This window comes from Bacillus mycoides (assembly GCF_001757995.1).
GTDB classification, from domain to species: Bacteria; Bacillota; Bacilli; order Bacillales; family Bacillaceae_G; genus Bacillus_A; species Bacillus_A mycoides_B.
The window spans coordinates 57672-173014 of sequence record NZ_LXLV01000010.1; the positions used below are offsets into that span (position 1 = coordinate 57672).

The window sequence follows — 115343 nt, forward strand, 5'->3', positions numbered from 1 at the left end:
TGGTGGACAAGCTGGTACAAATGCTGCTAAAATTGCAGTTGGACTAGGTGCGGATGTAACAATCATCGACTTAAGTGCAGAACGTCTTCGTCAATTAGATGACATTTTCGGAAACCAAGTAAAAACTTTAATGTCTAATCCTTACAATATTGCAGAAGCTGTAAAAGAATCTGATCTTGTAATCGGTGCAGTATTAATCCCAGGTGCAAAGGCGCCAAAACTTGTAACAGAAGAAATGATTAAATCAATGGAACAAGGTTCTGTTGTTGTAGATATCGCGATTGACCAAGGTGGTATTTTCGAAACAACTGACCGTATTACAACTCATGATAACCCAACTTATGAAAAACACGGCGTTGTTCATTATGCAGTTGCAAACATGCCAGGTGCGGTTCCACGTACATCAACTCTTGCATTAACAAACGTAACAGTACCATATGCAGTACAAATTGCTAACAAAGGCTACAAAGAAGCTTGCCTAGGCAACGCTGCATTATTAAAAGGTATTAACACATTAGATGGCTATGTAACATTCGAAGCAGTTGCAGAAGCTCACGGTGTAGAGTACAAAGGTGCTAAAGAATTATTAGAAGCAGAAACAGTATCTTGCTAATAGAAGCATTATACAAAACAAAATCGAACAATATATAAAACAACATGATAAGAGCTAAGAGATAATACCTCTTAGCTCTTCTTGGTAAAAGGGGGCATTCATCGTGGCCAACCTATTTAAAAAGAAATCCGTTACGCAATTGTTAGGGGAAAGTAAAAGTAAAACTTTAACGAAAACGCTAGGGGCATTTGACCTAACAATGCTAGGGATTGGTGCGATAATTGGTACAGGAGTTCTAGTATTAACGGGATTAGTAGCAGCAAGAGATGCTGGTCCAGCAGTTATTTTTTCATTTATGATTGCAGCAATTGTTTGTGGATTTGCAGCTTTATGTTATGCAGAGGTTGCATCTGCACTTCCTGTTTCAGGTAGTGTGTACACATATTCATATGCAACGATTGGTGAGTTTGTTGCCCATTTAATGGGATGGACATTGCTATCCGTATATGTCGTAACGACTGCCGCAGTAGCTGGCGGATGGACGGGTTATTTCAATAATTTAGTGAGTGGATTGGGACTTGAAATTCCTAAAGCATTGTTAACGATTCCATCGCAAGGTGGTATGGTGAACTTACCCGCAGTTATCGTTACGTTGGTGATAACTTGGTTATTATCACGAGGTACAAAAGAAAGTAAGCGTGTGAATAACATAATGGTATTAATTAAAATTGGTATTGTTGTTTTATTCATTGCAGTTGGTGTATTCTACGTGAAACCAGAAAACTGGATACCATTTGCACCGTACGGCTTAAGTGGAGTCTTTGCCGGAGGAGCAGCAGTATTCTTCGCTTTCTTAGGATTTGATGCATTAGCAACTTCTGCTGAAGAAGTAAAAAATCCACAACGTGATTTGCCGATTGGTATTATTGCTTCATTAGTCATTTGTACAATCATTTATGTTGTAGTTTGTCTCGTTATGACAGGTATGGTTTCTTACAAGGAATTAGATGTACCTGAAGCGATGGCCTATGTACTAGAAGTTGTAGGACAAGATAAAGTGGCTGGTGTAATTGCTATTGGAGCTGTAATTGGTATTATGGCTGTAATTTTCGCATACATCTACGCTACGACACGTGTATTCTTCGCGATGAGCCGTGACGGTTTATTGCCAAAATCTTTCGCGAAAATTAACAAGAAGACAGAAGCACCAACATTTTCAATTTGGTTAACAGGAATTGGTAGTGCTGTAATTGCTGGATTTATCGATTTAAAAGAATTGTCGAATTTAGCGAATATTGGAGCGTTATTAACATTCGCGATGGTTGGTGTAACTGTCATCATTCTTCGTAAAACGCATCCGAAATTACAACGTGGATTTATGGTACCACTGGTACCAATCTTACCGATTATTTCAGTTGCATGTTGTCTATTCTTAATGGTAAATTTACCGTTAAAAACATGGATATACTTCGGTGTTTGGTTGGCAATTGGAGTAGTTGTATACTTTGTATATTCGAAAAAGCATAGTCATCTAAAAGAAGATGGAAGTTCGCAAGATAGTTTAGAAAAAGCTAATTAAAGGGATATAACATAGTAAGCCTTGTGCGTCTAGGGAGCGCGCAAGGCTTTTTCTTATGTAAATATAAAGGGAATGGATATGGTTTTGTAGAATTTTGTATGTCGTAATATGCAAAAGGGGTGTAAGAATGAGGATAAAAGAAGATATAAAAGTTGTCGTTGGAGCAGAGGGATACAATAATAACCCTGGTTACATACGAATGAAGACGAATTAAATTTATTAAAAAGAGCAACGTGGCTTAATAAATTTCAGCTTAATTCTTTATCAGTAATTTTAGCGGAACATGTATGGGAGCATTTATCGTACGAAGAAGGAATCGAAGCGGCAAAAATTTGTTATGAGTTTTTAACGGAGGATGGATATATTCGTTGTGCAGTGCCAGATGCATTTTTTCCAGATGAAGAATATCAGGAAGGTGTACAAGTAGGCGGACCAGGTCCATTAGATCATCCAGCAGCAAGCCATAAAATCGTTCATAACTATAAAACGATCACGTCCATGTTTGAATCAGCAGGTTTTCAAGTGAAGGTTTTAGAATATTGTGATGAGAATGGTGAGTTTCATTATAATGATTGGGATGAAAAGAAAGGATTCATTTATCGATCGAAACGTTTTGATCATAGAAATCAAGGTGGTAAATTAGAATTTGCTTCGTTAATTGTGGATGCAGTGAAAGTTAATAAAGTGAAACTTTAATCAGTGGGGGGTTCTTCATCCCCCACTGATTATCAGCTCTCACCAATCGGGCTTTTACGGGCAGTAAGACTCCCACCTAACTTCTTTGCTCCGGCTGCATTTTGAGGTGGGATTCTTACTGCCCGTTAATAGGGGATAAACAAGAGAAGGATGCATGATAGTTTTCGTGCATCCTTCTTTGTATGAAGAGTATGATGGATGCGGAGAATATTGATATGTGTATGTGGAAATGTGAACGAAATTGTCAAAAAAATCTTTCGGTTTTCATTGACACATATGAATAGGCGCTCATATAATAAAGGTATAAGATATATGAATAGTTGTTCATATGTTCAAATGAAGAGGTGAGCTGTGATGGCTGAAAATAAAGTAGAAACGCAACAGGAAGCATGTTCTCAAACGGTAATTCACGAGGAAATCGTGGATCAAGTAAAACAAACAATTCCGACTGATGAAAGTTTAAGTAAAGTAGCAGAATTATTTAAAGTATTAGGTGACCGTACACGTACGAGAATATTACATGCATTATTTGAAGCTGAAATGTGTGTTTGTGATTTAGCTTATTTATTAGGAATGACGCAATCTTCAATCTCACATCAGCTTCGTGTATTAAAGCAAGCAAAGCTTGTAAAGAACCGTAAAGAAGGAAAGGTAGTTTATTATTCATTAGCTGATCAACACGTAATTCATATCTTCGAGCAAGCGTTTGAACACGTAAACGAGGAAGAATAAAAAAGCGAGGAGGGAGAACGATGGCAGAAGCGTTGGTGAAAAAGAAACTTATGCTAGAAGGCTTAGATTGTGCGAATTGTGCAATGAAAATTGAAAAGGGTGTTGGGAATATAGAGGGAGTAACGTCTTGTTCCGTAAACTTTGCAACTAAGACGATGCTTTTAGAAACACCACAAAATAAAGAAAATCAAGTTGTTACGGAAGCGAAGCAGCTCGTTACAAAATTAGAGCCGCATATTAAGATACAAGAAGAGAAAAAAACAAAAGCGGCGAAAGAAGTATTTATATTAGAAGGTTTAGACTGTGCGAACTGTGCAATGAAGATTGAAAATAAGGTAAAGGAAATGCCAACAGTTTCAGAAGCGACTGTTGATTTCGTATCAAAGAAATTAAGAGTAGAAGTTGCGAATAAAAGAGAACTTGAATCGACTGTGCAAAATATAAAAAATGTCGTTCAAAAGTTAGAGCCAGATGTAAAAGTTGTTCGTGAAGAGGAAAAAGGACACGACCATGGCCATGATCATGGTGATGGAAATGTGAAAAAAATGATAGGAAGATTAGTAGTCGGCGGAATTTTGACAGGAATTGCTGCATTAGCCGGATTACCGCAAATGATAACAATTCCATTATTCGTCCTTGCGTATTTATTAATAGGTGGAGATATCGTTTGGAGAGCGGTAAGAAACATAACTCGCGGCCAAGTGTTCGATGAAAACTTTTTAATGGCAATTGCAACTTTAGGGGCTTTCGCGATTCAACAATATCCAGAAGCGGTAGCAGTTATGCTATTTTACCAAGTAGGGGAACTGTTCCAAAGTATTGCAGTAAATCGTTCTCGAAAATCAATTACGTCATTAATGGATATTCGTCCTGACTATGCGAATGTGAAAGTTGGAAACGAAACGAAACAAGTATCACCAGAGGATGTTCAAATTGGTGAGTATATTATCGTAAAACCAGGTGAAAAAGTACCGTTAGACGGGAAAGTAGTTGAGGGAACATCAATGATGGATACTTCAGCGTTAACAGGTGAGTCTGTACCGCGAGAAGTAGAAGTTGGTAATGACGTATTAAGTGGTTTTGTAAACCAAAATGGTGTATTAATTGTTGAAGTTACAAAAGAGTTCGGTGAATCGACTGTATCGAAAATTTTAGACTTAGTACAAAATGCAAGTAGCAAAAAAGCGCCAACAGAAAACTTTATTACGAAGTTTGCACGTTATTATACTCCTGTTGTAGTTATAACAGCAGCAATAATGGCATTTATTCCACCACTTATTTTAGATGGCGCTACATTCTCCGATTGGATTTATAGAGCTTTAGTGTTCTTAGTAATCTCTTGTCCATGTGCGCTCGTTGTATCGATTCCTCTTGGATTCTTTGGTGGTATTGGTGGGGCATCTAAAAGTGGGATTTTAGTAAAAGGAAGTAACTATTTAGAAGCCTTGAATGATGTGAAATATATCGTTTTTGATAAAACAGGAACATTAACAAAAGGTGTCTTTAAAGTTACGAAGATGGAGCCTAGTGAAGGTATTACAGCTGAAGAGCTATTAGAATATGCAGCATTTGCAGAAGTATATTCAAATCATCCGATTGCACAATCTATTCGAAATGCATATGGAAAATCAATCGATGAAAACGCTATTGAAGACTATAGTGAAATTTCTGGTCATGGTACGGTTGTAAAAGTACAAGGAAAAGAAATTTTCGCAGGTAATGCTAAATTAATGAGAAAAGAAAACATTACATTTAAGCAACCGAATACAGTAGGTACACTAGTCCATGTTGCTGTAGATGGTAAATATGCAGGTTATATTGTTATCTCTGATGAGGTAAAAGAGGATTCAAAACAAGCAATTCAAAAGTTAAAAGAACTAGGTATTAAGAAGACAGTCATGTTAACTGGTGATGCAAAATCAGTCGGTGAAGCTGTTGGTAAAGAATTAGGTTTAGATGAAGTTCATGCCGAATTATTACCACACCAAAAAGTAGAAGAAATTGAAAAAATTGATGCAGCAAAACGCGGTAAAGAAAAGATTGCATTCGTCGGTGATGGTATTAATGATACACCAGTATTAGCAAGGGCGGACGTTGGTATTGCAATGGGGGGCTTAGGGTCAGATGCGGCAATTGAAGCTGCTGACATCGTTATTATGACTGATGAGCCTTCAAAAATTGCGACAGCTGTAAAAATTGCAAAACGTACACGTAGTATTGTCTGGCAAAATATTATATTTGCATTAGGGGTAAAAGGGTTAGTGTTATTACTCGGCGCCTTTGGTATTGCAACAATGTGGGAAGCAGTCTTCTCAGATGTTGGTGTGACACTACTTGCAGTTTTAAATGCAATGCGTGTACTGAGAGTGAAAGATTTATAAAAATAAGCGAGGGCGCGATTACGCCCTCGCTTATTTTTATTATTATGTTAATATATTTTAAACTAATATACGTACAACATTAAAAAAACAGAGAAGGGGAAACTTCTCTGTTTATTTTTGTATATTTTTCGCAACCTTTTCTCGAACAGTTTGAATATAATTCATTTTATGATCCCAACATTCTTGGCTTAAATCTACAGGGTACTCTTCAGGATTTAAAGTTCGCATATATTCTTCCCAAAATAGTGAGAGGCTGTGTTCGTTATACTTTTGAATATCTAATATATTAGGTAATTCATACGTTCTTTTACCGTTAACGAAAATATCTTGATGCAGTTCGCGTGCTTCGAAGTTTGTTACGAATTTACTTATATATGTATGAACAGGATGGAACATTTTTAAACGTTCTTCTTTTCCGGGTTCTTCTGACTCTAAAGCAATATAATCGCCTTCTGCATGATCGTTAACACGGTTAATAATACGATAAATTCGTTTAAGTCCTGGGGTTGTAATTTTTTCAGGATTAGATGAAATTTTAATCGTATCATTTAATTTCCCGTCAGTATCTTCAATAGCGACTAGTTTATAGACAGCACCTAATGCTGGCTGCTCAAAGGCTGTAATCAGCTTTGTGCCAACACCCCATATATCAATTTTTGCCCCTTGAGATTTCAAGTGCATAATCGTATATTCGTCTAAATCGCTAGAAGCGATAATTTTTGTGTTTGTAAATCCAGCTTCATCAAGTTGTTTTCTCGCTTCCTTTGATAAATATGCCATATCACCACTATCCAGGCGAATGCCATAAAAATCGATACGATCCCCGAACTCTTTTGCAACACGAATCGCATTTGGAACACCAGATTTTAAAGTGTCGTATGTATCGACGAGAAATACACATTTTTTATGTGTTTCAGCATATTTTTTAAACGCAACATATTCATCACGATATGCTTGAACGAAAGAGTGGGCATGTGTGCCAGCTACAGGGATGCCAAAACGTTTCCCTGCCCGAACGTTACTTGTAGATGAAAACCCACCAATAAAGGCAGCGCGAGTGCCCCAAAGAGCAGCATCAAACTCATGAGCACGCCTTGTACCAAACTCTAAAAGTTCATCATTATTTGCAGCATGCTTCATACGTGCAGCTTTTGTAGCAATTAATGTTTGGTAATTTACAATATTTAAGAGGGCGGTTTCAATTATTTGTGCCTCACCGAGTGGTGCATCAACCCGTAATAAAGGTTCGTTATTAAAAACAACTTCACCTTCTTGCATACTACGAACCGTTCCAGTGAATTTCATATTTTGTAAATAATGAAGGAATTCTTCTTCAAATTGTAATTCTGCTAAATAAGCGATATCGCTTTCTGTAAAACTGAAATTTTCTATGTACTCTACAATTTTCTCAAGGCCAGCAAAAACAGCGTAGCCATTCTCGAATGGAAGCTTTCGAAAATATAAATCAAAAACAGAACGGCGAGTATGAATACCATCTTTCCAATATGTATAAGCCATGTTGATTTGATATAAATCTGTATGTAAGGCATAACTATCGTCTTTATAATGATTCATTGCGAAAACACCTCCGTAATTTGGTTATAGTATACCAATTTTCCACCCTTCGTAGCAAAGAAGTAATAGAGGATTGAAGTCAAGAGAGAAAAAAATGAAATAATGCATATTTTTTAGAAAATTTACATTTATCAATTTATATTTCTCTGGATTTTATGTATTATTAGAGTAATGGGGGTAATGAGAATGGAGGAGGACAATGCAACAAACATTAGAAAAAATAGGCAAACAAGTCTTTTATAAACGGCTACAGCAAAAAATGACACAAGAAGAATTATGTCAGGGCATTTGTTCTGTCTCATACTTAAGTAAGATCGAAAATGGAAAGATTGAAGCATCAGAAGAAATTCTACAATTGCTCTGCACAAGACTAGAAATTGCTGTGACGGATTTGAGAGATGTAGAAGAAGATGTGAAAGTAAAGTTGGATGAGTGGTTAAATGCACTAATTCATTTGGACAAGCAACAGGTAGAACGCATATACGAAGAGTTGCAAGGTGAAATGAAGCATGTTTTAGATTTTGAAATTATAAATTATTATAAACTGCTTTATACGCGGTATTTAATTATGAAAAGGGATTTTCCTGCTGTTGAAGAAGAGTTAGAGAGCTTAAAGAAGATGTACAAAAAGTATTCACCATTTCAGAAATTATTATATACGTATAGCAAAGGGTTATATTATTTTTTACAACATAAATATAAGAAGGCATTAGAGTACTTAGCTCGAACAGAAATAATGGCGAAGGAACAAGGGTATCATGAAAATGGGATATATTTCAATTTAGCTCTTGTTTATAATGAATTAGAAGTTGAACATATGACTTTACATTTTGCTAATGTGGCAATGGAAGGGTTTAAGAACGAATATAAGTTCCGTTATGTGATAAATTGCCAATTACTCATTGCACTGAGTTATATACAAAAAAAACAATATAATGAAGCGCTATCTATTTATAATAATATTTTGAGAGAAGCGAATTCTTTTGCTGATAAAGAAAGCATAACAGCCATTGCTTTAAATAACTTAGGATTCTTGTACTATAACTTAAAAGATTATGCAAAAGCTAAAGATTATTATTTGCAATGCTTACAGTATAAGAAGGAAGAGGATTTAAATTATATTGATGCAGTATATGAGATTGCTTTACAATGTATTGAATTAAAAGAGTTTGAAGAAGCGAAAGATTGGATTAGTAAAGGGATAGGTGTTGCGAAGAGGGATGAAAAGTATAAAAGTATGCTGTATATACTTTTAATGCTTAAGAATAAATACTTTGAAACTAAAGATGTTTATAAAAAGTTTTTAGAAGTTGAAGCAATCCCATTTTTTAGAGGCGAAGAGAATAAAAAGGAATTAAAAAGGGTGTATTTAGAACTAGCAGAGTATCATGAAGAATTGTTAGAGTTTCGAGAAAGTAATAGCTATTATAAATTAGCAATTAATTTATTAGAAGAAAAGGGAGGAAAATAATATGAAAAAAATAATTATTGGTGCTTTGGCTTTGGTAGCTGTATTAGTGGTATTGGAGCCACAATATGCTTGGACATCGGATATCTATGGCCAAGGAGAGAAGGTAGTTGAAGTAGTAAACTCTTAGTAAAAACCCCTTTCCAATCGGAAAGGGGTTTTTCAATATTTGTTCCTCAAAATTCTACAAAACTTGAGAAAAAAGTTATTTGAATTTTTAGTATATTAATAGTGGAAACATAATGCTAATATGAAATTACTCTTTTTCAAAAATTTTTTATTAGGGGGAAGGTTATATGAAAAGGAAGAGTTTAGCGTTAGTGTTAGCGACAGGAATGGCAGTTACTACATTTGGAGGGACAGGCTCTGCATTTGCGGATTCTAAAAATGTGCTCTCTACAAAGAAGTACAATGAGACCGTACAGTCACCTGAGTTTATTTCTGGTGATCTAACTGGAGCGACTGGTAAGAAAGCGGAATCTGTTGTGTTTGATTACTTAAACGCGGCAAAAGGTGAATATAAGTTAGGAGAAAAGAGTGCCCAAGATTCTTTCAAAGTGAAACAAGTGAAAAAAGATGCTGTAACTGATTCAACAGTAGTACGTATGCAACAAGTTTATGAAGGAGTACCTGTATGGGGGTCTACTCAAGTAGCTCACGTAAGTAAAGATGGTTCTTTAAAAGTACTGTCTGGAACAGTTGCGCCTGATTTAGACAAGAAGAAAAAGTTGAAAAACAAAAATAAGATTGAAGGCGCAAAAGCAATTGAAATCGCGCAACAAGATTTAGGGGTAACACCTAAATATGAGGTGGATCCAAAAGCGGACTTATATGTATATCAAAACGGTGAAGAAACAACATATGCATATGTTGTGAATTTAAACTTCTTAGAGCCAAATCCAGGAAACTATTACTATTTCATTGAAGCGGAAAGCGGTAAAGTGTTAAATAAATATAATAAACTTGATCATGTAACGAATGATGATAAGTCACCAGTTAAGCAAGATGCTCCTAAACAGGAAGCGAAAGCGGTTGTAAAGCCTGTAACAGGAACGAATAAAGTGGGAACTGGTAAAGGTGTATTAGGAGATACGAAATCGCTTAATACAACGTTATCTGGATCATCTTACTACTTGCAAGATAATACGCGCGGAGCAACAATTTTCACATATGATGCGAAAAACCGCTCAACATTACCAGGAACATTATGGGCAGATGCAGATAATGTTTTCAATGCAGCGTATGATGCAGCGGCAGTAGATGCTCATTACTATGCAGGTAAAACATATGATTACTATAAAGCTACATTTAACAGAAACTCTATTAATGATGCAGGAGCACCATTAAAATCAACAGTTCATTACGGAAGTAAGTATAATAATGCATTCTGGAACGGCTCACAAATGGTATACGGAGATGGTGATGGTGTAACATTCACTTCATTATCTGGTGGCATTGATGTAATTGGCCACGAATTAACGCATGCTGTTACAGAAAACAGTTCAGATTTAATTTATCAAAATGAATCAGGAGCGCTAAATGAAGCAATTTCTGATATCTTTGGTACTTTAGTAGAATTCTATGATAACCGTAACCCAGATTGGGAGATTGGTGAAGATATTTATACACCTGGTAAGGCGGGAGATGCACTTCGTTCTATGAGTGATCCAGCGAAATATGGTGACCCAGACCATTATTCTAAGCGTTACACTGGTTCAAGTGATAACGGTGGCGTTCATACAAATAGTGGCATTATTAACAAACAAGCTTATTTATTAGCAAATGGTGGTACGCATTCTGGTGTAACTGTAACTGGTATCGGTAAAGATAAATTAGGTGCGATTTACTACCGTGCAAATACACAGTATTTCACGCAATCTACTACATTTAGTCAAGCTCGTGCTGGTGCAGTACAAGCTGCAGCGGATTTATATGGTGCTAGCTCTGCAGAAGTAGCAGCAGTTAAGCAATCATTTAGTGCTGTTGGTGTAAACTAAGGCTTTAAGGACTAGTTATTAATAAAATACCTCAAAAATAAAGAAGGAGCTTATGCTCCTTCTTTATTTTTTTCTCCATTTTTTCCACAAATAAAATAATCCAACGCAACCCGCGATTGTTACAATCCACTTCGCTTCATTTGTTCCATTTATGACATGATATGCAGAATATACTTCAATCAATAAGGCCGGTATTTTCCCTATTGTGCTGGCAATACTGAAGGAGAGTAGTGACATTTTGCCTAGAGCTGCAAATAAAGTAACGATACTTGATGGGATGAAAGGTATCAATCGAAACGATAGAACGAGTAGAAAGGCCTCTCTGCCTTCTACATAAAGAAGACGCTCTACCTTTGGGTACTTATTTACTTTATCGTGAGTGAACTTTTGAAGGCCTATGCGATAAATATAAAACGAGATAATAGCCCCTAATGCCTCGCCTGCGATCGAAATGATTGTGCCATTCGTTACACCAAAGAGCTGTATATTAATGGCGGTCAAAAAAATACTAGGGATAAAACCTAAAAGACTAATGATGATATTGATTAAGATACTAAGTGGAATTGCGATGGAATAATAGTCTGTTAAGAAGTTTTGAATTGTTTCAGCCATTCTTTATAATCCTTTATCTTTTTTTGCATTACACCATATTTTCATTGTATAGGCAAGTGTAAATTTACATAATGTAGAAAACAGTTGATAGGAAGGGGTCTATATACCTTATAAAGGTATTGGGTATATGAAAACATGGGTATATTTAGTTTGTTTAAAAAATACTCAATAAATCCTATATTTAAAGGGTTTATGGAGTGTTATGATTGGTATCTTTATCCGGGAAATAATCATAAAAACATGGGGGTATATTTTTAAATGGGCGAAAAACAGTGGTTTAATGAAAGTGGATTGGAAAATATAGAAAAATGAATGAGGTATTTTAAAACTGTATCCATTTTTTCTTTGTGAAATTGACTTTTAGTGGAGTTACGATAATAATCATGGAAGAGGTGATACGATGAAACGACTAAGTAGTCTTTTCTTGAGTAGTTTATTGGCACTAATGCTGATTTTAAGTGGATGTGCAGGAAAAGAACAAAAACCAGAAAAACCAAAAGAGGATCATTCTACATCAGTAGAAAAAATTAGTGATAATATTTTAGATGAAATGGAAGGGCCACCTAAAAATGGTCATACGATTGAAAGGCATGTAGGCAAATCAGAAGAGGATTTGAAGAATCGTTTGAAGACAGATAAAGTTTCAGCGGCAAGTACATACTATGATAAGGAAACAGCGACAAAGGCTGTGAAAGATAGTTTAAAACAACATGATAAAGAAATTCAGGATTGGTTGAAAAACTCTAAAGAGGCTCGCCTTGTATTGAATACAACTCATTCATTCCCAGTTGGAAAAACGGTAATAAAGAAAAATATGAATGTAAAAGACAAACTAGTAAAGACTGTTACTGTTTTAGCGAGAGATAAATCAGGAGATCTAGGATTTAAGATTATTACTTCTTATCCATCAGATAAATAAAGGGGGGAGTATATATGTATCTAACATTACAATACTTTCTTAAATCGTACTGTACGTTAAGTATTCATGAGGATGAAATAGTAAGCGTGATGGAAGAGTTTATAGAGCAAGAAGACGAAGAAATTGTTTTGAAATTACGCAATGAATTAGTAAATATGAAGAAAAAGAACGCTTGGGAAGAGGCGTGCGTATTAGCTGCGAAGCAAGGGAATCGTATATGGTCTTTAGAAGAAACGCAGGACCATCTTGGGAATTTTTTACTATTATTGCAAAAGAAAAAGGCGTGAGTAGATCACGCCTTTTTGTATACGCTTTTTGAAATTTGTCCGTTTGATATTATCTCATTGTTTTGGGGCACTTTTATATACGCTTTTTGAAATTTGTCCATTTGATATTACTTCACCGTTTTGTGTTACTTTTTTATACGTAACCGCTGTTATTTTATCACCAGTATTACTAATTACTTGAGAAGAAACTTCAACATTTTTACCAGTATTTGTACCGAAAATACGTGTAGTAATACTGCCGCCATTTGAAAATGCTTGAATGTAAATATGCTTACCTGTATTGTTTTTAAATTGTAAATCCGGACCATAATCTGCCACTGCTGCATCTTGCCCAAGTGGTAAATAATTTACGGGCATAGAATGATTGCTTCGAGAAACAATTCCTAAATCTGCCCTTAAAGCTGCGCTATATAAAGTACTACTGACTTGGCAAACACCTCCGCCTGCACTTTGTATAACTTTACCTTGTGAATATACTGCTGCGGATTTATAACCATGTGCAGCATCAGTTACGCCAACACGGCCATTAAAACTAAACGTTTCATCAGGTGCTACAATAACTCCACTTAAAGTATTAGCTGACTTATTTACGTTATAGGACTGATTTCCATTACGGCCAGCCATTGGGGTAGAGTATTCAGCAATCACTTCTTTAATCCCCATTTGTTGTATATCTTCTGTAGAACGTTCAGGTTTTATTGGTGTAACTGGTAATGCAACATCGGATGTGCCAGAAGTAATAGCTGCGCTTGTTAAATCGGTTAATTTTCCTTTATCAATTTTTTCTCCATTTTGACTTTGGCTAATATTTACTGTAGAGCCTTCAACACTTAATTCGGCGTTGACAGGATTTTTTAATGTTTCATTATATTTATCCTTTATAAAGGTTTCATAAGTTGTTGTATTTAATTGTGGTGTTAATTTATAGTCACGTTTTACTTCACCGTTTTCAGCTTGCTTACGCATGTTGTAACGATTCATTACGTTCCCTTCTTGTTCTTTAAAGATATTTTCGACAATATCCTTCTCTTTATAATCTACTCCTAAATCTTTCCATATGTAAGTTTGTTTATCATTTTGGAATACGTAGTTAAGAGATTTTTGATTTAATTCATTCACCTTTTGATTAACAATGGCTTGAATATCTGCTTTATTTTTTCCATCAAGAGAAATACCTTCAAATGTAGTGTTTGGTAGTGCAGTTGTATTTAGTTGATTATTTAATTTGGATACATATTGATATCCACCAACACCACCAACACAAAGTAATATGCCACCGGCAATAGCGGAACCGATCAGTATTTTGCTTAGCTTCATTTATTTCCCCCCAGAAAAATTTGTATAAATATATGTATTACATTTTTTGTATAAAAATGATGAAAATAACATTATGTACGTACTAGTATACTATTATTTTAACTATGTGTGTAATGTTTTCATAAAAAATGTTACACCGTTGTAATAATTGTCTCTTTTTGTCACAATATGCATGAGAAATATGTTGAAAATTATAATAAAAAGGCTGCTTAGAAAAATCTAGCAGCCTTTTTATTATAATTTTTTATGCTCATTTTTATTCGTAACACCGAGATGTTCTTGAAGTGTTGTCGATATATCATTAACACTTTTTTCGTTTGGAACGTAATAATAAATACCACCTATATATTTATCAGTACCTTCCACTTGCAATTTATCCATTTTTAAATTTGAATCCATTGAATTTTTTGCAATAGCCATCATATCATCAAAAGTTAAATTTGTTTTTAAATCTTTATCGACAGCATCTAATAGGCTTCCGATTTTATTAATGGAATTGAGAGATAGGGCTTTTTCAGCAATAGCCTCTAAAACAAGTTGTTGTCGTTGACCACGCATATAATCACTATCAATATGACGCGTTCTAGCTAGTGCAAGTGCTTCTTCTCCATTTAAATGTTGACGCCCTTTTTTTAGGTGAATTGCATCTGCTTCGTCGCTACTATTTTGTTCTGTGAACTCAACTGGAACGTCGACAGTTATACCACCTAGAGAATCAACGATCTTGATAAAGGATTTGAAATTAAATTTTACATAGTAATCAACTGGGACATCTAAAAATTTTTCTACTGTATCAATTGTGCTGTCTACACCACCAAATACGTGTGCATGTGTAATTTTATCATATTTATCACGTGATTTAATGTAGACGCGTGAATCACGTGGAATGCTAACTAGTTTAACAGATTTATCATTTTTATTAATTGTTGCAAGTAGTAATGCATCTGTACGAGTCGCTTTTCCGTAACCCTTTTCCCTGATATCACTTTCATCAACACCCATAATCAGGACAGAAATATTATCAGTCATAGGTTTAACAGCTTTTTCACGTTTGCTGGATTTATCTCCTCGACCGAGTTCAGAATAGGCGTTGCTTAAGACGGATTTTGCTTTACTGTATATATGGAAGGAGTAGCCTCCTGCTCCCATTGCTACAATAAGTAAGGGAATAAGAAGGAACCAAAGTAGGCGCTTTTTCTTTGAACGTCCTTTTTTGGCTCGAGTTTCGTTGTTAATGTCGGATTTCATCATTTTTTCTCCTTTAAAACAATCAAAGTGTATACATCTAGAAGTGTATTAAAACACATAAAAAATATTTTACGCTAAATAAAAGGTATTGTACATGTATAAAAAATAGATGTCTTGATTATTTATAAGACATCTATTCGTTATTGTATACAAAAAACAGGGATAAGAAAATGATAAAATTTTACCTAATTAAAGCATAATACTTACAATAATAGCAGATAAAATACTAACAAGAGTAGCGCCGTATAGTAATTTTAGGCCGAAGCGGGCAACAACATTTCCTTGTTCTTCGTTTAACCCTTTTACCGCACCGGAAATAATTCCAATGGAAGAAAAGTTGGCAAAAGAAACGAGGAAGACAGAAATAATACCAACTGTACGGATAGAGAGAGTGCTGGAAATTTTACTAAGATCCATCATTGCTACAAATTCATTTGTTACAAGCTTTGTTGCCATAATGCTACCCGCTGTGACAATTTCAGAACTTGGTACGCCGATAAGAAATGCAATAGGGGCGAATACATAGCCTATTAGTTGTTGGAAAGTAATGCCGAATATAATGAGGAATAGGTCATTAATGCAACTCATTAATGCGACGAATCCAATGAGCATAGCGCCAACGACAATAGCTACGCGAAAACCATCAAGAATGTATTCTCCAAGCATTTCAAAGAAACTTTGTTTTTCCCCTTTTATTACCAAAATATCTTCATCATCGTTAACGTCGTAAGGGTTAATAATGAGTACGATAATAAAACCACTAAATAAATTGAGAACGAGTGCGGTTACTACATATTTTGGTTCAATCATTGTCATATAGGCACCGACAATGGACATAGATACTGTTGACATAGCAGAGGCGCAAAGTGTATATAGTCGATGTTTTGGAATTTGGGCTAATTGTTTTTTAACCGTAATAAAAACTTCTGATTGGCCGACAATAGCGGAAGCGATGGCGTTGTAAGATTCTAATTTCCCAAGACCGTTTATTTTACTAAGAAAGAAACCAATCCAACGAATAAAGAATGGTAGTATTTTGAAATGTTGTAATATACCAATTAAGACGGAGATAAAGACAATCGGTAATAATACGTTAAGGAAAAATGGCATTTCCCCTTTATTTGCAAGGCCACCAAATACAAAGTTTATACCACTGGCAGCATACTCAAGTAGCCTCGTAAACAGGTTGGAAATTATCATAATAAGTATGAGACCAATTTCTGTATTTAATAATAAATAGGTTAAAATTAACTGTATAATAAGCATGATGAAAATTGGTTTAAATTTAATGTGCTTTTTATTGTTGCTAGCAATGTAGGCGAGGAAAAAAACAACGATAAGTCCAACGAAAAAAGTGATAAATTTCATAATAAGCCCCCTAAAAGAGATATTCTGATATATATGTTTTTCATTTAAAGTGAGAATATGCATGTTTGGTAAAGAGAGGAATAGAGGAATCATGAATATATGTAGAGTACATCACGTTGCAATTATTTGTTCAAATTATGAAGTGTCAAAGGATTTTTATACACGAATATTAGGTTTCAAAGTGAAGAATGAAGTATACAGAAAGGAAAGAAATTCTTATAAGTTAGATTTATGTGTAGGAGGAGAGTATCAAATTGAATTATTTTCATTTCCAAGTCCGCCTGACCGCGCAAGCTTTCCAGAGGCTGCTGGACTTAGACATTTAGCTTTTGCGGTTACTGATATAGAAGAAGCTGTTAAACATTTAAATCGATACGATGTTGAGACGGAATTGATACGTGTTGATGAGATAACGGGAAAAAAATTCGTCTTTTTCCAAGATCCTGACGGTTTGCCATTAGAATTGTATGAGGGCTGAAAATTGGTGAATTTTATATAGGGTTGCTTTCAAGTAAATGAAGAAACTAAAGTGAAACTTCTTTATTTAAAGGAGGTGTAACTTTAGCTAAGAAAAGCTAAAGGACATATGTGGATATTTTAAAATTATTGATGGTAGCTGTTCTTATTGGGCTAACAGGTTTCTTTGTAGCTGTAGAGTTTGCAATTATAAAGGTGCGTAGCAGTCGTATCGATCAACTCGTTAGTGAAAAAAGACGAGGCTCATTGGCAGCTAAAAAAGTAACTTCAAATTTAGATGAGTATTTATCGGCATGTCAGTTAGGAATTACGATTACTGCTTTAGGGCTCGGGTGGTTAGGAGAGCCGACGATTAAACATTTACTCGAACCACTGTTTTTAAAATTGGATTTATCTCCTGCAATTGCAAGTACAGTTTCATTTATTATTGCATTTGCAGTTATTACGTTTTTACATGTTGTAATTGGTGAACTCGCTCCAAAGACTTTTGCAATCCAAAAAGCAGAGCAAGTTAGCTTATTATTATCAAAGCCCCTTATTTATTTTTACCGAGTTATGTATCCATTTATTTGGGCTTTAAATGGCTCTGCACGATTTGTGACAGGCTTATTTGGCTTACATCCGGCTTCTGAACATGAAGTTGCGCATTCTGAGGAGGAACTAAGATTAATCTTGTCTGAGAGTTATGAGAGTGGCGAGATTAATCAAACTGAATTTAAATATGTAAATAACATCTTTGAATTTGATAACAGGGTAGCAAAGGAAATCATGGTACCTCGTACTGAAGTTGTTGGTTTATATGAAGATGAGCCGTTTGAGACACATATTAAAATAATCGCACAAGAAAAATATACGAGATATCCAGTATTTGGTGAAGATAAAGATGAAATTATTGGGATGGTTAATGTAAAGGACTTGTTTATTCGTTATATGGATGGTAATCGAGATGAAGAGTGTTCGATTACACCATATACACGTCCAGTTATTGAAGTGTTAGAAAATATCGCAATCCATGATTTACTATTGCAAATGCAAAGAAGGCGCATTCCATTAGCTGTATTATATGATGAATATGGTGGCACAGCAGGGATTGTTACATTGGAAGATATTTTAGAAGAAATTGTTGGAGAAATCCGAGATGAATACGATGAAGATGAGCATCCACCTATAGAACATATAAGTGAAGTGTGTAAAATTGTAGAGGGGAAAGTGCTTATTAGCGAAGTAAATGATTTATTTGGCATACATTTGGTCGCTGATGATGTGGATACAATTGGTGGTTGGATTATGGTACAAAAGCAAATCGTTGCTGAGGGAGATATTATTGAGAAACACGGCTTTTCTTTTAAAGTTCTTGAAAAGGATATGCATCAAATTAAGCGAGTTGAAATAAAGAAAGTAGAAGAATGAATTTTCTATTATATTAACTTTAATAAAAAGGATATATAGAAAAATAAATGTTTGCGCTTTCAAAAGAGGTGCTATATAGTGAAGGTGGATACTGAAGAATTCTTTTAATGATACTCGTATTTTATAGGGCGAATTCTTTAGATAAGGATTTAGAATGAAAAGTATAGGTGATGAAAAATGATAGCAACGAAGGATATACGTATAGAAAAAGATTTTTTAGGTGAAAAGGAAGTACCGAGTGTAGCTTATTATGGTGTACAAACATTACGTGCCGTAGAAAACTTTCCTATTACAGGATACCGCATTCATCCGTCACTCATTACGGCAATGGCAATTGTAAAAAAAGCGGCAGCGCTTGCGAATATAGATACAGGTTACTTAGCTAAAGATATCGGACAAGAAATTGCAGAAGCGGCACAAGAGATTGTGGATGGAAAGTTCCATGATCAATTTATTGTAGACCCAATTCAGGGCGGGGCAGGTACTTCAATTAATATGAATACTAATGAAGTAATTGCTAATAGAGCGTTAGAACGTATGGGATACGAAAAAGGTGAATATGCGAAAATTAGCCCAAACACTCATGTGAACATGGCTCAATCAACAAATGATGCATTCCCAACTGGGATTCATATTGCAACTCTTATGATGCTGGAAGAACTTCTTGTTACAATGGAAGAACTTCACTCTGCTTTTCATGATAAAGCAAAAGAGTTTGATCACGTTATTAAAATGGGGCGTACACATTTGCAAGATGCAGTTCCAATTCGCCTTGGACAAGAATTTGAAGCATATAGCAGAGTGCTAGAGCGTGATATAAAAAGAATTAAACAGTCTCGTCAACATTTATACGAAGTTAATATGGGTGCGACAGCTGTCGGTACGGGATTAAATGCAAACCCTACTTATATAGAACAAGTTGTGAAGCATTTACGAACTTTTAGTGGTTTCCCTCTTGTTGGTGCAGAGCATTTAGTTGATGCGACGCAAAATACAGATGCATATACAGAAGTATCTGCAGCACTAAAAGTATGTATGATGAATATGTCTAAAATTGCAAATGACCTTCGTATTATGGCTTCTGGTCCACGTGTTGGGTTGGCGGAAATTCAATTACCAGCTCGTCAACCAGGTTCATCTATTATGCCGGGTAAAGTAAATCCAGTTATGGCAGAAGTAATTAACCAAGTTGCTTTCCAAGTAATTGGAAATGACCATACAATTTGCTTAGCGTCAGAAGCTGGCCAATTAGAGTTAAATGTAATGGAACCGGTATTAGTATTTAATTTAATTCAATCCATCAGTATTATGAACAATGGATTCCGTGTATTCCGTGAATATTGTATTAAAGGAATTACAGCGAATGAAGAGTTGCTTAAGCAATATGTTGAAAAAAGTGTTGGAGTTATTACAGCGGTGAACCCTCATATTGGTTATGAAGCAGCTTCTCGCATTGCACGTGAAGCAATTGCGACAGGAAAATCTGTTAGGGAGCTATGTTTAGAACATGGTGTACTTACAGCAGAAGAGCTTGATATTATTTTGGATCCATACGAAATGACGCATCCTGAAATTGCTGGTGCTTCTTTATTAAAGGATAAAGTGAAACTTTAATCAGTGGGGGGGGAATCCCCCACTGATTATTAGTTGAACCAATCGGGCTTTTACGGGCAGTTGATCTCCCACCTAACTCCCTCGTATTCGCCGAATTTTGGGGTGGGAGTTTTACTGCCCGTTAATGCGGGATAAAAAAATGTAATGTAAAAAGCACCGATCCATTTGGATCGGTGCTTTTTTTAGAAGATATTAAATACAGAGTTAAGTTGAAGTAAGCTAATAATAGCTAAGAAGATTAAACTATATTTCATCACTATTTTAAATAGAGCAGATTCTTTACCAACTAGTCCAACTGCTGCACAAGCAACTGCTACAGATTGTGGTGAAACCATTTTTGCGATTGTACCCCCAACTACGTTTAATGAAACGAGAGTAGATGGAACGATGTTTAACTGATCGGCAGTTACTGCTTGAAGTGGTGCGAATAATGAACCACTTGATACGACTGAACCTGTAATGAATACGCCAATCCATCCTAAAATTGGAGAAAGAACTGGGAATGCATTTCCTGTAGAAGAGAATGCAAGTCCAAGTGTAGATGACATACCAGAGTAGTTCTCTACGTAAGCTAAAGCGATAACGCTACAAATTGTATATACTGGAACTTTTAGTTCTTTTATTGTTTCGATCATTAATTCTTTAATCATTTTGCCGTTTACACGATAGACGATAAGTGAAACGATAATTGCTAATACAATCGCAGTAGTTGTAGAAGAGAATACATCTAGTTTGAAAATCGCTGCGAAAGGTGTATCAGCCTTTGTAATTGGTGCAGTTTTCATAACCGCATTATGAAGACCAGGGAATTGAATGTTAAATACTAAGTTTGCCAATGGACCATCCGGAGCAAATAAAGCTTTAATCGGTTTTAAATTAAAGATTGTTACAAATGCAGTTAAGAATACGAATGGAGACCAAGCATATAAAATTTGATTGAATGTATGAGATTCTTTTTCTTCTTGTTTTTCTTCTTTAGCAGAAGATTTTGGCTGCCAAACACGTAAGAATAATGCAAGAGCGACCATACTTACGACTGCTGCGAAAATATTAGTAAGTTCAGCGCCTAAGAAGTAAGTCACAAGGAACTGAGTAATTGCGAAAGAAACACCACTTACAAGAATACCTTGCCAAGTTTCTTTAATGCCTTTAAATCCATCTACCATTGAAACAAGTAAGAACGGTAAAACAATGCTAATGAATGGCAAAATGTAAACAGCTTGACGACCGACAGTTAATGCATCTAGCCCAGTTAATTGTGCAGGTACTGTAACTGGAATACCCATAGCACCCATAGCACCACCAGCGATATTAGCTACTAAGCAAATACCTGCTGCTTTTAATGGATTAAAGCCCATACCTACAAGTAATGCAGCTGTAATAGCAACTGGAACACCGAAACCAGCTGCGCCTTCTAAGAAAGCACCGAAAGAATAAGCGATTAATAATACTTGTAAACGCTGATCATTTGTAATACTTGAAATGCTATCACGAATGACATTGAATTGTTCTGTTTTAACAGTTAATTTGTAAAGGAAGATAGCTGCGATAACGATAGTACAAATTGGATAAAATCCAGATAAAACACCGAATCCGGCAGATGCTACTGCTACAGTTGCAGGCATTTTATAAACAAATATTGCAAGGATAATAGCAACAATTACACTGTAAAGACCAGCCATGTAACCTTTCATTTTCAATCCCACTAAACAAATAATGAAGCAAAAAATTGGGAGTGCTGCGATTAGTGCAGATAACCAAATATTGTTTAATGGGTCATAAATTTGTGTCCAAGTACTCATAATAATGACAACTCCTATCTATTATATGTGAATAATTTCACATTATTTGTGAAATTATTCACAATCAACTTACATGCTTAGTATATTCTCCTTCAACACTATTGTCAACGTGAAAAAGTATAATTATTCCATAATAGTATTAAAAGTAACATTTAGTTCATAAAGTAGACAAAAAGCGTAATCAAATTGATTTGATTACGCTTCTATAAATTATTTACATATTCTTTCATTTTTTCATATGTCATTGGTCCTACATGCTTATATTGAATGACACCGTTTGTATCGATGACAAAAGATGTTGGAATGCTGATGATTTGATATGCGGCACTTGCCTGTCCTTTCTGATCTAATAGGACGGGGAAGGTGTATTTGTTTTCTTCAAGAAATTGTTTTACGTTGTTCGGGTCTTTTTCAGTAGCTGTCGCATTTACAGCGACAATTTCAATCCCCTTATCCTTCGTATCATGATAAAACTTTTCCATATCAGGCATTTCTATTTTGCATGGACCACACCAACTTGCCCAAAAGTTCAATATTACTTTTTCCCCTCTATAGTCTGTAAGGTGAACTTCTTGACCATTGGTTGTTTCTAGAAGGAAATTAGGGGCGATATTACCAACTTCAGTTCCAATTGGAATGTTTGATTCTGAAGTTATATCTTCTTTTTTATCTAATAGGAAGTTATGGATAATAGTCCAGCCAATTGCAATACTAATGAAAACAACAATAAACCATTTTTTAATATTACATCATCCTCCTTACTTAAATTTCCTTTTTATCGTAACAAAGAGGTTAAATGTGGTCAAATTACTTTACGGTAGGTTATCAATTATAGACGGTATTTTACAATATCATTACTGTACATTTCAATGAGGTGAAAATATAACAAAAAGCCTGATAAATCAACATTTGTAAGCAAAGTATTGCTGTCCTTTTTTTTTGCTTTTTCTTTATATCATATAGTATAATATTCAAAATCAGCAGGGATTTTTTCCTGAACTGTGTGCTGATAAAAGGAGGAAAAATTTTTCAGCATTATAGGTTGATAAAGTTATGTCGTAACAGGAAATATAAGAACAGATATATAAATAAATAATAAAGAAAATAAAAAACGAAAATGAGGGGAACTTTATGAACCAAAATCAATTTGACTGTCGTATTTCAGAAGAAGACGTACAGATGTTAAGAGCATTAGCGCATCCACTTCGTCTACGTCTAGTAATGGAACTAATGCAGCGTGGAACATGTAATGTAACACAATTACAAGAGGTATTAGAAATTCCGCAATCAACTGTTTCGCAGCATTTAACGAAATTAAAACAAAATAAAGTAGTACGCTTTGAGAGACGCGGGTTAGAAGTGTACTATCAAATTCATAACGATAAAGTAAGTGAAGTAGTAAAAACATTATTTTCTTAATTTTTGAATATTATGGAAAGAAGACGTGTGAAATATACGTCTTTTTTTATTTGGAAAGGATCTAATAATAGGAAGATTTGAGAGCGTATATATATTAGCACGTTAGAAAGAAACAAACTATTGGTTGAAGTGCTAAATTGACGGAATATATTCTGAAGGGATATGAAAAGATAGAAAGGAGTGTTGTAAGCCAAAGGAGGAATAATATAATGGATGTAAAACGTGTAAAACAGATATTATCTTCTTCAAGTAGAATTGATGTTATATATGAGGGAGTCCCCGTATGGATTGAGAGCTGTGATGAGCAGAAGGGGAGTGCTCAAGTGTATGACGTATCCAACCCAGGAGAGAGCGTTCACGTGGATATGACGGCTTTAGAAGAGATGTAATAGAAAAGACGCTTCTAATTGTAGAAGCGTCTTTTTTGTGTTATTCCATCATACTTGCAACTTTTTTAGAGCAGAGAAGAAGTACAAATCCTAGGACGATAACGATAATACCGATACTTGCAAATACTTCAAGATAGCCTAATGATTGTGTAAAGGAAGCAAGCTTACCAGCTAACCAGTTAGCCATACCTGAACCAGCTAACCATACACCCATTAGTAATGATGCTAATTTAACAGGTGCAATTGCACTTACCATTGATAGACCGATTGGTGATAAGAATAGTTCGCCAATTGTATGGAACATATAAGTGATAACGATGAATAATAAGTTTGCTTTAACAGTTATATCAGCTTCATTACTTCCAGTTTTTAGAACCGCTAATGTTAAAACAAGGTAACCTATACCTAGTAAAATCATACCAAATGCCATTTTTGTTGGTACTTTTAAATCGCCACGCTTTGATTTAGAAAGTTTTAACCATAGCATAGATACGAATGGTGCAAGTAGTACGATGAATGCTGGGTTAACTGATTGGAACCAAGATGTTGGAACTTCCCATCCGAAAATTGTACGATCTACGAATTTATCTGTATAAAGTGTTAAAGAACTACCAGCTTGTTCAAATCCTGCCCAGAAGAATACAACGAAACAAGTTAAAATTACAATTGCCCAAGTGCGATTTTTTTCTTGTTTTGTTAAAGGTTTCTTTTCAGTTGTAGGTTGATTTTTTGTTTTTTTACCAACAACTGTTGTTCCTGCTGTACCAAGGTAGCGAGGAGCTAATAAGTTGAAAACAATTTGGCCAATAATCATACCGATACAAGCTGCTAAGAATCCGTATTTATATCCCATAACCATAACGCCATCAACGCTTGTTTTAAAGAAATCTTCTGCTAAAAATCCACAAATAAGTGGAGCGAAGAAAGCACCTACGTTAATACCCATATAGAAGATAGTAAATGCACTGTCACGACGTGAATCATTTTCGTCATACAATTCACCTAACAGTGTAGAAATATTTGGTTTAAAGAATCCATTACCAATAACTAATAGTACTAATCCAAGGAATAGTCCTGTTTTTGTATTCATGGAGAATAGTACAAAGTTACCAATCGCCATAATAATTCCGCCGAGAGTAATGGCATGACGTCTTGTAATATAATGATCAGTTAGCCATCCGCCTATAATTGGCATGAAATATACTGCCGCTGTAAAAGTACCATATAATTGCACTGCAACTGCCTTATCAAATCCTAACCCGCCACTAACAGCAGCAGTTGTTAAATAAAGAACTAAAAGGCCACGCATTCCATAATAACTAAATCTTTCCCACATTTCTGTTAAGAACAACAAATATAATCCTGGTGGATGTTTTTTTGGTGATTGTTGTTCTCCAGCTTTTTCTAATTTTAAAGCTGCATCCATTTTTGTTTCCCCCTAATCCTTTATAACGGATATTTATGTAATTATTTTAATTCACAAAATATTTAGAAGTCAATAGAATTATATGGAAATAGCAAGAAAATTTCTAAAAAAATCTATTTTTCTTCAACCGTTATTGTATTTTTCCCTGAAAACAAGATAATAAGCGTTTTCAAATGTAGTAATTGAATTCTAAAAGAAAGTAAAATAGTGATAAATCAGAAAATTTAGATTAGAATATTTATTCTGATATAGAGAAAATAAACTATATTTACTTTTATAATATAACATATCGGGAATAAAAATACAAAATGAAATAATGTGATACTTCAGTGAAATGAAAAAACCAGCTCCATAAAAGAGGGAGCTGGTTAGAATGAAATTATTTAACAAAGCGTTTTTCAATGTCGTCTAGTAGTAAGTTAGCAGCCATTACACCGCCAGCTGTATTCCAAATAACGTCGTCAACTTTGTATGCTTTTCCGTTCTTTACTGCATTTAAGTTTTTAAATAGAGGATCATTTATATATTCTTTTTCTAGTTCAGAACCTTTCTTCTCATTGCCTTTATCGAATGTGAAGTAGAATAATACATCACCATCCATTGCAGAAATACGCTCTTTAGATACGTTACGCTCTGCGAAATCATCTTTATTTTGATCACCAGGACGTTTAAATCCAAGTTCTTTTAAAATAACGCCAGAGAATGTATCGCCATGATAAATACGAACATCACCAGGCATAAAGCGTACCATAGAAATTTCTTGATTTACTGTATCACCAAGTTTGCCTTTTAAATCTTCCATACGTTTTCCGTAATCAGCTAAAACCTTTTGACCTTCTTTTTCCTTATTTAAAGCTTTTGCATAAAATTTGAAGTTATCTTTCCATTCACCACGTAATGTTTCCGAGAAAACAGTAGGTGCAATAGCTTTTAATTGCTCATACACTTTTTCGTGGCGCATTTTGTTACCGATAATTAAGTCTGGTTTTAAAGAAGCGATAGTTTCAACGTTAACTTGTCCTTCATCGCCAACAACTTTTACATCTTTCATTTTATCCTTAATATGCGGATACCATGGGTCACCTGTCCAAGACTTTACAGCCCCAACTGGTTTTACACCTAATTCGAGTAAAGCTTCAGTTCCTTCATTAGTTAAAATAACTACACGTTTTGGATTGGCAGGAACTTCTGTTTTACCCATTGCGTGCTCAACCGTAATCATTTCTTTTTTATTATCTTCTTTTGTTGATTCTTCTTTGTTATTTGATTTTCCACAAGCACTTAAAAGAAGTGAAAAAGCTAGTAGAAATACAAATACTGTAAACGATTTCTTTTGCATGAAATTCATTATGTACCCCCTACATGTTGAGAATATTTTTCAATAGCAAGCATGATATTAAGCCTTTATCTTTGGATTGTCAATATATATTACTGAAAATAGTTCTCATTATCGTTGACAATGAGAATTAAGTTGAAATACACTTACAACGTATCATTATACATTGAAGGGGAAACGCTGCATGTTATTAAAAACAAATCAAGCAAAATGGATTGGATTACTTGTTGGAATCATTGCAGTCGTTATTTGTATTTGGGGAAGCATTATTTTCGGATATACAAATACGAGTTGGAAATTAGCTTTAGATGCTTTTTTCCATTTTAATGGTTCAAATGAGCATATTATTATTCAAAATGTGCGTCTACCAAGGGCGTTAATTGCAGCAAGTGTTGGTGCTAGTTTAGCCATTGCGGGTTGTTTAATGCAAACTTTAACAAAGAACCCGCTTGCTTCTCCAGATTTTATTGGATTAAATTCAGGCGCTGCGTTCTTCATAGTTGTAGCAATTGTTATCTTTTCCGTGACATCATTATCAGCTTTCACGTGGATCGCCTTTTTAGGAGCAGCAGTTGCAGCAGTACTTGTATTTGCCTCTAGTTCTTTAGGAAAAGAAGGGACAACACCTCTTAAGTTAACATTAGCAGGTGTAGCAATTAGTGCTTTATTTTCATCATTAACACAAGGGTTACTTGTTTTAAATGAAAAGGCGATGGAAGAGGTATTATTTTGGCTTGCGGGATCTGTGCAAGGAAGAAAGTTAGAAATTTTACAATCTGTATTCCCGTATTTATTAGTAGGATGGATTGCATCTCTTATGATGGCAGGGAAAGTAAATACATTGATGATGGGAGAAGACGTCGCAAAAGGACTTGGACAACGAACAATTTTAATGAAATCATTCGTGTTACTTATTATTGTACTGTTGTCTGGTGGTTCAGTTGCGGTTGCTGGTCCAATTGGATTTATTGGTATTGTGACTCCGCATTTTGCCAGATTTCTTGTTGGAGTAGATCACAGGTGGAGAGTACCGTATAGCGGTTTGTTAGGTGCAATACTACTAATCTTAGCTGATATAGCAGCAAGATATGTCATTATGCCACAAGAAGTACCAGTAGGGGTTATGACAGCATTTATTGGTGCACCGTTCTTTATTTATATTGCACGTAAGAGAGGGCTTAGCAAATGAAGAAGTATATTCCATTTCGTATTGGAAAAGGCGGGCTCTCGTTTTTAATGTACAAACGAGCTTGTCTCGTCTTATTGAGTTTACTAGTTGTATTAATAGGGTTATTTTTTGCGAGCGCAGGTATGGGAGATATGAAAATTGCTCCTTATGACGTATGGCAAGCGATTACCGGAAATGGTGATGCGATGTCAAATATGGTTGTAAATAAGTTTCGTATGCCGCGTATTTTAATTGCTATTCTCGTAGGAATTGCGCTTGCGGTAGCAGGTTGTATTTTACAAGGGCTCGTTCGAAATCCACTTGCTTCTCCGGATATTATCGGAATTACGGGCGGGGCAAGTGTTGCAGTTGTACTCTTTTTAGCTATATTTAGTGATAAAAACAATGCGCTAACAGTAAGCATTCATTATATGCCGCTAGCAGCTTTTGCTGGGGCAACAATTGTAGCGTTTTTTGTATATTTATTTGCATGGAAAAATGATGGATTATCACCGATTAGTCTCGTTTTAATTGGTGTTGGATTTTGGGCATTAACGAAAGCAGCAACAACTTTATTTATGTTATTAGCACCGATTTATCAAGCAAGTCAAGCGAATGTATGGATCACAGGTACTGTTTATGGTTCTTCATGGCAAAATGTTATGGTACTTGCGCCTTGGGTTCTCATTTTAACGACAATATCATTTATCGCTGCGAGACATTTAAATGCACAAGAGCTAGGGGATGATATAGCAGTGGGACTTGGTGTTCCTTTAACGAAGTCGCGTGTATTTATGTTGTTACTTAGTACAGCTTTAATTGGTGGAGCAGTTGCCTTTGCAGGAGGAATTGGATTTGTTGGTTTAATGGCACCTCATATTTCACGAAGGTTAGTTGGCTCTTTCTACGGTGCATTGCTCCCAGTTGCGGCGATTATCGGTGCAATTCTAGTACTTGCTGCAGATTTAATTGGGCGTACAGTTTTCGCGCCACTTGAAATTCCAGCAGGGGTATTTACATCAGCAATTGGTGCACCTTATTTTATTTATTTACTTTATAAAAGTCGGAATTCATAAAGGGAGATGAATATGCAAAAAGCATTGGAGACGAAACGCTTGACGCTGTCGTATGGTGAAACGATTATTATTGATGAGCTGAATTTAGAAATTCCAAAAGGAGAAATTACAATCTTCATCGGTTCTAACGGTTGTGGTAAATCAACTTTATTACGTTCACTAGCTAGATTATTAAAGCCAACAACCGGTGACATTTTGTTAGATAATCAAGCAATTCAAAGCATGCAAACGAAGCAAATCGCTCGTCAAATGGCGATTTTACCGCAAGGGCCACAAGCACCGGAAGGACTTACAGTATTACAACTTGTTAAGCAAGGACGTTATCCATATCAAACATGGCTGAAGCAATGGTCAGAAAAAGATGAGGAAATGGTACAAAAAGCGCTTGCGGCAACGGGTATGACAGAATTTGCTGAGCGTGATGTTCATGCTCTTTCAGGTGGACAACGTCAACGTGCTTGGATTGCAATGACTCTTGCACAAGATACCGATATTATTTTACTGGATGAGCCAACTACATATTTAGATATGACTCACCAAATTGAAGTGTTAGATTTATTATTCGAATTAAATGAAACAGAGAAAAGAACGATTGTTATGGTATTGCATGATTTGAACTTGGCATGCCGTTATGCAGACAATATTGTAGCTATTCAGGATAAACAAATATATGCGCAAGGTAAACCAGAAGAAGTTGTTGATCAAAAGTTAGTTCGTGATGTATTCCGTATGGAGTGTCAAATAAGCGCTGATCCGTTATTTGGAACACCGCTCTGTATCCCGCATGGAAGAGGAAGAAGTGTACGTAAAGAAGCTGTTCAGGCGATGAGATAAAAAAACGATGAGTAATTCATCGTTTTTTTTATTTTTTGCAAGAAAATAGTAGGAAAAGGGGAATACGTAAGCGACGTTCATATTCTTCTTTACTCTGAAAATAGGTTTGATTTGGTGTAGCTTCTTTTAGGTTTGTAATGGTAAATCCGGCTTGTTGTAATAATGTAAAATATTCCTCAGTTGTCCGATGATATTTAATAACCTCTTGATCAATCCACGGCTCAACTCGTTTCCCCGTTTTGAAATAATCATCGACGAGCCAGCTAGTTCTTTTACAACTTGTTTGTAAGCTTTCAAACGAAGAGGTAATAACGGGATGTTGAACGCTAAAGGTAAAGGTCCCGTTTGGTTTTAAAGTTTGAAACACATTTTGAAAAATAATATCAAGGTGTTCAATATAATGTAAGGCGAGTCTAGATGTTACTAAATCAAAAGTAGAAGGAGGATAGGTATAGTCTTTGAGGTTTAGCAAATGGACAGTACCATTTTTATTTTCTAGGTGCTTATTAGCTTTTTCATACATACGCTCGGAGCCTTCAATGCCGGTGTAAGAGTGGCAGCCATTTTCTAATAATTCCTCGCCAAATTTTGCATCACCACAACCTAAATCGAGAATTTGTTTTCTTTGTACATTACCAATGAGCTGAAAGAATGCTGGTTTTTCAAGTGATTCGTTTGGACTATTTTCTCGATATCTTCGCTTCATATAGTGTTCTAAAAACGATTCGTTATTATATACATCAGATTCAGTAAATGCCATGTTTGAAGCCCCCTTGAATATTTTTTTCATTCTATCAAATATGAAAAGTAAATAATAGATTTCTTGTAATGAATCGTATATAATCTAAAATTGTAAGCGGTTTCTTTAAACTATTTTTCTATAATAAATTCTGAAAACGTGTTAAGCTAGTAGAGGGATTATTAGAACTATTAAGATAATAATTCGCTTACATGAACGATGGGAGGCTTCACGATGTCTAGTAAAACACTTGCAAACTTTTTAGAAGAAAATTTAGAGGATTTAAAATCAAAGGGGCTTTATAACGTAATTGATCCGCTTGAAAGTCCAAATGGACCGATTATTACAATTGGCGGAAAAGAATATATTAACTTATCTTCAAACAACTATCTTGGATTAGCGACTGATAATCGCTTACAAGAAGCAGCAATTGGTGCAATTCATAAGTACGGCGTTGGAGCAGGAGCTGTTCGTACAATTAATGGTACTTTAGATTTGCATATCAAATTAGAAGAAACAATTGCAAAGTTTAAACATACAGAAGCAGCAATTGCTTATCAATCAGGATTTAACTGTAATATGGCAGCGATTTCAGCCGTTATGGATAAAAATGATGCGATTCTTTCAGATGAATTAAACCATGCATCTATTATTGATGGTAGTCGTCTATCAAGAGCGAAAATCATCGTTTATAAGCATTCTGATATGGAAGATTTACGCAAAAAAGCAATCGAGGCAAAAGAATCAGGTCTTTACAATAAATTAATGGTTATTACAGACGGTGTTTTCTCAATGGATGGAGATATTGCAAAATTACCAGAGATTGTTGAAATTGCAGAAGAGCTGGATTTAATGACATATGTAGATGATGCACACGGTTCAGGTGTACTTGGCAAAGGTGCAGGTACTGTAAAACATTTCGGCCTTTCTGATAAAGTTGATTTCCAAATTGGTACATTATCAAAAGCAATTGGGGTAATTGGTGGATATGTAGCTGGGAAACAAAACTTAATCGATTGGTTAAAAGTGCGTTCACGTCCATTCTTATTCTCAACAGCTTTAACACCAGCTGATGCAGCTGCTTGTATGAGATCAATTGAAATTTTAATGGAAAGCACAGAGTTACACGATCTTTTATGGGAAAATGGTCGCTATTTAAAACAAGGGTTAAAAGAACTTGGCTTTAACATTGGAGAAAGTGAAACACCAATTACACCTTGTATTATTGGTGATGAAGTATTAACACAAGAATTTAGTAAACGTCTAAATGAAGAAGGCGTATATGCAAAATCTATCGTATTCCCAACCGTAGCAAAAGGAATGGGACGCGTTCGTAATATGCCTACAGCAGCTCATACGAAAGAAATGTTAGATGAAGCAATTCGTAAGTATGAAAAAGTAGGGAAAGAAATGGGTATCATTTAATTAACGACATCTTTTGAATAGCTTGCAAATGAGGAGTGGGAAAAATGAAAAAAATTCTAGTAACCGGTTCTTTGGGGCAAATTGGTTCTGAACTAGTAATGAAACTTCGTGATGTATACGGTGCATCAAATGTTATTGCAACAGATATTCGTGAAACAGATAGTGAAGTAGTAAAGTCTGGTCCATTTGAAACGTTAGATGTAACGGATGGACAAAAATTACATGATATTGCAAAGCGTAATGAAGTAGATACAATTATTCATTTAGCGGCTTTACTTTCAGCAACTGCAGAAAAAAATCCGTTATTTGCTTGGAATTTAAACATGGGCGGACTTGTAAATGCATTAGAAGCAGCACGTGAATTAAACTGTAAGTTTTTCACGCCAAGTTCTATCGGTGCATTTGGTCCATCAACGCCAAAAGATAATACACCACAAGATACAATTCAGCGTCCTACTACGATGTATGGGGTAAACAAAGTAGCAGGAGAATTACTATGTGATTATTATCATCAAAAGTTTGGCGTTGATACGCGCGGCGTACGTTTCCCAGGCTTAATTTCTTACGTAGCTCCTCCAGGAGGCGGAACAACTGACTATGCAGTTGAAATTTATTATGAGGCGATTAAAAAAGGTGCATACACCTCATACATTGCAGAAGGAACATACATGGACATGATGTATATGCCAGATGCTTTACAAGCAATCATCTCATTAATGGAAGCTGATCCAAATAAACTAGTTCATAGAAATGCGTTTAACATTACAGCAATGAGCTTTGAACCAGAGCAAATCGCAGCATCAATTCGTAAACACATTCCGAACTTTACAATGGATTACGCAGTAGATCCTGCTCGTCAAACAATTGCTGATAGCTGGCCAAATTCTATTGACGCAACTGCGGCAATGAAAGAGTGGGGCTTTAAAGCAGAATATGATTTAGACAAAATGACAACTGACATGCTGGCTAAGTTAAAAAAAAAGCTCGCATCTGAGTTAGTAATGAATTAATAGGAAGAGTCGATTTTTAGGAATCGACTCTTTTATTTGTATTTTTAGGAATATGCAAATAATTCTAAATGTGATAGAATGAGTTAATTTGTGCATAAAGGGGAGAGGGAAATGGAGAAATGGGAGTTAGCAAGGGGAATTTATAATACGTCGCGTTTAAAGGGAACATTTAAGCTTCGATCAGGACAAGTATCAGATCAATACTTTGATAAGTACTTATTCGAATCTAATCCAGTACTGTTATTAGAAATTGCCAAACAATTGAAAGAGCTCATTCCTCCTGAAACAGAAGTATTAGCAGGATTGGAGATGGGAGGAGTTCCAGTAGCAACAGCATTATCTTTACAAACAGGGATTCCAGTTGTATTTGTAAGAAAAGAAGCGAAGAAATATGGAACATGTAAGTTAGCAGAGGGTGTTGATATTGTTGGGAAAAATGTTTGTGTCGTAGAAGATGTCATTACGACAGGCGGTCAAATATTATTAAGCACGAAAGATTTAAGAGAATTAGGAGCGAATGTGAACCATGTTCTAGGTGTCATTGAGCGTACAAAAGAAGGCAGAGAAAACTTATTAGAAGATGGATTACAATTACATTCTTTATTTACAATGGATGAGTTAATTGAAGGAGAAAAGCAACATGCAAAGAGTTGATGTTGTATATGCACTAATATACGATAGCGAAAAAGATAAAGTATTAATGGTACATAATGTAGAACAAAACGTTTGGTCATTGCCAGGCGGGGCTGTTGAAAAAGGAGAAACGTTAGAGCAAGCACTAGTAAGAGAAGTGAAAGAAGAGACAGGTTTAACTGCTACACTCAGTGGACTTGTCGCAATAAATGAGAAGTTTTTTGAAGAGAAAGGACATCATGCATTATTTTTTACATTCCGAGCAAATGTAGTAACAGGTGAACTTGGTGCAGAAGATGAAGGAGAAATTTCCGCAATCGAGTGGGTGGATCGAACAATCGCGAATGAGCGATTCCCATACTACGATGGAGGGTTCGAATTATTATTAGAAGTTTCCATTCCATACAAGTTTCAACGAGAAACAAAGTAAGTTAACGAAGAAAAAAAGGAGCCTCGTGGCTCCTTTTTTTCTATTCAATCGTCTTCAATAATAGTTTCTTCAACAATGGTTTAATCTTCAGGCGTAAATCTTCAGCATGATTTGCAACTAAGAAGTGGTGGTTATAAATGTTTTTCATTAGTTGATAAGTCGCTTCTTTCGCTTCGCCTTCTTCGATAAAGATGCCGATTACTTCCATACCACTTTTACGAGCAAGTTTGACTGCTTCGTGCGTATCTAAAATTCCGTCTTGTTGATAGTCTAGTGCAGAAGGTTCACCATCTGTAAAGACAAGTAAGAATTTATGTTTTTCTGGTCTTTTCGCAAGCTTTTCGGAAACGATACGAATAATATACCCGTCGCGGTTATCTTCTTCTTCGCGAAGTTGCATAATTTCTGGACCGACGTTTGGTAACGTTGAGTTTTTATATGTCACAACTTCATGGATAACGTTCGGTTTATCTTCAGGTTTAGCACTAGAAGCATCTTCCCAAAATCCACTAATAGCGTGCGGGATTTTTAAAGATTTTAAAGCTTCATGGAATAGGACCACACTCTTCTTCGTTTCTTCCATTTTGTTATACATAGAACCAGAGCAGTCCACTAATAGTTGGAATGCAACGTCTAATTCTTGAGATTCTTGTCCTTTTTTATAAAACATACGCGGCTGCTTTTCAGTATAGATACGAAGGAATTTCTTACGAAGTCTTCCGTAATATTTATCACTGTTTGCATTCGTTTTGTTTTCAATTGTTTTTTCGATAATTTTCTTTAATTCTTTTACATCTTTATTAACGACTGATTTGATAGCTTGGTAATCTTTTTTCTCATCAGGATTTGATTTGCGAGCTTCTTTAAATGTATGAGAAGCTCCCACATTATACTTGCCGTATGCACCGTCGTTTTGACTAGAAGCATGAGACGCTCTTGCTTCCTCTGTATCAGCACCATCAAAGTTAGATTGTGTACTTTTTTGGGAAGTACCTTGTACAGAACCAAGTGCTTGGTCACCATCTTCTGATTCACGAGCAGTATCACCCATCATATTTGTTTTTGTTCCGCTTTCTAATTCGAAGCGTAAAAAGTTCTCGTTTTCATTGTTTTTATTTTCACGATGCCATGTCGAGAAGCTTTCATCCATTTTGTTTTTGTTGTCATCGTCATCTATGATTTGCGTATCATCATTTGCTAATTTTTCAGCGCGACTGTCTTTCTCATCCGCAATAACAGATAAGTAAAGCGGGGCATGTCCGAAATAATTATTAAGCATATCACTTTCAAGAAGTCCTTCTAAGCGATAGCGAATTTTCTCAACGATATACATAATATCTTCCGTATTACGAGCTTGGAATGTTTCATGCAAAATTGATTCAATTTGCTCGAAATATTCATTATTAAACATTTCATATTTATCACTCGTTAATGAAAGATAGCATAGACAAAATAGACGATCACCGTGATAGTTACGAACACGATTTATTTCATTTTGTGAGCCAAAGTAATTGCGATACATTTCTTTTCGGCGTTTAAAAATATGCTTTGTGCCAGGTCGTAAACTTTTGACGATTTCCTCAACACGTAAATCTTCTAATAGAACAAATAATTGTGTTAAAAACTTTTTTAGAGGTGATTCTTGTAATTCAATCGCATAAGAACGAATTAAAGTCATGTCCGAGTAATGTTTATTACCAAGTGCCTTTAAGAACACTTCGCTTTTTAAGCCGATTACTGTATCCTCTTCTTTTCGATCATCCCAAAAGTGACTAATGACAACCTTTTTTTCAATTTCGTCGTAGTATGCTTTATAACCATACTCAAGATAGGCATCGTCTTCTTTTAGAAGAGCATACATTAAGTTTTCCATTTGTAGAAACAGCGACGCATCAATTTTTTTGTCACTAAAAATTTGTCTCATGAATTATCCCTCAAAGAAATAACTTTCTGCTAATTCACGGACAGTCATTTGTTCTGTTTCATCGTTTAATTTTGCGATAATACTACGTTCAATTGCACGCATAACAGGAATATATACACCTAAATCACATGCATCGATAATGCCACGAATACTAGCCGCTTCTTCACTTACGCGTCCATCACGAGCTAAAGGCATAAGATCGCTTGCGAATGCAACGAACTTTTCAATTGTTGCAACATCATTTAATTTTGATTCAGATAGTAATAGCTCTTTTAATGTATCACCTTGAATGTAAGGAACTTCAATAATAACGAAACGGTTTTTTAACGCTTCGTTTAGTTCACTTGTCCCAACATAACCTTCGTTAATCGCAGCAATTACGCGATATTCGTCATCACCGTATACAACTTCTTGTGTAAATGGGTTAGTAATCATTTTACGGTAATCTAACGCACCATGAAGAAGTGGTAACGTTTCAGGTTTTGCCATATTGATTTCATCAATATATAGGAAATGACCGTTCTTCATTGCCTTCATAAGAGGACCGTTAACGAATGTAACTTCAGATGCACCATCTTTTGTTTGTAATGTGTTGTATCCTAAAATACCTTCTACATCTAAGTCGACAGAACAGTTAATGCTATGCATTGGTTTTTGGAATAAAGAAGAAAGAGTTTCCGCTAGTACTGTTTTACCACTACCAGTTGGTCCTTTTAATAGAATGTTTTTACCAAGTAAAAGTGCTGTAATGGCATCTTCAATAATGCTATTATCAGATGCTTTATATATTTTCTTTCCAATTAAATGTGCATTTTCGCCAGCTTCTTGTTTATTCTTTTCGTGAATGGCTGAGAGCTGTTGCTTTAAATCAGCATGTATATGAAATTGTTCTAACATGTATTTCCCACCTAACATTATTTTCATAAAGTAATACATCTTATGATAACTTGTTTTAATATGGTATGCAAAGAAAAGGAGAGAGGGGAAATGTAAAAGAAAAAGCAATCAATATTATATTGATTGCTTATAGCAAAGGAGAAATGAGTCGCATGAAAGACTCTAATATTCGTTTTTTGATACTTCTTTTTTGGAACGAGTTCCATTTAATTTCAGTGGAATGCTTAAAGTCTTCTTCGAAATCATGTTTAATATCATGAACGGTGTCTGATTCATAAAGTACACTAATAATTTCATAATTTAATTCAAAGCTACGTACATCCATATTTGCTGTTCCAATTGTTGCAATCTTATCATCAACGAGTACAATTTTCGCATGCATAAAACCATCTTTATAACTGTAAATGGAAGCACCAGCTTTTAAAAGTGGAGTGAAATAGGATTGAGATGCTTGATCACTAATAATACTATCACTTTTACCTGGATATAAAATGCGTACATCTATGCCGGATATTGCACTTAAGCGTAATAATGTTAAAGTTTCTTGATCTGGAATAAAGTATGGCGTAGCGATCCAAATAGATTTTTTGGCAGAGCCCATAACAGCTAGTAATGTATTACGAATACTTTTATCATCTGAGCTTGGTCCACTTGCTACAATTTGAACAGCGCCTTCTGCATTCGAAATTTCTTTACCAGGGAAGTATTGTACATTCATAAATTGATCCCAAGAATAGTTACTTAAACCACTAGAGGCATAGAGCCAATCTTCTAGAAAGATTGCTTGTAATTTATATAATGCTTTTCCTTCTATTTTTAAATGACTATCACGCCAAACGGGGAATTTCTTTGAACGGCCGAGATATTCGTCACCGACGTTGAGTCCTCCAGTAAACCCAATTTCTCCATCTACAATAACAATTTTACGATGGTTACGATAATTGACTGTTTCAAGTAACCAAGCTGAAAAAATAGGATCAAATTCCACAATTTCAATTCCAGCTTCTTTCATAGGCTGTAAAAATCGTCTTCTTAACGTGTTACTTCCGAGTCCATCATAAAGGAAGCGTACAATAACCCCCGATTTTGCCTTTTTTATTAAAGCATCCCGAACTTTTGTACCAATCTCATCGGCTTTATAAATATAGTATTGAATATGTATATGGTGTTTTGCATGCTCAATAGCTTGCAGAATTTCTGAAAATGTTTGATCTCCGTTTGTTAAAAGTTTTGTAGTCGTTCTATCTGCGGCAGGACCGCCTCCAAATTTTTGTACTACTTCTGTTAAATGTATAGAACGCTCATGTAATGGGACTGTAAGAGACAGTTCTAGTCGTCTTCCTTCTAATATTTCACGGAATAATTTTCTTTGTTCTTCTGAACGATGAAGATGTTTTTTTCTTCTCCAACGGCTACGCCCGAAAATAGAGTATAAAAGCACACCTACAACAGGAAGAAGTGCTAATACTAAAAACCACGCTAAGGTGCTTTGGGGAGATCTATTTTCGATAAAAATAACAAATGAAATTCCTACGATTGTGATGGACCATAGAGCACCAACAAACGTATATAACGAAATGACCGATGTATTTAATAGGAAAAGAACGATAGATACGATTGTAAATATTAATAATAATTGAACGATAGGTTTCTTCATTTCTATAAAATTCCTCTAATCTTTCTTAAATATAGACTTCTTATATAAAAGGTGTAATCTGACATTCTTATTATAAAGTGTTTTGTTTTTTTTACAAAATATAGACATTTTCCCCATACTTTCCGCATTTGTCCTACATACAGTATATTATTACATTTTTATATAGAAAAGGGGATGAATAAAATGTACGGTCGTCCAATTGGAGGATTTGGTCATGGCGGATACGGTTATCCTTATTATTCAGATTATCCATACTATGCGGATTATCAACAGAATCCTTATTATTCCACATATTAAAGAGAGGCAGAACTATATGCTAAAAGGAGAGGAAGAAAAATGAACTATACTGGAAATTACGGAGGATATGATCGGAATCATCACGGAGGGCACAATCATCATGGTGGACATAATCATCACGGTGGACACAATCATTATGATCATCACCACCATCACGGCGGCGGCTGGAGTGGCGGCTCGTGGGGAGGAGGATTCTTTCCTGGAAGTTTTGCTGGTGGAGTATTAGGAGGACTTACAGCTGGAGCATTAACAGGCGCAGCTAGTGGTGGGGGATATTACCCAGCGTCGTATCCAGTAACTTACCCAATGCCATATCCAGCACCATATCCAGGTTATCAGCAAATACCGTATCCAAATTATTAAACTAAAAAAGAGGATATCCTCTTTTTTAGTTTAATAATTTATAAAATATTTCCAAAATCAAGGTGAAAATATGTTAATATTTTATTATTATAATTCAATGTGTTAAATGCAAATTTTGGTTTTATCCGGCTATTTGCGGGCAGTAAAACTCCCACCTCAAAATTCATCTGGAACAAAGAAGTTAGGTGGAATCCCTGCTGCCCGTAAACGCCCGATTGGTGAAGGTTAATAATCAGTGTGGATGAACAAAACCCCCACTGATTAAAGTTTCACTTTATATTATTATTCGTGAATCGTTGCTTTGTGTATCCTAATCTCTATTTCATTATGTATCGGCAGTTAGATTTATATCTTAACATTTCATGAAATAAAAGAGGTTAGGTGTGAGGTCGTATTAGTAGGGAGCAGAGGCTAATAGTGATGAAATTGTCACTTTACAAATTCAAAGAATGTAAGAGAATACTGTATAATAAGCTTAGATAAGTAGAGAGATGAGAAGCTTCTACTATAATTAAAACAGCACCATATTGCTTTTTTTTATAAATAATATTATGTTATTTTAATCGGCCTATTTAGAAAAAATTTGTGATTTATGTAAAGGCATATTGTTAGAAAATGAAATATCTCTATTTCTATGAAGAGAAACGAGTTGTGTTTTAGTCAGATAGGAAGCAAGGAGAGGTGCGCATGCTAGAACAAAGAGGTCATGCATTATATGACTCTTCATTGCAAGATTTAAAATTAGCATTAGATGAGTCTTCAATTGTTGCTATTACAGACCGAAATGGTCTTATTACATATGTGAATGATAAATTTTGTGAAATCTCAAAATATAAAAGAGAAGAGTTAATAGGAAAAGATCACCGTATTTTAAATTCCGGATATCATCCGAAAGCATTTTTTCAAATCCTATGGAAGCGTATTTTGAGTGGAAAAGTCTGGACGGGGGAAATTCGAAATCAAGCAAAAGATGGTACGTATTATTGGGTTAAAACAACAATTGTTCCATTTTTAAATGAAAAGGGAGAACCTTATCAATTTATTGCAATTCGAAATGATATAAGTAGTAGGAAAGAAGCAGAACAAAGATTACGATTAAGCGAAAGTCGTTATAGGGAACTTGCTTATCATGATGCGTTAACAAGTTTACCGAACCGTTTACAGTTAATTACGACTGTAAATAAGATGATTGCAGAGAAAATAGAGTTTGGCATGATTTACTTTGATTTAGATCGTTTTAAATTAGTGAATGATACGTTAGGTCATATGATAGGAGATTTACTTTTAAGTGAAGTCGCTTCACGATTGCATTACGTACTAGGAGATAAAGATGTTCTAGCTAGGCTTGGTGGAGATGAATTTGTGTTATTAACAAAAAAACATACATAAGATGGGATGAGGCAGTTAGCGACATCTGTGTTGTCATGCTTTCAAGCACCATTTATGCTTGAAGGTCATGAAGTATACATTTCAGCCAGTCTAGGACTTTGTTCCTATCCGCAAGATGGAAAAGACGTTGAAACGTTATTGAAAAATTCAGATTTAGCCATGTATAGTGCGAAAGAGCAAGGAAGAAATGCGGCATGCTTCTTTACAGATGAATTACGCGCGAAAATAAACCGTAGAATGAAAATAGAGTTTGCTTTGCAAAAAGCAATTCGTGACGAAGAATTAAAAGTGGCATTACAGCCCATTATTGATTTGAAAACAAAGAAATGTACTGGTATTGAGGCTTTAGTACGCTGTAAGACAGAAGAAGGTCCTATTTCACCAAATGAATTTATCCCTGTAGCCGAAGAGTGTGGACTTATTATAAAACTAGGAGACTGGGTACTAGAAAAGTCATGTCGACTGTTTAAAACTTTACCAGATTATCAAGAGGGACTGAAGTTATCTGTTAATTTATCAATACAACAATTGATGCAAAAGCGATTTATTTTATCTGTTCGTAGTATATTGAAGCGAACAGGGTTTCCACCAAATCGTTTAATATTAGAAATAACAGAAAGTATAGCTGTACGTCATTTTGATTATATTATTGCTACATTACAAGAATTAAGAAGTATGGGAATTTTAATCGCTTTAGACGATTTCGGAACAGGATATTCTTCATTATATTATTTAAAACAACTACCACTTGATATTGTGAAAATTGATCGTAATTTTATTCGTGAGTTTCATTATGATCACGCACAGCCAGAGCGAACGATTGTAAAATCGGTTATCGAAATTGCCCATAGTTTAAATTTAATAGTGGTTGCTGAAGGGGTAGAAACGGTAGAACAAGAAAGTTTATTACAATCAATGGGTTGCGACTTTGTACAAGGTTTTTATTATGCGAAACCGTTAGATGTAGGTGAATTAAAAGAAAAGTTATTAACTGACTTTTAATAAAAAAAGAGAAGCGGAAAGCTTCTCTTTTTTTATTATTTTTTTTGTGAATCTTTCATTAAAATTGGATAAAGAATAAGGCCTAATACAAACAACCCAATTCCTAAGAAGAACGTTTTTAAATCAGCAGTTCCTGTTTTAATAACCCAAATGGAATATAAAAATGCTAGTGCAGTAATGATTCCATCTTTTATTCGAGATCCCGGCATTATATCATACGTTTCCCCCGTAATAACTAATTTTAACTGATACAAGGTAGAAACAAGGTACGGGATTAAATATGCTAATGTCGCTACAACAATAGCGAAATTGTATGCTTCTGAAACAGTACCAGAAATTGTTGAAAATAAGAAAATTTGTGTCATCACATTTGTAATAAATAATGATTTAGAAGGACTTCCTTTTTTATTTGTTTTTCCGAAAAACTTAGGGAAAAGCCCATTCTTTGCTGCTTGGTAAGGTACTTCTGAGCTAACAACGATCCATCCTACAGTAGAGCCGAATAAAGATACGAGTGCAAGTAGTGCCATTATATAAGCACCTTTAGTACCAATTGCTAAATTTAATGCATCTACTAATGGCTTTTGAGACTCTTTTAAAGCGTCTTGTGGAAGAGCGCCCATTGTTAGTAGAGTAATTGCCATGTAAATAAGAAGAGCGATAATTAATCCGAAAATCGTAGCTTTCTTAACGTCGCGCTGAGATTTTGCGCGGTTAGAGAGCATAACTGCGGACTCAATACCGATAAACGCCCAAAGTGTTGCAATAGCAGCTGAATTTATTTGTCCACCCAACGCAATAGGTTGTCCAGCTTCATTCATAAATGTTTGACCGTCCCCGAAATTAGAGGCATTGAAAATGAATAATGTGATTACAATAAACATTGTAAATCCGATGATTTTTGCGATCGTTGCAAGAAGGTTCATATTTCCTGCTCTATCAATATTTTGAGAAAGAATATATTGAATTCCCCATAGCATCATACTACATACTATGAAGGTTAAAGCTTTTCCAAGTTCTAATGAAAATCCGTTTGTTGAAAAGAGAATTTGCTTACTTTGTAAAACTGGGAAGAATGTTGATAAATATCCGGCAAAGGAAATAATTACAGATGCTGTAGCAGCCCAGTTAGCAGCCCAGTACCCCCAAGCCATACTATATCCTGCAACTTTACCTGCCTTTTGGGAAGTAAATATTGCTTGGGCGTAACTTTGTGGTCCTGCTTTTAATTCTGGTTTACGAATTGCTAAATTTCCAAATACGAGTGCAATCATAAATACACCAAGTCCTGTAATACTCCATGCAAGTGTAGATCCCATTGGACCTGATACGTGTGCTAAATTTGCTGGGAGCATAAATACGCCACCGCCAACCATATTCCCGATAACAAAAGCTGTTAAAATCCATAATCCCCATTTTTTCGTTTCCATTTTTGTTAACTCCTTTGTAGTAAGTTTTGCTTAAACATCATTTTTTACTAGCATTTTTGGCAATAAAAAAAGAGCCATGTAGATAAAAAATACCTACATGGCTCTCTGCCAAAGCGTAGGTACAATGGGAATAACCCTTGTACCTACGCGTAATTTTTCCGCTAGGTTTCAAGGGTTAAGTATGATGATGATGTTTTTGTGCAAATGTAACTACAGTTGTATAAGTAAGCATAGTTCTTTGCTCCCTTTCTCCTCTGATTTTGAAGTTAGTATACTACATGTTTTTTTGAATGAAAAGAAAAATATTAAAAAATTTATAAAAATCCGTTTTAGGGACTAAATATTTACCTGTAGTTTTCTTGTACTGGAAAATAAGTGAGAGATTGGCAGAAGAGTATAGCGTGGTATAATACATATAGAACTAGAAGGTGACAAGGGGCTATTGTAGATGATGAGTAAGTATGAACAAATTTATACAGAAATCAGCAAGTCTATTGATAATAAACAATTAAAAGAAGGATGCAAAATCCCATCAGAAACGGAATTAATGAAGCAGTATGAGGCAAGCCGAGGTACTGTAAGAAAAGCTGTAGATTTATTGCAAGAGCGTGGATATGTTCAAAAAATACACGGAAAAGGTGTTTTTGTATTAAAGCGTAAAAACATTGAATTTAACTTTGGTGGTATTGTAAGTTTTCAAGAAGAAAATGAACGTTTAGGACGTTACTGTATTACAGAAGTCGTGGAAATGGAGAAAGCAAAAGCGACAAAAGAGGTTGCAAAACTATTAAACGTGAAAGAGAAAACAGAAATAGATCATATTAAACGTGTACGAAATATTGATGGAGAAAAAGTAATTTTAGATATAAACCATTTTGTATCGGAATATATTCCAGGGTTAACGAGAGGAATTGCAACTGCATCGATTTATAAATACATTGAGAAAGAATTAGGGCTACATATTAGCTATTCACAGAGGGTAATTGAAGTACAACCATGTACAGATGATGACCGAAAGTATTTGGATTTAAATGGCACAGACTATGTTGTCGTTGTGAAAAACTTTACTCATTTATACGATGGGAGTCAGTTCGAATATACGGAATCACGTCACCGCTTAGATATTTTTCACTTTTCGGATGTGGCGCGAAGAAAGTAAAGAGGTGAAACGAAATAACGTTTCATCTTTTTTTTTATAAAAAAATCACTAACTCGTATATACGAGTGTTGACTAACTTATATATACGAGTTAATATGTAAGTGTAAACGGTATCAAAAACAGAAAAGAGGGACGGGAATATGGGGAAAGACTATCGTAAGACAGCAGAAGAAGTGTTGCAGTATATTGGTGGGAAAGACAATATTGAACAAGCTGCGCACTGTGTAACGAGGCTCCGTATCGCTTTAAAAGATGAAAGTAAAATAGATAATGATAAATTACAGTCTGTTTCATTAGTAAAGGGAGCGTTTCATAACGCTGGGGTATTTCAAATTGTCATTGGTCCAGGGGATGTCGATCGAGTATACGCTGAATTGATAACGCTTGCAGGCATGGAAGAATCGACGGTAGCTGACGTAAAAGGTTCAGGGGATAAAAAATTAAATCCAGTTCAAAAGTTTGTAAAAGTATTTTCAGATGTATTTATGCCGATTTTGCCAGCAATTATTACGGCAGGTTTACTAATGGGGATTAATAACCTATTAGGGGCAAAGGACTTATTTTTTGATGGGAAAAATTTATTAGAAGTATATCCGAACTTAGGTGGGCTTTGGGATTTAATTAATATGATGGCCAATACTGCATTCGTATTTTTACCAGCGCTTGTCGGTTGGTCAGCAACGAAGCGTTTTGGTGGTAGTCCAATACTTGGGATTGTTATGGGATTAATGCTTGTGCATCCGGCCTTATTAAACGCGTGGGATTATGGAAAAGCAGCGACTGGTTTAGAAGGACAAAAGATTGAGTACTTCGATATTTTAGGGCTATTTCAAATTGAAAAGGTAGGGTATCAAGGCCAAATTTTACCCATTTTAGTAGCAGCATTCGTATTAAGTAAAGTGGAAATCTTTTTAAAGAAACATGTGCCAAACGCAATTCAATTATTAGTTGTACCAATTACAACAATCGTTGTAACAGGTGTGTTAGCTTTAGGAATTATTGGTCCGGTTACACGTCATATTGGAGATTTGTTAACAGCTGGATTAGTAGGCGTATATGAAACAGTACCAGTAGTTGGAGCAGTGTTATTTGGAGCATTATATGCACCGCTTGTAATTACAGGTATGCATCATATGTTTATTGCAATTGATTTACAATTAATTGCACAACACGGCGGTACATTCATTTGGCCAATGATCGCTCTTTCTAACATTGCACAAGGTAGCGCGGCACTAGCGATGTTCTGGATTTCTAAAAATCAAAATGATAAAAGTATGGCATCGACATCAGCAATCTCAGCGTACTTCGGTATTACAGAGCCAGCGATGTTCGGTGTGAATTTACGAAATAAATTCCCGTTCTATGCAGCGATTATTGGTTCTGCTATAGCGGCGATATTCATTACATTAAATGGTGTATTAGCACCAGCTATCGGAATTGGCGGATTGCCAGCATTTATTTCTATCATTCCGAAATCGATTCCAATGTTTATTGTAGGGATGATAATCGCAGTAGTAATTCCATTTACATTAACATGGTTATTTGCGAAACGAACAAAACAGAAGTAGGAGGAAGTTAAGCATGAAGGATTGGCATAAAAGTGTAGTCTATCAAATTTATCCGAAGAGCTTTAATAGTTACTACAATAAAGAAACCGGTGATATAAAGGGAGTTACAGAGAAATTAGATTATTTAAAGGAACTCGGAGTGGATTATATTTGGTTAACACCGATATACCGATCACCACAAAATGATAATGGATACGATGTAAGTGATTATTACAGCATTGATCCATCTTATGGGACGATGGAAGAGTTTGAAGAACTTTTAAAGGAAGCGAAAGTACGTGACATTGAAATCATGCTTGATATCGTTGTAAATCATAGTTCAACGGAGCATAAGTGGTTTAAAGAAGCAAAAGAAAATAAGAATAGTCCGTATCGCAATTATTATATTTGGCGTGATGAAAAGAATAATTGGCAATCTAAATTTGGAGGATCTGCTTGGAAATATGATGAGAAAACAGGCCAATATTTTTTACATCTATTTGATGAGACACAAGCTGATTTAAACTGGGAAAACGAAAAGCTTCGTGAAGAAGTGTACGATATGATGCGCTTTTGGCTGGAGAAAGGTGTAAAAGGATTCCGCCTTGATGTTATTAATTTAATTTCAAAAGATCAAAGATTTTTAAGTGATGAAGGCACCACGGCTACAAATGATGGGCGTAAATATTATACGGATGGTCCACGCGTCCATGAATATTTACAAGAGATGAACCGAAATGTTTTTGAAGGGAAAGATGTAATTACAGTTGGAGAAATGTCATCTACGACAATTGATAATTGTATTAATTATTCAAACCCAGAGCGTAATGAACTAAGTATGACGTTTAGTTTCCATCATCTAAAAGTAGATTATCCGAATGGTGATAAGTGGACGAAAGCTGATTTTGATTTTATTAAATTAAAAGAAATTATGTCGGATTGGCAAATTGAAATGCAAAAGGGCGGAGGGTGGAATGCATTATTCTGGTGTAATCATGACCAACCTCGTATTGTTTCACGGTTTGGTGATGATGAGAAGTACCGAAATGAATCTGCTAAAATGTTAGCGACAGCTATGCATATGTTGCAAGGAACGCCTTATATTTATCAAGGTGAAGAAATTGGTATGACGAATCCTAACTTCCATTCTATCGAGCAATATCGTGATGTAGAATCGTTAAATATATATGATATAAAACAAGAAGAAGGCTTATCAAAAGAAGAGATTATAGAGATTTTAAAACAAAAATCGCGTGATAATTCACGTACTCCGATGCAGTGGAATGAAGAGGTGAATAGTGGTTTTACAACAAGTACACCTTGGATTTCAGTGGCTGAAAACTTTAAAGAAATAAACGTAGAGAAGGCATTAGAAGATAAAGAGTCTGTCTTTTATCATTATAAAAAGTTAATTGAACTTAGAAAAAAATACGATGTAATTACAGAAGGGAAATATGATGTTTTAGATGAAAATCATCTCAAGATTTGGGCATATACACGTACTGTAAATAATGAAGTATTACTTGTTATCAATAACTTCTACGGAGAGGAAATAGCGTATTCGGCACCAGGAAATCTTCAATTGGAGGGAATGAAACAAGAAGTATTATTATCAAATTACAAAGATTCAAGTAAGGATATTACTAATCTTAACTTAAGACCGTATGAGTCAATTGTATATCGATATACGAAATAAAAAGGTTGTATGCCGGCTTGGCATACAACCTTTTTATTTTAAGACGCCACTATATAAAATCTTTACTTCTACTTCCGGTTTAAATTTTACCTTTGCATAATCTTTATTCCAATTCTTTTTCTTCCATAACTCTGGATGATAAGCGATAAGATTTCTACCTATACCGAAAGCGTCACAATTAGCCTTTTGTAGTGTGTTGGTTATTTTTTTAGCTTCCTTTGTGAGCTGTTTCGATAATTTTTTATTTAACTTTTTTCTTTCTTCCATTTTATACATATTATCTCTTGGAGCTTCAAGCGCTATGACTTGTAGTTGTAGTTTAATGTGAGCATAGACATTCCCTTTTTTATCTGTTGTCACTTTTAAGTTTCGCTTTAGTTTACGATTGCTCACTTCAATTGTGAGATAATCGGATGTGCTAGATGAATCGTCGTCCGTAAGCTTTTGGGTTATACGTGCACTTTTCCCCATTTTTTCAGTTAATAATACGAAGAGTACAGAGTGTCGCAAGGGCAAAAGTCCAGTTAATTTATCGTTGTTAAATAGAGCTACACCATTGGTTACAACTTCTTTTCCTTTTAGTTTTATAGAAGGAAGGGTGAAGTCTTTACCTGGATCTAACATTTTTGTAGCAGCTGTTTCTAAAGTTTCTTTTGGAAACACACTCATGTCTTCTAAACTCTTTACTTTTTTCTTTAAAAAGTCTCCAATTAATAAATTTCCTACCTTCTTTTTCGCTAATATTTTAGCTGTTTCACCATCTACTGAAATGAGCTTTACTAGTGCAGTTGGATTTGTTGGATCTCTGAATCCAACATCTAAATAGGGAAGTATTCCTTTCTTTTGAATTTTAGTTCCTAATAGTTGTACACCATATTTAAAATAACGAATATTACCTGTCACATTTTTTTTCAAAGAATCACTCGTATCACGTACGTTATGGCCAGTTGCTGAATGAACTTCATTTTCAAATGATGATTGTTCACCACTCGAGCTTTTTACGAGCTCAATTGTTTGTTGCAGTTTATTATCTTCTGTAATGTCATACCCGAGACTATAAGCTAATCTCGCTTCTCTTAAAGGCTCTTGATCCCAACAACCAGAAAGGAATACGCTAAAGCATAATACTGTACATAGTTTAATTGTTCTTTTGCGCATAGTGCTCTCCTTTCTTATTTCTTAATAAGGAATAGAGAAGAAATAAAAAAGGAAGGACGACAATGAAAATATAAGTGAATTTATCTGTGAAATTTGCAAGCATTTTTAGTTGTTCTGGTGTGTCTATAAATATTGCAACAAAAAAAGAGATGAGGCCAACAATTGGAACGGCTTTTTTATGATTTTCTATATTAAATATATGACCAATGCCAATTGAAGCAGCACAATAATAACTAGCAATAGAAGCTACAACAGTTATCATCCATATTGGAATGAAAATTAAATCAGTCCGGTCTACAATTCCGATATGTAGAGAGCGAAGCAAATAAGCAACTGGTTCAGGGATAAGTTCAACTTGCTTTGGACTAAATACGATAAAACAAATCCAAACTGTAAAAGCATAAAATAGTGTTACTAATCCGTTAGCGATAGAAATTGCTTTCAGTCTTCCTACTGGATTACCATTTACTTTCGGATAAGCAATGAGAATAATTTCAAAACCATACATTGCTGTAATGGTTTCTTTTGAGGCTTGAATAATATTTAACCATCCGGCTTCTGTAAGTGGAAAAATATAAGAGAAATCAGCACGTGTTAATCCGAGAGCAATTAAAAGAGCCATAGGAATAATGAGGACAGAGGCCATGACGTAAAATCGTACAATGACTTTGAATGTGTTATAAGCTAAATAAGCACATGTAACTGTGAATAAAATTAAAATTGCAGACCAAGGTGTTGCTTGTAAAATCCATACTTTAATGACGTTACAAGCATTTAACATAACAGTCATCCCGATGATGATAAAGTAGATAATATAAGAAAATCCTAGTAGTTTCCCGAACTTATTTCCGAACATTGTACAAATAATTTCATATATATTTTTATCGGGAAATCTCTTTAGTAAAAACCACATAAGTAAAATAATAATTTGAATAGCTAGTCCAGCTATAAGTGTAGAAATCCATCCAGCACCTTTTGCAATTGGATGAAGACGATTAGGAAGAGAGAGTATACCTACACCAATTTGGCACTGAACGACGAAGAAGGTAAATTGAGTCAGTGAAACCTTACTTTGCGTGCTTGTCACCGTTCTCATCCTCTCTCGTTACATGTTGCCTTTGCATTTTTTTCGGTTTTGGATCATGGGGGCGTTCCCAAAATGACCAAATAGGAAGTCTTACGAAAGAATCTTTCATATCTTTTATCCGCATGGGAGCAATAGGGGAAAGATATGGTGTATGGAAAGAATGCAACTGACATAAGTGAACGAAAGTAATAATTAAACCGAAAGAAATTCCTACATAGCCAAATAAAGCAGCTAAAATCATTAATGGAAAACGAAGAATTCGAACAGCTGAACTCATATCATTTGATGGAACGAGAAACGAAGCAATTGCAGTTAAAGCAACGACAATAATCATCGTATAAGAAACAAGTCCAGCTTTTACAATAGCATCACCAATTACTAAGCCACCTACAATACCGATTGTTTGTCCAACTCGACTCGGCAGGCGAATACCGGCCTCTCGTAATAATTCGAAAATCAATTCCATTAATAAAGCTTCAAAGATAGGAGGGAGAGGTACTTTTTCTAACGAAGCTTTAATTGTATAAACGAGTTCAAGTGGCAATACATCAGGGTGGAAAGCGACGGTTGCGATGTATAGGGCTGGTAAGAGAAATGCGATTAAAAAGCTAACGAGCCGAATCATTCGTACGAAAGAACCGACAATCCATCGATTATTATAATCGTCTGGTGATTGATAAAAAGCAAATAATGTGACGGGAACGATAAGTGCTGTTGGATCTCCGTCAGATAAAATAGCTACACGTCCTTCCATTAAATTAGCAGTAGTTCTGTCTGGACGCTCTGTATTTAATTGTTGCGGAAATGGTGAAAAAGAAGTATCTTCTATAAATTCTTGTATGTATCCTGGCGCCATAAGGGAATCGGTTTTAATATTTTCTAGCCTTCTTTTTACTTCTGTAACGAGATCATCGTTAGCTAAATCTTGCATATAAACAATTGCTACTTTCGTGTGCATCTCTTCACCAAGGGTAAAATACTTAACGACTAAATTTGGGCTTTTAATTAGTTTTCGTACGGAAGCTAAATTTGTAGCCAAATCTTCTACAAAACCAGAATGTGGTCCCCTTACAATCCCCTCATTATCAGGTTCTGTTATATCTCTTTTTAAAGATAAAGCTGTTTCAAAGATACAAAAGTTTTGGACATTTTCATGGAAATATAGAGACTTCCCTTGTAACAAAAGCTGTATACCATACAATAAATTCGTTTCTTTTTTCATATTCAATGTAGCAAAGGCTTTATCAAGAGATAATTCACTTCGTGTTAATAATGGTTCAAGAGCCAATTTATGAAGTAAATTAGGATCGGCTAGAGACTCGATATATACAATTGTTCCTTTTCCATTTTGAAAAGGAAAATCGAGTTTTTTAATATCATCGGAATGGAAAAGTTTGTTGTCAATGTAGTTAATATTTTCCGCAAGTGATGGAAACATATGCTTCGTTTTATTCGTCTTTTGATTATTGGTTTGTTCTGTCATTATGCCCACCCCTTTTAGAATGAAATAGTCACTGTTAATTTTTGCTTGTTATGAAAAAATTATGCTTGTATTCTTTTTAAGAAATTAGATTGAAAGTAACGTTACGTCATCTTCTAGGCTAAAGAAAATGAGAAGTAGGTGGATGGAAAGAAAGCGTATAGTAGATTAGGGATATTAATATATATCTTTTGTACTATAGAGGATAAGCCTAGAGGTATGTATAATTACATCATTTGATGAATAGGAAATTTATGAAAATCAATTTATATTAGTATTGTGTCTTGCCTCTTTAGGTATAGCGCACAGCCGGTGATTGGCTAGTGGGAGTTTTTCCATTTTGCCAGTGCCGGTTTTTTGTTGGATAATAGAGAAAATGAATACTTATAAAGAAAGAAGGGACTGTTTTGAAAGATGTAAATTCTATTTCTACGAGAGAAAAAGTTGCTAGCTTTTATCTTTATTTCATTTCTTTTTTTGGTTTAATTACTATAACTATCTCTTTACTTGAAATTAAAATCCCTTCTCATCCAACAATACTAATATTGTTATTAATATTTATGGGGATTGCGGAATATTTTCCTGTACGATTTTGGAGAGGAACTAGCTCGCTTACCTTTCCAATTATTTACGCCATGAATTGGCAGTTTGGAATACACATAACTATTATTGCTATTGTATTCGTTACGCTAATTATTCACCTGCATCGTCGTTCGCCGATACAAAGAATGTTATTTAACAGTACACAACATGCTCTTAGTTTGATCTTGGCGGAATGGTTTTCAAATGAATGTCTGTTTTTATTGATTAGCAGAATGGATATGTCAGTACTGTATGAGAAATTAATATCCTTGTTATTGTTTTGCTTGTTTTTTGTTTTTTTCAACAACCGTTTATACGATTTGTTAATGGTGCTCCTTCCACAACCGTATTCGATATATCAATGGTATAAAAAAACCATAACGGTATTTCTTTGTGAAACTTTTGGTTTATCCTATGCTGCTCTGATGCATTTATTAAGTAGTACGTATAGTGTGGAAATAAACGAGATTACAGTACTGTTTTTCTTTTTTCCACTTGTAGCAATTTCAGTTATCAGCTCTTTTTCTGTGCGAATTAGGATGGAAAAGGAACGATTATACGAACTGTTTCTTATTACAACAGAAATTAGTCGTGGACTAACTGGAGGGAACTTGAAACATATTAAACAGGCACTTAAAGGTTTTTTTGGAATACAAGCATATGTAATATGGACAAAAGATGATGGAAACTGGAATCTTCTATTGAAAGATGGAAAAGTAAAACTTGATATTTCTGATGATTCGGATAATTTTGAGGCATTTGGAGAAATCTCTAAAAATCTTATATTTAATGATTGGAAAACTGGCGCGGCTCCTGGAGATGAAATATTCAATGAGGTCATACGCTCGCTTGTTTATTTTCCTCTTATTGTAAATGATGAATTGGTTGGAATGTTTGTTGCAGGAAAAACTAGAAATGCGGGTTTTTTTCCGGAGGATGTACAGTCTTTAGCGACGTTTTCTAACCAATTAGCTAACGTAGTTAAAACAAGAATATTGATTTCTGAACAGGAAAAAAGAATGATTTTAGAAGAAAGAAATAGAATTGCACGCGAAATTCACGATGGTATCGCGCAAGCATTGGCCGGGGTAATATTTCAACTAGAATCCGCTCAGAAAAAATACCATGATAAACCAACTGATATGCAACAAGTAGTAGAGAAAAGTATTAAGGATTTAAGGGAAAGCTTAGGGGAAGTTCGCTATTCTATTTATGCTTTAAAACCGTATCCGACACAACAATTAGGGCTTAAACAGGCGATAGCAAGTAAAATAAAATCTTTAAAACAAGAATATGAACTAGACATTACATATCATGAAAGAGGTCATTCACGTGCGCTTAGCTTTTCAAAAGAAAGAGTCATTTTTGATACATTACAGGAGAGTTTACAAAACATTGTTAAACATGCACAAGCAGAAAAGATTGATGTTTTGCTAAGCTATCAAAGTGAGCACGTGCTTTTAAGGGTTAAAGATAATGGGGTTGGCTTTTCGCTATTTGAGTCTATGGTTAAAACGAAGCATGAACCACATTATGGTATATTACATATGAATGAACAAGCTGAACAACTAGGGGCTACTTTACAGATTGATAGTTCTGTAGGTAAAGGGACAGAAATTACACTGTTAATTCCAGATTCACAAACAAGGGGTGCGTAAAATGATTAAAATATTAGTAGTGGATGATCATGCTTTTTTACGAGACGCAATTCGGAGCATACTAGAGGTTGAATCTGATATGAAAGTGGTTGGAGAGGCGAGCTCTGGGGAAGAGGTATTGGGAAAAGTAGAGGAATGTAGACCAGACTGTATTTTGATGGATATTAATCTTCCAGGAAAAAATGGAATTGAAGCTACGGGATTAGTGAAAAAAAAATATCCTAATTGCCGAGTACTTGTTTTTACAATGTATGAGCATGATGAGTATTTAATGGATGCGCTTCAGTCTGGCGCTGATGGTTATTTATTGAAGGATTCATCATCAGAGCAGGTAGTGGCAGCAATTCGAATGTTATATCAAGGCGATTCAGTTATTCATCCGCGTATGACGAAAAAATTAATTACATATCATCAGCAACAAATGAAATTAGAACCAAACGAAAATGAACTGACAGAGCGTGAAAAGGAAATTCTCTTTGAATTGGTTAAGGGACTGAGTAATAAAGAAATTGCTGAAGTTCTATATATTAGTGACAAGACAGTTAAAATTCACATCAATAAAATTTTTAAAAAACTCAATGTAAAAAGTCGTTCACAAGCAGTGATTTATGCTGTTCGAAATCACTTGGTTCCACTCGATTAAATAAAAAGATGTCTAAAAGAACTATCGTGTTTCTTTATTTTGTATTACAAAAAATAAAGAAGCGGGTAGTTCTTTTGTACTATTTAGACATAGAATCATTAGAACAAAAATTACTCCTTTTGTTCAATATTCAGAAAAATCAAAATGTGAAATAATAAAAATAGAATTATTGATTAACACTACTAATAATTCACGTTGTAAGTCCCTATTGTTGGAATAATTCATGGGAGCTTTTATAGAAAGAAGATTAGAAGTGTGGGGATGGCGGTAGTAGTGTTGGAGATTCTCGATTATTTTAAATAGATTCAAGGTTGATAGAATTGCCAATGCTAAATAGGAGCTCAGAGGATTTATTTTAGAAAAAATAATTTTAATAATAAGGAGATGCGCTATGAAGAAGGGGAAATTCGGAAAAATACTTATCGGAACACTAACTGTTGGTATGTTAATGTCTCAAGGAATTCCATATAACGTATTGGCAGAAGAGGTAAATACATCTACTTTAACTGGTATTGATGACGCAAATGCTATATTGAAAGGTCTTACAAAGGAACAACGTAATGCCTTAAAAACGTTAGATACAAAACCAGGTTTTGTTATTTCACCAGGCATCAATACAGCAAGTCCTGATAATGTGAATGTGATTGTAGAGTTTAAGCAAGCACCTAGCAAAATCGAGATGTTAAAACAAGCAGCTAAGGGGAAAAAAATAGCCCTTGCAACTGCGGAACAAAAGGTAGAAGCATCTCATAAAGAATTTAAATCAGAGTTTGAACAGCTTCAAAAGAATAAAGATAAAGGGACGAATTTTAAATCTGCCAAAATAACAAGAGAATATAAGAATGCTTTTAACGGTGTGGCAATGTCGTTACCCGCGAATATGATTGAAGATTTAGTTCGCACTGGTATCGTTAAGCGCGTATGGGAAGATCATGAGGTCAAAATTGATTTGCCGAAAGAAACAGCTAAGACAGCTATTGGGCCAAAAATGGCAGATAGTGTACCACAAATCGGTGTGGACAAGCTGCACGCTGAAAAAATAACAGGAAAAGGAATTAAGGTAGGGGTACTGGATACAGGTATTGATTATAACCACCCTGATTTAAAAGATGCATATAAAGGATATCGTGCAAAGCAAGGTGAAGATCCAACGAAAATAGATCCGAACTCTATAAAAGGATGGGACTTTGTTAATAATGATGCTGATCCAATGGAGACAACGTATAAGGATTGGCAAAACTCTGGAGGGTATCCTGAGATTTATGAGGGAAGTGCATATTATACATCCCATGGTACTCATGTAGCTGGGACAATTGCTGCAGACAAAAAGAATAATGTAGATTATGCGGTTAAGGGAGTCGCTCCAGATGTAGATTTATATTCATATCGTGTATTAGGTCCATATGGAAGTGGTCAAACAAGCGGTATTCTTGCTGCGATTGATAAAGCAGTGAAAGACGATATGGATGTTATCAATTTATCATTAGGTGCATCTATCAATGATCCGTTATATCCGACTTCTGTGGCAGTGAACAATGCTATGTTAGCTGGTGTTGTCACAGTTGTAGCGGCAGGTAATAGTGGTCCAGCAGAAGGAACTCTTGGATCACCTAGCGCGGCCGCACTTCCGGTTACAGTTGGAGCAAGCGATGCTGCGATGAGTATTCCAACGTTTTCTGCTGATGCAGGTGATTTACATGTCGATAAGATGATGCTACTTGGAAAAAGCTTTACTGATAAGATTGAGGACTTAAAAGGACAAGCATTATCTGTTGTATATACAGGCCTTGGGAAATTAGATGATTTTAAGGGGAAAGACGTAAAAGGAAAGCTAGCGCTCATCCAGCGTGGTGAGATTACATTTGATGAAAAAATTAAAAATGCTAAGGAATCAGGTGCGAAAGCGGTAATTGTATACAATAATGTGGATGGTGAAATTACAAGTTATCTTGGAGAAAGTACGTCATCTATCCCCTCGTTCCGCTTAACAAAAGACGATGGTGAGAAATTACAAGCAAAAGCTGTACAAGGGGATGTGTCTTTAGCGTTTGGAGAACTGAATAACATAAAAACAGAGGGGGATCACTTAGCTGATTTCAGTTCACGAGGTCCTGCAAGTACAACAGATGATATTAAGCCGGATATTGTAGCGCCAGGTGTATCTATTTTCTCTACTGTTCCTGAATATATTAATGATCCAAAGGATGGAGAAAATTATCCGATAGCGTACGGGCGTATGTCAGGTACGTCTATGGCAACTCCCCACACTACGGGGGTAGCGGCACTCATTTTACAAGAACATCCAAACTATAGTCCGTTTGAAGTAAAAGAAGCGCTTATGAATACTGCAGTTGACTTAAAAGAAGAGCGCTCTGTATTTGAGGTGGGATCAGGCCGAATTGATGCGTATCGTGCAGTTCATGCAGATACATCTATCAAGGTTATCGATAAAACATCAAACGTTGTAAATGATGAAGAAGTAGAAATTGAAGAAAAAACAGGTTCTATTGCATTCGGGTATAAAAATCAATTGGGAAATGGACCAATTAAAGATAGTCGAAAAGTCCTAATTAAGAACAACAGTAAAACAGACGGAAAAGAGTTTAAATTGGAAGTAGAGTTTTCACCAACAAGTGTAGGTGTGCAGGATGCAGTGAAGAATGGTGTGAAGCTGAACGTACAAGATTCTATTAAAGTGGCTCCTGGTACATCTGGGGAAATTAGTCCTGAAATTATCATTCCAGAAAACGCGGAATTCGGTAGATATGAGGGGTATATTCATATTTCAAATAAAAACAATGAAAACGAAGTATATCAAGTGCCATTTGCAGTGAAATTCACAGAAAAAGGGATTGAGTCTGTAGATTTGCTGAGAGACGCAATGGCAACAGATGCATCTAAATTCCATCCATATATGGAAAGACCAAGTTCGCCATTGGCGTTTAAATTGAATAGTCCCCTTGAGACCATTGATGCGGTTGTGAAGGATAGGAAAACAGGCAAGGCATTAGGAATCGTTGGTACACTTAATGCAAGCGGTCTAACACCGAATATTGAATATATGATGTTTTCTGGTATGGGAGGGTATGTATTTCCGTTCACAGGAGATCCTGCCCATCCAATTGGGGATAAACCTATTATGTTGCCTGATGGAGATTACGAATTGAATTTCGTTGGATACGATAAAGAAGGGAAATCTTATACAAAAGGCGATAGCATTATCATTGATAATGTGATACCTGAAATGAAATTTACGGATGTACAACCTGGTATTCATGAAGTAAATGATTCCATGTTCAAAGAAGAAGACGGCCAGCGGGCATTATGGGTACATGGTAATATTTATGATTCTACAGTGGATGCATTAAAGGCAAAAGGCCTCCAGTTTGACCAAAAAGCTAATCAAATTTTATATTATCAAAACTCCGCCTTTCCGTCAGGTTGGTTGAATACAATTCAGGCAAATGGCGATTTCAAATTTGGAGTACTTCCAGAGGAAATAAATGAGCCGTTAAATTTAAGATTATTTGGATATGATCTCGCAACTGCAGGGAATATGGCAACTGGATTTAAAGATTACGTCTTTGTAAAAGAAGGGGCAGAATACGCTGTTCCAAGCTACGACAAAGATAAAATAAAATTAGGAGAAAAAATTACGTTAACTTTAAATCTCAATAATGTAAAACAACTTATGTCAGGTACATTTGAAATTCCTTATAACAAGCAGCTATTTAAATTTACAGATGTGAAACCAAATTCAGCACTTACGGAATATGCAAACCAACATGGATTAAACTTGAAATTAGAAGATCCGGCTATAAATACAGAAGGAACTTGGGAAAACAAGGTGAAAGTTGGCGCATCATTGGAAGGAAAAGAATTTAAAGGATTAGATGGAGATACACCATTTTTAGATGTTACATTCGAAATGACGAGCGATGAATATTTTAATGATTTAACTGCATTTGGAGCAGATAAGTTCTCTTATACAAAAGCTGGTGCATCAGAAGGTATTGAGATTCCTGTGTTTAAAGATAAATCTTTTGCTATTGTTTCAAAACATTCAACGGTTACAGGATATATTGGTCTGGAAGCTTTCTTGAATGAAGAGGGGTATTTAGGTAAGAATGACTACACAAAACTAGGAGCAAAGGTGTACGCAGTTGGCAAGGATGGAAAGAAATATACAGGAACGGTTAATGATAATGGGCAATTTGAAATTCATAGTGTTCCTGTAAGCGATAAAGAATATGATATTTTCGTAGAAATGCCAGGTCATTTAAATAGTAAATTCACAACAAAAATAGGGAAAATGCAGGATGGAGAATTAGTGGGACAAAACTTTAGAGCTGACATGGATGACAACCTTGCAGGTGATGTAAACGGCGATAAAATGGTAGATATTCAGGATGCTAGAATAGCAGCTTTATCGTATGGAAAAGGAAAAGTGGCTGTCAAAGATGGTGACGTCAATCAAGATGGTGTTGTAAACGAAACGGATATTCGTTTTATCGAGAAGAATTTCTTGAAAAAGGGTCCAGATGCCAAAGAAAATCAAAAACCGAAAGAAAATGTAGGGCCAGTGACGTTAGATAAAATCTTACGTTCCATTGGATTAGAACCCAAAAAATAAGTGGGCACAATTCTAGAGTAAACTAAGTGATAAAACAATGAATACAGAAGAAAATGGGGTTTACTAACAATGGACCGGTAATGATCACTGTAACATTACCGGTTATTCTTAAAATAATAGCTATTTGGATACATGAAGTAAATAGTTTAAAGTTAGTTCGCTTTCGTTATGGGACAAGGTAGTTGCTTAATTATTATTGTTTGTGGGATGGAAATAAGGTTTGGAGTTTGAACTTTAAAAATAGGGGGACTTGTGAAATGAGTATTAAGAAAAAACTTGGTATGGGTGTTGTAACTGCAGCTCTTGGTCTATCTTTACTTGGTGGAGGCACATATGCGTATTTCAGTGATAAGGAAGTGTCACAAAATACGTTTGCAGCGGGTACTTTAGATTTGAGCGTTAATCCTGAAGTTGTTATTAATGTGGACAATATTAAACCGGGTGATGAAATGGAGCGAGGTTTTCAATTAGTTAACAAAGGAACCTTAGCAATAGGAGACGTGAAACTTCTTACAGATTACAGTGTAATTGATGCTAAAGGAGATAATGGAAATGCTGATTTTGGTGATCATATCCGTGTTGATTTCTTATGGAATTTGGATAAAAATGAGGTTCCAATATGGTCTACTACATTGTCAGAATTAAAGGTAGCTACGCAAAATGGAAGTATTCCTGATCTTGTGCAAAAAGGTGTTGTAGACCGAGAAGGAAATGGACTTGCTCCTGGTGATGATGATACTTTCTATGTAATGTTCACATTTGTAGATAATGATGAAGAGCAAAATGTATTTCAAGGAGATGCACTGAAGTTAAATTGGACCTTCAATTCAATGCAGACAAAGGGTGAAGATAAGTAAATATAAAGGTAAATGTTATATAAGAATGAATTGATGAAGAATTGAATAATAGTATTTTTAATAGTGTAAAGGTTGATTTAGTGAATCAGCCTTTTTTGTTTTTAGATTTTTTTATGTGTAGGGATTGGATTTTTTATAGCATTCATAGCAGTAATTCTCACATATATAGCGAATTAAATAGAGGATATATAGGAGGGATGGAAACATATGCTTTTTGCTATCATCTTGTTGTGAATTTTCGTGTTCGGCCTAATTTTCATCTCCTTTACATTGAAATTATTTCTGTTAATTTTGTTTTTTGTGAGAAAATTACGCTTGAATTATTTGAAAAAAAGTAGCTTGAAAGTTACGTTACGTCATCTTTTATACTAAAGAAAATAGGATATAGGGGGGATGGTGTAGATGACTTTAAAATGTATGTGGGGATGGAAAGAAATTTTATATTTATTTGTTTTCGTATTTCTGATTGTACCAGTAATGGTTGAATCTCTTTTTTATGATTATGCTTTAAAAATAATAGGGAACTCATTATATGCTGGAGTATTAATGGGACTTATAATGGCAGTGATATTTACCTTTGTAGTTTATCTTTTTTGCATAAAAAGATATAAACTGTCGTGGAAAGATATTGGAATTCGGAAGCTTTCATGGAAAGATTTATTTTGGATATTTGTAGCGGTTATTTCTTTGATTGTAGTTAGTATTGGTGTATTAATGATAATGGAGAAACTGGGGATTTCTTTTGAAAATAGTAAAACGGAGACGATCCAAGATGATAAATCAATATATTCGTTTTGCATCGCGGTAATTGGAGCGGCGGTTATATCACCAATATATGAAGAGATTTTATATCGAGGTGTTTTTTATACGTTTTTTCGTGATAGATATGGTATATGGGGCGGTATGCTTATAAGTTCAATAATATTTACTATTGTTCATATCCCGACATATAACACATTACCGGTGAATTTTTTAAGCGGAGTAGTATTTGCGTGGTTATATGAGAAAACAAATTCTATTTTATCGGCTATGATTGCCCACGCATTATTCAATTTCATAGCAGTACTTCTGACATTCATGTCGAATTAAAATAAAGGATATATAGGAGGGAGATATATGGAGATAGCAGTAGAACGTGTTTTTACGAATGAAATTTTAGCAAGAGCTGCAAGTTTGTTTCATGTGACAGTAGAAGAAAATCCACTTGGTGATTTTGAGAATTATATTTTTAAGGCGAAGGATAAAAATGATAAAGGTCACGTATTACGTTTAACACATTCTTCTCATCGCTCTAAAAAAGAGGTAGAAGCTGAACTAGATTTTTTACGATATGTTGCGGAGAACGGGGCAAAGGTAGCAGGACCTCTTTACTCAACATCCCAAAATCTTGTAGAAGAAATCGGAGCGGAAGATGGTACTTTCTTTTTTGCGTCTTTATTTACATATGCAAAAGGTGAGCAAGTAAAAGGAGAAGAATCGCCTTATTGGGGAGATGCTTACTTTGAAGCGTGGGGAAAAGCGATTGGACAACTGCATCGCCTTACAATGAATTACCCTAAAACAGACTACCGTGATACGTGGGAAGAGGATGAGAGTGCAATTGTTAATGAATTAGAAGATGAGAAAGTGAAAGAGATTGCAGCTATATTAATGGATGAAATAAAGGCTCTTCCAATCGAAAGAGAAACGTTCGGCCTTATGCATGGCGATATTCATCCAGGTAATTTTCATTATGATGGAAAAGGGCTAACAATCTTTGATTTTGATGACGCTACCTATAATTACTTCATTCATGATTTGGCAATGGTTCTTTATTACTCTGTTCTTTTTACACCGTGGACATTGGAGAAAAAGACAGAATTTGCTTGTAAACAGTTACAAGTGCTACGAAAAGGTTATGAATATGAGCACAGACTGGCGGATAGTTGGTATGAATCGTTACCGTTATTTTTACGGTTACGTGATATAGGCCTATACGGTACGCTTCAAAAGAAATTTAAGGGGAAAGATATGCCAGAGGATTTTCAAAAGTTATCAGATGAGTTGTATGAAAGAATTATAAAGCAAGAGGCAATAGTGAATATATAATACAGAGATAAGGGAACAAAGTATATAAAATAAATATATACTTTGTTTTTTTATACAAAAATATGTTTGTTTTATTAAAATAATATTGTTATAGATTCCGTATGCACTTATAATTTTATATATATTCTGAATATTCTTTATAAAAAGGAGGGGAAATATTGGAAGCTATCGTAAGTTGGATAAATAATATTGTTTGGAGTCCCGCACTTGTCTATTTATGTTTAGGAGTAGGTCTATATTTTTCCATTAGAACGAGGTTTTTACAAGTACGACATGTAGGAGAAATGGTGAAGCTTACATTTACGGGGGAGAAATCTGATGCTGGTGTTTCTTCGTTCCAGGCGTTAGCACTTTCGTTATCAGGGCGCGTTGGAACGGGAAATATTGCCGGTGTTGCAACGGCTGTTGCCTTTGGTGGTCCAGGGGCTGTATTTTGGATGTGGGCGGTAGCCTTTCTAGGAGCTGGTTCTGCATATGTAGAATCGACGCTTGCACAAATATATAAGACGAAGCATCAAGGGCAATTCCGCGGTGGTCCTGCTTATTACATTGAAAAAGGACTAGGAGTTAAATGGTACGCATTAGTGTTCGTCGCAGCAACGATTCTTGCGACGGGGATGCTGCTTCCAGGTGTTCAGGCGAATAGTATTGCTGTAAGTTTAGAAACAGCTTTTGGCATTAATACTTCTGTATCAGGAGCGGTATTAGTAGCGGCATTAGCACTTATTATTTTTGGTGGAGTTAAGCGAATTGTTAATGTAGCGCAAGTTGTAGTACCGTTTATGGCGCTTGGTTATATTTTAGTAGCTTGTGTAATTGTAGGTATGAATATTGAAAAATTACCAGATGCTTTTATGTTAATTTTAAAAAGTGCATTTGCATTAGAAGCTGCTTTTGGCGGGATTATCGGTTTAGCAATTTCTTGGGGTGTAAAACGTGGTATTTATTCAAATGAAGCAGGGCAAGGAACTGGGGCCCATGCAGCAGCAGCTGCTGAAGTATCGCATCCAGCTAAACAAGGGTTAGTACAAGCATTTTCCGTTTACATTGATACATTATTTGTTTGTTCAGCAACAGCATTTATGATGATTATTACAGGCATGTATAACGTATTTGATGCAAGCGGAAAAAACTTTATCGTCAATAAATTAAATGGTGCACAGCCAGGTCCTGGTTATACACAGGCAGCAGTAGAATCTGTTTTCCCTGGATTTGGAAACGGTTTCGTAGCAATTTCTCTACTATTCTTCGCATTTACAACAATTATGGCTTATTACTACATTGCAGAAACGAATATAGCTTACTTAAATCGTGATAAAGACCGTCCTTGGATGTCTATCGTACTAAAGTTTGTATTCTTAGGAGTTGTATTCTACGGTTGTGTAAAAACAGCAGCAACAGCATGGGCTTTAGGAGATATTGGTGTAGGAATTATGGCATGGGTTAATATTATTGCGATTCTATTATTACAAAAACCGGCATTGATCGCATTAAAGGATTATGAAAAGCAGAAAAAAGAAGGAAAAGATCCAGTATTCGATCCGCAGTCGTTAGGAATTAAAAATGCAGATTTCTGGGAGCATGAATACGGGAAAGATAAAAAAGAAGAAGTATCTTAATAGAATAGGAATGAAGGAGCAAAGGGAAATCCCTTTGCTTTTTTTTATGGACAAAATGTAGATGAAAGTTATTTTTTTGCCTATTTTTGAATATAAAAAGAATGTACATGCTTTGTTAGAGGAAGGGGGGAGTAGGGTGATTGAATTTCGTAATGTAAATAAATATTATGGTGACTTTCAAGTTTTAAAGAATATTAATTTGCAAGTTCAAAAGGGGGAAGTGGTGGTGGTCGTGGGTCCTTCAGGATCAGGAAAAAGCACACTGCTACGATGCATAAATCAATTAGAAACTATTACGGATGGAGAGTTAATAGTACAAGACATGGAAGTACACAATATGAAAACAGATATGAATGAGTTGCGCCGAAATATTGGGATGGTTTTTCAACATTTTTATTTATACCCACATAAAACGGTGCTTCAAAATATTACACTAGCACCAATTAAAGTAAGTAAAGTTTCAAAAGAAGAAGCGGAGAAAACAGCGATGTTTTATTTAGAGAAAGTAGGAATTCCGGAGAAGGCTAGTGTATATCCACATCAACTATCTGGAGGACAACAGCAAAGGGTAGCAATTGCAAGAGGGCTTGCGATGCAGCCCAAAATTATGTTATTTGATGAGCCAACGTCTGCTCTTGATCCAGAGATGATCGGAGAAGTACTTGATGTTATGAAAGCACTGGCCAAAGAAGGCATGACGATGGTTGTTGTCACACATGAGATGGGATTTGCACGTGAGGTAGCAGATAGGATTTTATTTATGGATGAAGGTCAAATTATTGAAGATACAACGCCAGCACAATTCTTTGCGAATCCTGAACAAGAAAGAGCTCGTTTGTTTTTAAGTCGGGTGTTAAATCATTAAAGGAGGAATTTCATGCTTAAAATGAAAAAGCTGTTTACTTTAATTGTATTTTCATGCTTATTCGTGCTTGTTGTCGCTGGATGTGGAAGTAAAAAAGACGAGGCGAAAGAAACAAATACGAAGCAGGGCGGGGTTGTCGAACAAATTAAGAAGCGCGGGAAATTAGTAGTCGGGGTGAAAAATGATACGAATTTATTTGGATTAAAAAATCCTTCAACAGGGAAGGTAGAAGGATTTGATGTTGATATAGCAAAGGCGCTTGCGAAAAAGATTCTTGGAGATGAAAACAAATTAGAGCTGAAAGAAGTAACTTCTAAAACACGTATTCCTATGCTAAAGAATGGCGATATTGACACAATTATTGCGACAATGACAATTACGGAAGAGCGTAAAAAAGAAGTGGATTTTTCAGATGTATATTTTAAAGCGGGGCAATCGTTACTTGTGAAAAAAGGAAGCAATATTAAAAGTATTGATGATGTAAAACAAGGCGTTAAAGTATTGGCTGTAAAAGGCTCAACGTCTACAAATAACATTCGTCAAAAATCACCAGAATCAACAGTATTAGAATTTGAAAATTACAGTGAAGCATTCACAGCGTTAAAAGCAGGTAAGGGCGATGTTTTAACGACAGATAATGCGATTCTTTACGGAATGGCAAAACAAGATTCTAATTATGAAGTTGTTGGGAAAATTTTCACGGATGAACCGTATGGAATTGCAGTACAAAAAGGTGCAGATGATTTAACGAAAGAGATTAATAGTTTATTAAAAGATATGAAAGCGAATGGAGAATACGATAAATTGTATGAAAAATGGATCGGCCAAAAGCAAGAGAAATAAAGTGAAACTTTGATCAGTAGGGGAGGGGTTATCCCCTACTGATTATTAGTCTACACCAATCGGGATAAATAGTAAGAATGAGAGGATGAGGGATGCTCATCCTCTTCCTATAAAGAAAGAGGTGATTATATTTGCCCGATTTTTCCATTTTGACAAACAACATTGATATGTATTTAGAAGGATTTAAATATACGGTAATGTCTAGTGTAATTGCGCTAATAGGAAGTTTTGTTTTAGGGATTATTATGGCAGTGATGCGCATTGCACCTATTCGTATTTTGAATTGGATCGGATCCGCCTTTGTAGAGTTTGTTAGAAATATTCCACTCGTATTAATTGCATTCATTTTCTATTTTGCTTTGCCTGTAATAGGAATTACTTTCAATGGTTTTGTAGCAGGGACAGTTGCGCTTACAGTTTATACAGCGGCTTTTATTGCGGAAGTAATTCGTGCCGGTATTTTATCAGTCGCGAAAGGACAAATGGAAGCAGCACGCTCTTCAGGGCTAACATACGTACAAGCGATGTATTATATTGTTTTACCTCAAGCGATGAAAATCGTAATCCCTCCTCTAGGAAATCAATTTCTCAATTTAGTAAAAAACTCTTCTATACTCGGAATTATTGCTGGGACGGATTTAATGTATCAAGGAGATTTAATTTCAACGAAGACGTTCGTTACGTTTGATGTATATATATTTGTCGGGATGTTTTATTTAGTATTAACAATTCCGCTAAGTATGCTAGTGCGTTATTTAGAAAGACGCTTGGCTAAGGAGGCGGTGTAAATGGATTTTCAAGGTGCTATTACAGGAGATCATATACTCTTTTTATTAAAAGGATTGCTTGTAACGTTAGAGGTCGCTCTTGTAGCTATTGTACTTAGTTTTATTATCGGTAGTGTAATAGGAACTTTGCGCTATACAAAAATACCAATCATCTCACCAATACTAGGCTTTATCGTTGAAGTTATTCGGAATTTACCACTTCTTTTAATTATATTTTTTACGTATTTTGCACTTCCAGAGGCAGGTTTGAAGTTAGAAATTATAACAGCCGCAATTGTTGCTTTAACGATATTTGAAGCGGCGATGATATCTGAAATTGTTCGAAGTGGTCTATTATCTATCGAAAAAGGACAAATTGAAGCGGCGCGCTCGTCAGGATTAACATATGTCCAAACGATTTGGAGCATTATTTTACCGCAAGCGTTGAGAAGAATGGTGCCGCCGCTTGTCAGCCAATTTATTTCATTATTAAAGGATACGTCACTAGCAGTTGTTATATCATTGCCGGAGCTTATGCATAATGCTCAAATTATTAGCGGACAGAACGTAAATTATATGATTCCAACATTTATACTAGCAGCCTGTATGTATTTTGTTGTAAACTACGGTTTATCAATTTTATCTAGAAGATTAGAAATACGTTAACTCTTACAAAAAAATGTAAGAGTTTTTCCTTATTAATCCTTAATTGCCTTAAAATAGAATCTAAATCTCTTAATAATTAAATTTTTATAATGTTTTATCAGAAAAGTTTTAATTTTATATAGAAATTGTAACCGCTTTCGTGTATATTTTTATTATCAGAAAATTTTAAAAAGAGATAGAGGGTTTATAGGGGAGGATTACAATGCAGCAAACAACGAATGATAAATTACATCGTACGATGAAGAGTAGACATTTATTTATGATAGCACTAGGTGGTGTAATCGGAACTGGTTTTTTTCTAGGTTCAGGTTATACCATTAATCAGGCTGGACCAGGGGGAGCCATCCTTTCATATTTAGTGGGCGGATTTATTATGTATTTAACAATGCTTTGTCTTGGAGAGCTAACGGTAGCAATGCCAGTTTCAGGGTCTTTCCAAAAGTATGCGACGAAGTTTATTGGACCAGGAACTGGATTTATGATCGGCTGGCTATACTGGATTGGATGGGCAGTAACAGTAGGATTAGAATTAACATCGATCGGTTTAATGATGAAAAGATGGTTTCCGAATGTGGATGTTTGGGTATGGTGTCTCGTATTCGGGGTTATTTTATATGCTTCAAATGCAATATCAGCGAAGAGTTATGCTGAATTAGAGTTTTGGTTCTCTAGTATTAAAGTAGTTACAATTATTGCATTCATTCTACTTGGTGGTAGCGCATTACTAGGATTTTTACCATACGACGGAAAAGAAGCAGCGCCTCTTTTCTCTAACTTTGTAAGTGATGGTGGGCTATTCCCAAATGGACTAGCTGCAGTGCTTCTTACGATGATTACAGTTAACTTTTCCTTCCAAGGAACAGAGTTAATCGGGATTGCAGCAGGAGAGAGTCAGAATCCTGAAAAAACAATTCCACGCGCAATTCGTAATACAGTATGGCGCATTATGTTATTCTTCATTTTAACAATGACAATTTTAGTAGGGTTAATTTCTTGGAAAGAAGCAGGGATAATTGAAAGTCCATTCGTAGTTGTATTTGATAAAATCGGTATTCCATATGCAGCTGATATTATGAACTTCGTTATTATTACAGCTCTTCTATCTGTAGCGAACTCAGGGTTATATGCAGCAACGCGTATACTATGGTCACTTGCAAATGAAGGAATGGCACCAACTTCTTTCAAGAAGGTAAATAAACGTGGTATTCCAATTACAGCGCTAATCGTAACGATTGCTGTTGCGGCGTTATCCTTATTAACAAGCTTCCTTGCAGAAGATACAGTATATATGTACTTATTATCTATAGCTGGTTTATCTGCTGTTTCAAGTTGGATCATTATTGCTTTATCACAACTTCGCTTTAGAAGTCAGTATTTAAAAGGCGGAGGAAAATTAGAGGACTTAAAGTATAGAACACCACTATACCCGCTTGTTCCAATTTTAGCTTTAATTACAAATAGTATTGTTGTTATTAGTTTAGCGTTTATTCCAGAACAAAGAATGGCGTTATATTGTGGTATTCCATTTATCATTTTCTGCTATATATATTATTATTATATGAGTAAGAAAAGGCAGAAACCGATGAAAGTGGAGATGGAAAAAACAAATGAAACTAACAATCAAACACGATGATATAAAAGCAGATTTATCGTACGGTCAATTAGCGATTGGAAAAGAAAACGGATATTCACCGTTACAATTACTAATCTCTTCTATCGCAGGATGTAGTGCAATTGTCTTTCGAACAATTTTAGAAAAGAAACGTATTACATACGATACGTTTACAATTGAAACTGAAATTGGTAGAAGTGAAGCTTTATCAAAACCAGTTGAAAGCGTTCATTTGCACTATAAAATTAAAGCGCAAAACATTACAGAAGAACAATTAGACAAAGCACTGCAACTTGCAGTAAAGAATTGTACGATTGTTCAATCTGTAAAGGATAGTATAAAAGTTACAGAAACAATTGAATTAGTAAAGTGAAACAGAAAAACGTGAGAATAGGGCGCTCACGTTTTTTTGTTTTTGGCAGAGGGGGGAAGTATTATGAAATGTTTAGGGTGTAAATTAGCAACGAAGAGGGAAAAATATATAAAGTGAAACTTTAATCAGTGGGGGTTTTGTCCATCCCCCACTGATTATCAGCCCGCACCAATCGGGCTTTTACAGGCAGTTGATCTCCCGCCTAACTTCCTAGCATTCGCGAATTTTGAGGTGGGAGTCTTACTGCCCATTAATGCGGGGTAAAATATATGAAGATGAGTATGTAACATGCTTTTTAGATCATGCACCTTTTTATCCAGGACATACTTTAATTGTGCCGAAGCAACATGTTTTAGAAGTAGACGAATTAGAAGATGCTGTAGCAAAAGCGATTATGGATGCTTCTAAGCTTATTTCAAAGGCTATTAAATTACTGTATAAACCAGATGGAGTTACAATTTGTCAAAATGGTGGAATCTTTAACGAATTAACTCATTATCACATGCATATTGTACCGAGATATAAAGAGCGTTCGTTTGCTGAATTTTATACGGTACAACCAGGAGAGAAGCAGAATCATAACTTTGAAGAAACAAAGACATTGTTAAAAGAAGCGATAGATAACATACTGCATCCTGAAAAGGCGTAAGAGGGGTGTTCTTAAGGGGACAGTCAGGAAAATTCTAATATTAAAAAGCCCAATTTCTCAGTTAAAATAGAGAAATTGGGCTTTTCTTTATTCTATTATTTAATTTTATCTATTAAAGAATTCTGCAGTGTCACAAAGTATATCGCTCATTCGTTATATAGAATGAGAGGAGGAATTATATGAAAGTTACAAACAAAGATTACGAAAAGATGGAAGAGCTATACGAGTTGTATGAACACAAAATTTATTATGTAGCTTATTCTATTTTAAATAATATTCAGCAGGCTGAAGATGCAGTTCAAGAGACGTTTATTACTCTTTATAAGAATTTGGAAAAGCTTCATAGTTTGAACACTCAAGAGCTTAAACGGTATATTTTGAGGATTGCGAAAAATAAAGCGATTGATAGCTACCGGAAAAATAAACGCCATGAAATATTTTTAGAAGAATATCAAAGAGAATCAACAGAAGTAGCAGATGAAAACATTGAAGAGTGGGAACAGCGTTTAATGTCTGAGGTTCAAATTGATACATTGCTAAAAGAGTTAAATGAATCTAACAGACAAGTTTTTAAGTACAAAGTCTTCTATAACTTAACGTATCAAGAAATTTCAAATGTCATGGGGATAAATGAGGCCAATGTCCGCAAACAGTTTGAACGCGCTCGAAAACGAGTACAAAGTATTATAGGAGGTATACAAAATGACGAATTCAAAGAACTCCAAAGAAATGTATGACCTTGCTGAAAAAATTGCTTTAGATGATTTTGATAAACTGGATGAACAACATGAATTTTCACATACATATACGCGCAAAAAGAAATTGTTCATGGAGGAAATTAAGCTGAAAGGCGAGCGACCACAGACAAAGCGTAAAAGAAACCGTATGTTAATCGCTGCTGCCTGCTTATTGATTGGTATGCCGACAACCGTTTTTGGTGCAGTAAAAGTCTATAATATGATTGTTAAAAAACAAAATTACGAAGTAAATGTTTCAGTAACAAATAAGGACTCGAAAAAGATTGATAAGTGGTATAAGTTGAAAGTCGATAAATTACCAGAAAATATGGAAGCAATCGATGACTCTGCTATGAAATATTCATTTAAAGATAACTACGCAATGGGTGGATTTTCATTCGCTCTTTGGAGGATAGGAAAAAACTCGGATTTTCAAACTCTGTATTCGAAAAGTTATGAAGAAAAGGATATAAATGGTAAAAAAGCGGTGATTGTTCATAAAGACAATGGAAATAAAGATTTAATGTTTGATAGAGTGATTTTTCTCTATTTTGAGGAAGAGGGAATTATGTTACAAAGTTATATTGGAAACGATATAAACGAAGAACAAATGATGGATGTGTTAGGGAACATTTCACTTGAGCCTACGTCAAAAGAAAAGGCATCACATATAACAGATTATGATAAAAAGTATTTTAGTCAAGCAGATGAACCTAAAAAAACTAAGGTTATTCCTTTGAAAAAAGATAGCAAACGACTATTTCATATAGGGCAAAAGGTTCCAGTAACGATATCTATGGATAACAGCCAAATTGAATATGTGATAGAAAAAGTTGAAGTTTTTGATTCAATCAAAGATTTTAAACAAGATAACTTTTATGAAATGGGCTTAGGAATACTAAGCAGGAATCAAGCTTTGGGTCAAGCCGGACAATTGATACCATATAGACGGGAGAAATATAAAGTTGGAAATGGTAAAGATTCAATTGATAAATTAGTAGAGTCAAAATTAGTTCATCCTAAATTTGTTTACCTAACAACAACAGTGAAAAATATAGGTAAGCAGCCGACAGAAGAAATCTATATGCATCCATCTATAAAACTGCTTAAATTTGAAGGGAATGCATGGAACTACGCTAAAGAAGATGGAATTGCCGAGAAAAATATTATGACGGGCGAAGTTGATTATTTAGAACCTCACGGAGACGGGAAAAGTTTTTACAATATTGGTAGTATTACGCCAGGACAAACGGTAAAGGTTAACTTAGGCTATTTTGTAGATGAGGATAAACTAGATTCAATCTTTTTGGATGCTTTCCATTACAGAGGGAATGGTGGCACTGAAAATATGAATGCGGAATATCGTTGGTGGATTGATATTCGTCAATAGTAAAACAATAGGAACAAATACACTAAAAGCTGCTTATATTTAGCAGCTTTTTTCGTCTTCATACATATGTAAAACTTCTTTCGCGCGTATACGTAAACCATCTATTAATTCTTTCGGTTCTAAAACTTGTGCATCTTTTCCAAGCCGATAAAATAGAGGCGTAATAAAATTAATTTCGCCTTTATCAATTGTTGAGTTTATATATCCTGTCCCGTTTGCATTTATTGCAACGAACTCCTCAAGGTAAGGAACGCTTTTACATTGGCGCACGCCTTCTGTCGTTAGTAAAACATGTAATTGAGTAGGAATGTTTACTACGTTAGAGTTAGAGGCGAGCCATTCTTCTAGATTCATGAACGTATCTTCATTTTCTTCCGTTGATAATATAGAAAAAATACGATCAACACGATACAGTAATACTTTTTTTCTACTGAAGTCATAGGATGGTAAGTACCATAGCCCATCATGAGCATATACACCGATAGGATGAACATGTTTTGTTTTTATCCCCGAGTTAGATTCGTATTGAAAGTGTAAATTTTTATTTTCAATAGCCGCGGTTAACACTTCTTTTAAAAGTGGTGTATCAATTGCTCTCTTCGGATTCCAAAAAGCGATATAAGAACGTATTTTATCAACTTTAGCTTTCGCATCATTTTGTAGAGAGCCATATAGTTTATGAGTAACAGAATTGATTTCTGTATTAAAAGGCAAGTTACGATAGTAGCTTAAAGACTGAAAAGCAAAAAAGATGGAGACTGCTTCTTCTTCGGTAAATAAAATGGGGGGAAGCATGCTACTTGTTAATACTTTATATCCTCCGTTACGACCTTGTTCTGCGTAAATGGGTAACCCCATATCACTTAAATCTAAAATATATCTATGAACAGTACGAACAGAAATATTAAATTCATCAGCTATTTCTTGAGCTGTAAATGTTCTTTTCGCAGAAGCAAATATAAGAATGTCTAGTAAACGTTTTGCTTTTGACAAATATCTCACTCTTTTCTTTTTTTAACATGACATGAATTGTCATGTTTTAAGGCTAGTATAGTGCGTATAAGGTAATTTTATCAATATACGTTGTAAGGAGGAAAAGAGATGTCACGTGAAGTTGTTTTATTTATAGCCGCTAGTTTGGATGGATATATTGCGAAAGAAGATGATGATTTAGAGTGGTTAATGGAAACCGAAGGAGAGGGAGACAACGGTTATACAGAAATGTACGAAACGATTGATACGATAATTATGGGGAAGAGAACGTATGATTATGTAGTAGAGCATACAGAAACATTTCCGTACTTAGATAAAAAATGTTATGTGTTTTCTAATTCAGAAAAAGGTTCAAACGGACATGTGGAGTTTGTAAATGAAGATGTAGTGGAGTTTACAAAAAGGTTGAAATCGCAGGAAGGATCTAAAATATGGATGGTCGGCGGAGGGAGTCTACTGGGAGAGTTCTTTAAGAATAATCTAATTGATGAATATGTTGTTACGATTACACCTCACATATTAGGTTCTGGTATTCCGCTATTTAAAGAAAAGAACCCGGAAATTAATTTAACTTTAACGGATACAAAACGTTTTGGGCAATTTGTAAATTTATATTATAAAGTAAAATGATAAAGAAACACGACTATTGATGATAGTCGTGTTTCTTTATAGATGGTAATGAAATTATAAAACAAGACCCGTGATCAATTTCACTTGTTGCAGTAATATTCCCGCCGTGTAGTTCTACAATTTCCTTCACGATAGAGAGCCCTAAACCAGTTCCGCCCGTAGCTCGCGATCTCGCTTTATCAACGCGATAAAAGCGGTCGAAAATGTGAGGGAGATCTTCTTGTGGGATGCCTTCACCTTCGTCTTTAATTGTAATTGAAATATGTTTAGGTTCTTCTGTAACAGAAATATTTATATAAGAATGTTCCTTCGAATGTCTATACGCGTTATTTAAAATGTTAACCATAACTTGCTCAAAACGCTGCTCATCTAGTTTTACTAAGAGTGAGGGAGGACATGCGAAAACAACTTTAATTTGTTTTTCTCCGTACATAACATTTATTTTTTCAGTGATACGAGTAAGGAAGGTGTGTAAATGGACTTCCTTTACTTGAATGAAAAAGTTATGTTTTTCCATTTGAGCGAGTGAAAATAAATCTTGAACTAAGTTTGTAATATAATCAGATTCGTCTTTTATAATGGATAAGTATCGTAAACGTTGCTCGGGAGGTGTGCTTTCTTTTAATGCAATGTCAGCATAACCTCTTACGTACGTTAATGGTGTTCGTAATTCGTGAGCAACACTCGCTAGAAATTCATTTCTTTGAGTTTTCATATAATGTAAATCATTTGCGAGCGTTTGAATAGATGATGCTAGTTCACCAATTTCGTCATTTCGAGTTGTTGGTAATGAAACGGATAAATCGCCCTTACTCATTTTTTCAGTCGCTTGTTTCATGTGTAACAATGGTTTTGTTAATAAACGTGATAATAGAAAGATTGTGATGGCTGTTAATAGAAAAGTGATGACTCCGGCAATAATGAACTGTCTCGTTAGCCCATTAATCATTTCTTCAATAGATGTTGTTCCGAGAAACATATAAACATAACCATCTATTTTGCCATCTATTACAATGGGGCTCACTGTACATATATAATTAGATGTTTTCCAATGATTTTCTATAATAGCTCCGTTATGATCTGTACTCGTATTCATCTCTGCAATATGCTTTTTTATAGTCGTATCTAGCTCGTTAGATTTTGCTAGTACTTCCTTATTTGCATTTGTAATAACAACAGTTGTTTCAGCTTCGGATTCCATTAAAGCAACATGGGAGATTGTTTGCTTATCAAAATACTTTTCAAGGACATCTCGGTGACTATTTCCGCGCTTTAATAAAGCAGTCATTTCTTCATTTACTCTATTGTTTACAAGGCTATAATAGAGCAAGACAAATAGAACACTTTCGATTAAAAGTGTAACAATTAGAAAATAAAATCCGAGTTGAATAGAAATTCGCTTCATCGCTTTGCTCCTTAATATAGTGTATCAATCCATCTATAGCCTACTCCATATACAGTTTTTAAATGGTGATCAATAGGGAAATTTACTTTTCGTAATTTATCACGCAAATTACGAATATGTGAATCGACTGTTCTATCTTCTGTATTTGTATTTAAACCCCAAATTCGTTCAATGAGCTGATCACGGCTTAATACGTAGTTCACATGACGTAAAAATAATCCGAGTAAAGAGAATTCGATTGGTGTGAGAAGAATTTCTTCATTATAGACAGAAACGAAATGCTTCGCCTCATCCCATAAAATGCCTTGATATTGGATTTGCGTACGTTGATTAGTTCGGCGTAAAACAGCTTCAATTCTTGCGAAGAGCTCTTCTTCGTGGAATGGTTTCGTCACGTAATCATCTGCTCCAAGTTTTAACCCTTGGATGACATCTACCGTTTGATCACGAGCAGTTACCATAATGATAGGAACGTTACTAAATGATCGAATTCTTTTGCACGTTTCCCATCCATCCATCTTTGGCATCATAATATCGAGTAAAATAAATTTGAAGTTTCGATTTTCTATATGTGAAATAGCTTCTTCTCCGGACACTGCACATACGCAGTTATATCCGATTGGAGTAAGATAAAGTATTAATAATTCAAGCATTCTCGGTTCATCATCTACGAGTAGTATATCGATCATAGAGTACCTCCGCATTAGTAGTTATTACTTAAATTGTAAGTCAAAATCATGAAGAAATGGTGCAGATTATAATGCATCTGCATAATTTCTTCAGAATTGCTTGTTATTGTAAAGTTGAAATTCTATTTTAGGTAATAATATTGGCTCGAAAATGAATAATACGGAGGCGATATAGTGAAAAAGATGACCCGGATTTTTGGGATAACAATAATTGCGGCAGTCGGTCTTGCGGCATGTGGGCAAACGAACACAGATCATAAAAATCATGAATCTACAAAAGAGAAGAAAACGGAGAAAAAGGAAATGAATCAGGAGGTAACTGCGCCGAAAGAAATGAATGCCGGGGCATCAGAGGATTTATTAACGACAAGTTTAAAAAATGTAACGAGATTAAATACAAATGATCCTCTGCAAATGGCAGTATTAACTTCACAAACAATATGGCCAGCAACTCATAAAGAGAATCAGCCAGGTGCTGTTATTTTAGTGCCAGTAAGCGAGTGGCAATTAGGTATTGCAAGTGCGGATCTTATTCATCATCCGAATAACGGGCCGATTTTATTTATAGAAAAAGAAAAGGTACCCGAAATGACGTTAAAAGAAATAAAACGATTAAATCCGCTCGGAACGAAAGATGGAACGCAAATTATGGTGATGGGGGATGTAGGTGCATCTAGCCTAGAGCAATTAAAAGAATATAAAGTAAAGCAAATAAAAGAAACGGATTCAGCTAAATTTGCTAAAGATGTTGATAAAGAATATGCGGATATAACAGAGAATTATCCAAATAGCGTTATTATCGGTTCGTCTGAAGAAGAAGGACGTTTATATACAACACCAGCTGTAAATTGGATTTCTCATATGCCAGAACCACTTTTATATGTAGAAAAGGATAAGGTGCCAGAAGCGACAATGGAGGCATTAAAGGTAAGAAAAAATAAAGCGAATATATATGTGTTAGGACCAGAGAAAATCATTTCAAAAGAAGTAGAAAAAGAGTTAAATAAATACGGAAAAGTGACCCGTATTAGTGGGGAGACTCCAACAGAAAATTCGGTTGCGTTTGCGAAATTTAAAGATGAAAAAACGAAATTTGGCTGGGGGTTCACAAAACCAGGTCACGGTTTGTCATTTGTTTCAAGCAAAACACCAGACTTAGCAATTGCGGGAGCACCGTTTTCACATATGGGTAAACATGCCCCTGTTGTCTTGCTTGAGGAAGGAAAAGCTTCACAACCAGTTTATGACTTCCTTGCTACTATTCAGCCGAAGTTTAAGGATGACCCAACACTTGGACCGTATAACCATGCTTTCCTATTAGGAAGTACTAGTGATATTTCATTTGAAACGCAAGGTATATTGGATGAGAGGTTAGAGATTGTTCAGGAAAGTGGTAAGGGGCATGGTGGACATTAATGAAATGAGAAAAGACGCTACGAAGGTAGCGTCTTTTCTTTAGGAAACTTTTACATAGCGCAAAATCTTCTACTCGTTATATAATAGCCTTCGTGCAGTCGGCCCTGATTTTCTTACGGAGAAAATCAAATGATAAAAGAGTAGAGGAGTGTTACTTTGTTTCAAACTATAAAAAATGAATGGTTTTCTAATGTGAAAGGGGACGTACTATCGGGAATTGTTGTTGCTTTAGCATTAATTCCTGAAGCGATAGCTTTTTCTGTTATTGCAGGTGTAGATCCGACGGTTGGATTGTACGCGGCCTTTTGTATCGCGGTTACAATTTCGTTTGTTGGCGGGAGACCGGGAATGATTTCTGCGGCTACAGGAGCGATGGCGTTATTGATGGTCACTCTTGTGAAGGATCACGGTTTGCAATATTTATTTGCTGCGACAATAGTAACAGGTATTGTCCAAATTATTTTTGGAGTGTTCAAACTGAGTTCATTTATGAAGTTTGTTCCTAAATCCGTTATGAGTGGCTTTTTAAATTCACTTGGAATTTTAGTTTTCACAGCACAATTGCCACATTTTAAAAATGCAACTTGGCAAATGTATGCACTTGTCGCATTAGGACTTGCAATTATATATTTATTTCCACGTATTACGAAGGCTGTACCGTCTACACTTATTTCAATTATTATTGTGACAAGCATTGCACTTATGAGCGGATTACAGTTGAAAACAGTAGGGGATATGGGAAGTTTACCGAAAGAATTACCGTTCTTTAGTATTCCTGATGTGCCGTTTACACTGGAGACATTAGGTATTATTTTACCGTACTCAGTTATGCTTGCAATTATCGGCTTACTAGAGTCATTATTAACAGCGTCGGTTTTAGACGATATGACACATACGGAAAGTAATAAACATAAAGAGGCACGTGGACAAGGTATTGCTAACGTTGTTGCTGGTTTATTCGGAGGAATGGCAGGATGTGCAATGATTGGACAATCTGTTATTAACATTAAATCAGGTGGTCGCGGGAGATTATCGACGTTTGTAGCCGGTGGTTTTTTAATCGTATTACTATTTGTTTTAGGTGATTACGTTGTTCATATTCCGATGGCTGCTTTAGTTGCTGTTATGATTATGGTTTCGATTGGGACTTTTGATTGGAACTCTGTAGCAACGCTTCATAAAGTGCCAAAAGGAAATGCTTTTGTGATGATCGTAACGGTTGTGGTTGTCCTCATCACACATAATTTAGGATTAGGTGTAATTATCGGAACAGTAATTAGTGCCGTATTATTTGCATTCAATATGGCAAAGATTCACGTGAAACATTTGTATATTGAAAATAAGAAAATATACGAAATTCACGGCCAACTATTCTTCGCATCTACGGCAGAGTATATAAATGCTTTTTCATACAATGAAGATGTGAAAGAAATTGAGATGAACTTTACTAACGCACACGTATGGGATGATTCAGCAGTAGCGGCAATTGATAAAGTTATAATGAAGTATGAACAGAACGGTGTGAAAGTAAGAATCACAGGGTTAAATGAACGAAGCTCGAAGATTGTTTCAAATTTAGCTACCTATAATAAGAGAATTGCTAGTTAGAAGCCTCCTTTTTAGGGGGCTTTATTATATAATACGGGTAGGATAACGAAAAGGGGATTCAGCATATGTACAAACAAATTTTATTAGCATGCGATGGTTCTGAACATGCACTTCGAGCAGCCGAGCATGCAACATATATTGCGAAATTTAACGCAGAAACACATGTTGAAGTTGTGTACGTAGTAGATAATAGAACGGCAAAGTCAGATATTATACAAGGACAAACAGATTTAGAAACGATATCAGCTAGTCGAAAAGATAAATTAAAAGAGATTGAGGGTTTATTAAAGAAAGAGAACATTTCCTATAAAATTACGATTCTACATGGCGATCCTGGAGATACGATTGTTCAATATGTAAATACAGGAGATATAGATCTTGTTATTGCTGGGAGTAGAGGTCTAAATACACTACAAGAGATGGTGCTTGGTAGTGTAAGTCATAAAATAGCAAAGCGTGTGAAATGCCCCGTGATGATTATAAAGTGAAACTTTAATCAGTGGCGGTTTTGTTCATCCCCCACTGATTATCAGCCTTCACCAATCGGGCTTTTACGGGCAGTTGATCCCCACCTAACTTCTTTGCTTTCACTGAATTTTGAGGTGGGGGTCTTACTGCCCGGCGAATAGCGGGATAAAATAAAGTGAGATATTCTATAGTGTAAGCAAGACCTTGATATAATTCGAGGTCTTTTTTGATGTATAGAGGGGCAGATTGTGGACATGCTAGATATATAAGTTTAGATGAAAATTGTTAACTTACAAATTTGTAAGTTAGTTGTCAGCGAAATCGATGTTATGAAATTTTTTCCATTGGTAAAATAAGAGTATCAAAGGGGAGATAGGGAGGATGGAAGGTATGAAATCATTTCAAAATTTGTCTTATAGTCAAGGGGTAAGCTTAATTTGTTTAGGAGGATTTGCTGGATCTGTTATGTTAGCTGTTTTAGTAAAGATGTTTCAGCAAATGTTTTAATCGTATGAATAGAAAATAGAAGGGAATTGATTAATATAAACAGCAAGAGAAGAACGATAAATAAAAAATAGCTCTCAGCATGTAAGTAAATGCTGAGAGCTATTTTTATGTTTATTTTTCTACACATTATATTTTGTTTAAACTTCTTTTGATTTAGCAGACCCTGTATTTAAAGTAAGAGCAAGGAAGAACATTGCAAGCACACAAGAAGCAAGTAGCAAAATGAATCCGCCGTCCCATCCGAATCCATCTACAATAAAGCCCATAGCTGCGCTAGCAAAAGTAGCTCCGCCTAGATAACCGAAGAACCCAGTTAAACCAGCGGCAGTTCCAGCAGCTTTCTTTGGTGCTAAGTCAAGAGCGTGTAGGCCAATTAACATAACAGGTCCGTAAATTAAAAATCCAATGGAAACAAGTGCGATACTATCAATGATTGGGTGGCCAGCAGGATTTAGCCAGTAAACAAGAACGGCAATGAATACACCGATCATAAATAAAATACCAGCAGGTGCGCGGCGCCCTTTAAACAGTTTATCACTCATCCATCCGCAAAGAAGTGTACCTGGAATACCAGCCCATTCATATAGAGCATAAGCTGTACGTGAGCTACTATGAGTAAAGCTTTTTTCCTCTACTAAATAAGTAGGAGCCCAGTCTACAACGCCGTAGCGAACGAAATAAACGAATACGTTCGCGATAGCGATATACCATAAAAATTTATTGTTTAATATGTATGTAAATAAAATTTCCTTTACCGAAAGTTCGCGTTCACGGTCCGCTACTTTTTCATCTGATGGATATTCACCAGTATGTTCTTCGATAGAAGGTAATCCACAAGATTGAGGCGTATCACGCATCGTAATTAATACATAAATCCCAACTAAAATTGACAGAATACCTGGGAAGTAAAATATACTTTTCCAGTCATTTGCAAAGAAATATAAGCCTAATGTGACGAGGGAAGGCATAAGCGCTCCACCGACGTTATGAGCGACGTTCCAAATAGACATTTTTGTACCACGTTCACTAATAGAGAACCAGTGAACCATCGTACGGCCACAAGGAGGCCATCCCATACCTTGTACCCATCCATTTAAAAACTGAAGTACAAACATGAGTATAATGCTCGTTGTAATGAAAGAAAATGATCCGAAAATAATATTAATGATACCTGATAAAAATAGCCCAGCTGCTAAAAAATAGCGAGGGTTACAACGATCGGATACGATACCCATAAGAAATTTACTTAATCCGTAAGCGATAGATACTGCTGAAAGGATAACCCCAAGTTCCCCTTTACTAAAGCCTTGTTCGATTAAGTATGGCATTGCGAGTGAAAAGTTTTTTCGAACAAAGTAGTAACCCGCATAACCGATGAAGATACCTAAGAATACTTGTAAACGCAATTTACGGTATTCGCTATCAGTGCGATCAGCTGGTAAGCGTTCTGCGTGGGGCGCAGGTTTAAATAATTGTGTGAAAAACATAAAATGAAAATCCTCCCCTAATTAATTGGAAGCGTTTTAAGACAGAGAGAATACAAAAAGGCTATGAAATATAAAAAAGTGCCCTTTTTTATGATTCATAGCCGTATACTCCGATTCTCCGTGACTGTCAATATTAACTTCGACGAAAATTATACAACTTTGTGACAAAAATGTAAACGTTTTTATAAAGAAAGTTGTTGACGTATTTTGTTTGTGGGATTAATATTTAAATACGTTAAATATTTTATTGCTTAAATAAGAGGTGGATAACATGCCAAATGATATGACTCATATTGATAAGATTCAAGCTCTTACATTCGCTATAGGAAAGAAAATGCAAACAGAGCTATTAGAACAAATGCAAGCATCAGGACTTACACCACCGCAGTTTTATATTTTAAAGATTTTAGATCATTACGGAGCTTCAAGAGCGACACAATTGGCGGAGAAAATGTACGTGAAACCGAGCGCGATTACAGTAATGATTGATCGTTTAATTGATCATGGGTTAGTAGAGCGCTATCACGACGATAATGATCGCCGCGTTGTTATCATTGAGCTAACGAAAAAGGGGAAAGCTACAGTAGAAGAAGCGATGGCGGCTCGTAATGAGCATATTGCAAAATACTTCTCACACTTAGAATTACAAGAGAGGGAAGATTTGTTACGCCTCTTTGAAAAGCTAGAAACAATTATTTGCGGGACACAAGAGAAAAAAGAGAAAAACTAAGAGGAATTGAGGAGATTACATGGAACAACAAGAAAATCAGAATAGAAAGTTGTTGTTAATCGGTTTAGTAATCGCAATGCTATTTGCTGCATTGGACGGAACAATCGTTGGTACAGCAATGCCGCGTATCGTCGGTGAACTAGGTGGATTAAGTTTAATGACATGGTTAACAACAGCTTACATGTTAACATCAACAACGGTTGTACCGATTGCAGGTAAATTAGCGGATTTACTTGGGCGTCGTAACGTATATATAGCAGGATTAATTATCTTTATGGTTGGTTCAGCGTTATGTGGTATGGCAAACGGTATGACAGAATTAATTATTTTCCGTGGTATTCAAGGTCTTGGTGGCGGTATTATGATGCCAATGGCTATGATTATTATCGGAGATATGTTCACGGGAAAAGAACGTGCTAAATGGCAAGGTATTTTTGGAGCTCTATACGGTCTTGCTTCTGTAATTGGACCACAAGTTGGTGGCTGGATTGTAGACGCAGTGAACTGGAGATGGGTATTCTATATTAACTTACCAGTTGGTATTTTAGCGACAATCTTTATTGCAATGGGATTAAAAGCACATAAACAAACAGGACCAATTAAAATTGATATCGCTGGAATCTTCACGATGATTCTCGGTGTTGTCAGTTTATTACTTGCGTTAACGTTTGGCGGGAAAGATTATGCATGGGGTTCTTGGCAAATTATCGGGTTGTTTGCACTAGCTGCCATTGGTATTGTTAGCTTTGTTATCGTTGAAACGAAGGCTGAAGAACCAATTTTACCGATGCACTTCTTTAAAAACCGCACATTTACACTACTGAATGCGATCGGTTTCTTTATGAGTATCGGAATGTTTGGAGCAATTATGTTCGTACCGTTCTTTATGCAAGGAATTGTAGGCGTAAGTGCTGCTGAATCAGGAACGATTATGACACCGATGATGATTACAATGATCGTTATGAGTATTATCGGTGGTCAACTTGTATTAAAAATTGGTGTGAAACCACAAATTATTACAGGGATGCTTATTATGGCTAGTGGTTTCTGGTTATTAACAACGATGGATATGCACACAACTAAGCTTACCGCTACTTCTTATATGATGGTTATCGGTTTAGGAATGGGTCTTGTTATGCCGATATTAACATTAGCATTACAAGAAAGCTTTCCGAAAAAAGATCTTGGCGTTGTAACATCATCAAGTCAATTCTTCCGTCAAATCGGTGGAACGTTTGGGATTACAATTTTAGGATCAATTATGAATAACACTTCAGGTACAACGTTAACAAATAAATTAGTACCTGTATTAGACACATTCCCAAAAGAAGCGGGACAAATGGTAACAAAATTTAAAGATATGATTCATACAGACCCACAAAGTCTATATTCTATGCTATTTAGTCCAGAGGCTTTAAAACAAATGCCAGAAGCATTTTCTAATAGCATCGTACCAATTTTGAAAAGCTCTTTAGTGGACTCACTTCATACTGTATTCTTAACAGGATTGGTATTTATCGTAGTAGGTGCTATCTTTACGATTTTCTTACAGAAAATTAAACTGTCTGATCGTAAAAAAGGTGCTGAAGAACCTGCTGTAGAAGAGAAAGAACAAACTGTATCATATTCATAATGAAAAAGCATCGCCTTATGGCGGTGCTTTTTTTGAGTATAACCTTAAAAGCTTTTAGTGAGAAATGATTGACGTATTTTTATAAATGCGTTATATTATTTTGTGTAAACGGTTACATGAAATGAGGAGAAAAGAGAATGAGTACGATTAAAGACGTTGCAAAATTAGCAGGGGTATCTGTTGCGACCGTTTCCAGAGTGTTAAATAAAAATGGATATGTTCATGAGGATACATTAAAAAAAGTAGAGCGAGCAATTGAAATGCTAGATTATAAGCCTAGTACAGTAGCACGATCTTTATACAATAAAAAATCTCGTTTAATTGGCTTAGTTGTTCCAAATATCGTGAATCCATTCTTTCCAGAAGTTGCACGTGCCGTAGAAGATGTAGCACATAAGCAAGGTTACACAGTTGTCCTTTGTAACTCTGATGAAAATTTAGAAAAAGAGAAACAATACATTGATGTGCTTAGACAAAATAATGTGGATGGGTTTATTGTGGCAACGAATCCACAAAATAGTGTTAATTACATGAATTTGTCTATTCCAGTTGTTGCGATTGACCGTATGTTTAATGAGCGCATTCCTACTGTATATGCAGATAACTATGCAGGGAGTCAGGCGGCGACAAAGTTATTAATAGACAAAGGGTGTAAACATATTGCACATATTCGTGGACCTCGTGATGTGAGTACAGCCAATGAACGTTTTGAAGGTTTTGTAGACGTTATTACGCAAAATAATCTTTCTTATATGATTGCAGAGAGTACATTCGATCCAGCTAATAGTGAACGGGTAGCGGTGGAATTATTAGAAGAATATCCGCATATTGATGGAATTGTTGCTGGGAATGATTTAATTGCAATTGGTATCGTAAAGGCTGCACTTCAAAAAGGAATTTCTATTCCAGACGATTTACAAATTATCGGATTCGATGGGATTTCTTTAACGGAAATGATGTATCCATCTATTACAACTGTTGCACAGCCAATTTATGAAATGGGGAAAATTGCAACAGAATTGCTTTTAGAGCAGATGGAAGGAAATCCATTAGAAGAGAAACATTATCGTTTACCGATTGAAATTATAGAACGAAATACAACGAAGTAAGGAGATGAAACAGATGCCAAATATTGCAGTAGTAGGTAGCATTTCAATGGACTTAGTGGCTGTTTCAAAAATACGGCCGAAAGCAGGAGAAACAGTAATTGGTGAAGCGTTTCATACGATCCCAGGAGGAAAAGGGGCCAACCAAGCAGTTGCTGCAGCTAGATTAGGAGCAAATGTAGCGATGGTTGGTGCAGTAGGAAATGATGATTACGGAACAGTAGTTAGAAAAAATTTGGAGAACGAACGCGTTTTTATCGACTATGTGGTACCGGTTACAGATAGAACGACAGGAATTGCTCATATCATTTTAGCAGAAGAGGACAACAGTATTGTTGTCGTACAAGGAGCAAATGCCCTTGTAAATGAGTCGATTGTAGATCGTTCAAAAGACCTTCTTGTAAAAGCAGATATGGTTGTTCTTCAACTAGAGATTCCGCTTGAAACAGTAAAATACGTTCTGGCTATTTGTGAGGAACATACAATTCCAGTTATGTTGAATCCGGCTCCAGCACAATTTTTATCAGAAGATATTTTAGAAAAAGCGACTTATATTACGCCGAATGAACATGAATGTCGCATCGTATTAAATGATTTCACATCACCAATTGAAGAGTTACTTGCGAAATATCCAAATAAGCTATTGATGACGGAAGGGTCTAACGGTGTTCGATTCCATAACGGAACGGAAGTTGTTCAAGTTCCAAGTATTGCTGTAGATGTAGTAGATACGACTGGAGCTGGTGATACATTTAACGGTGCGTTAGCAGTTGCGCTTTCTGAAGGAGAAACACTTCAAAAGGCAATTCGTTTTGCAAATATTGCTGGTGGTCTTTCTGTAACGAAACTTGGGGCACAGGGCGGTATGCCGACGAGAGATAGAGTACGTGAAGTGCAGGTGATTGTTGGATGAAAAAGCACGGTGTATTAAATAGTGAAATCGCGGCAGTCCTTGCTTCACTTGGACATACAGATACAATTGTAATTGCTGATTGCGGGTTACCTATTCCTGATGGAGTAAAACGAATTGATTTAGCAGTTGAAATCGGAAAACCTAGTTTTTTAGACGTATTACAAGTTGTTGCTGATGATATGGCAATTGAAAAAGTGACGTTAGCAGAAGAAGTTATTATGAATAATGCAGAGGTAAATAAAGAAGTTGAGATGCGATTAGTAGAGCCAGCATTTGAATATGTGTCTCATAAGGAATTTAAAGAGCATACAAAGAGAGCGAAGGCGATTATTCGTACAGGAGAAGCAACGCCTTATGCGAATGTTATTTTACATGCAGGCGTGATTTTTTAATAAAGGGATGTGATGAGAATGCATATTGAAATGAAGAACATTTCAAAAGCGTTCAGTGGTAATCCTGTTCTAAAAAACGCACAGTTTATGATTGAAACAGGAGAAGTCCATGCATTAATGGGGGAAAATGGAGCGGGGAAATCGACGCTCATGAAGATTTTAACAGGTGTATATAAAAAAGACAGTGGAACAGTCACGATTGATGGGAAAGAACGAACTTTTAAAAATGCGAAAGAAGCAGAAGAGTATGGTATTGCATTTATCCATCAAGAGTTGAACATATTACCGAATTTAACGGTAGCTGAAAATATGTTTCTTGGAAAAGAGTTAATGTATGGGAAAACGGGCATTTTACGTACGCGTCAAATGAATGCGATTGCCCAGCAACAATTAGCAGATCTTGGTCTACATGTGAGAGGCGCTATGCTAGCAGGTGAATTATCAGTTGGACAACAGCAAATTATTGAAATTGCTAAAGCATTAATGACAAATGCAAGCGTTATTATTATGGATGAACCTACAGCGGCATTAACAGATCGCGAAATTGAAACGCTGTTTATTGTTATTAATAAATTACGTAAAGAGGGCGTTTCGTTTGTTTATATTTCACACCGGATGGAAGAAATTTTTTCAATATGTGATGCCATTACGATTTTGCGTGATGGAGAATACGTAGGGAAAAAATTAATTCCAGAAACTTCATTTGATGAAGTAGTTAGCATGATGGTGGGCCGCAGTATTGGTGAACGTTATCCAGAACGAAATAGTCCAATTGGCGAAGTGATTTTTGAAATGCGTAACGGAACGAAAAAAGGAAAATTTGAAAATGTTTCGTTTCAAGTTAGGAAAGGTGAAATCCTAGGTGTTGCGGGCTTGATGGGAGCCGGTCGTACGGATATTATGAAAGCGATATTTGGATATGAACCGCTCGATTCAGGACAAATTTTTATGAATGGACAAGAAGTGAAAATTGATAGTCCAATTGATGCGATTAGACAACGAATTGCCTTTATTACAGAGGATAGAAAATCTGAAGGGCTTGTGCTAGATTTTTCGATTCGTGAAAATTTATCTTTGCCAAATTTAGGAAGTCTTTCGAAAGGAAGCGTTGTTAATAAAGGTTTAGAACAGCAATTTACAGAGGATATGATGAAGCTTCTTAATGTGAAAGCAGCAAACGGAGAGCAAGCGGTGAAATCTCTTTCTGGTGGAAATCAGCAAAAGATTGTAATTGCAAAATGGCTAGGTATTCATCCGCAGTTACTCATTTTAGATGAACCAACAAGAGGTGTAGATGTTGGGGCTAAAAAAGAAATTTACTCTATTATGAATAAGCTTACCGAGCAAGGAGATGCCGTTATTATGGTATCGTCTGAGCTTCCAGAAGTTTTAGGAATGAGTGATCGTGTTCTCGTCATTCATGAAGGGAAAATCGGTGGTATTTTAGAGAAAGATCAGGCATCGCAAGAGTCTATTATGGCACTAGCTACAGGGGGAGAGTAAGATATGGCTAAGAAGGGGAATGTATTACAACAACTTGGTTCTTTAATTGGATTAGTATTAATTATCGTAGTAATTACAGCTTTAAATCCAGCATTTATTGAAATTCCAAATTTATTTAATATACTGCGCCAAGTATCGATTAATGCACTCATTGCATTTGGAATGACCTTCGTTATTTTAACAGGGGGTATTGACTTATCGGTAGGTTCTATTTTAGCATTATCAAGTGCACTTGTTGCTGGAATGATGGCAAGTGGCATGGATCCGTTCCTTGCAATGGCAGTTGGATTATTAGCAGGTCTTGTAATGGGGATTGTAAACGGTATCATTATTGCGAAGGGAAAAGTAGCTCCGTTTATTGCGACTTTAGCAACAATGACTATTTTTCGCGGGTTGACGCTTGTTTATATGGACGGACGTCCGATCACTGGTCTTGGTGATCATTTAATGTTCCAAATGTTTGGCCGTGGTTATTTCCTTGGTATTCCTGTGCCAGCCGTTACAATGATGATCGCTTTTGCAGTACTGTACTTTATTTTAAAGAAAACAACGTTTGGTCGCCGTACGTTTGCGATTGGTGGAAATGAAGAAGCGGCAGCTTTATCAGGTATTAATGTTACGAGAATTAAAGTAATGATTTACGGTCTTTCCGGAACTTTGGCAGCGCTTGCAGGTATTGTCTTAACATCAAGATTAGATTCTGCACAGCCGACTGCTGGTACTTCTTACGAATTAGATGCAATTGCTGCAGTTGTGTTAGGAGGAACGAGTCTTTCTGGCGGAAGAGGATGGATTGTTGGTACATTCATCGGTGTGCTTATTATTGGTGTACTAAATAACGGTTTAAATTTATTAGGTGTATCTTCTTTCTTCCAACAAGTTGTAAAAGGACTTGTAATCTTACTAGCTGTACTAATTGATCGTCGAAAAGAAGCGTAATGGAGGGGCAATTCATGAAAAAATGGTTACTGATACTCGTTGCATGCATCATGGTAGTTACTGCTGGTTGTTCAATGGAACCACCAGATTGGGCAAAGGATTCTAGCGATAAAGGTCGAAATAAAACTATTAAAGTTGGATTTTCTGTTTCAACTTTAAATAATCCATTTTTCGTCACGTTGAAAAAAGGTGCAGAAAAGAAAGCGAAAGATAGCGGCATTGAATTAATTGCTGTTGATGCACAAAATGATGCAGCGAAGCAAACAAACGATGTTGAAGATTTAATTCAAAAAGGCGTTGATGTAGTTGTTATTAATCCAACTGACTCAGATGCCGTTGCTTCAGCGGTAAGTGCAGCTAATGCAGCCAATGTTCCTGTTATTACAGTAGACCGAGTTGCGAATTCAGGTAAAGTTGTTTCTCACATTGCTTCTAACAATGTCGAAGGTGGTCAAATGGCTAGTGATTACATTCGGGAATTAGTTGGTGAAGGAACAAATGTTGCTGAGTTAGAAGGAATCCCTGGATCGTCTGCTGCTCGTGAGCGTGGGAAAGGATTCCATAACGTAGCTGATAAGTCTTTAAAAGTAGTAGCAAAACAAGCAGCTGATTTCGATCGTGCAAAAGGGTTATCCGTTATGGAAAATATTTTGCAAGCGAATAGCGATATAAAAGCAGTGTTTGCTCATAACGATGAAATGGCATTAGGCGCACTTGAGGCGTTGAAATCTGCTGGCAAAACGGACGTAGTCGTTGTTGGATTTGATGCAACGGACGATGCTGTAAAAGCGGTTAAAGATGGGCGCATGGCAGCAACAGTCGCTCAAAAACCGGAATTAATCGGAGAGAAGGCGATGGAAACAGCGAAAGAAATAACACAAGGTAAAAAAGTGGACAAATTTGTTCCGATTGAATTAGAGCTTATTAAGAAAAAATAAATAAATATAAAATGAAAATTAGGAAGGAAGAATAACAAATGAAATTTTTTATTGATACAGCAAACATTAACGAAATTAAAGAGGCAAATGCATTAGGTGTAGTAGCTGGAGTAACGACAAACCCATCACTTGTGGCAAAAGAAGGCGTAGATTTCCATGAGCGTATTCGTGAAATTTGCAGCTTTATTGAAGGACCTGTAAGCGCAGAAGTAATTAGCTTAGAAGCTGATAAAATGATTGAAGAAGGAAAAGAGTTAGCAAAAATCGCTCCAAACGTTGTTGTAAAAGTTCCAATGACAACAGAAGGCTTAAAAGCAGTAAAAGCATTCTCAGATTTAGGAATTCGTACAAACGTTACATTAGTATTCTCAGCAGTTCAAGCATTACTTGCAGCTCGCGCTGGTGCGACATACGTTTCACCATTCTTAGGTCGCCTAGATGATATCGGTCATAACGGTATGGACTTAATCCGCCAAATCGCAGAAATCTTTGCAATTCACGGCATTGAAACAGAAATCATTGCAGCATCTGTACGTCACAGTGTTCACGTAACAGAAGCAGCATTAAACGGTTCACATATTGCAACAATCCCAGCAAACGTAATTGCTTCATTAGTGAAGCACCCATTAACAGATCAAGGAATTGAGAAGTTCTTAGCTGATTGGGAAAAAACACAAGAGAAATAATACGAAATGGAGAACCCAAGTTTAATTAACTTGGGTTCTTTTTTTGTTTGAAAGAATTTTCATGCAATTGTGCATATTGTCTTTTAAATTTTTAATATAAGCTATTTAATATATACAAATCACTCTTTATTTTTCACATTTCGACATAAAGTGAAACTTTAATCAGTGGGGGTTTTGTCCATCTCCCACTAATTATTAGCCTTCACCAATCGGGCTTTTACGGGCAGTTATCTCCCACCTAACTTCATCGGATTCGCCGAATTTTGAGGTGGGAGTCTTACTGCCCAGCAAATAGCGGGATAAAAAGATAGAGGGTCTGACCAGAAAACTGGAGGGCATGATTCTATAACAGAAAGCTTATTGCTTATAGAATCATGTCTTTTATTATACAAGGGAGGATAGATTACATATTTTTATCGGAAGTTTAAGATTGATACAAGGGGATGATTAAAATGAGAAAAAAAGCGCCATTTAAAGTGTTGTCATCATTAACAATCGCGACACTCATCGGATGCTCAGCTGTAATGAGTGCTCCGTTAGCATACGCAGAAACGCCAGCAAAAGAAAGTGTGTCTACAACGCCGATTGATCATAATTTAATTCAAGAAGATCGTTTAGCGGAAGCGCTGAAAGAAAGAGGAACAATTAATCCAGCATCATCAAAAGAAGAGACAAAAAAGGCTGTAGAGCAATATATTGAAAAGAAGCAAGGGGATCAGGCGAATAAAGAAATTCTTCCCGATGATGCGAATCAAGAAGCATCTGATTTCGTAAAAAAGATAAAAGAGAAAAAGATGGAAGAAAAGGAAAAAGTAAAGAAAGCTGAAAAAAATGTTAGTCCTGATCAAAAGCCGGAACCAAATAAAAAGCAATTGAATGGGCAGGTTCCAACTTCCAAGGCAAAGCAAGCTCCGTATAAGGGGGCTGTTCGAACTGATAAAGTATTAGTGTTACTTGTTGAATTTAGTGATTATAAACATAATAATATTGAACAAACACCAGGTTATATGTATTCGAAAGACTTTAGTAGAGAACATTATCAAAAGATGTTATTCGGTAAGGAACCGTACACGTTATTTGATGGTTCGAAAGTAAAAACGTTTAAACAATATTATGAAGAGCAGTCTGGCGGTAGTTATACGACAGACGGATATGTAACGGAATGGCTAACTGTCCCAGGCAAAGCTGCTGATTACGGGGCTGATGGTAGTAGTGGTCACGATAATAAAGGTCCAAAAGGTGCACGTGATTTAGTGAAGGAAGCTTTACAAGCAGCTGCTGAGAAAGGGTTAGATTTATCTCAGTTTGATCAATTCGATAGATATGATACAAATGGTGACGGTAATCAAAATGAATCTGACGGTGTAATCGATCATTTAATGGTAATCCATGCTGGTGTTGGTCAAGAAGCTGGCGGTGGTAAATTAGGAGATGATGCAATTTGGTCACATCGATCTAAATTAGCAAGGGATCCAGTAGCGATTGAAGGAACAACATCTAAAGTACCTTATTGGGGTGGAAAAGTAGCGGCTCATGATTACACAATTGAACCAGAAGACGGTGCAGTAGGTGTGTTTGCACATGAATTTGGACATGACCTTGGTTTACCAGATGAGTATGATACGAATTATACTGGAAATGGATCACCTGTTGAAGCTTGGTCATTAATGAGTGGAGGTAGCTGGACAGGAAAAATCGCAGGGACAGAGCCAACTAGTTTTTCACCACAAAATAAAGACTTCTTACAAAAGAATATGGGTGGAAACTGGGCAAAAATTTTAGAAGTAGATTACGATAAAATTAAGAGTGGTATAGGAGTCCCTACATATATTGATCAAAGTGTTACGAAATCAAATCGTCCAGGTGTCGTACGTGTCAACTTACCAGGTAAGAGTATTGAAACAATTAAGCCTGGATTTGGAAAGCGTGCATACTATAGTACAAGAGGCGATGATATTCATACGACATTAGAAACACCATTCTTCGATTTAACAAAAGGAACAAATGCAAAATTTGATTATAAAGCGAATTATGAACTAGAAGCAGAGTGTGATTTCATCGAAGTACATGCTGTAACTGAAGATGGAACGAAAACATTAATTGATAGATTGGGAGAAAACATAGTCCAAGAAGATAGAGATACAACAGATGGAAAATGGGTTGATAAATCATATAATTTAAGTCAATTTAAAGGGAAGAAAGTTAAACTACAATTCGACTATATTACAGATCCAGCTTTAACATATAAAGGTTTCGCAATGGATAATGTAAATGTAACAGTTGATGGACGAGTAGTATTTTCAGATGACGCAGAAGGACAGTCTCAAATGAAGTTAAATGGATTCGTTGTTTCTGATGGGACAGAAAAGAAACCCCATTATTATTATCTAGAGTGGAGAAACTATGCCGGATCAGATAATGGATTAAAAGCGGGAAAAGGTCCGGTGTATAATACAGGTCTTGTCGTTTGGTATGCAGATGATAGTATCAAAGATAACTGGGTTGGGTTACATCCAGGTGAAGGCTTCCTTGGTGTTGTAGATTCTCATCCAGAAGCGATTGTTGGAAATTTAGGAGGGAAACCAGCATACGGTAATACTGGAATTCAAATTGCAGATGCTGCATTTTCATTTGATCAAACACCTTCATGGAGTGTAAATTCATTTACACGAGGACAGTTTAATTATACTGGATTACAAGGTGTTACAACATTTGATGATTCAAAAGTATACAGTAATAAACAAATTGCTGACGCAGGACGCAAAGTTCCAAACCTTGGACTTAAATTCCAAGTTGTTGGACAAGCAGAGGATAAGTCAGCAGGCGCTGTTTGGATTAGACGTTAATAATATAAAAGCACATTCTTCATATGAAGAGTGTGCTTTTTAAATTTGTACAGTAAGTTATTATTTTAGCTCATGTAATACAACTGTTGGTTCATGTGTAGTGTATCAAATTATGTGGGGAAAGGAAATATTTCCGAGGAAATTGTCGAAGTATCGTTGGCATTTATAGACTTTCTATATTAAAGGAAGAAGGTAATATTGCTTTTATACATAAGTTTATTTACAGTATTACTTGGTTATATGCAAAAGTAATATATATTAGGCGAAAAAAAAGACAATGATGGAATTAGCCCATCATTGTCTTTTTTACTTTGCTTCTTACAAAAATCATTCCAGCAAATGTTAATAAGAATGCAGTTCCGATAACAAAGCTAGCGCTAGGTGATGCCCCGATTGCTCCGACTGTAAAGGAGCCAGCAACAACTCCTAACGAGAAAAATGCATAAAACAATCCGAATGCTTTCCCTCGGTTACCATCTGTTGTATTTTCAACAAGTAAAGCATTAATTGCTGGGAAGAGGATAGCGAATCCAATTCCATAAATCATCATTACGATGAAGAGCATACCTTTTGTTGTAAATAATCCGAGTAAAGATAATGCTAATGCCATAACTGTAATCCCGATTAGCATTAGTTTTGAACGATTAAATCGATCGTAAATGCGATTTGTCGGCAGTAAGAAGAAGAGGATAGCGGTAATTCCGAATACACTTAACATCATGCCTGTTGTAGATGCTTTAAGTGCTAACGCCTCAACTTTTACTGGTAACATATAAGTGACAATCCCTTGTGAAAACATTAGTGTGAAAGCACCAATATATGCTTGTAATAAAGGTTCAGACCTCAATAGTTCAATCATATCTTCTTTGTTCATCATTTGTGTTCTTGATGTATCTTTTCTTGATACGTTATTTGGTAAGAAGAATAGAGATACGATTGTACCAAGGACCATTAAAATAGAAATGGTAATGAACACCCACTCTATACCAGCTGTTGCTTTCATAATGCCGCTGAAAGCAGGTCCTACGATTGCCGCTGTTCCAACAGCAGCACCAGATAGAGCCATTGCCTTACCTTGCCTTGTTGAATTTGTTTGTTTTGATAAAAACGTAAAGGCAGCAGGAATTAAAAATCCGTCACTAAAACCGTGCATAAAACGCACAACTAATAGTTGTTCACCACTTTGAACAACGGTGTATAACAAGACTATGAAACTCGTAATTCCCATGCTTATATAAAGGATTTTTTTTGCACCAAATTTATCAACAGCGGCTCCAGCAATAATATTACCGATCATATTAGCGAATGAGTACATACCGACAACTAGCCCGATAACAAGAGGGGTTCCTCCAAGGCTTTGAGCGAAAGTACTCATAATAGGTAATTGTGAAAATGTATCTAAAAACGCTACGATAACAATAAAGTAAATAAAATATTTCAAGCGATATTCACCTCTCCTATGCTATTATGGCATAATGCTAATTTCAACCGCAATGAAATTGAATTAACAGATGTGGAAAAAAGTACAAAGTGACAAAATATTGAACGTTATTTGTTAAAAATTAGTGAAAATGAGATTATTTTTTGAAATATATGGATAAAAGTATTATAATAGATTTGTAAACTTCACCAGGTTAAGTATATACATAGAGAGGGATGTTTAAAATGAAAGCATTACTTTGGCATAATCAACGTGATGTACGAGTAGAAGAAGTACCGGAACCAACTGTACGACCAGGAGCAGTGAAAATTAAAGTTAAATGGTGTGGTATCTGCGGGACAGACTTGCATGAATATTTAGCAGGACCAATTTTTATTCCAACAGAAGAGCACCCATTAACACATGTGAAAGCACCAGTTATTTTAGGTCATGAGTTTAGCGGTGAGGTAGTAGAAATCGGTGAAGGCGTTACATCTCATAAAGTGGGAGACCGCGTTGTTGTAGAACCAATTTATTCTTGTGGTAAATGTGAAGCTTGTAAACATGGACATTACAATGTTTGTGAACAACTTGTTTTCCACGGTCTTGGTGGAGACGGCGGTGGTTTCTCTGAATATACAGTAGTACCAGAAGATATGGTTCATCATATTCCAGATGAAATGACGTATGAACAAGGTGCGCTTGTAGAACCAGCAGCAGTAGCAGTTCATGCAGTACGTCAAAGTAAATTAAAAGAGGGAGAAGCTGTAGCGGTATTTGGTTGTGGTCCGATTGGACTTCTTGTAATCCAAGCAGCAAAAGCAGCAGGAGCAACTCCTGTTATTGCAGTTGAACTTTCTAAAGAACGTCAAGAGTTAGCGAAATTAGCAGGTGCTGATTACGTATTAAACCCAGCAACTCAAGATGTATTAGCAGAAATTCGCAACTTAACCAATGGTTTAGGTGTAAATGTGAGCTTTGAAGTAACAGGTGTTGAAGTTGTACTTCGTCAAGCAATTGAAAGTACAAGCTTTGAAGGCCAAACTGTAATTGTTAGTGTGTGGGAAAAAGATGCGACAATTACTCCGAACAACCTTGTATTAAAAGAAAAAGAAGTTATCGGTATTCTTGGATATCGTCATATATTCCCAGCTGTTATTAAATTAATTAGCTCTGGCCAAATTCAAGCAGAGAAATTAATTACGAAAAAAATTACAGTGGATCAAGTTGTTGAAGAAGGATTTGAAGCACTTGTAAAAGATAAAACACAAGTGAAAATTCTTGTTTCACCTAAATAATATATAATAGAAGAAAGTAGCCCTTTTCTAGAAATAGAAAAGGGCTACTTTTTTTCTATACTGAAAGGTGATAGACTTTCCTTTAACTAAAGGTATTTTTGTTTGGAAGGGGAAGTCCAATGCTTTCATTTATGTTGACATTGAAACGAATGCTAAGAGCCTGTTTACGAGCGTGGAAAGATAAAGAATTTCAAGTGTTATTCGTATTAACAATTTTGACATTAACATCTGGTACGATTTTTTATAGTACAGTTGAAGGATTACGTCCTCTTGATGCTCTATATTTTAGTGTGGTCACGTTGACGACTGTCGGTGATGGGAATTTTAGTCCTCAAACTGATTTTGGAAAGGTATTTACGATATTATACATATTTATCGGGATTGGATTAGTGTTTGGGTTTATTCATAAATTGGCAGTTAATGTACAATTGCCGAGTATATTATCAAAAAGAAAAAAAGAGTAAAGCGGTTAAGCGCTTTACTCTTTTTTTACATTAGTTTAGACAAGTATTTGCAGTAGCTTAACAATACTTTATTACAATGTAAGTGTATTCATTCATTACGTTCACTATGTATAAAGTTATAGTGATATGAACATTTGCATATTTCGATTTAATAATAGAAATTCGGTGAAAGGTGGGATATTCTAGTCATAGGTTAACCGAAAGGCATCGTAGGATCCAAACAAAATATTTACAATAACTTAAATTTAAAATGGAGGATTTCATATGAAAAAGAAAGTGCTTGCTTTAGCAGCAGCTATTACGTTAGCAGCGCCGTTACAAAATGTAGCTTTTGCACATGAAAATGATGGAGGGAATAGAGTACAGATTATTCAATATTGGTCCGCTGAAGATAAACACTCAGAAGGTGTAAATTCTCATTTATGGATCGTAAATCGTGCAATTGATATTATGTCCCGTAATACGACAATTGTAAAACAAGATCAAGTTGCACTATTAAATGAATGGCGCACAGATTTAGAAAATGGCATTTATTCTGCTGATTATGAAAATCCTTATTATGACAATAGTACATTTGCGTCGCATTTCTATGATCCAGATGATGGAAGTACATATATTCCGCTTGCAAAGCAAGCGAAGGAAACTGGAGCTAAGTATTTTAAATTAGCTGGTGAATCTTATAAAAATAAAGATATGAAACAAGCATTCTTCTATTTAGGGTTATCTCTTCATTATTTAGGAGATGTAAATCAACCGATGCATGCAGCAAACTTTACGAATATTTCTTATCCACAAGGATTCCATTCTAAATATGAAAACTTTGTAGATACAATTAAAGATAATTACAAAGTAACGGACGGAAATGGATATTGGAACTGGAAAGGTACGAACCCTGAAGATTGGATTCATGGGGCGGCAGTGGCTGCGAAGCAAGATTACCCTGGCATTGTAAATAGTAATACGAAAAGTTGGTTTGTAAAAGCTGCTGTATCACAAAGTTATGCGGACAAATGGCGTGCTGAAGTTACACCAATGACTGGTAAGCGATTAACGGAAGCGCAACGTGTAACAGCTGGATATATTCAGCTTTGGTTTGATACGTACGGAAATCGTTAAGTATTGGAGAAAGATCAAATCTCAGAATAGAGTATTTGGCCTTTTTATCACTATACAATACATGGAGGTATGACTCTTGAAAAGTAAATTGTTAAAAGTTGTACTTAGCTTTGGAATGAGTCTAGCAGCTTTATATAGTGGATCTTCCGTTCAAGCAGAAATGTCCACAAATCAAAATGGTACGTTAAAAGTTATGACGCATAATGTGTACATGCTATCAACGAACCTATATCCCAACTGGGGGCAAAGTCAGCGTGCTGATTTAATTGGAGCGGCAGATTATATAAAGAATCAAGATGTTGTTATATTAAATGAAGTGTTTGATAATAGTGCTTCAAATCGCTTATTAGGAAATTTGAAGAAAGAATATCCAAATCAAACGGCAGTATTAGGTCGTAGTAGTGGAAGCGAGTGGGATAAGACGTTAGGCAACTATTCATCTTCGACTCCTGAAGATGGAGGTGTAGCGATTGTGAGTAAATGGCCAATTGTTGAAAAGATTCAATATGTATTCGAAAAAGGCTGTGGACCAGATAACTTATCAAATAAAGGATTTGTATACACAAAAGTTAAGAAAAATGATCGTTTTGTACATGTGATTGGGACTCATTTACAAGCTGAAGATAGTATGTGTGGAAACACTTTGCCAGCATCTGTACGAACAAAACAGCTACAAGAAATTCAAGAGTTTATTAAAAATAAAAATATACCAAATAACGAGTATGTGTTAATTGGTGGTGATATGAATGTGAATAAAATAAATGCTGAGAACAATAGTGACTCAGAGTACGCATCCATGTTCAAAACATTGCACGCTTCTATTCCATCTTATACGGGACATACTACAACTTGGGATGCAACGACAAATAGTATTGCGAAATATAACTTCCCCGATAGCCCTGCCGAGTATTTAGATTATATTATTACAAGTAAGGACCATGCGAATCCATCGTATATAGAGAATAAGGTGTTACAGCCGAAATCGCCACAATGGACTGTTACGTCATGGTTCAAAAAATATACATATAATGATTATTCTGATCATTATCCAGTAGAGGCGACTATTTCTATGAAGTAGAGTAGCCTAAAAAAAGTTTCTTCGTAAAGAAGAAACTTTTTTTATTTGAAAACAGGAAAATCATTCTTTCTTTCCAATATGTATAAGACATATATAGAAGAGGAGAGAAAACTGTGGATAGAGGAATTTTTAAGGAAGTTCCATTACCGTGTGCATTTTTAGATGAAGTGGCTTTAGAGAGGAATATTCAATCGATTATAGAGTTAAGTGGAGATAAGAAGATTCGTATAGCGAGTAAATCATTACGCTCTGTTCCAATTATGAAAAAGATTTTAGCTGCTAATAATCGGTTTCAAGGTATTATGTGTTTTTCTCCTAGAGAAGCTTTGTTTTTAATTGAACAAGGATTTAATGATTTATTGCTCGGATATCCTGTTTATGATGAAAGAGCTTTACATGAAATTAGTTTGCTGACAAAGCAAGGACACATTATAACTTGTATGGTGGATTGTGAAGATCATATTACTTATTTAGAAAAAATTGCTGAGAAGTCTAAAGGGTGTTTTCTCGTTTGTTTGGATATTGATATGAGTAGTCGTTTTTTGAAATTTCATTTTGGTGTAAAAAGATCCCCGGTAAAAGATGTGCAGAGCGCTTTGAAAATAGTAGAAAAGGTGAAGGGCTCATCATATTTAATACTAGATGGTGTAATGGGATATGAAGCTCAAATTGCCGGGGTGGGGGATCATATACCGAATCAATGGATGAAAAGTAAAGTGGTTTCGTATTTAAAGAAGAAATCAGTGTTAGAGGTTAAAGAAAGAAGAGGACGTATCGTAAAAGAACTACAAAACCTTGGTATTGAACTAAGATTTGTAAATGGGGGAGGAACAGGAAGTATAAAAACAACTGAGCAAGATAACGCAGTTTCAGAGATTACTGTAGGATCCGCTTTTTACTCTCCTAAACTGTTTGACTATTATAAAGAAGTAAAGTTTCAGCCAGCCGTTGGATTTGCTTTACCAGTTGTACGTAAACCGGCTCCTTTTATTTATACTTGCCTAGGTGGAGGATATATTGCCTCAGGTGCAGTTGGTAAAGATAAAGAGCCTGAGGTTTGGCGACCGGGTGGTGCAAAACTATTAGCTTTAGAAGGTGCTGGTGAAGTGCAAACGCCAATTTTTTATAACGGTGAGGAACGAGTGGATATAGGAGATTCTATCTTGTTTCGTCATAGTAAAGCTGGAGAGTTATGTGAGCGTTTTCCAGTTTTGTATCGCATTAAACAAGGGGAAATCGTTGGAGAGTATTTAACATATCGGGGGGATGGACAATGCTTTCTATAAAGGGACAAAAATGGAGAAATTGGACAGGGAATGTAGAAGGAACACCGCATTATACGATGTATCCAAAAAGTATACAAGATGTAGTAGAAGTTGTGGGGCTTGCACGAAAAAAAGGAAAGAAAATTCGTGTTGTCGGTTCAGGGCATTCTTTTACACCTCTTGTGCAAACGGAAGAAATTTTAGTTTCTTTAGATGAATTGAAGGGCATTGGGAATATTGATGCAGAGAAGATGACTGTTGAAGTGTGGGCGGGAACAAAGTTACATGATTTAGGGAAGTTACTTCAGGAAAAAGGTTATGCGCAAGAAAATTTAGGGGATATTGATTCACAATCTATTGCGGGAGCGATTAGTACGGGAACTCATGGGACGGGTGTTATATTTGGGAGTTTATCAACACAAGTTATAGAGGTCACGGCAGTTTTATCAACAGGTGAGAGTATAGTTTGTTCAGAAACCGAAAACGCCGAATATTGGAAAGCATTTCAATTGTCGCTTGGAATGCTAGGTATCATTGTAAAGATAAAATTGAAGGTTATCCCAGCGTATTCGCTTGTTTATGAAAGCGAAAAACAGTCATTAACTACTGTAATGAACAAGTTAGAAGAATATAAGAAGAATCGCCATTTTGAATTTTTCGTTTTTCCGTATTCAGATGAAGTGCAAGTGAAATGTACAAATGAAACAATGAATAAAGAAAGTGATTTGAAATGGCATAAACTAAAGGTGGAGCTACTTGAAAATAGGATGTTCTCTTTGTTATCTAAAGGGTGTAAATGGTTTCCTTCTATAAGTAAAGCAGTAAGTCGACTATCAGCTAGGGCTGTACCAAACACAAAAATAATAGGCCCGAGCTATGAAGTGTTCGCTACATCACGTACGGTTCCATTTTATGAAATGGAGTATAGTGTCCCTTCAAAGTATATGAGGGCTGTTGTAGAAGAAATTTCAAATCTTATTGAAAAGAAAAAGTATAAGGTGCACTTCCCGATTGAATGCCGGTATGTGAGAGGTGATAATATATGGCTCAGTCCAGCGTATGGAAGAGACTCGGCATATATCGCCGTTCATATGTATAAAGGTATGAAGTATGCCGCTTATTTTGGTGAAGTGGAGAAAATTTTTCTAAAATATGAAGGTCGTCCACATTGGGGAAAAATGCATACGTTAACATACGAAAAGTTACAAAACATATATCCAGAATTGCATTCGTTTCTAAAAATGAGGAAGTCACTAGATGAAACAGGAATGTTTTTAAGCCCTTATACAGAAAAGTTATTTACGAGTATGAAAAAAAGCTGACAAATTATTATTTGTCAGCTTTTTTAAGTGTAATTGCATTTCTTGTATGACTAATACGCTCGTAAAATAGTAATTTATCACTGCTAAATACATGTAATAAAACATGAATAATAAATAGCCCGTTAATTACGAATTGGAATAACAATATAACTAGTAATACTAAAGGCTCTGTGAGATTTAAGATAGAGCTACTAGAAAGAATATAATTGATTCCACCTAAAATGAAATAGAATATACCGTAACGAATGAATAATTCTTTTAGTGTAATACGCTCTGCTTGTCCTTTAATGTAAATACGAAGCAGCGCTTTTCCTATTGTTCTTCCATTTGTAAAGTATGGAATGATAATAAAGTAAATTAAGATTGAACATGCAATGAAAAGGAGTTCGTATACATTTGTATAAGATTGGATGTTAGAAATAAATAGTGAGTTTCCTTTGTTTTTAATAAAAGGTACAACGATAGATAAGAAAATCCAATCAATTTGCATAGCGATGAGACGACGAACGAATCCGACTGGTTTCGTTTCCAAATCAATACGACTATCTAACTCGTTTGCTTTCGGAAGGAAGTACGTAAATATTGGTGCAATGATAAAACCGATTATGCCACCTAGTGTATTTAAAAACAAATCGTCGATATCAAATAAGCGATATGCACAATTATAAATACCATATAGTCCAGTCACTTGTGTTAGCTCGAAAAATAGAGAAAGACAAAAAGAAATACAAATGGTCTGTAAGAAACTACGTCGGAAATAATAACGTAAGTAAATACCAAATGGAACGGTTAATAGAACGTTAAATGCGACTTGTAAAAACGCAGATTCCTTTAATAAATAGAAGTAGGTAGCTGGCTTCGTCAAAATTGCCGATGTATGATTACTAATCTCTTGTACGAAATAAAATGGCGAGAGTTGCATGTGCTGTGTATTAGCCGGTTGTAGGCTACATGTGTCATATGTTTGTGGCAAAGGTAAAATAACAAGAAAATAGGCATTTAATAAATAGAGTAATAATGAATATAAAATAAATGAGCGCCATTTATTTACATAACCGTATTTTCGATAATTAAATATTAAAAAAGGGATTAAGAGAAACATTGCTAAAATAGGAAATAAAATAAAAGCTGTTTTTACTGGAAATAAATATGCAGTCAAAATGAGGCTCCTTTCAATGAAATTTCGTTTATCATTATAGCGCTAAAAAGAATTTAAAACAAAGTTGAAATAGTTCGAAATAGAAAAAATGACAAATTTTAGAGGGATTAAGTTATAATTAGTTTAATATCAAGATATTATGATTGTATAAGTTGAGAGAGGGTACTAGATATGCGATATGAGCTTTTTTCTGTAAGCGGGGATCATATTACAACTTTTGAAAGTGCATGGCGTTTTCAAGAGGGGGAACAGATTTTTGTTCATGATGATAATACAAAACGAAATTTTATTATTATTCGCTTAACACATGATTTATTTCAAAAAAATACACATGTTATTCGCTTGTATTGTCAGGAAAAGAAAGTTTATGCATAAGGAAAAACCTCTTACTGTATGAGGGCAGTAAGAGGTTTTTTATCCCGCTATTTGTGGGCAGTAAAACTCCCACCTCAAAATTCAGGTGGAGCAAAGAAGTTAGGTGGGAGTCGGGCTGCCCGTAAAAGCCCGATTGGTGAAACTTTAATCAGTGGGGGGATGAACAAAACACCCACTGATTAAAGTTTCACTTTATAAGAAAATGATAGTTAGTACACCTACGATAATACAGTAGAAAGAGAAATATTTTAAATTCCCTTTTGCCATAATGTTCATAAACCATTTTAATGAAATATATGTCATGACAAATGTTGCGATGAAAGCAACAATATAAGGTACAAATAATGTATCTAAATTTGGATCGTTTGCAATGTCTGTAATACTTAGTAATAAACCACCTAAGCTAACAGGGATATATAGTAAGAATGAGAAACGAAGAGCCGTTTCTTGCTTCATACCAAGTAACATCGCTGCTACGATTGTTGCACCTGATCGGCTTATTCCAGGAATTAGTGCGCAAGCTTGTGCTAGACCAATAATGATTGCATCTTTCATAGAAAGATCGCCATCATTTTTACGTCCACGCAAGTTTCTAATAATCCAAAGGCCGACAGCAGTAATAAGAAGGGAAATCCCAACCATCTTCACACCTTTTAAGTACTGGTCGATGTAATCTTTAAATAAAACACCAATAACACCTGCTGGAATGGTCGCAATAACAAGGTAAATAATAAAGAAGAAATCTGATTTTGCGTCCTCTGCTCTTGTAAATATATAAGATAGACCATTCTTCGTTAGACGAATTAAGTCCTTTCTATAAATAAGTAATACAGCTAATAATGAAGCTGAATTAACAAGTAGTTCGAAGCTGAACCCTTCTATTTTTAGTCCTAGCAAATGCTGTGCTAAAACGAGGTGACCGCTTGAAGAAATCGGAATTGGTTCTGTTAGCCCTTGGAACAGACCAAGAATTAAATACTTTAAAATGTAGTAAAATTGTTCCATAATAACCTCCTTGTTTATTATTTGAAAGAAACAACTTTTCCATTATAACAAAAGAGAGGATGAATATTGAGAAGAAATAAATATTCGAAATATAATAAAAATCCCTTATAGCAGTATAAGAGATTTTTATTATTAATGAGAAGCTACTGTTTTTTGAATACCTTTGATAATTGGACATCGACTTTTTCAGCATCATTAATATGATTCATAATAGTAGTATTTAACTTTTGGAACATTTGCTGTGTATTTGCAAATTCTCGTAATATATCATCATTACAAGATTTTTGGTTTTCGATAGCTTTAATAACATTTGTAGCGCCACTTTGTAATGTTTGAATCATTATTAAAATATTTTCAATTCTAGCGTTAGTATCGGCGCTCATTTCTACACCTTCATCAACTAAATGTAAATTATCTTTTGTATTTTCGTACGCTTTTTCAATTTCCTCTTGGATTTTTTTCGTTAAATTGCCAATGTTTTTTGTACTCTCCGCTGTGCTTTCTGCTAGTTTTCTTACTTCATTGGCAACAACAGCGAATCCTTTTCCATGCTCTCCAGCACGTGCAGCTTCAATACTTGCATTCAGCGCTAATAAATTTGTTTGCGCAGCAATGTTTTGAATTACTTCTACAATTTGCTCGATTTCTTTTGAGCGTTCACTTAAATGATTCATACTATTAGACGTGCGCTGAGATTGTTCACCTAATTTATTAATTACAATAAGTAAACGGTGAACAGATTCTTTTCCTTCATTAGAGCAATCGATAATTTCTTTAATAGATTGAATTAAGTTTTGCTCTTTTTGTAGCATTTCGTTATTTAATTCGTTGGAATGTGTAGTGCGCATAGAAACATTTTCAAAGCATGCGTTCAATTGTTGAATTAAGTTTTGGAGTGTATGATGTTGGTTATTTACAAGTTGATGCTCTTGAACAACGCTTTGTACACGGTCGTGGATAGCAGAAATAGTCTCTTGGCTTTCAATATCTTTTTGTTTTAATTCTGTTTCTAGCTCTTGTATACGATTTTCTAATTGATCAATTTTATGTTGGAGTGCTTTCTTTTGAGTAAACATGTATTTATCTCAACCGCCTTTAGAAGTTATATTTTCTCTATATTTGGATTTTAGCGTATTTTATAATTTTTAAATATAGGAATTGTTAAATATTTAAGAATCTATTACAATTTATTCATAATTCTCTTTTTTTTGTCATGAAAAATAAACTGTATTTAATGGTTCTGTAAACAAACTGTAAAATAAATCATGTATAACTGTATAAGAAGGGAGTCGGATTATGAACTATTTTAAGCGAATCAGTAGTCTAGTATTAGCAGGAATTATCGTTCTTTCTAGTACAGTCGCTGTAAAAGCAGAGTCAAACGACGAGAAACTTAACAACATGCAACAGCAATTGCAGCAAAACGATGCAGAAATGCAGAAGAAAGAGCAAGAGAAGCAAGCTGTTAATAAAGAAATTCAAGGTATCGAAAACGAACTACATAATTTAAATAATACAATTGCAAAAAATAAAGAGGATCAATCTGCTATTCAACGTAAAATCGATGAAACACATAAGCAGATTGAACAAAAAAAAGCAGATATTATCGTTTTAGAAGATAAAGTCCTTGCTCGTAAGGATATTATGAAAAAACGTATGGTTTCTGTTCAAAATAGCTCAAATACGAGTTTAGTAGTAGAAGTTGTTGTAGAATCAAAAAACTTTGCTGATTTCATACAACGTATGAACGCGGTATCTACAATTTTAGATGCAGATAAAGAAATTTTACGTCTACAAGAACAAGATCTTCGTCAAATTGAAGAAGATAAAAAAGCGATTGACGAAAAAGAAGCATCTTTAGTAGTAGATAAGCAAAAATTAGCAAAAGCACAAGCTGATTTGCAAGATAACTTGAAAAAACGTCAAGATAACTTACAAACGGTTCAAGCTAAATATAATGCGATTGCAAGCCAAATTAATTTAGCAGCAGAAGAAAAAGCAAAAGTTGAAGCAAATATGAAAGCAGTACAAGAAACAATTGCTCGTGAACAAGAAGCAGCAAGAATTGCAGCGGAAGAGCGCGCAAAAGCTGAAGCAGCTGCAAAGGCTGAGCAAGAAGAGTTAGCAAAAGCGAAGGCAGCAGCAGCTAAGCAAAAAGAAGAACAGGCAGCTAAGCCGGCAGAGCCTGTAGCAAAAAATACAGCACCAGAATCTAAGCCAGACACGAAACCAGCTCAAGGTGGAAAAGAATTTTATGTAACAGCAACTGCTTATACAGCTGATCCATCTGAAAATGGCTATAAACCGGGTGAAACTGTAAAGTCTAAGTTAGGGCATAATTTGACTGCAAATCCAAACATGAAACTAATTGCTGTAGATCCAGCTGTGATTCCATTAGGTTCTACTGTGTATGTGGAAAATTATGGGACAGCAATTGCTGGAGATACTGGTAGTGCGATTAAAGGTCATATAATTGATTTATTAATGCCAGATTCAGCTACAGCTAATAATTGGGGCAGAAGAAGTGTTAAAGTTACAATTTTAAACTAAAACGAAATCCAACTTTACAATACGTAAAGTTGGATTTTTTTGTAAAAATAATGTTAAGTTGAGTTTACATTTTGTTAAGAGTAGCATACAATAATGGTGAGAGGTGGTAAATTTGACCATTTTAAACAGGGTGAAGGAATTAAGAGCTCGCTTTAATTTTTCGCAAAGTGTATTAGCAGAAAAGGTTGGGGTGACGAGACAAACGATCGCTGCAATTGAAAAAGGGGATTACGTTCCTTCATTGTTACTAGCGTTGACGATTTGTGATGTATTCGAGTTAAAGATGGAAGATGTGTTTGTTTTAAATAAGGAGGGGGAAGAGGATGAATAGAATTGGTTTTTCTTATATCGTAAACGTACTTTATACTGCGTTAGCATGCTGGACATTTGTTGAATTTTATAGTGTTACTACAGAGCTAGCAGATATAATTAAAAACGAGAAGTTCCCATTTGAAGTATGGTTTAATGGAGTACCATTCATTTTATTATTTATTGGAGCTATTGTAGTTACAATTTTTTATAGAATTCAAAAGAAAAAATATAAGAATTTATCTTTTTGGATGTATCCATTATTATTTCCACTAGAAGATGAACGTGAAAAAGCGATTACGGAGAAAGCTTGTCGAACAACTTTTGTTTCGTTATGGTATGTGTTGCCTTGTGCAGTTGGATTTTTAACTTTTTCGCCTATTATTAATGAATATCTTCCTGGATACCCACTGTATATTCTATTTTCTATTTTCTTTATTCAAATGACAGTATTCCACGTATCACTATACAGAAATAAATTAGCTTAAAAAGAAACCTTCTTGCACCAGCAAGAAGGTTTCTTTCAGTTTATACTTGTACATATAGCAATATTGTCTTATCATTTTATATAGAGTAAGATTTTGTAACGGAAAGGAATTGTATATGAATAAGCAAAGGATTTATAGTATAATAGCAATCCTTCTATTTGTTGTAGGTGGTGTATTAATCGGAAAGCCATTTTATGATGGATATCAGGCTGAAAAGAAACAGACTGAAAATGTACAGGCTGTTCAAAAGATGGATTATGAAAAGCATGAGACGGAATTTGTAGATGCTTCGAAAATTAATCAACCAGACTTGGCAGAAGTAGCGAATGCATCATTAGATAAGAAACAAGTAATCGGTCGTATTTCGATTCCAAGTATTTCAGTAGAACTTCCTGTTTTAAAAGCGTCGACTGAAAAGAATTTATTATCAGGTGCGGCAACTGTAAAAGAAAATCAAGTAATGGGACAAGGGAATTATGCGCTTGCAGGGCATAATATGTCAAAAAAAGGTGTTTTATTTAGTGATGTATCAACTTTAAAAAAGAACGATAAAATTTATTTGTATGACAATGCAAATGAGTATGAGTATACTGTTACCGGTGTATCTGAAGTGACTCCTGATAAATGGGAAGTTGTAGAGGATCATGGGAAAGATGAGATAACACTTATTACATGTGTATCTGTTAAGGATAATTCTAAGCGTTTTGTTATTACGGGTGATCTAGTAGGAACAAAGGCTAAGAAATAAAAAAAAAGAAGGTTCACTCTTTAAAGAGTGAACCTTCTTTTTTATCCAACATTGAGAAATAAAAGAATATTTTAGTTAGTATTTAAGTATTTTTCTATTTTTGTATAATAAAGTAATAAATCTAGATTTTGGGAGGAACAAAAGTGAAACAGCAAGTAAAAAAACTTCTTTTAACAACAAGTGTAGCGTTATTGGTAGCGCCAATTTCTGCTTATGCACATCCAGGACGTACAGATGCTAATGGTGGACATACGTGTCGTACAAATTGTGAAAAATGGGGATTGCAGTACGGGGAATATCATTATCACAATAAACCAGCTTCTAGTAGTGGTACAACGAGTCCAGCTCCTAGCCAAAATAATAATGGTGCTGTAGAAGCTGAAAGACAAGCAGAAGCGCAGCGCAATGCGGAGGCAGAAAAACAACGTGCTGCAGAAGCACAGCGTAAAGCAGAGGAAGAGAGACAGCGTGCTGCAGAAGAACAGCGCAAAGTAGAGGAAGAGAGACAGCGTGCTGCAGAAGAACAACGCAAAGCAGAAGAAGCACGTAAGGCAGAGGAAGCGCAGCGTAAAGCTGAGGCTGAAAAGGGACAAGCTGAAGGGCAAAAAAGCGGAGAGACAGATTTTAAAGCAGGAAAAAAAATGCAGAAGGACATGTAGCTGGAAAGTCAGATGCATATAAACAAGCATTTACAACTACTTATGCTGTAGCATGGTCTTTAGAAGAACAGAAAAAAGCGCATTTTGAAAAAGGTAAAGAGCAAGGGTTAGCACAAGAAGCAATGGACGATAGTCAAATTACTCCTGAGTTTAAGGTGAACTTTGCAGAAGGTTTCCAAGTAGGTAATAAAGAGAGAACCGAAAAGATTGAAAAAGAACAAGCGGAACTTGGTGAAAAGGCTGGTAAAGAATTAGCTGAAAAGAAACCTGGAAATACTGAAAAGGATACATATGTGAAAGCATATGAAACCGCGTATGAAAAAGGATATAAGTCTGCCCAAAAAATGGCGGAAAAAGCTGGATATACATATGCATTTGAAAATTATGATTTAAAAGTTCCTGCTAAGTATGAAAAACACGAATCATTAAAGAAATGGTTTACGGAAGGGTTTAAATCAAATAAAAAGGCAGCAGAAATCCGAGAAGAAGGATATAAAAAAGGAGATAGCTGGCTGTCATTTTTCTATAAAAACTTCGTGCCAAGTGAATATAAAGAGCACAAAGATCTGTATGAACAGGCAATAGAAAAGGGCGAGAAAGCATAAAAAAAGATGAGGAGAAATTCCTCATCTTTTTTAATCCATCCATTTCACTAATTTCTTAGAAATTAATAGTAAAACACAACCTAAAATAATTGCTGCAGCTCCGATTACTGTAAATACTTCAGCATATCCAAGTGAAGTTGTGAAGCTTGCAAGTTGTCCGCCTATAATGTTGGCGATTCCTGAGCTTGCTAGCCATACTCCCATTAATAAAGAAGCAAGTTTTACTGGAGCAAGTGCGCTAACCATTGATAGTCCAACAGGGGATAAGAATAGCTCACCTAACGTATGGAAAAGATACGTAAAGACGATAAATAGTAAGTTTGCTTTTTCTGTAATATTATGTTCATCACTACCTGTTTTTAATGTAGCGATAACGAGAATGATATAACCGATACCGAGTAGGATCATACCAAGTCCCATTTTTGTTGGGATTTTTAAATCCCCATTTTTTCTAGTTGCAAGTTTTGCCCATAATGCTGAAATGACTGGAGCAAGTAAAATAATAAATAACGGATTGACCGATTGGAACCAAGATGTTGGAACTTCCCATCCGAACACAGAGCGATCTACAAATTTGTTTGTATATAATGTTAACGAACTACCAGCTTGTTCAAATCCAGCCCAGAAGAAGACAACAAAGCATGTTAAAATGACGATAACTGCGGTACGTTGTTTTTCTTTTTTTGTTAACGGTGTATTTCCTACTGTTTGTTGTCCAGCAGCCGTTTGCAAATCGCGAGTTGGTTTTTTACCGATATCACCAAGGAAGCGATTTGATAGTGTTGTAAATAAAATTTGTCCAATGATCATTCCGATTGAAGCGGCTAAGAAACCGTAACGGAATCCATAATGAACAACACCGTCCACCGTTGTTTTAAATAAATTTTCTGATAAAAATCCGCAAACGAGTGGAGCTAAAAATGAACCGACGTTAATACCCATATAGAAAATTGTAAATGCACTATCACGTTTTGGATCGTGCTCTTCGTATAATTCTCCAACAAGTGTAGAGATATTCGGTTTGAAGAATCCATTACCGATAATAATAAGCGCTAATCCGAGGTATAGGCCGACTTGGTTTTGCAAGGCAAATAGTGTAAGGTTACCGAGCGCCATTGTTATACCACCAATTGTGATGGCTTTTCGTTTACCTAGAAAACGGTCTGTTAAGTATCCACCGATCAATGGTGTGAAATAACAAGCTCCAGTATAAAATCCGTAAATAGAGAGTGCCCAAGCGGGACTAAACCCAAGACCACCACTTACTAAAGTTGTTGTTAAATATAATGTTAATAATCCTCGTAATCCATAGTAACTAAATCTTTCCCACATTTCTGTAAAGAAGAGTAAGTATAAACCGGGAGGATGTTTCTTTTTTCTTTGTTGTTCTCTTTCTAGTTGTATCGTTGATTCCATGTGATTTTTCCTCCTGACACAAACAAAAAACAAAGTTAATAGTTTTGTATATTTAATATTTTACTTTATTAACTATTGAAAGTCAATAAAGGTTGATTTTTCAGAAGAAATTGGAAAAGGGAAGTAGATATAGAATGGGTGTTTCTTTTATGGTAGACTATGGACTATGTTTTCTTTGTAAGGAAGCGTATTATCGCGTTTTTCCTACGTGTGGAATAGATCTCATGCGAGATGAAATTGAAGAAGGAGAAAGAAATGAAATTGTTACAGAAAAAAGAAATTTTGCTTATTAGTCTTATGTTATTCTCTATGTTCTTTGGTGCAGGGAATCTTATATTTCCACCTTTCCTTGGATACGAAGCGGGAGAGCATGTGTGGATTGCATTGTTAGGTTTTATTATGTCAGCAACAGGACTTCCGATATTAGGTGTTATCGCTATTGCGAAAGCAGGGAGCTTTCAAACGTTAGCGGGCAGGGTTCATTCTTCATTTGCAATTATTTTTCCATGCATTGTGTACTTATTTATTGGACCAGGTCTTGGTATACCACGTGCAGGAAGTTTAGCTTTTGAAATGGGACCAGGTCAGTTGTTCCCAGAAGCGGGTAGCGTAGTTTTGTTATTGTACACGGCCATTTTCTTTAGTATTGTTTACTGGTTAAGTTTATCACCGTCTAAATTAATGGGCTTGTTTGGAAAGGTGTTAACGCCTTTATTATTATGTATGATTGCTATTATATTTATAAAAAGTATGTTTACATCAGTAGGCAGTGTGAAAGAGCCTGCAGGAAATTATGGACAAGCTCCTATGTTCCAAGGATTTTTAGATGGATATTTAACGATGGATGCGTTAGCAGCTTTAATATTTGGGATTGTTATTGCAAATGCTCTGCGTGCAAAGGGTGTAGCGGATGATAAAGGTTTAGCGAAATATATGAGTATTGCTGGTATTGGAGCAGGGCTTTTATTATCTATTATTTATGTCATTCTTGGATATGTTGGCTCAATTAGTGGTTCATTGGGTACATTTGATAACGGTGCGAAAGTGTTAGCACAAGTTATGACGACATTATTTGGACAAGGTGGGTTAGTTTTATTAGGTCTTATTTTTACTGTCGCTTGTCTATGCGTTTCCATCGGACTTGTTACGTCTTGTAGTCAATTTTTCGCAAGTGTATTTCCGAAAGTATCTTATAAAGCTTGGGCATTTATATTAAGTTTTGTTAGTATGGTTTTAGCTAATTTAGGATTAACGCAAATTTTAAAAGTATCGGTACCGATTCTTGGATTTATTTATCCAGTTGCACTAACGCTTATTATTTTAGGGTTATTCCATAAGTATATTGGAAAGTATGTATACGTATATTCGGTAACGATTGGAATCGTAGCGTTATTTAGTGCGATTGATATTTTAAACAAAAGTGTACTGATGAATAAATGGACACCACTACTAAAAATTCTTCCGTTTTATTCAGAAGGTGTAGGTTGGATTGTTCCGGCATTTGTAGGTGTCTGCCTCGGTGTAATTGTTAGTATTGCTATAAATAAGAATAAATAAGTAAGAGGTGTTTTCCTATTTCGGAAAACACCTTTCTTTTTTTGGAAAAATAGTATTGAAAATGAATAGACTAAGAGTATGATAAAGGTAATTGGTAATATATAGGTTTTACATGAATGATGAGGGGGGGAGCGTATGAAGGAGGATTTGAATAAGAAAATAGAAGCAATTGAAACGGCAATTGAAACGATGCAAGAGACTCTTTATGAATTGAAAGCGAAACAAAGAAAAATAGAAGTAGATAAAGTTCAACAAAATGTTAATAAGGAAAAGAAAGAATATATTGAAGCGGTAAGTAATGAAAAGTTACAAGAAGATGTAGTTAAGACGAGGAAGTCCATGCAAGAGCCAGAGGTGAAACAAGTAGATATATCTGCATTTAAACCAGAACCATTTAATATTATAAAGTTTTGTCAAACGTGGTTACCACGCATATTTGTCGGTATTATGCTACTTGGTGTTATTTGGTTATTCAAAGCAGGGGTAGATGCCGGATTATTAACACCAGCGATACGGGTTGTGTTTGGTATAGCACTATCTGCCGGTTTGTATTATGTAGGAGATATACAAATTAAAAGAGAGCGGCAAGCGTTAGGGTTAGTATTAGCTGGAGGAAGTATTACGGGAATTGTTTTAACAACGTTTGCGGCACATTATTTATATGAATTTATTCCTGCAAGTATTGCGTTTATTTGCAACATTATATGGGTTATTTTAGGGATTTATTTAGCGAAAAGATATAAATCGGAATACCTCGCCATTTTTGTGGCGGTGGGAGCATTTTTTGTTCCTTTCTTGTTAAATAGTACGACTCCTAATACGTATATTTTCTTTAGTTATGAGACGATATTAACAATTAGTCTATTATGGTATGCATTGAGAAACCGTTATAAGTACTTGTATATGATTTCTTATGTTGTGGCGGCAATTGTCCTATTTGTCTTCTTTGTTGTTATGTCAATATTAGTAGAGAATGTGCAAGTACAGTTAACAGTTGTATACGGCGCAATTCATTTACTATTATTTTGGCATATGTTTTCGGAGAGAAGTTTTATACAAGAAGCAAGATTGGCGATATTTAGTGCGAATGCAGTTTTCTTTATTTTAGCCATTTCTCAAATTCCTGAATTTACAACGTGGGGATTAGTTATAAGTGCATTTGTGCATGCTGTTATGTTCGCACTTGAATATAGGAAGAATAAACATTCTGTATTTACAAATCTAATATTTGGCTTTGCAATGGGGTCATTTAGTTTAGCGATTTTATACGAGTACAGTTTGGTGAATGCAGCAATCGTATTATTGTTACAAGGTTTCCTCGGTATGGTTACTGCTATTAAAGTAAAGCAAAATATTAAATTATATGTAAGTGCAACGATTTATGCTATTGGAATAGTGCAGACGATTTTTAGTCCGTTTGATGAGTTCATTTCAGCAGGCTTTGTCGCTCATATTATTTTGATAGGGACGTTCTATTATTGCATGATACAAGCGAAAGAAGTGTTAGCGAGTTTAGGTAAATATGTGTACTCTATAGCGCTCTACTCGTTAATGGTAATTGTATTTATTACAATTACTAGGATCGGTGAAGTTCTTTCTACAGATGGAAGTATAATTAGCGTATCTGTATCGTTATTATGGATGGTATATGCGTTATTTGCAGTTTGGTTTGGCCGTTATAGACAGATGAACGAAATATTATATGCTGGCTTAGTCGTATTAGTAGTAACAGTAGGGAAGTTATTCCTTCTCGACTTACCAGAGGTGTCGATGATGATCAGGGCGGTGTTATTCTTAATCGTTGGTAGTATAGGTATCGTTATTTCAAGAATGTTTTTCTCAAAAGAAGAGAAGTGAAAAGAAGGCAATCCATATCCGGATTGCCTTTTTCATTATTTCTTATTAATCGTTACAGCCTCACTATATTTCGCTGTCGTATTTTGACGTAGACGAAGTGTTGCTTGTCCAGTTGTATTTGGATCAAGTTGTACATTCACAATTTTTTCAGCAGATCCTTGGTTATTTGTGATGAAAGAGAATGCACTGCTATATCCGAAAGAAGATGGCCAAGTGCCATTTGTGTTTTGAACTTTTGCCATCTGTGTTCCGCCAGTTGTGAAGATACCTAAAGAATAATTATTGTACGTTGTATTTGGTAATAGGTTATTTACTTGAATCTTCATTTGGAACACTTCATTGTTTGGTAGAATGCTAGGGTGCGTAATTACGTAATCACTCGTTGGCACTGCACCGTTATAGCCGTACGAACCTGGTTTGAAAGTATTTGTATTGAACCACTGGTAACCTTGACTTGGTGCACTCCAAGGTTCTGGTTGTGGTTCTGTTGATAAACTTGGTTGTTCAAATGTTTGCAGAGGTGTAGGTGCATCAAGCTGTAAACCACTCACTTGATCTAAGCTTGTAAATGTTTCTTGCTTCGCTAACCAATTCACGATGTTTTCTAATAGAACAGCATCGTTTTCTTCTTTATAACCATCATAAGTTTTCTTTGATTGACCTGAATCTTCACGAACATATTTTGGCGTAGCATCTTCAACAGGAGAAGAATCACCAATAAAGGCTGCTTTTCCAAGGCCAACTTTCGAAATAGCAGCATAAGGACCCTCTGCAACGCCACCACCGTTATAAACGCCGCTATCAACAGCGTTATTCCATTTTGATGGATTTTCTGGAAGATACACAAGACCTTTCGCTAGTTTAGGATTTGTAATTGCAAGAGTAGAGCCGGCATGCATTGCTACAGATGAAACGCCAGTTGTAATTCCGAATGATTGTGCAGGTGAGACAATATTTTTAGCTGAAACATCACCAAGTGCATTGTAACGGAAGCGAATACCGAAATTATCGGATAGCCAATCAGAGTTTTCTACTCCTTGCATAGCTTGTGAAGTTGTTTCTTCATTAGACATTCCCTTTGCTGGATTATCCCATGCCCCGCGTCTATATCCATTGAACACTTCTGAGGAGTCCCAGCGGTTTTTATTACGATCTGCATTATAATGATCGGCAATGAAGAAAATACTGCCACCATTTTTCACGTATTGTAACATTGCGTCTTGCTCAGATTTTTTATAAGGAATATTGGCTTCGGGAACGATAAACACATTGTAATTTTTTAAATCGTCATATGTAATAGGTGTTGATTTACGCAGTTCTTTTACATGATATCCGTTTTGGGCAATGTCGTTTCCGAAATCAGAAAAACCGCCATCAATAACCCAATCAGCTGTCCCGGCCGTTTGACCGTGTGTATTATCGAATAATACTTTCTTCCCATTGTTTTGATTTACAACTTTTGCAGCAACTTCAGGAGCTGGGTCTACGGAGCTTTCGGCGTAAGTAGACGGAATGTAAGAACTCCCTATACTAAGTGTGATTGCTGTTGCTAAAGAAAATTGAATCCATTTTTTATTCTTCATAGAAGAATCCCCCTAATAATAAATATATGTGCTTTAATAATGTAATTGATTTTTCTATGGAAATAAAGATAGAAAATATTAAATAGTGTAAAGATAACGTTAATTTAATTGAGAAATATTTGCGCGAATAATGAAAAAATCTCTCCCTAGTAAATTAGGAAGAGATCGTGGACTTAACTAATTTTTGAATTAGATGATTCATCAATCTTATGGAAACCTTTCATATAATACACGATAGCCAAGCCAATAAGCCAAATTGGCCCGACGATTAATGCGATTCGTGTATCTTCTGAATACGCCATTATACCTAGTACAAGTACAAGGAAGCCGAGTGAGAAATATGAACTTAATGGGTGTAAAGGCATTTTATATGCTAGCTTATCCTTTTTATTAGTTTGTAATCCTTTACGGAATTTAATTTGCGCGACTAATATAATGCCCCAAGTCCAAATTGCCCCGAAAGTTGAAATACTAGTGAGCCATGTAAACACTTTTGCAGGAACAAGATAGTTTAATATAACGCCAACGAGTAAAACGATTGCTGTTGCTACAATGCCTTGACTAGGAATACCGTTTTTATTTAAACGGCCGAATCGTTCAGGAGCTTTCTTTTGTTGTGCTAATGTAAATAGCATACGGCCTGTACTAAACAAACCACCGTTACAAGATGAAAGAGCCGCTGTTAACACAACGAAGTTAATAATACCTGCTGCCTTTGCGATACCGATTTGTTGGAACGTTAATACAAACGGACTTCCTTTCTCACCAAGTTCGTTCCAAGGATAAATTGCCATCATAACGAATAGAGCTCCAACGTAGAACAGTAAAATTCTCCAAAATACGTTATCAATTGCTTTTGCGAGTGTTTTTTTCGGATTTTGAGCTTCACCAGCTGTAACACCGATAAGTTCTACTCCTAAATAAGCGAATAATACCATTTGTAAGGAAAGTAATAATCCAGAGAATCCATTTGGGAACCAGCCCCCATGTTCCCAAAGATTTGAAATACCAGTTGCAACGCCGCCATTTCCAAATCCGAATAAAATAATACCAGCACCGATCACTATCATACAGATAATTGTGACAATTTTGATGAGAGCAAACCAAAACTCAAGTTCTCCAAAGACTTTTACAGATAAGAAGTTGAAAGCACTCATTAATAAAAGAGCTAGTAATGCCCAAGTCCAGCGCG

At 35.5% G+C, this 115343-nt stretch carries 96 protein-coding genes and 4 pseudogenes (2 of these 100 cut by a window edge); 72 read left to right on the plus strand and 28 right to left on the minus strand.

Going from position 1 to position 115343, the window contains the following annotated elements; genetic code table 11:
* From ald to BWGOE10_RS02810, 5 genes and pseudogenes are all read left to right on the plus strand, one after another.
* Nucleotides 1-613, plus strand: the 3' portion of a protein-coding gene (gene ald / locus BWGOE10_RS02790) for an alanine dehydrogenase (RefSeq protein WP_070140827.1). The gene continues 521 nt to the left of window position 1, outside the view; 613 of the gene's 1134 nt are visible here — the last part of the coding sequence; its start codon lies beyond the left edge, outside the window; it ends in the stop codon at nt 611-613.
* Between the two features lie 103 nt (nt 614-716).
* Nucleotides 717-2132, plus strand: coding sequence for an amino acid permease (locus BWGOE10_RS02795; protein WP_070140828.1), 1416 nt, complete (start codon nt 717-719; stop codon nt 2130-2132).
* Nucleotides 2133-2259: 127 nt separating this feature from the next.
* Nucleotides 2260-2828 (plus strand): annotated as a pseudogene (locus BWGOE10_RS02800) (class I SAM-dependent methyltransferase).
* A gap of 354 nt (nt 2829-3182) precedes the next feature.
* The gene (locus tag BWGOE10_RS02805) at nt 3183-3560 is read left to right on the plus strand and encodes an ArsR/SmtB family transcription factor (protein ID WP_002010461.1); all 378 of its coding nucleotides are present in this window, start codon (nt 3183-3185) and stop codon (nt 3558-3560) included.
* Between the two features lie 20 nt (nt 3561-3580).
* Nucleotides 3581-5941, plus strand: a complete 2361-nt coding sequence (locus BWGOE10_RS02810; RefSeq protein ID WP_070140829.1) for a heavy metal translocating P-type ATPase — start codon at nt 3581-3583, stop codon at nt 5939-5941.
* Between the two features lie 111 nt (nt 5942-6052).
* Here the strand turns inward: BWGOE10_RS02810 and BWGOE10_RS02815 are convergent, their stop codons facing one another.
* Entirely contained in the window at nt 6053-7516 is a 1464-nt protein-coding gene (locus tag BWGOE10_RS02815; protein WP_070140830.1) for a nicotinate phosphoribosyltransferase, read from the minus strand.
* Between the two features lie 199 nt (nt 7517-7715).
* Here BWGOE10_RS02815 and BWGOE10_RS02820 point away from each other — a divergent pair, with 199 nt between their 5' ends.
* The 3 genes from BWGOE10_RS02820 to BWGOE10_RS02825 all read left to right on the plus strand — a co-directional run bounded on the left by BWGOE10_RS02820 (nt 7716) and on the right by BWGOE10_RS02825 (nt 10981).
* Complete coding sequence (locus BWGOE10_RS02820; protein WP_070140831.1) at nt 7716-8987, plus strand: helix-turn-helix domain-containing protein; 1272 nt, start codon at nt 7716-7718, stop codon at nt 8985-8987.
* A 1-nt stretch (nt 8988) separates the two neighbouring features.
* Nucleotides 8989-9114 carry an NprX family peptide pheromone gene (locus tag BWGOE10_RS32470; RefSeq protein WP_131798947.1) on the plus strand — a complete coding sequence of 42 codons (126 nt, stop codon included), beginning with the start codon at nt 8989-8991 and terminating at the stop codon, nt 9112-9114.
* Nucleotides 9115-9280: 166 nt separating this feature from the next.
* Complete coding sequence (locus BWGOE10_RS02825) at nt 9281-10981, plus strand: M4 family metallopeptidase (RefSeq protein WP_070140832.1); 1701 nt, start codon at nt 9281-9283, stop codon at nt 10979-10981.
* Nucleotides 10982-11044: 63 nt separating this feature from the next.
* On the opposite strand, the gene BWGOE10_RS02830 is transcribed toward BWGOE10_RS02825, so the two are convergent.
* The gene (locus tag BWGOE10_RS02830; protein ID WP_070140833.1) at nt 11045-11593 is read right to left on the minus strand and encodes a TVP38/TMEM64 family protein; all 549 of its coding nucleotides are present in this window, start codon (nt 11591-11593) and stop codon (nt 11045-11047) included.
* A 400-nt stretch (nt 11594-11993) separates the two neighbouring features.
* On the opposite strand from BWGOE10_RS02830, the gene BWGOE10_RS02835 reads away from it, so the two are divergent.
* Complete coding sequence (locus BWGOE10_RS02835; RefSeq protein ID WP_070140834.1) at nt 11994-12512, plus strand: RNase A-like domain-containing lipoprotein; 519 nt, start codon at nt 11994-11996, stop codon at nt 12510-12512.
* A 14-nt stretch (nt 12513-12526) separates the two neighbouring features.
* Nucleotides 12527-12799 carry a hypothetical protein gene (locus BWGOE10_RS02840; RefSeq protein ID WP_070140835.1) on the plus strand — a complete coding sequence of 91 codons (273 nt, stop codon included), beginning with the start codon at nt 12527-12529 and terminating at the stop codon, nt 12797-12799.
* Between the two features lie 54 nt (nt 12800-12853).
* Here the strand turns inward: BWGOE10_RS02840 and BWGOE10_RS02845 are convergent, their stop codons facing one another.
* The 3 genes from BWGOE10_RS02845 to BWGOE10_RS02855 all read right to left on the minus strand — a co-directional run bounded on the left by BWGOE10_RS02845 (nt 12854) and on the right by BWGOE10_RS02855 (nt 16732).
* Nucleotides 12854-14116 (minus strand): VanW family protein, encoded by a 1263-nt coding sequence (locus BWGOE10_RS02845; protein WP_070140836.1) that lies wholly within the window; start codon nt 14114-14116, stop codon nt 12854-12856.
* Nucleotides 14117-14350: 234 nt separating this feature from the next.
* Nucleotides 14351-15367, minus strand: a complete 1017-nt coding sequence (locus tag BWGOE10_RS02850; protein ID WP_098786609.1) for an LCP family protein — start codon at nt 15365-15367, stop codon at nt 14351-14353.
* Between the two features lie 186 nt (nt 15368-15553).
* Nucleotides 15554-16732: a NupC/NupG family nucleoside CNT transporter gene (locus BWGOE10_RS02855; RefSeq protein WP_070140838.1), complete on the minus strand. Its 1179-nt coding sequence runs from the start codon at nt 16730-16732 to the stop codon at nt 15554-15556.
* Nucleotides 16733-16823: 91 nt separating this feature from the next.
* Between BWGOE10_RS02855 and BWGOE10_RS02860 the strand changes: the two genes are divergently transcribed.
* The 3 genes from BWGOE10_RS02860 (at nt 16824) to aspA (ending at nt 20233) form a co-directional block, all read left to right on the plus strand.
* The gene (locus BWGOE10_RS02860) at nt 16824-17210 is read left to right on the plus strand and encodes a VOC family protein (RefSeq protein ID WP_070140926.1); all 387 of its coding nucleotides are present in this window, start codon (nt 16824-16826) and stop codon (nt 17208-17210) included.
* Nucleotides 17211-17320: 110 nt separating this feature from the next.
* The gene (locus BWGOE10_RS02865) at nt 17321-18619 is read left to right on the plus strand and encodes a hemolysin family protein (RefSeq protein WP_070140839.1); all 1299 of its coding nucleotides are present in this window, start codon (nt 17321-17323) and stop codon (nt 18617-18619) included.
* Between the two features lie 177 nt (nt 18620-18796).
* Nucleotides 18797-20233 carry an aspartate ammonia-lyase gene (gene aspA / locus BWGOE10_RS02870; RefSeq protein ID WP_016093356.1) on the plus strand — a complete coding sequence of 479 codons (1437 nt, stop codon included), beginning with the start codon at nt 18797-18799 and terminating at the stop codon, nt 20231-20233.
* A gap of 182 nt (nt 20234-20415) precedes the next feature.
* Here aspA and BWGOE10_RS02875 read toward each other — a convergent pair whose 3' ends face one another.
* Together BWGOE10_RS02875 and BWGOE10_RS02880 are read right to left on the minus strand one after the other, a co-directional pair.
* Nucleotides 20416-22035 (minus strand): lactate permease LctP family transporter, encoded by a 1620-nt coding sequence (locus tag BWGOE10_RS02875; RefSeq protein ID WP_070140840.1) that lies wholly within the window; start codon nt 22033-22035, stop codon nt 20416-20418.
* Between the two features lie 203 nt (nt 22036-22238).
* Nucleotides 22239-22778 (minus strand): redoxin domain-containing protein, encoded by a 540-nt coding sequence (locus BWGOE10_RS02880; RefSeq protein WP_306475199.1) that lies wholly within the window; start codon nt 22776-22778, stop codon nt 22239-22241.
* Between the two features lie 388 nt (nt 22779-23166).
* On the opposite strand from BWGOE10_RS02880, the gene BWGOE10_RS02885 reads away from it, so the two are divergent.
* Both BWGOE10_RS02885 and BWGOE10_RS02890 read left to right on the plus strand, forming a co-directional pair.
* Nucleotides 23167-23454, plus strand: a complete 288-nt coding sequence (locus tag BWGOE10_RS02885) for an ArsR/SmtB family transcription factor (protein ID WP_001075217.1) — start codon at nt 23167-23169, stop codon at nt 23452-23454.
* A gap of 209 nt (nt 23455-23663) precedes the next feature.
* Nucleotides 23664-23843: an acid-soluble spore protein H gene (locus BWGOE10_RS02890; protein ID WP_070140842.1), complete on the plus strand. Its 180-nt coding sequence runs from the start codon at nt 23664-23666 to the stop codon at nt 23841-23843.
* Nucleotides 23844-23883: 40 nt separating this feature from the next.
* Here the strand turns inward: BWGOE10_RS02890 and BWGOE10_RS02895 are convergent, their stop codons facing one another.
* Both BWGOE10_RS02895 and BWGOE10_RS02900 read right to left on the minus strand, forming a co-directional pair.
* On the minus strand, nt 23884-25269 hold the full coding sequence (locus tag BWGOE10_RS02895; protein ID WP_070140843.1) for a peptide MFS transporter: 1386 nt from the start codon (nt 25267-25269) through the stop codon (nt 23884-23886).
* A 379-nt stretch (nt 25270-25648) separates the two neighbouring features.
* Nucleotides 25649-26617, minus strand: a complete 969-nt coding sequence (locus BWGOE10_RS02900) for an ABC transporter substrate-binding protein (protein WP_002125165.1) — start codon at nt 26615-26617, stop codon at nt 25649-25651.
* A 172-nt stretch (nt 26618-26789) separates the two neighbouring features.
* Between BWGOE10_RS02900 and BWGOE10_RS02905 the strand changes: the two genes are divergently transcribed.
* The 3 genes from BWGOE10_RS02905 to BWGOE10_RS02915 are packed head-to-tail and all read left to right on the plus strand — an operon-like array spanning nt 26790 to nt 29683.
* Nucleotides 26790-27794 carry a FecCD family ABC transporter permease gene (locus BWGOE10_RS02905; protein WP_070140844.1) on the plus strand — a complete coding sequence of 335 codons (1005 nt, stop codon included), beginning with the start codon at nt 26790-26792 and terminating at the stop codon, nt 27792-27794.
* On the plus strand, nt 27791-28849 hold the full coding sequence (locus BWGOE10_RS02910) for a FecCD family ABC transporter permease (RefSeq protein WP_070140845.1): 1059 nt from the start codon (nt 27791-27793) through the stop codon (nt 28847-28849). The genes BWGOE10_RS02905 and BWGOE10_RS02910 overlap by 4 nt, the downstream gene beginning before the upstream one ends.
* 12 nt (nt 28850-28861) lie before the next feature.
* Nucleotides 28862-29683 (plus strand): ABC transporter ATP-binding protein, encoded by an 822-nt coding sequence (locus tag BWGOE10_RS02915; RefSeq protein ID WP_002114020.1) that lies wholly within the window; start codon nt 28862-28864, stop codon nt 29681-29683.
* Nucleotides 29684-29711: 28 nt separating this feature from the next.
* Here BWGOE10_RS02915 and BWGOE10_RS02920 read toward each other — a convergent pair whose 3' ends face one another.
* Complete coding sequence (locus tag BWGOE10_RS02920; RefSeq protein WP_070140846.1) at nt 29712-30443, minus strand: class I SAM-dependent methyltransferase; 732 nt, start codon at nt 30441-30443, stop codon at nt 29712-29714.
* A gap of 213 nt (nt 30444-30656) precedes the next feature.
* Between BWGOE10_RS02920 and BWGOE10_RS02925 the strand changes: the two genes are divergently transcribed.
* The 4 genes from BWGOE10_RS02925 to BWGOE10_RS02940 all read left to right on the plus strand — a co-directional run bounded on the left by BWGOE10_RS02925 (nt 30657) and on the right by BWGOE10_RS02940 (nt 33920).
* Nucleotides 30657-31847, plus strand: coding sequence for a glycine C-acetyltransferase (locus tag BWGOE10_RS02925; RefSeq protein ID WP_070140847.1), 1191 nt, complete (start codon nt 30657-30659; stop codon nt 31845-31847).
* Between the two features lie 44 nt (nt 31848-31891).
* Nucleotides 31892-32857: an L-threonine 3-dehydrogenase gene (locus tag BWGOE10_RS02930; protein WP_070140848.1), complete on the plus strand. Its 966-nt coding sequence runs from the start codon at nt 31892-31894 to the stop codon at nt 32855-32857.
* Between the two features lie 111 nt (nt 32858-32968).
* Nucleotides 32969-33511, plus strand: coding sequence for an orotate phosphoribosyltransferase (gene pyrE / locus BWGOE10_RS02935; RefSeq protein WP_070140849.1), 543 nt, complete (start codon nt 32969-32971; stop codon nt 33509-33511).
* Nucleotides 33498-33920 (plus strand): NUDIX hydrolase, encoded by a 423-nt coding sequence (locus BWGOE10_RS02940; protein ID WP_070140850.1) that lies wholly within the window; start codon nt 33498-33500, stop codon nt 33918-33920. Before pyrE ends, BWGOE10_RS02940 begins: the two co-directional genes overlap by 14 nt.
* 40 nt (nt 33921-33960) lie before the next feature.
* On the opposite strand, the gene BWGOE10_RS02945 is transcribed toward BWGOE10_RS02940, so the two are convergent.
* From BWGOE10_RS02945 to BWGOE10_RS02955, 3 genes are all read right to left on the minus strand, one after another.
* On the minus strand, nt 33961-35844 hold the full coding sequence (locus BWGOE10_RS02945; protein WP_070140851.1) for a vWA domain-containing protein: 1884 nt from the start codon (nt 35842-35844) through the stop codon (nt 33961-33963).
* 3 nt (nt 35845-35847) lie between these two features.
* Nucleotides 35848-36741, minus strand: a complete 894-nt coding sequence (locus BWGOE10_RS02950; protein ID WP_070140852.1) for an ATP-binding protein — start codon at nt 36739-36741, stop codon at nt 35848-35850.
* Between the two features lie 127 nt (nt 36742-36868).
* On the minus strand, nt 36869-38398 hold the full coding sequence (locus tag BWGOE10_RS02955) for a cardiolipin synthase (protein WP_070140853.1): 1530 nt from the start codon (nt 38396-38398) through the stop codon (nt 36869-36871).
* Nucleotides 38399-38734: 336 nt separating this feature from the next.
* Here BWGOE10_RS02955 and BWGOE10_RS02960 point away from each other — a divergent pair, with 336 nt between their 5' ends.
* Together BWGOE10_RS02960 and BWGOE10_RS02965 are read left to right on the plus strand one after the other, a co-directional pair.
* Nucleotides 38735-39058, plus strand: a complete 324-nt coding sequence (locus tag BWGOE10_RS02960) for a cobalt transporter (protein ID WP_070140854.1) — start codon at nt 38735-38737, stop codon at nt 39056-39058.
* 687 nt (nt 39059-39745) lie between these two features.
* Nucleotides 39746-41449 (plus strand): annotated as a pseudogene (locus BWGOE10_RS02965) (putative bifunctional diguanylate cyclase/phosphodiesterase).
* A 35-nt stretch (nt 41450-41484) separates the two neighbouring features.
* Here BWGOE10_RS02965 and BWGOE10_RS02970 read toward each other — a convergent pair.
* Nucleotides 41485-42879 carry an amino acid permease gene (locus tag BWGOE10_RS02970; protein WP_070140855.1) on the minus strand — a complete coding sequence of 465 codons (1395 nt, stop codon included), beginning with the start codon at nt 42877-42879 and terminating at the stop codon, nt 41485-41487.
* Nucleotides 42880-43327: 448 nt separating this feature from the next.
* Between BWGOE10_RS02970 and treR the strand changes: the two genes are divergently transcribed.
* The 3 genes from treR to treC all read left to right on the plus strand — a co-directional run bounded on the left by treR (nt 43328) and on the right by treC (nt 47281).
* Nucleotides 43328-44038, plus strand: coding sequence for a trehalose operon repressor (treR, locus tag BWGOE10_RS02975; protein ID WP_070140856.1), 711 nt, complete (start codon nt 43328-43330; stop codon nt 44036-44038).
* Between the two features lie 140 nt (nt 44039-44178).
* The gene (treP, locus tag BWGOE10_RS02980; protein ID WP_070140857.1) at nt 44179-45606 is read left to right on the plus strand and encodes a PTS system trehalose-specific EIIBC component; all 1428 of its coding nucleotides are present in this window, start codon (nt 44179-44181) and stop codon (nt 45604-45606) included.
* A 13-nt stretch (nt 45607-45619) separates the two neighbouring features.
* Entirely contained in the window at nt 45620-47281 is a 1662-nt protein-coding gene (treC, locus tag BWGOE10_RS02985) for an alpha,alpha-phosphotrehalase (RefSeq protein WP_070140858.1), read from the plus strand.
* Nucleotides 47282-47314: 33 nt separating this feature from the next.
* Here the strand turns inward: treC and BWGOE10_RS02990 are convergent, their stop codons facing one another.
* The 3 genes from BWGOE10_RS02990 to gerKA are packed head-to-tail and all read right to left on the minus strand — an operon-like array spanning nt 47315 to nt 51009.
* A complete protein-coding gene (locus BWGOE10_RS02990; RefSeq protein ID WP_070140859.1) occupies nt 47315-48439 on the minus strand; it encodes a Ger(x)C family spore germination protein in 1125 nt (374 codons plus the stop codon).
* On the minus strand, nt 48420-49526 hold the full coding sequence (locus BWGOE10_RS02995) for a GerAB/ArcD/ProY family transporter (protein ID WP_070140860.1): 1107 nt from the start codon (nt 49524-49526) through the stop codon (nt 48420-48422). The genes BWGOE10_RS02990 and BWGOE10_RS02995 overlap by 20 nt, the downstream gene beginning before the upstream one ends.
* Nucleotides 49507-51009, minus strand: coding sequence for a spore germination protein GerKA (gene gerKA / locus BWGOE10_RS03000; protein ID WP_070140861.1), 1503 nt, complete (start codon nt 51007-51009; stop codon nt 49507-49509). Before gerKA ends, BWGOE10_RS02995 begins: the two co-directional genes overlap by 20 nt.
* 404 nt (nt 51010-51413) lie before the next feature.
* Here gerKA and BWGOE10_RS03005 point away from each other — a divergent pair, with 404 nt between their 5' ends.
* The 16 genes from BWGOE10_RS03005 (at nt 51414) to BWGOE10_RS03080 (ending at nt 70988) form a co-directional block, all read left to right on the plus strand.
* Nucleotides 51414-53246, plus strand: coding sequence for a GAF domain-containing sensor histidine kinase (locus tag BWGOE10_RS03005; protein WP_070140862.1), 1833 nt, complete (start codon nt 51414-51416; stop codon nt 53244-53246).
* A gap of 1 nt (nt 53247) precedes the next feature.
* Complete coding sequence (locus BWGOE10_RS03010) at nt 53248-53889, plus strand: response regulator (RefSeq protein WP_070140863.1); 642 nt, start codon at nt 53248-53250, stop codon at nt 53887-53889.
* 391 nt (nt 53890-54280) lie between these two features.
* Complete coding sequence (locus tag BWGOE10_RS03015) at nt 54281-58522, plus strand: S8 family serine peptidase (protein WP_070140864.1); 4242 nt, start codon at nt 54281-54283, stop codon at nt 58520-58522.
* Nucleotides 58523-58779: 257 nt separating this feature from the next.
* Nucleotides 58780-59379 (plus strand): TasA family protein, encoded by a 600-nt coding sequence (locus BWGOE10_RS03020; protein ID WP_070140865.1) that lies wholly within the window; start codon nt 58780-58782, stop codon nt 59377-59379.
* 402 nt (nt 59380-59781) lie between these two features.
* Nucleotides 59782-60468, plus strand: coding sequence for a CPBP family intramembrane glutamic endopeptidase (locus tag BWGOE10_RS03025; RefSeq protein WP_070140866.1), 687 nt, complete (start codon nt 59782-59784; stop codon nt 60466-60468).
* A 27-nt stretch (nt 60469-60495) separates the two neighbouring features.
* On the plus strand, nt 60496-61467 hold the full coding sequence (locus BWGOE10_RS03030) for a phosphotransferase enzyme family protein (RefSeq protein WP_070140867.1): 972 nt from the start codon (nt 60496-60498) through the stop codon (nt 61465-61467).
* 158 nt (nt 61468-61625) lie between these two features.
* Nucleotides 61626-63086 (plus strand): alanine/glycine:cation symporter family protein, encoded by a 1461-nt coding sequence (locus BWGOE10_RS03035; RefSeq protein ID WP_070140868.1) that lies wholly within the window; start codon nt 61626-61628, stop codon nt 63084-63086.
* Nucleotides 63087-63222: 136 nt separating this feature from the next.
* The gene (locus tag BWGOE10_RS03040) at nt 63223-63951 is read left to right on the plus strand and encodes an amino acid ABC transporter ATP-binding protein (RefSeq protein WP_070140869.1); all 729 of its coding nucleotides are present in this window, start codon (nt 63223-63225) and stop codon (nt 63949-63951) included.
* A 12-nt stretch (nt 63952-63963) separates the two neighbouring features.
* Entirely contained in the window at nt 63964-64794 is an 831-nt protein-coding gene (gene glnH / locus BWGOE10_RS03045; protein ID WP_070140870.1) for a glutamine ABC transporter substrate-binding protein GlnH, read from the plus strand.
* Nucleotides 64795-64925: 131 nt separating this feature from the next.
* Nucleotides 64926-65582, plus strand: a complete 657-nt coding sequence (locus BWGOE10_RS03050) for an amino acid ABC transporter permease (RefSeq protein ID WP_070140871.1) — start codon at nt 64926-64928, stop codon at nt 65580-65582.
* Entirely contained in the window at nt 65583-66227 is a 645-nt protein-coding gene (locus BWGOE10_RS03055; protein WP_070140872.1) for an amino acid ABC transporter permease, read from the plus strand.
* Nucleotides 66228-66429: 202 nt separating this feature from the next.
* Nucleotides 66430-67860, plus strand: coding sequence for an amino acid permease (locus BWGOE10_RS03060; RefSeq protein ID WP_070140873.1), 1431 nt, complete (start codon nt 66430-66432; stop codon nt 67858-67860).
* Nucleotides 67835-68212, plus strand: a complete 378-nt coding sequence (locus BWGOE10_RS03065) for an OsmC family protein (RefSeq protein ID WP_070140874.1) — start codon at nt 67835-67837, stop codon at nt 68210-68212. Before BWGOE10_RS03060 ends, BWGOE10_RS03065 begins: the two co-directional genes overlap by 26 nt.
* Nucleotides 68213-68465: 253 nt before the next feature.
* On the plus strand, nt 68466-68861 hold the full coding sequence (locus BWGOE10_RS03070) for an HIT family protein (protein WP_070140875.1): 396 nt from the start codon (nt 68466-68468) through the stop codon (nt 68859-68861).
* 179 nt (nt 68862-69040) lie between these two features.
* Nucleotides 69041-69598 carry an RNA polymerase sigma factor gene (locus tag BWGOE10_RS03075; protein WP_070140876.1) on the plus strand — a complete coding sequence of 186 codons (558 nt, stop codon included), beginning with the start codon at nt 69041-69043 and terminating at the stop codon, nt 69596-69598.
* Nucleotides 69564-70988, plus strand: a complete 1425-nt coding sequence (locus tag BWGOE10_RS03080) for an anti-sigma factor (RefSeq protein WP_070140877.1) — start codon at nt 69564-69566, stop codon at nt 70986-70988. Before BWGOE10_RS03075 ends, BWGOE10_RS03080 begins: the two co-directional genes overlap by 35 nt.
* Nucleotides 70989-71027: 39 nt before the next feature.
* On the opposite strand, the gene BWGOE10_RS03085 is transcribed toward BWGOE10_RS03080, so the two are convergent.
* Nucleotides 71028-71981, minus strand: coding sequence for a helix-turn-helix transcriptional regulator (locus BWGOE10_RS03085; protein ID WP_070140878.1), 954 nt, complete (start codon nt 71979-71981; stop codon nt 71028-71030).
* A 108-nt stretch (nt 71982-72089) separates the two neighbouring features.
* Here BWGOE10_RS03085 and BWGOE10_RS03090 point away from each other — a divergent pair, with 108 nt between their 5' ends.
* Nucleotides 72090-72611, plus strand: coding sequence for a dihydrofolate reductase family protein (locus BWGOE10_RS03090; RefSeq protein WP_070140879.1), 522 nt, complete (start codon nt 72090-72092; stop codon nt 72609-72611).
* Nucleotides 72612-72624: 13 nt separating this feature from the next.
* On the opposite strand, the gene BWGOE10_RS03095 is transcribed toward BWGOE10_RS03090, so the two are convergent.
* On the minus strand, nt 72625-74016 hold the full coding sequence (locus tag BWGOE10_RS03095; protein ID WP_070140880.1) for a sensor histidine kinase: 1392 nt from the start codon (nt 74014-74016) through the stop codon (nt 72625-72627).
* An 11-nt stretch (nt 74017-74027) separates the two neighbouring features.
* The gene (locus tag BWGOE10_RS03100) at nt 74028-74705 is read right to left on the minus strand and encodes a response regulator transcription factor (protein ID WP_070140881.1); all 678 of its coding nucleotides are present in this window, start codon (nt 74703-74705) and stop codon (nt 74028-74030) included.
* Between the two features lie 174 nt (nt 74706-74879).
* On the opposite strand from BWGOE10_RS03100, the gene BWGOE10_RS03105 reads away from it, so the two are divergent.
* The 4 genes from BWGOE10_RS03105 to BWGOE10_RS03120 all read left to right on the plus strand — a co-directional run bounded on the left by BWGOE10_RS03105 (nt 74880) and on the right by BWGOE10_RS03120 (nt 78704).
* Nucleotides 74880-76121: an ArsR family transcriptional regulator gene (locus BWGOE10_RS03105; RefSeq protein ID WP_070140882.1), complete on the plus strand. Its 1242-nt coding sequence runs from the start codon at nt 74880-74882 to the stop codon at nt 76119-76121.
* A 156-nt stretch (nt 76122-76277) separates the two neighbouring features.
* A complete protein-coding gene (locus BWGOE10_RS03110) occupies nt 76278-77729 on the plus strand; it encodes a SulP family inorganic anion transporter (protein WP_070140883.1) in 1452 nt (483 codons plus the stop codon).
* Between the two features lie 65 nt (nt 77730-77794).
* Complete coding sequence (locus BWGOE10_RS03115; RefSeq protein WP_070140884.1) at nt 77795-78217, plus strand: universal stress protein; 423 nt, start codon at nt 77795-77797, stop codon at nt 78215-78217.
* A 370-nt stretch (nt 78218-78587) separates the two neighbouring features.
* Nucleotides 78588-78704 carry a DUF4027 family protein gene (locus tag BWGOE10_RS03120; RefSeq protein ID WP_033795461.1) on the plus strand — a complete coding sequence of 39 codons (117 nt, stop codon included), beginning with the start codon at nt 78588-78590 and terminating at the stop codon, nt 78702-78704.
* Nucleotides 78705-78841: 137 nt separating this feature from the next.
* Here the strand turns inward: BWGOE10_RS03120 and glpT are convergent, their stop codons facing one another.
* Nucleotides 78842-80191 carry a glycerol-3-phosphate transporter gene (gene glpT, locus BWGOE10_RS03125; RefSeq protein ID WP_070140885.1) on the minus strand — a complete coding sequence of 450 codons (1350 nt, stop codon included), beginning with the start codon at nt 80189-80191 and terminating at the stop codon, nt 78842-78844.
* A gap of 271 nt (nt 80192-80462) precedes the next feature.
* Here glpT and BWGOE10_RS03130 point away from each other — a divergent pair, with 271 nt between their 5' ends.
* The 10 genes from BWGOE10_RS03130 (at nt 80463) to inhA2 (ending at nt 91877) form a co-directional block, all read left to right on the plus strand.
* Complete coding sequence (locus BWGOE10_RS03130; RefSeq protein ID WP_002114114.1) at nt 80463-80921, plus strand: MarR family winged helix-turn-helix transcriptional regulator; 459 nt, start codon at nt 80463-80465, stop codon at nt 80919-80921.
* 19 nt (nt 80922-80940) lie between these two features.
* Nucleotides 80941-82554 carry an MDR family MFS transporter gene (locus tag BWGOE10_RS03135; RefSeq protein WP_000437651.1) on the plus strand — a complete coding sequence of 538 codons (1614 nt, stop codon included), beginning with the start codon at nt 80941-80943 and terminating at the stop codon, nt 82552-82554.
* A 137-nt stretch (nt 82555-82691) separates the two neighbouring features.
* Entirely contained in the window at nt 82692-83663 is a 972-nt protein-coding gene (rbsR, locus tag BWGOE10_RS03140) for a ribose operon transcriptional repressor RbsR (RefSeq protein WP_060751629.1), read from the plus strand.
* 13 nt (nt 83664-83676) lie between these two features.
* Entirely contained in the window at nt 83677-84573 is an 897-nt protein-coding gene (rbsK, locus tag BWGOE10_RS03145) for a ribokinase (protein ID WP_070140886.1), read from the plus strand.
* Nucleotides 84570-84965 (plus strand): D-ribose pyranase, encoded by a 396-nt coding sequence (gene rbsD / locus BWGOE10_RS03150; RefSeq protein ID WP_070140887.1) that lies wholly within the window; start codon nt 84570-84572, stop codon nt 84963-84965. The genes rbsK and rbsD overlap by 4 nt, the downstream gene beginning before the upstream one ends.
* Nucleotides 84966-84983: 18 nt before the next feature.
* The gene (gene rbsA / locus BWGOE10_RS03155; protein WP_070140888.1) at nt 84984-86468 is read left to right on the plus strand and encodes a ribose ABC transporter ATP-binding protein RbsA; all 1485 of its coding nucleotides are present in this window, start codon (nt 84984-84986) and stop codon (nt 86466-86468) included.
* 3 nt (nt 86469-86471) lie between these two features.
* Nucleotides 86472-87407: an ABC transporter permease subunit gene (locus BWGOE10_RS03160; protein ID WP_070140889.1), complete on the plus strand. Its 936-nt coding sequence runs from the start codon at nt 86472-86474 to the stop codon at nt 87405-87407.
* Between the two features lie 14 nt (nt 87408-87421).
* Nucleotides 87422-88345: a ribose ABC transporter substrate-binding protein RbsB gene (gene rbsB / locus BWGOE10_RS03165; RefSeq protein ID WP_002159286.1), complete on the plus strand. Its 924-nt coding sequence runs from the start codon at nt 87422-87424 to the stop codon at nt 88343-88345.
* A gap of 38 nt (nt 88346-88383) precedes the next feature.
* The gene (gene fsa, locus BWGOE10_RS03170; RefSeq protein ID WP_000667669.1) at nt 88384-89031 is read left to right on the plus strand and encodes a fructose-6-phosphate aldolase; all 648 of its coding nucleotides are present in this window, start codon (nt 88384-88386) and stop codon (nt 89029-89031) included.
* Nucleotides 89032-89483: 452 nt separating this feature from the next.
* Nucleotides 89484-91877: a M6 family metalloprotease immune inhibitor InhA2 gene (inhA2, locus tag BWGOE10_RS03175; protein ID WP_070140890.1), complete on the plus strand. Its 2394-nt coding sequence runs from the start codon at nt 89484-89486 to the stop codon at nt 91875-91877.
* Nucleotides 91878-92163: 286 nt separating this feature from the next.
* On the opposite strand, the gene BWGOE10_RS03180 is transcribed toward inhA2, so the two are convergent.
* Entirely contained in the window at nt 92164-93318 is a 1155-nt protein-coding gene (locus BWGOE10_RS03180; RefSeq protein WP_070140891.1) for an MFS transporter, read from the minus strand.
* A 224-nt stretch (nt 93319-93542) separates the two neighbouring features.
* Between BWGOE10_RS03180 and bdhA the strand changes: the two genes are divergently transcribed.
* The 6 genes from bdhA to BWGOE10_RS03210 all read left to right on the plus strand — a co-directional run bounded on the left by bdhA (nt 93543) and on the right by BWGOE10_RS03210 (nt 99840).
* A complete protein-coding gene (bdhA, locus tag BWGOE10_RS03185) occupies nt 93543-94595 on the plus strand; it encodes a (R,R)-butanediol dehydrogenase (RefSeq protein ID WP_000645832.1) in 1053 nt (350 codons plus the stop codon).
* Nucleotides 94596-94714: 119 nt separating this feature from the next.
* The gene (locus BWGOE10_RS03190) at nt 94715-95059 is read left to right on the plus strand and encodes a potassium channel family protein (protein ID WP_002114144.1); all 345 of its coding nucleotides are present in this window, start codon (nt 94715-94717) and stop codon (nt 95057-95059) included.
* A gap of 264 nt (nt 95060-95323) precedes the next feature.
* Entirely contained in the window at nt 95324-96175 is an 852-nt protein-coding gene (gene cerA / locus BWGOE10_RS03195) for a phospholipase CerA (RefSeq protein ID WP_000730988.1), read from the plus strand.
* Between the two features lie 76 nt (nt 96176-96251).
* The gene (gene sph, locus BWGOE10_RS03200) at nt 96252-97253 is read left to right on the plus strand and encodes a sphingomyelinase C (protein WP_070140892.1); all 1002 of its coding nucleotides are present in this window, start codon (nt 96252-96254) and stop codon (nt 97251-97253) included.
* 113 nt (nt 97254-97366) lie between these two features.
* The gene (locus BWGOE10_RS03205; protein ID WP_070140893.1) at nt 97367-98539 is read left to right on the plus strand and encodes an amino acid deaminase/aldolase; all 1173 of its coding nucleotides are present in this window, start codon (nt 97367-97369) and stop codon (nt 98537-98539) included.
* Entirely contained in the window at nt 98527-99840 is a 1314-nt protein-coding gene (locus BWGOE10_RS03210) for a D-arabinono-1,4-lactone oxidase (RefSeq protein WP_070140894.1), read from the plus strand. Before BWGOE10_RS03205 ends, BWGOE10_RS03210 begins: the two co-directional genes overlap by 13 nt.
* A 7-nt stretch (nt 99841-99847) precedes the next feature.
* On the opposite strand, the gene BWGOE10_RS03215 is transcribed toward BWGOE10_RS03210, so the two are convergent.
* Entirely contained in the window at nt 99848-100999 is a 1152-nt protein-coding gene (locus BWGOE10_RS03215) for a VanZ family protein (protein WP_070140895.1), read from the minus strand.
* A 171-nt stretch (nt 101000-101170) separates the two neighbouring features.
* On the opposite strand from BWGOE10_RS03215, the gene BWGOE10_RS03220 reads away from it, so the two are divergent.
* Nucleotides 101171-101374, plus strand: a complete 204-nt coding sequence (locus BWGOE10_RS03220) for a hypothetical protein (RefSeq protein WP_002134416.1) — start codon at nt 101171-101173, stop codon at nt 101372-101374.
* Between the two features lie 192 nt (nt 101375-101566).
* Here BWGOE10_RS03220 and BWGOE10_RS03225 read toward each other — a convergent pair whose 3' ends face one another.
* The gene (locus BWGOE10_RS03225) at nt 101567-102379 is read right to left on the minus strand and encodes an undecaprenyl-diphosphate phosphatase (protein WP_070140896.1); all 813 of its coding nucleotides are present in this window, start codon (nt 102377-102379) and stop codon (nt 101567-101569) included.
* A gap of 143 nt (nt 102380-102522) precedes the next feature.
* Nucleotides 102523-103029 (minus strand): annotated as a pseudogene (locus BWGOE10_RS33890) (methyl-accepting chemotaxis protein); the annotation flags it as partial.
* A gap of 646 nt (nt 103030-103675) precedes the next feature.
* Between BWGOE10_RS33890 and BWGOE10_RS03235 the strand changes: the two are divergent.
* From BWGOE10_RS03235 to BWGOE10_RS03255, 5 genes and pseudogenes are all read left to right on the plus strand, one after another.
* A complete protein-coding gene (locus BWGOE10_RS03235) occupies nt 103676-104929 on the plus strand; it encodes a 3D domain-containing protein (protein WP_070140897.1) in 1254 nt (417 codons plus the stop codon).
* A gap of 112 nt (nt 104930-105041) precedes the next feature.
* Nucleotides 105042-105260: a helix-turn-helix transcriptional regulator gene (locus tag BWGOE10_RS03240; protein WP_000154009.1), complete on the plus strand. Its 219-nt coding sequence runs from the start codon at nt 105042-105044 to the stop codon at nt 105258-105260.
* Complete coding sequence (locus BWGOE10_RS03245) at nt 105253-105726, plus strand: DUF2178 domain-containing protein (RefSeq protein ID WP_070140898.1); 474 nt, start codon at nt 105253-105255, stop codon at nt 105724-105726. Before BWGOE10_RS03240 ends, BWGOE10_RS03245 begins: the two co-directional genes overlap by 8 nt.
* Nucleotides 105727-105841: 115 nt before the next feature.
* Complete coding sequence (locus tag BWGOE10_RS03250; protein ID WP_070140899.1) at nt 105842-106474, plus strand: class A sortase; 633 nt, start codon at nt 105842-105844, stop codon at nt 106472-106474.
* 143 nt (nt 106475-106617) lie between these two features.
* A pseudogene (locus BWGOE10_RS03255) lies at nt 106618-107738 on the plus strand (YHYH domain-containing protein).
* Nucleotides 107739-107768: 30 nt separating this feature from the next.
* Here the strand turns inward: BWGOE10_RS03255 and BWGOE10_RS03260 are convergent.
* The gene (locus tag BWGOE10_RS03260) at nt 107769-109154 is read right to left on the minus strand and encodes a peptide MFS transporter (protein WP_070140900.1); all 1386 of its coding nucleotides are present in this window, start codon (nt 109152-109154) and stop codon (nt 107769-107771) included.
* A gap of 255 nt (nt 109155-109409) precedes the next feature.
* Here BWGOE10_RS03260 and brnQ1 point away from each other — a divergent pair, with 255 nt between their 5' ends.
* Complete coding sequence (gene brnQ1 / locus BWGOE10_RS03265; protein WP_236736036.1) at nt 109410-110711, plus strand: branched-chain amino acid transport system II carrier protein BrnQ1; 1302 nt, start codon at nt 109410-109412, stop codon at nt 110709-110711.
* 135 nt (nt 110712-110846) lie between these two features.
* Complete coding sequence (locus tag BWGOE10_RS03270; RefSeq protein ID WP_070140902.1) at nt 110847-112568, plus strand: DUF2339 domain-containing protein; 1722 nt, start codon at nt 110847-110849, stop codon at nt 112566-112568.
* Between the two features lie 35 nt (nt 112569-112603).
* Here BWGOE10_RS03270 and BWGOE10_RS03275 read toward each other — a convergent pair whose 3' ends face one another.
* Nucleotides 112604-114151: a DNA-binding protein gene (locus tag BWGOE10_RS03275; protein WP_070140903.1), complete on the minus strand. Its 1548-nt coding sequence runs from the start codon at nt 114149-114151 to the stop codon at nt 112604-112606.
* 173 nt (nt 114152-114324) lie between these two features.
* Nucleotides 114325-115343, minus strand: partial view of an amino acid permease gene (locus tag BWGOE10_RS03280; RefSeq protein WP_070140904.1) — the 3' portion only. Its footprint extends 373 nt past the window's final position; 1019 of the gene's 1392 nt are visible here — the last part of the coding sequence; the start codon falls outside the window, past its right edge — the gene reads right to left on this strand; it ends in the stop codon at nt 114325-114327.

Excerpts from the sequence above, each read along its gene's own strand:
- BWGOE10_RS02805 (WP_002010461.1), top strand. The coding sequence starts at position 3,183 with ATGGCTGAAAATAAAGTAGAAACGCAACAGGAAGCATGTTCTCAAACG.
- BWGOE10_RS02810 (WP_070140829.1), top strand. The coding sequence starts at position 3,581 with ATGGCAGAAGCGTTGGTGAAAAAGAAACTTATGCTAGAAGGCTTAGAT.
- BWGOE10_RS02815 (WP_070140830.1), bottom strand. The coding sequence starts at position 7,516 with ATGAATCATTATAAAGACGATAGTTATGCCTTACATACAGATTTATAT.
- BWGOE10_RS02820 (WP_070140831.1), top strand. The coding sequence starts at position 7,716 with ATGCAACAAACATTAGAAAAAATAGGCAAACAAGTCTTTTATAAACGG.
- BWGOE10_RS32470 (WP_131798947.1), top strand. The coding sequence starts at position 8,989 with ATGAAAAAAATAATTATTGGTGCTTTGGCTTTGGTAGCTGTATTAGTG.
- BWGOE10_RS02825 (WP_070140832.1), top strand. The coding sequence starts at position 9,281 with ATGAAAAGGAAGAGTTTAGCGTTAGTGTTAGCGACAGGAATGGCAGTT.
- BWGOE10_RS02830 (WP_070140833.1), bottom strand. The coding sequence starts at position 11,593 with ATGGCTGAAACAATTCAAAACTTCTTAACAGACTATTATTCCATCGCA.
- BWGOE10_RS02835 (WP_070140834.1), top strand. The coding sequence starts at position 11,994 with ATGAAACGACTAAGTAGTCTTTTCTTGAGTAGTTTATTGGCACTAATG.
- BWGOE10_RS02840 (WP_070140835.1), top strand. The coding sequence starts at position 12,527 with ATGTATCTAACATTACAATACTTTCTTAAATCGTACTGTACGTTAAGT.
- BWGOE10_RS02845 (WP_070140836.1), bottom strand. The coding sequence starts at position 14,116 with ATGAAGCTAAGCAAAATACTGATCGGTTCCGCTATTGCCGGTGGCATA.
- BWGOE10_RS02850 (WP_098786609.1), bottom strand. The coding sequence starts at position 15,367 with ATGATGAAATCCGACATTAACAACGAAACTCGAGCCAAAAAAGGACGT.
- BWGOE10_RS02855 (WP_070140838.1), bottom strand. The coding sequence starts at position 16,732 with ATGAAATTTATCACTTTTTTCGTTGGACTTATCGTTGTTTTTTTCCTC.
- BWGOE10_RS02860 (WP_070140926.1), top strand. The coding sequence starts at position 16,824 with ATGAATATATGTAGAGTACATCACGTTGCAATTATTTGTTCAAATTAT.
- aspA (WP_016093356.1), top strand. The coding sequence starts at position 18,797 with ATGATAGCAACGAAGGATATACGTATAGAAAAAGATTTTTTAGGTGAA.
- BWGOE10_RS02875 (WP_070140840.1), bottom strand. The coding sequence starts at position 22,035 with ATGAGTACTTGGACACAAATTTATGACCCATTAAACAATATTTGGTTA.
- BWGOE10_RS02885 (WP_001075217.1), top strand. The coding sequence starts at position 23,167 with ATGAACCAAAATCAATTTGACTGTCGTATTTCAGAAGAAGACGTACAG.
- BWGOE10_RS02890 (WP_070140842.1), top strand. The coding sequence starts at position 23,664 with ATGGATGTAAAACGTGTAAAACAGATATTATCTTCTTCAAGTAGAATT.
- BWGOE10_RS02895 (WP_070140843.1), bottom strand. The coding sequence starts at position 25,269 with ATGGATGCAGCTTTAAAATTAGAAAAAGCTGGAGAACAACAATCACCA.
- BWGOE10_RS02900 (WP_002125165.1), bottom strand. The coding sequence starts at position 26,617 with ATGAATTTCATGCAAAAGAAATCGTTTACAGTATTTGTATTTCTACTA.
- BWGOE10_RS02905 (WP_070140844.1), top strand. The coding sequence starts at position 26,790 with ATGTTATTAAAAACAAATCAAGCAAAATGGATTGGATTACTTGTTGGA.
- BWGOE10_RS02910 (WP_070140845.1), top strand. The coding sequence starts at position 27,791 with ATGAAGAAGTATATTCCATTTCGTATTGGAAAAGGCGGGCTCTCGTTT.
- BWGOE10_RS02915 (WP_002114020.1), top strand. The coding sequence starts at position 28,862 with ATGCAAAAAGCATTGGAGACGAAACGCTTGACGCTGTCGTATGGTGAA.
- BWGOE10_RS02920 (WP_070140846.1), bottom strand. The coding sequence starts at position 30,443 with ATGGCATTTACTGAATCTGATGTATATAATAACGAATCGTTTTTAGAA.
- BWGOE10_RS02925 (WP_070140847.1), top strand. The coding sequence starts at position 30,657 with ATGTCTAGTAAAACACTTGCAAACTTTTTAGAAGAAAATTTAGAGGAT.
- BWGOE10_RS02930 (WP_070140848.1), top strand. The coding sequence starts at position 31,892 with ATGAAAAAAATTCTAGTAACCGGTTCTTTGGGGCAAATTGGTTCTGAA.
- pyrE (WP_070140849.1), top strand. The coding sequence starts at position 32,969 with ATGGAGAAATGGGAGTTAGCAAGGGGAATTTATAATACGTCGCGTTTA.
- BWGOE10_RS02940 (WP_070140850.1), top strand. The coding sequence starts at position 33,498 with ATGCAAAGAGTTGATGTTGTATATGCACTAATATACGATAGCGAAAAA.
- BWGOE10_RS02945 (WP_070140851.1), bottom strand. The coding sequence starts at position 35,844 with ATGAGACAAATTTTTAGTGACAAAAAAATTGATGCGTCGCTGTTTCTA.
- BWGOE10_RS02950 (WP_070140852.1), bottom strand. The coding sequence starts at position 36,741 with ATGTTAGAACAATTTCATATACATGCTGATTTAAAGCAACAGCTCTCA.
- BWGOE10_RS02955 (WP_070140853.1), bottom strand. The coding sequence starts at position 38,398 with ATGAAGAAACCTATCGTTCAATTATTATTAATATTTACAATCGTATCT.
- BWGOE10_RS02960 (WP_070140854.1), top strand. The coding sequence starts at position 38,735 with ATGAACTATACTGGAAATTACGGAGGATATGATCGGAATCATCACGGA.
- BWGOE10_RS02970 (WP_070140855.1), bottom strand. The coding sequence starts at position 42,879 with ATGGAAACGAAAAAATGGGGATTATGGATTTTAACAGCTTTTGTTATC.
- treR (WP_070140856.1), top strand. The coding sequence starts at position 43,328 with ATGATGAGTAAGTATGAACAAATTTATACAGAAATCAGCAAGTCTATT.
- treP (WP_070140857.1), top strand. The coding sequence starts at position 44,179 with ATGGGGAAAGACTATCGTAAGACAGCAGAAGAAGTGTTGCAGTATATT.
- treC (WP_070140858.1), top strand. The coding sequence starts at position 45,620 with ATGAAGGATTGGCATAAAAGTGTAGTCTATCAAATTTATCCGAAGAGC.
- BWGOE10_RS02990 (WP_070140859.1), bottom strand. The coding sequence starts at position 48,439 with ATGCGCAAAAGAACAATTAAACTATGTACAGTATTATGCTTTAGCGTA.
- gerKA (WP_070140861.1), bottom strand. The coding sequence starts at position 51,009 with ATGACAGAACAAACCAATAATCAAAAGACGAATAAAACGAAGCATATG.
- BWGOE10_RS03010 (WP_070140863.1), top strand. The coding sequence starts at position 53,248 with ATGATTAAAATATTAGTAGTGGATGATCATGCTTTTTTACGAGACGCA.
- BWGOE10_RS03015 (WP_070140864.1), top strand. The coding sequence starts at position 54,281 with ATGAAGAAGGGGAAATTCGGAAAAATACTTATCGGAACACTAACTGTT.
- BWGOE10_RS03020 (WP_070140865.1), top strand. The coding sequence starts at position 58,780 with ATGAGTATTAAGAAAAAACTTGGTATGGGTGTTGTAACTGCAGCTCTT.
- BWGOE10_RS03025 (WP_070140866.1), top strand. The coding sequence starts at position 59,782 with ATGACTTTAAAATGTATGTGGGGATGGAAAGAAATTTTATATTTATTT.
- BWGOE10_RS03030 (WP_070140867.1), top strand. The coding sequence starts at position 60,496 with ATGGAGATAGCAGTAGAACGTGTTTTTACGAATGAAATTTTAGCAAGA.
- glnH (WP_070140870.1), top strand. The coding sequence starts at position 63,964 with ATGCTTAAAATGAAAAAGCTGTTTACTTTAATTGTATTTTCATGCTTA.
- BWGOE10_RS03055 (WP_070140872.1), top strand. The coding sequence starts at position 65,583 with ATGGATTTTCAAGGTGCTATTACAGGAGATCATATACTCTTTTTATTA.
- BWGOE10_RS03060 (WP_070140873.1), top strand. The coding sequence starts at position 66,430 with ATGCAGCAAACAACGAATGATAAATTACATCGTACGATGAAGAGTAGA.
- BWGOE10_RS03065 (WP_070140874.1), top strand. The coding sequence starts at position 67,835 with ATGAAACTAACAATCAAACACGATGATATAAAAGCAGATTTATCGTAC.
- BWGOE10_RS03070 (WP_070140875.1), top strand. The coding sequence starts at position 68,466 with ATGCGGGGTAAAATATATGAAGATGAGTATGTAACATGCTTTTTAGAT.
- BWGOE10_RS03075 (WP_070140876.1), top strand. The coding sequence starts at position 69,041 with ATGAAAGTTACAAACAAAGATTACGAAAAGATGGAAGAGCTATACGAG.
- BWGOE10_RS03080 (WP_070140877.1), top strand. The coding sequence starts at position 69,564 with ATGACGAATTCAAAGAACTCCAAAGAAATGTATGACCTTGCTGAAAAA.
- BWGOE10_RS03090 (WP_070140879.1), top strand. The coding sequence starts at position 72,090 with ATGTCACGTGAAGTTGTTTTATTTATAGCCGCTAGTTTGGATGGATAT.
- BWGOE10_RS03095 (WP_070140880.1), bottom strand. The coding sequence starts at position 74,016 with ATGAAGCGAATTTCTATTCAACTCGGATTTTATTTTCTAATTGTTACA.
- BWGOE10_RS03100 (WP_070140881.1), bottom strand. The coding sequence starts at position 74,705 with ATGATCGATATACTACTCGTAGATGATGAACCGAGAATGCTTGAATTA.
- BWGOE10_RS03115 (WP_070140884.1), top strand. The coding sequence starts at position 77,795 with ATGTACAAACAAATTTTATTAGCATGCGATGGTTCTGAACATGCACTT.
- BWGOE10_RS03120 (WP_033795461.1), top strand. The coding sequence starts at position 78,588 with ATGAAATCATTTCAAAATTTGTCTTATAGTCAAGGGGTAAGCTTAATT.
- glpT (WP_070140885.1), bottom strand. The coding sequence starts at position 80,191 with ATGTTTTTCACACAATTATTTAAACCTGCGCCCCACGCAGAACGCTTA.
- BWGOE10_RS03130 (WP_002114114.1), top strand. The coding sequence starts at position 80,463 with ATGCCAAATGATATGACTCATATTGATAAGATTCAAGCTCTTACATTC.
- BWGOE10_RS03135 (WP_000437651.1), top strand. The coding sequence starts at position 80,941 with ATGGAACAACAAGAAAATCAGAATAGAAAGTTGTTGTTAATCGGTTTA.
- rbsR (WP_060751629.1), top strand. The coding sequence starts at position 82,692 with ATGAGTACGATTAAAGACGTTGCAAAATTAGCAGGGGTATCTGTTGCG.
- rbsK (WP_070140886.1), top strand. The coding sequence starts at position 83,677 with ATGCCAAATATTGCAGTAGTAGGTAGCATTTCAATGGACTTAGTGGCT.
- rbsD (WP_070140887.1), top strand. The coding sequence starts at position 84,570 with ATGAAAAAGCACGGTGTATTAAATAGTGAAATCGCGGCAGTCCTTGCT.
- rbsA (WP_070140888.1), top strand. The coding sequence starts at position 84,984 with ATGCATATTGAAATGAAGAACATTTCAAAAGCGTTCAGTGGTAATCCT.
- BWGOE10_RS03160 (WP_070140889.1), top strand. The coding sequence starts at position 86,472 with ATGGCTAAGAAGGGGAATGTATTACAACAACTTGGTTCTTTAATTGGA.
- rbsB (WP_002159286.1), top strand. The coding sequence starts at position 87,422 with ATGAAAAAATGGTTACTGATACTCGTTGCATGCATCATGGTAGTTACT.
- fsa (WP_000667669.1), top strand. The coding sequence starts at position 88,384 with ATGAAATTTTTTATTGATACAGCAAACATTAACGAAATTAAAGAGGCA.
- inhA2 (WP_070140890.1), top strand. The coding sequence starts at position 89,484 with ATGAGAAAAAAAGCGCCATTTAAAGTGTTGTCATCATTAACAATCGCG.
- bdhA (WP_000645832.1), top strand. The coding sequence starts at position 93,543 with ATGAAAGCATTACTTTGGCATAATCAACGTGATGTACGAGTAGAAGAA.
- BWGOE10_RS03190 (WP_002114144.1), top strand. The coding sequence starts at position 94,715 with ATGCTTTCATTTATGTTGACATTGAAACGAATGCTAAGAGCCTGTTTA.
- cerA (WP_000730988.1), top strand. The coding sequence starts at position 95,324 with ATGAAAAAGAAAGTGCTTGCTTTAGCAGCAGCTATTACGTTAGCAGCG.
- BWGOE10_RS03210 (WP_070140894.1), top strand. The coding sequence starts at position 98,527 with ATGCTTTCTATAAAGGGACAAAAATGGAGAAATTGGACAGGGAATGTA.
- BWGOE10_RS03220 (WP_002134416.1), top strand. The coding sequence starts at position 101,171 with ATGCGATATGAGCTTTTTTCTGTAAGCGGGGATCATATTACAACTTTT.
- BWGOE10_RS03225 (WP_070140896.1), bottom strand. The coding sequence starts at position 102,379 with ATGGAACAATTTTACTACATTTTAAAGTATTTAATTCTTGGTCTGTTC.
- BWGOE10_RS03235 (WP_070140897.1), top strand. The coding sequence starts at position 103,676 with ATGAACTATTTTAAGCGAATCAGTAGTCTAGTATTAGCAGGAATTATC.
- BWGOE10_RS03245 (WP_070140898.1), top strand. The coding sequence starts at position 105,253 with ATGAATAGAATTGGTTTTTCTTATATCGTAAACGTACTTTATACTGCG.
- BWGOE10_RS03250 (WP_070140899.1), top strand. The coding sequence starts at position 105,842 with ATGAATAAGCAAAGGATTTATAGTATAATAGCAATCCTTCTATTTGTT.
- BWGOE10_RS03260 (WP_070140900.1), bottom strand. The coding sequence starts at position 109,154 with ATGGAATCAACGATACAACTAGAAAGAGAACAACAAAGAAAAAAGAAA.
- brnQ1 (WP_236736036.1), top strand. The coding sequence starts at position 109,410 with ATGAAATTGTTACAGAAAAAAGAAATTTTGCTTATTAGTCTTATGTTA.
- BWGOE10_RS03270 (WP_070140902.1), top strand. The coding sequence starts at position 110,847 with ATGAAGGAGGATTTGAATAAGAAAATAGAAGCAATTGAAACGGCAATT.
- BWGOE10_RS03275 (WP_070140903.1), bottom strand. The coding sequence starts at position 114,151 with ATGAAGAATAAAAAATGGATTCAATTTTCTTTAGCAACAGCAATCACA.